The organism is Pseudarthrobacter sp. HLT1-7, from assembly GCF_059383435.1.
Window position 1 is genome coordinate 57,672 of sequence record NZ_JBWZCH010000008.1, and the last position, 115,343, is coordinate 173,014.

Here is a 115,343-nt window from a genome sequence, read left to right on the forward strand (position 1 = left end):
GTGGAACGCGCCGCCGAATTCAGCTGGGAAGCGTCCGCCCGCAACCTGCTGCGGCTCGCCGAAGAGGCCGTGGCGCTGCGCGGGCGCCGCCCCGGCACCCCGAGAGGACCCGGCCGGAAATAGGCGGCGCGCGGACCCCGTCTGCGCCGCACCCGCCGGTACTATCCTGGCCGCGAAAGCCCTAGTACTGGAGCCAGTGGGCATTGTCATTGGCCCGTCGGGGGTCCGGACAGGACGCCGGCCCAAGGGGACATGCCCCGCGCCGGGGGCAGCCAGTGGACAGAGTGTCATTATGCCCGGTCCCGGGTGCGAAAAATGAGCATGTCCCCCGTTGCCTTCGTCGCCCCGGCGCGAAAAGGACCAGGCTCCGTCTGAACCCTGACGACCTAACGACAATGCCCGCTGGAGCCAGTATTAGAGCACGTCGACGCCGTCGAGGCGCAACTGCACGGGGTCGTCGCTGCGTTTGGCGGCCGCGGCGGCCTTCACCGCCCGCATCGCCTTCGTGGCCGCTGCCGCCTGGCCGTACGGGATGAACAGCAGGGTGCGGACGTCTTCGCCGGCGTCCCGCCCCTGGCTGCCGGCTCCGGGACCGGCCATCACCAGCGGGGCCGGGCCAGCTTCACGCAGCACAATTCCGTCCGCGGCCAGCTGCCGTGCGATTGCCTGGGTGAAGTGCCCGACGGCGGTGCGGCCGCCGGTGACGGAGGCGACCCGCACGGCCGGCGGAAGATGCAGTTCCTGCCGCAGGGCCAGCTCGCGCCGGGCGTAGCCGGCGGGATCCCAGCGCAGCAAGGCCCCGACTCCGGCGGCGTCGTCCGCGGTGATGACCACGAGGCCGCCATCCGGTGCTTGGCGCACCAAGGCCGCGGCGTTGAACCAGCGCCGAACGGCGTCCTCCCCTGCCCGCAGGTTTTCCCGGCGCAGCAGCGAGTCGCCGTCGAGCAGCAGGGCGGCGGCATAGCCGCCGGTCGCGACGGGTTCGGCCCCCACCGTCGCCACCACGAGTGCCTTCGTGTCCCCAACGGTGGCCAGCACCCGGTCCCCGGAGGAGGTGATGACCGGTTTGCCGGGAAAGGCCCGGCCTAGCTCCTCGGCGGTGCGGAGCGCCCCGGTGGCGCTGCGCCGCAGCCGCACAGCGTTGCAGGTAACGCAGCGCCAGGCGGGGGCCGGCGTCGAGCACCACCGGCACTGCGGGACGGCGGAGCTGCCAGTGGACCCGGCAATGGCCAGCGGGCCGCCGCAGGCCGTACAGCGGGCCGGTTCGCGGCAGTTCTCGCAGGCGAGCGACGGCGCGTACCCGGCCCTGGCCACCTGGACCAGGACGGGACCGCGCTCCAGGCCTTCCTTGGCGGCGCGCCAGGCGGCGCCGGGAAGCCGCGCGATCCGGGCCAGCGGATCATGCTCCAGTTCGAAGCTGTCGGCGGTGTTGAGCACGCGCGGGACGGTCCGGCGCACCACCGTGCGGTCCGCCTCCACGGGCCAGGCCCAGCCCGATTCGACCAGCCGCTGGGTCTCGGTGCTGCGTGAGTGCCCGGCGAGCAGGCAGGCGGCACCCGACTGGCCGGCGCTGAGCAGCAGGACCTCACGGGAGTGGGCGTACGGGGAGCGCTGCTCGATGTGCAGATCGTCGCCGTCGTCCCAGCAGACCACGAGGCCCAGGTCACGGACGGGCGCATAGGCAGCGGAGCGGGTGCCTACGGCGACCCCGGCTGCGCCGCTGAGGATCCGCAGGAAGCTCCGGTAGCGCGGCGTCTGGCCATCGTCCGCGGCGAGCCGGGCGACGTCCCCGGCGGGAAGGACTTCGAGCAGGGCGGACTCCACCCGGTCCAGGTCCCGGTAGTCGGGCACCACGACGACGGCGCCCCGGCCGGACAGGCGGACGGCGGCCACCGCCTCGGCGATCATCCGGGGCCAGCCGGCGGCGCCGTAGCCCTGGAGCGCCCCCAGCACCGCCCGCGGCGACTCCCCCGCACTCAGATGCTGGAGGAAGGCCGGGCCGTTGCGATAGGAAGCCCAACTCGACGCCGCCAGGCGGACCGGCGGAATGGCCGCTCCCGCCCCGCCGTCCGCGGCGCCGTCGGCAAACAGGGCCGGGTCCGGCCGGCCGTCCGGGGCAAATTCCTTTTCAAGCCTGGCCATCCGGGGCGGCACCGCGACACGCAGGACGTCGCTGAGTGTTCCGGCGTACCGGGCGGCGACGCGGCCCGCCAGTTCGGCAACGGCGGGCGTCAGCACGGGCACAGGCGAGACGAGCTTGTGCAGCGGCACGAGGTCATGGCCGGCGTCGGATCCGGCCACCCGCTCCATGAGGTAGCCGGCCAGTTCCTGGCCGTTGAACTTCACCTTCACGCGGACGCCCGGCTGCGCCGCGGCATCGAGGCTCGCGGGGACGCTGTAGTCGAACGCCCGGTCCAGGTGCGGGAGGGACGATTCGAGCCGGACGCGTGCCACGGGCAGCTCCGCCGCGAGGACAGGGCCGGCAACCGCGGCTTTCGTTGGAAACCCCTGCAGCAGGGACAGCTGGAGCGGCTCATCCGGCCTTGTGGCGCCGCCAGGCATCGGCGTCATGGCACCCTCTTCCCTTCGGCAGCGGTACAACAGGTCAACGGCAGCCCCAGAAAGAGTAGCCAGGCCTCCGAAGCGGCGGCCTGGCTACAGCACATCACACAGCAGTGACATTTACGCCGGTGACTTCAGGAAAATGACATCGGCCTTGGCGACGTTACCGTCCCAGGCGTCCTAGGCGTTGAAGAACGTCTTCAGCTCATCCACCCGGTCCAGCCGCTCCCAGGTGAAGTCCGGGTCTTCGCGGCCAAAGTGGCCGTGGGCCGCGGTCTTGGTGTAGATCGGGCGTTTGAGGTCCAGTGCGTCGATGATTGCGCGCGGGCGCAGGTCGAAGATCTCGGCGATTGCGGCGCTGATCCTTGCCGGGTCGACGGTCTCGGTGCCGAAGGTCTCAACATAGGTGCCGATCGGGCGCGCCTGGCCGATCGCGTAGGCGATCTGGATTTCGGCGCGCTTCGCGAGCCCCGCAGCCACCACGTTCTTGGCAACCCAACGCATCGCGTAGGCCGCCGAGCGGTCCACCTTGGACGGGTCCTTGCCGGAGAAAGCGCCGCCGCCGTGGCGGGCCATGCCGCCGTAGGTGTCCACAATGATCTTGCGTCCGGTGAGGCCGGCGTCGCCAACCGGACCGCCGATGACGAACGCGCCGGCGGGGTTCAGGATGTTGTGTGTCCGAGAGATATCCAGGTTGGACAGTGCCAGGACCGGATCGACCACGTAGGCGGCGAGGTCTGCGCGGAGCGTCTCAAGGCTGGCGCCTTCGGCGTGCTGGCTGGAGATGACCACCGTCTCCACCGAGACGGGGCGGTCGCCGTCGTAACCCACGGTCACCTGGGTCTTGCCGTCGGGGCGGAGATAGGACAGTTCGCCGCTTTTGCGGACCTCGGTGAGGCGCTCGGAGAGGCGGTGCGCAAGCCAGATCGGGACCGGCATGTAGGAGGGGGTCTCGTCGCTGGCGTAGCCGAACATGAGGCCCTGGTCGCCGGCGCCCTGGAGGTCGTAGTCGTCCTCCTGGCGCCCTTCGCGTGCTTCGAGCGAATTGAACACGCCCCCGGCGATGTCGTTGGACTGCTGGCCGATCGAGACGGACACACCGCAGCGGGCGCCGTCGAAGCCGTTGGCCGAGGAGTCGTAGCCGATGCCGAGAATGGTCTCGCGGACGATCTGCGGGATTTCGACGTAGGCGTCAGTGGTGACCTCACCGGCCACGTGGACCAGCCCGGTGGTGGCCAGCGTCTCCACGGCAACCCGGGACTCGGGGTCCTTGGCCAGCAGGGCGTCGAGGATCGCGTCGCTGATCTGGTCACAGATCTTGTCGGGGTGTCCTTCGGTCACCGACTCTGAGGTGAACAGCCGGAGCGAGGCGGGCGTGGCCCCGTGAAAGTCAGGGATGTGCAGCGGTAAAGTCACTCAACTACCTTACTGGTTGGAAAACGGACGTCCGGCGGCGTGTGTCTCCGTGCGAAGGAGACGTTGATTACGCCAGGCTCAGGCCGGCGGAACAACCCGGCCCAGCTCGGCGCTGATCCGGTCAATCACGGCAGCCGCAACGTCGGATTTGGAACCCGACGCCTCTTGGGCTTCGGAGCCGGAGCGGGAAAGGATGACTACGGAGTTGGTGTCCTCGCCGAAGACCTTGCCGTCTCCGACGTGGTTGACCACGAGCAGGTCGCAGGCCTTGCGGCCCAGCTTGGCCTGGGCATACTCCAGGACGTCGCCGTCGGTATCCCCGGTCTCGGCCGCAAAGCCGACGATCAGCTGATGGCGGGAGGCCGCGTCGCGGACCTCCACGAGTTCCCGCAGGATGTCGGGGTTGCGGACCAGCGAGATCACCGGGTCTGCGACGTCGTCGCGCTTCTTAATCTTGGTGCCGGAGACGTTTGCGGGGCGGAAGTCTGCGACTGCAGCGGCCATGATCACGACGTCGGAGTCTGCGGCGGCGTGCAGGGCGGCCTTTCGCAGTTCCAGGGCCGTTCCGACCTTGACCACTTCGACGCCGTCGGGTGCCGGTACCTCCATGTGCGCCGCCAGCAACCGGACCCTGGCACCGGCATCGCGGGCCGCGGCGGCCAGCGCCACCCCCTGTTTACCGGAGGACCGGTTGCCGAGGAAACGCACCGGGTCCAGCGGTTCGCGGGTGCCGCCGGCGCTGATGGTAACGGTGAGTCCGGCCAGCGGCCGCGTCGCCGTCGGCGTCTGCGTGGCAGACGGTCCGGCGGAGAGCGGCAAAGACGGTGCCGCGTCTGCCGCCGCGTCTGCAGCCGGGTCCGACGGCGGCGGGGCGGTGCCGGGTGCGGTGCCGGCGAGAGCCATGGCCGCCCCGAAGATTGCCTCGGGTTCGGGCAGCCGGCCGGGCCCTGAGTCCGCGCCGGTAAGGCGTCCGGAAGCGGGATCGAGCACGGTGATCCCACGGCTGCGCAGGGTCTCGACGTTGGCCCGGGTCGCCGGGTGCTGCCACATCTCGGTGTGCATGGCCGGGGCCATCAGCACCGGGCAGCCGCCGGCCATCAGCAGCGTGTTGGTGAGGAGGTCGTTGGCCTGGCCGGTGGCGGCGCGTGCCAGCAGGTCGGCGGTCGCGGGGGCCACCACGATCAGCTCGGCCTCGTGGCCGAGGCGGACGTGGTTGACGGTGTGCACCTCGTCGAAGACGCTGTTACTGACCGGGTGCCCGGACAGCGCTTCCCACGTGGCGACGCCGACGAAGCGGGTCGCGGCCTCCGTGGGGATGACGGTGACGTCATGGCCGGCCTCAGTGAAAAGCCGGAGGAGCGACGCCACCTTATAGGCGGCTATCCCTCCCCCGACTCCGAGGACTATGCGCACGTGAGCTCCGCCGACGGCTGCGTAATTACTCTGCGGGTTCGATCGGCGTGGAAACGAGCTTGCCTTCGTTGATCTCGCGCAGGGCGATGGAGAGCGACTTCTCGTTCAGCTTGGTGTCGACCAGCGGGCCAACGTACTCGAAGAGGCCCTCGTGCAGCTGGGCGTAGTAGGCGTTGATCTGGCGTGCGCGCTTGGCGCCGAAAATCACCAGTCCGTACTTCGAGTCGGCAGCCTTCAGCAGCTCGTCGATCGGCGGGTTGATGATGCCTTCAAGGTTCGTGGACACGAATTCTCCAAATTCTAACGGGCCGATACGTCCCGGCGCCTAGCGTGGGTTCGGGGTCAGCCCCATGAGTGAAACAAGCTCGTCCGCTGCACGTCGAACGTCATCATTGATGACGGTGTGGTCAAACTCCGGCTCAGCGGCCAGTTCTAGTTTAGCGGTTTCCAGCCGTTGCTGCTGTTCCTCGGGTGTTTCCGTGCCGCGGCCCACCAGGCGGCGGACCATTTCGTCCCAGCTGGGCGGGGCCAGGAACACGAACTTGGCATCAGGGACGGCCAGCTTGACCTGCCGCGCGCCCTGCAGATCGATCTCCAGCAGCACCGACCGGCCCTCGGCTATGGCGGCGTCCACGGTGCTGCGCAGCGTGCCGTAGCGGTTGCGGCCGTGGACCACGGCCCACTCCAGGAGGTCACCGTGGTCCACCAGGGACCCGAATTCCTCGGCCGATTTGAAGAAGTAGTGAACGCCGTCAATCTCGCCCGGACGCGGCGGACGCGTCGTTGCCGAAACCGAAAGCCAGACGCCGGGATAGTTGTCCCGGATGTAGGTGGATACGGTGCCTTTGCCAACAGCCGTCGGGCCGGCGAGGACGGTCAGTCCCGGTTTGTTGCTCACATATTCCTTCGGCGGTGTTCGGATCAGCTCAGGGGTCCGAGCTATTTGTCGTCTATAAAATCTACCAGCGCCCGGCGCTGGTGAATTCCCAGGCCGCGGACCCGGCGCGACGCCGCAATGCCGAGCTGTCCCATGATGGCCGCGGCCCGCACCCGCCCGATCCCGGGCAGCGCCTCCAGCAGCTCCACGATCCGCATCCGGGCGATGGCGTCATCGGAGTCGCCGGAACCAAGCAGTTCCGCGATGGTCAGCTCCCCCGACTTCAACCGCTCCTTGGCCGTGGCCCTGATGGTTCTGGCGGCGGCGGCCTTGCCCAAGGCATCGGCACGCTCCTGCGGGGTGAGGGGTCGCAAGCTCACTGAAGTCCTCCCTGCATTGTCGGCCGGACCGTAGAAACGGCCCGGCCGGACGGGCCGAAAAGCGCCCGGACCGGTACGCGGACGTGTCCTGAACCTACCGTCTTGTTACCGCAGAAATCAATGGATGATTGCCATGGCCCCGGCGTGTTCGAACGTCAAGCCGGGCGCAGCACTCCCGACGTCGGATCACGGCGGCGCTGCCTCGTCCATTTGCCACGAATGGCCGGTAAGACGGTGCCGATAGCGGCCATTTGCGTCAACCGGGTGCGCCCCGCCCGGGATGACGGCGGCCTTCCTGCGCCCGTTCGCCACGAATGGCCGGTAAGACGGTGCCGATAGCGGCCATTTGCGTCAACTGGGTGCGCCCCGCCCGGGATGACGGCGTCCGGGGAACAAGCAGAGGAAGCGGGTGGCACCTAGGCCGTGCGCAGTTCCTCGAGCGTCCGCAGGGCCGCGTCGCGCAGCGCCTGGATCCCCGGTCCTGCGCCGAGAATGTCCCGGCTTGAGGTGCCGAGCACCTGGCCGTACGCGCTGCCGAAGGTGCGGCGAAGGTCCGCGGCCGTGGCACCCTGCGCGCCCAGCCCGGGAGCCAGGATCGGGCCGCGGACCGCGGCCAGGTCCAGTCCCAGGTCCGCCAGGGCGGAGCCGACGGTGGCGCCGATCACGAGGCCGACGGAACCCAGCCCTCCGGCGTCGTGATCAACCGCATACCGGCGGTTCTCCTCCGCGGCTGCCTGCACGATGCGGCGGGCCACGGAATCGGCGCCGCCGGCGTGCTGCACGGAGGCACCCTCGGGGTTGGAAGTCAGGGCAAGCACGAACACGCCGCGCCCGGTCTGCGCCGCGAGGTCCAGGGCCGGACGGAGCGATTCGAAACCCAGATACGGGCTCAGCGTCACCGAATCGGCGGCGAGGGCGGAGCCGTCCCGGAGCCAGGCGTCGGCGTACGCAGCCATGGTGGAGCCGATGTCGCCACGCTTGGCGTCGGCGATTGTCAGCACGGACGCGTCCGCGGCCGCGGCCAGGGCGCGTTCCAGCACAGCCATCCCGGCGGAGCCATGCCGCTCGTACAGCGCCACCTGCGGCTTCACCGCGGCCGCGAGCGGACCCACGGCCTCCAGCACGGTGAGCGAAAAGCGCTCCAGCCCTTCGACGTCGTCGTTCAGCCCCCAGGCCGCCAACAGCGCCGGGTGCGGATCGATCCCTACACACAGCGGCCCCCGGTCCGCCATGGCCCGGCCAAGCCGGGAGCCGAAGGACTCCCGGCCCACTGTGCGCGACGCCTCGGACTCAGGCATTCTGGCCGGCTGTGTCCTGCGAGACACGTTCCTGCGAGACACGTTCCCGCGAGACGCGTTCCTGCGAGGCAAACAGGGCGGCGGCGTGCTCCTGCAGGCTCGTGACGGTCCATTCGTAGGTGCGCAGCGCCTCGATCGCCTGGACGGCGGCGTTGAATTCGGCCACCGTCGTGATGCACGGAATCCCGATTGACGTCGCGGCGGCGCGCAGTTCGTAGCCGTCGCTGCGGGCTTCGCCGCCGGAGGGGGTGTTGAAGACCATGTCGATCTCGCCGGCGATGATGAGGTCGGCAATGGTGCCTTCCCCTTCGGCGCTGGAACCCTCGGCGACCTTGCGGACGGGGGTGGCCTGGATGCCGTTGCGGCGCAGCACGTCCGCGGTCCCGCCGGTGGAGACGATCTCGAAGCCGAGGTCGGAGAGCCGCTTGACGCCCATGATGACCGATCGTTTGTCCCGGTTGGCCACCGAGACAAAGATTTTGCCTTCGGTGGGCAGCGCGTTGTTGGCCGCGGCCTGGCTCTTGGCGAAGGCGGTGTCGAAGTGCTTGTCGATCCCCATGACCTCGCCGGTGGAGCGCATTTCCGGCCCGAGCAGCGAGTCCACCACCTTGCCCTCCGGGGTCCGGAAGCGGCTGAACGGCAGCACGGCCTCCTTGACCGAGACCGGTGCGTCCAGCGGCAGCGTGGAGCCGTCGCCGTTTTCCGGCAGCATCTTGTAAGCGGTGCGGAGTTGGTTGATGGTCACGCCGGTGCCGATCAGCGCTGCCGCCTTGGCCATTTGGACGCCGGTCGCCTTGGAGACGAACGGGACGGTGCGGGAGGCCCGCGGGTTGGCTTCGAGCACGTAGAGCACGTCCGAGGCGAGTGCGAACTGGATGTTGATCAGGCCGCGGACACCCACGCCCTCGGCGATCGCCAACGTGGCGGTCCGGACCCGGTCCAGCACATTATTTCCGAGGGTGATGGGCGGCAGCACGCAGGCCGAGTCGCCGGAGTGGATGCCGGCCTCTTCGATGTGCTCCATGATGCCGCCGAGGTACATTTCCGTGCCGTCGTAGAGGGCATCGACGTCGATCTCGACCGCGTCCTCGAGGAAGCGGTCAATCAGCACCGGGTGCTCGGTGGTGATCTCGGTGGCGTTGGCGATGTAGCGGGAGAGGTTCGGTTCGTCGTAGACGATCTCCATGCCGCGGCCGCCGAGGACGTAGGACGGGCGGACCAGCACGGGGTAGCCGATTTCGTCGGCGATCTTCTTGGCGTCCTCGAAGGACACGGCGGTGCCGTTTTTCGGCGAGATGAGGCCGGCCGCATCGAGCACCCGGGAGAACGCCCCGCGGTGCTCGGCAAGGTCGATCGCTTCCGGGGAGGTGCCCAGGATCGGCACGCCGGCGTCGGCGAGCTGCTGGGCGAGCTTGAGCGGAGTCTGGCCGCCGAGCTGGACGAAGACGCCCATCACCCCGCCGGTGCGCTCCTCGGCCGCGATGACCTCGAGGACGTCCTCGAGCGTCAGCGGCTCGAAGTACAGCCGGGTGGAGACGTCGTAGTCGGTAGAGACGGTTTCCGGGTTGCAGTTGACCATCACGGTCTCGTAGCCGGCCTTGCGCAGCGCCATCGAGGCGTGCACGCAGGAGTAGTCGAACTCGATGCCCTGGCCGATCCGGTTGGGACCGGAGCCGAGGATAATGATCGACGGTTTGGCGTGCAGCGCAACCTCGTCCTCCTCGTCGTAGGACGAGTAGTGGTACGGGGTGTAGGCGGCGAATTCGGCGGCGCAGGTGTCCACGGTCTTGTACACCGGGCGGATGCCGAGGGCCTGCCGGACGCCGCGGACGACGTCTTCTGAGTTGTGCGTCAGGGCGCCGATCTGCTCGTCGGAGAAGCCGTGGCGCTTGGCGCGCTTGAGCATCTCCGGCGTCAGGGCGGCGGCCTGTCGGATTTCGCGGGAGATCTCGTTCAGCAGCTGGAGCTGGTCCAGGTACCAGGGGTCGATCTTGCTGGCTTCGAAGAGCTGTTCGACGGTGGCGCCGCCGAGCATGGCGCGCTGGACCTGGTGCAGGCGGTCCGTGGTGGGCCGCTTTGACTTCTCGATCAGCTCCGGGACCTCCCATTCCGGGACGTGGCTGAAGTCCAGCTGGGAGCCCTTCTGCTCGAGGGACCGCAGCGCCTTCTGCAGGGCCTCGGTGAAGTTGCGGCCCATCGCCATGGCCTCGCCCACCGACTTCATGGTGGTGGTCAGGGTGGGGTCCGCGGCCGGGAATTTCTCGAAGGCGAACCGAGGGACCTTCACCACCACGTAGTCCAGCGTCGGCTCGAAGGAGGCCGGGGTCTTCTGGGTAATGTCGTTCGGGATCTCGTCCAGGGTGTAGCCCAGGGAAAGCTTGGTGGCGATCTTGGCGATCGCGAAGCCGGTGGCCTTGGAGGCGAGGGCGGAGGAGCGGGAGACGCGCGGGTTCATCTCGATGACCACGACGCGGCCCGTGTCGGGCTCGACGGCGAACTGGATGTTGCAGCCGCCGGTGTCGACGCCGACTTCGCGGATGACGGCGATGGAAATGTCGCGCAGTCGCTGGTATTCGCGGTCCGTGAGGGTCAGGGCCGGGGCGACGGTGATGGAGTCGCCGGTGTGCACGCCCACGGGATCGAAGTTTTCGATGGAGCAGACGACGACGACATTGTCGTTCTTGTCGCGCATCATCTCGAGCTCGTATTCCTTCCAGCCGAGGATGCTCTCTTCGAGCAGTACTTCGGACGTGGGGCTGTACTGCAGGCCCTGGCCGACGATCCGGCGGAGGTCGTTTTCGTCGTAGGCCAGGCCGGAGCCGAGGCCGCCCATGGTGAAGGACGGCCGGACCACCATCGGGTAGCCCAGGTCCTCGGCCGCGGCCAGGGCGTCGTCAATACTGTGGATGATGTGGCTGCGGGCCGATTCGGCGCCGCAGCGCGCGACGACGCCCTTGAACTTTTCACGGTCCTCGCCGAGCTCGATCGCCGCGATGTTGGCGCCGATAAGCTCCACGTTGTACTTTTCCAGCACCCCGTTTTTGTCCAGGGCGATCGCGGTGTTGAGTGCGGTCTGGCCACCCAGGGTGGGCAGGAGCGCGTCGGGGCGTTCCTTGGCGATGATCTTCTCCACCACCTCGGGGGTGATCGGCTCGACGTAGGTGGCGTCGGCGAACTCGGGGTCCGTCATGATGGTGGCCGGGTTGGAATTGACGAGGATGACCCGCAGGCCTTCCTCCTTCAGGACGCGCAGTGCCTGGGTGCCGGAGTAGTCGAATTCGGCAGCCTGGCCGATCACGATCGGGCCGGAACCGATGACCAGGACGCTTTTGAGGTCAGTTCTCTTGGGCATTACTTCGTGTCCTCAGTCTTGGAATCGGTGGCAGTCTTCGTCTCGGTTGCAGTCTCGGCCCCGGAGCCGGCATTCTTCGTGTCCGCCATCAGTTCGATGAAGCGGTCAAAGAGGTAGGCGGCGTCGTGCGGGCCGGCGGCGGCCTCAGGGTGGTACTGCACCGAGAAGGCCGGGATGTCGAGGCAGGACAGGCCCTCGACAACGTCATCGTTGAGGCTCACGTGGCTGACCTCGACGCGGCCGAAGCGCTGTTCGGGGGCCTGCGTGGCGCCGTCGAGCGGGGCGTCGACGGCGAAGCCGTGGTTCTGCGAGGTGATTTCCACCTTGCCGGTGCGGCGGTCCATGACGGGCTGGTTGATGCCGCGGTGGCCGTAGCGGAGCTTGTAGGTGCCGAAGCCCAGGGCCCGTCCCAGGATCTGGTTGCCGAAGCAGATCCCGAAGTACGGGATCTTCAGCTCGAGGACCGAGCGGAGCAGCGTGACCTGGTTGTCGGCGGTGGCGGGGTCACCGGGGCCGTTGGACATAAAGACACCGTCCGGGCTGAGGGCGGTGATGTCCCCGATCGTGGCGGTGGCCGGCAGCACGTGCACGCGGACGCCGCGTTCGGCGAAGCGGATGGGGGTCATCCGCTTGAGACCCAAGTCAATAGCGGTGATGCTGAACCGCGGCTCGCCGTCCCAGCCGAAGTCCCCGGGCTCCACCGTGTATGCGGCGTCCACGCTGACTTCCTCGGCAAGTCTGGCGCCTTCCATCGGCGCACTGGCCAGGACGGTGTCCACGAGTTCCTTGTCCGTGGCGCGGACCGCGCTGCCGGAGAAGATCCCGGCGCGCATGGTCTTGTGTTCACGCAGGTGGCGGGTGATGGCGCGGGTGTCGACGCCCTGGATGCCGACGATGCCCTGCTCGAGGAGCTCATCGTCCAGGCTGCGTTCTGAGCGCCAGTTGGACGGGCGGCGGGCGGCGTCGCGGACGATGTAGCCTGCCACCCAGATGCGCCGGGACTCGGCGTCGTCCTTGTTCACACCGGTGTTGCCGATGTGCGGTGCCGTCTGGACCACGAGCTGGCGGGCGTAGGAGGGGTCCGTGATGGTCTCCTGGTAGCCGGTCATGCCGGTGGCGAACACCGCCTCGCCGAGGGCGGTGCCGGTGGCGCCATAGCTGGTGCCGCGGAAGATCCGGCCGTCCTCGAGGACCAGGACCGCGGGGGTTGATGCTGCAGCTGCCCCGGCGGATTCTGACACTGCGGTCTTTCTCACTTCTGGTACTTCTGTTACTTCTGTCACTTCGTTGGAGTCCGTCACGTCGTTACTTTCCACTATCGGCGTTGGCCTGAGGGGCTGCGGAGATCAATTCCTGCAGCGCGGTGAGGAGGGTTGTCTTGTCGTCGGCGTGCCGGGTGCGGAACCCGGTGTCCAGCTCGCGGGTGCCGAGCATCCAGCTGAGCACCAGCAGTCCGTTTCTTTCGACGAACTTGCCGGCCATACCGCTTTCCTGGCGCACCCCGGTGAGCCGGGCGGCCGGGATGAACACCGGGCCCGCGCCGGAGCGCTCGAAGAGCACGCCTTCGGGGTGGACGCTGAGTTCGGCGTTGGTGCGGAGCCCTAAGTTGTGGACGGCGATGCGGTCCAGCCAGTCGCCAGCGGTGGTGGAGGCGACGTACTGGCCATCGGCGGCTGCCACCGGGGCGCCGAGTCCGGCGGGAACCTCGGGCAGCGGTCCGACGTCGGACTGCCGTCGCAGGCGGTTCCGCCAGCCGATGCCCAGCAGGGCAATGACGATGACGGCGAGGGAGAGCATCAACAGCCCGGGGAGCAGCCTGTCCATCAGTTGAGGCCCGCCGGTGCTGCGTCGGGAAGATCTGCCGGATACCGGTACGGGGTGTTGAGTTTGCCGTCAAGGACGGTCGGGTGGCCCTTGAAGAACGTCGCCACCACCTTGCCGGGAAGTTCCCGGCCGGCAAACGGAGAGTTACGGCCCATAGTTGCCATCTTAGAAGGGTCCACGGTCCAGCGCGCAGCCGGGTCCACCAGTATGACGTTGGCGGGTTCGCCGGCGTCGAGCGGGCGGCCCTGGTCTTCCAGCCGGCCGATGGCGGCCGGGGCGGTGGAGGTGACGCGGGCGAAATCAGCCCAGCCCATCAGCCCGGAATCGATCATGGTGTGCTGCACCACGGAGAGCGCCGTTTCCAGTCCGGTCATGCCCATCGCGGCCTGCGCCCACTCGCATTCCTTGTGTTCGCCCGGGTGCGGGGCGTGGTCCGTGCCGACGACGTCGATGGTGCCGTCGGCCAGCGCGGCGCGCAGGGCCTGCACGTCGGCGTCGGTGCGCAGCGGCGGGTTGACCTTGTACACGGGGTCATAGCTGCGGGCCAGTTCATCCGTCAGCCAGAGATGGTGCGGGGTGACCTCGGCCGTGACGTTGACGCCGCGGGACTTGGCCCAGCGCACGATTTCCACCGAGCCTGCGGTGGAGACGTGGCAGACGTGCAACCGGGACCCGACGTGCTGGGCGAGCAGGACGTCGCGGGCGATGATGCTTTCCTCGGCGACGGCGGGCCAGCCGGCGAGGCCAAGGACGGCGGAGACAACGCCTTCGTTCATCTGGGCACCGGCCGTGAGCCGGGGTTCCTGCGCGTGCTGGGCCACCACGCCGTCGAACGCCTTGACGTATTCGAGCGCGCGGCGCATGAGCACGGGATCGTGCACGCAGACGCCGTCGTCGGAAAAGACCCGGACCCGGGCGCGGGAATCGGCCATCGCGCCGAGTTCCGCGAGCCGCTCCCCCGCGAGGCCCACCGTGACCGCACCAACCGGGCGGACGTCCACCCAGCCGGCGGCGCGGCCCAGGGTCAGGACCTGTTCGACGACGCCGGCGGTGTCCGCCACCGGGGTGCTGTTGGCCATCGCATGCACGGCCGTATAGCCGCCCAGGGCCGCGGCGCGGGTGCCGGTCTCGACCGTTTCGGCATCTTCGCGGCCGGGTTCGCGCAGGTGGGTGTGGATGTCCACCATGCCGGGCAGGGCAATGAGGCCTGCGGCCTCGATGACGGTGGCGCCGTCGGCTTTGAGGTTCGGTCCGCGTCCGGCGATGAGCCCCGCGCGGATCAGGAGGTCTTCGGGGGCTCCGCCGAGTATGGCGGCGCCGCGGATCAGGTAGGTGCCGGCGCCGGCGTCCTGTTGCTGTGATGCCATCAGTGGCTCTCCTTGGTGACGGTGGCGGAGTTGGTGGGGGAAGCATTGGAGGTCCCGGCCGGCCCGCGGGTATCCCCGGAAAGCAGCAGGTACAGGACGGCCATCCGGATGGAGACGCCGTTGCGGACCTGGGCGAGCACGGTGGAGCGCGGCGAATCCGCGGCCGCGGAGGATATCTCCAGGCCCCGGTTCATCGGTCCCGGGTGCATGATGATCGTGTCCTTCAGGCCAAGCCGGTCGAGGGTGCGGAGCCGGTTGTCGTCGAAGCCCCAGCGGCGTGAATATTCACGCGTGGTGGGGAAGAAGGAGGCGTTCATCCGTTCCCCCTGCACCCGGAGCATCATCATCGCGTCAACGCCCCCCGCGAGGGTTTCGTCGAGGTCGTAGCTGATGGTGCAGGGCCACTTTTCGACGCCGACGGGCAGCAGCGTGGGCGGCGCCACGAGGGTGACTTCGGCGCCCAGGGTGCGCAGCAGCCAGACGTTGGACCGGGCCACCCGGGAGTGCAGCACGTCCCCGGCCATTGCTACGCGCATGCCCTTTAAATCCGCCCCGGCGGACGGGGTGCCGGCCAGCTTTGACCAGTGCCTGCGCATGGTGAACGCGTCCAGCAGGGCCTGGGTGGGGTGTTCGTGGGTGCCGTCGCCGGCGTTGATGACGGCGGCGTCGATCCAGTCGGTGGCGGCGAGCCGGTGCGGGGCGCCGGAGGCCCAGTGCCGGATGACGACGGCGTCCGCCCCCATGGCTGCCAGCGTCTGGGCCGTGTCCTTGAGGGATTCGCCCTTGGACACTGAGGAGCCCTTCGCGGCGAAATTGATGACGTCCGCGGAGAGCCTTTTGGCGGCGGCCTCGAAGGAGATCCGGGTGCGGGTTGAGTCCTCGAAGAACAGGTTGACCACGGTGCGGCCGCGCAGGGTAGGGAGTTTCTTGACCTCGCGCTCCCCCACGGCGGCCATTTCCTCGGCGGTGTCGAGGATCCGGATGGCGTTGGACAGGCTCAGGTCTTCGGTGGCGAGCAGGTGCTTCATACAGTGGCCTCGATTACCACTTCGTTGACGGGCAAACCGTCGGCGGAGTCGGTTTCCTCGAGCCGGACCCGGACTTTCTCCGACGAGGAGGTGGGGAGGTTCTTGCCGACGTGGTCCGCACGGATGGGCAGTTCCCGGTGGCCGCGGTCAATCAGCACGGCGAGGCGGACGATGCGCGGCCGGCCGAGGTCGATGATCGCGTCGAGGGCGGCGCGGATGGTCCTGCCGGAGTAGAGGACGTCGTCGATCAGCACCACCACCTTGTTGTCGATGCCGGTACGCGGCAACTGGGTGGGATACGGCGGGCGCATGGCCTGATGGGAAAGGTCATCGCGGAACATCGTCACATCCAGCTGGCCGACAATAGCGGCCGGGTCCACGGTGGGATCTGCGGCTGCAATCTTGGTGGCGAGCCTGACGGCGAGCGGGTAGCCCCGCCGCGGGATGCCCAGCAGGACCAGGTCCTGGGAGCCCTTGTTGGACTCGAGAATTTCGTGGGCGATACGAGTGAGTGCACGGTCGATATCCGCCTGGCTGAGTACTACTCGTGTGAGTACAACCTTGGCCGGAACCGGTGCTTCTGGAACAGAAGTCAACGCTCGTCTCCCCTTTCCCCGCCTCACGGGACGGAATTAAAAAAGGATTGTTTGCGCTCTCAAATTACCACAGCGGTGCCCGCGCCCGGCGCCGAAGTACTCACCGGCGACCGCAACCAGTCCGAGGTCAAGGCCGGACTCCGGACCGGGAACCCCTTGCCGACCAGGACAAAGGCCACTTCACCCATCACGGTCCGGAAACTGCTGCCGTACCCGGGCCAACGCGTCCTGCCGTACCCGGGCCAACGCGAAACCGAAGGCGACGACCCCCGCCTCAGCACCACCTCCACTTGTCGGTGCTCCCTGATGTAATTGAGGTATGGAAAGCAGGACAGCGTGGAGTGCGGAGAGCGGGGCGGCGGTGGCGGCCGTCGCCGCGTCCGCTGCCGTGCTGGCTGCCTTCATCGGCGCCGGCGCGGGCCACGCTGATCCGTCCGGCGCCGGGGCCGGGGCCCTGCGGGAGGGCTATCCGCCCGACGCCGGTGCCCGGGCCCTGTTGGACGGCAATCCGGTGCGGGATCTGGCCGATGATTGCCTGGACGCTCTCGCGGACGTGGCCCGGCTGGAGGCCCGGACCGCGGCACTGAAAGTGCGGCTGGCCGCGGACTACGCCCAGGCCACCCGTGCCCTGGCACCCCCGGGGGCGTCCCCGCAGGAACGCACCATGCAGGAGATGTCCCTAGTCGCGGAGCTCGCCTGCGTTTTGACCGTGAGCGAACGAACCGCCGGTGCACTGCTGGCCGACTGCCAGACCCTCGCGACGGCGCTGCCGCTGACCCTGACCGCGTTGCAGGCCGGCACGATCTCCTGGGCCCACGCCCGGATCATCTGCGAGGAAACCACGGGCCTTGACACGGCCGGGGCGGCCGGCCTGGAAGCGCACTTCCTGGACCCCGCCGCGCCCGACCCCGCCCGCGGGGCCCCGCCCGGGGACCTCGTTCCGGGCCGGTTCCGCGCCAAAGCCCGCACCTGGCGCGAACGCCACCACCCGGTAAGCATCGAGACCCGCCACACCAAAAGCGCTGCGGACCGGCGGGTCGAGTACCTCCCGGACCGGGACGGCATGGCCTGGCTCTCGGCCTACCTCCCCGCAGCTGCCGCCGCAGGGATCTGGGACCGGGCCACCGCCGCCGCCCGCGCCCTCCAAAACCCTAACGAGGCCCGCACCCTGACCCAGCTCCGCGCCGACATCACCGCCACCTGGCTCCTCACCAACACCGGAACCACAGGCGAGGCTACCTGCGGGACGGCCTGCGGCGGGACCGGCTTGTGCGGGGGCGTCCCGTCCCCGCGGGCGCAGGTCCTGATCACCGTCCCGGTCCTGTCCCTCCTCGGCGCCACCGGGGAACCGGCCATGCTGGACGGGTACGGGCCGATCCCGCCGTCCATGGCCCGCCGCCTGATCGCCGACGGCGCCGAGTCCTTCCACCGGGTCCTGACCGACCCCCGGGACGGAGCGCCCCTGGAAATCGGACGGACCAGCTACCGCCTCACCAAAGCCCAGCGTCAATGGCTCCGGCTCCGCGACGGCAGATGCCTCTTCCCGGGCTGCAACAACCACTCCCTGGACAACGACGCGGACCACCTCCTGGCCTGGGCCGACGAAGGCACCACCGGCATCGCCAACCTCGGACAAGCATGCCCCCGCCACCACCGCCTCAAACACAACACCGCCTGGACCCCCACCGGCGCCAGCAAAAACCACCCGCCAGGATGGACCTCACCCACAAACAGGCACTACCCCAGCGAACACCAGGACTGGGAACCACCCCACTGGCCCGACCACACCCTGACCACAGACGCAGGTCCTGACCCGGGCCTGGGTGCGGATCCGGGACAGCATCCGGACCCGGCGCCCACCGGACACCCCAGCCCGGATCCAGGGCGGGATCCCGGACCGCAACTGCCCCTTGACCCCTTCCCGGACTGGCACCAATTCACCGCCGCAGAAACAGATGATTCAGGCTGGCCGACGCCACTCGGCGACCCTTTCCCGGAAGACCTCCTGCCGCACATCCTGCCGGAATCCTCGCTCCGCTAGAATTTCTTGCTCGCGTGAAAGAAAGAACTCTTCACGGGACACTTAGTTATCAGGAAGAAGTCATCCGATGTCCGGGGGGAACACCATGCTGGCCGCCGAAGAGCAAGCGTTCATTGACCTGCACACTCAGCATTCCGCGCGAGTCTACGGCTACGTTGCCTGCCGAATCAATGACCGCCACCGCGCCGAGGAACTGGCGGCGGATGTCTTCAGAATTGCCTGGCAGAAGCAACTGTCGGAACCGCCCGGCATTGGCTGGCTGCTCGCCACCGCCCGGAATGTGATCGGCAATGAATACAAGGGACGACGCCGCCGCCAGGAACTTGTCGAGCGGCTGAAAGAGGAGGCTCTCAGCCAGGTCCCCGCAGCAAACACTGAAGAACGGGCGGCCGTGGCAGGGGTGCTGGCGCAGCTGAGGGAGAGGGACCGCGAGGTTCTTATGCTCAGCTATTGGGACGAGCTGACCACCGCTGAACTGGCCCAGACGCTGGGATGCTCTCCTTCGGCCGCTGCGGTCCGCCTGCACCGGGCCCGCCGGGCGTTCGCGAAGGCTGCACCCTCCCACCTCATGACCGAACGGAAGGACTAGCCATGGACCGCATCGAACAGCTCATGAAGGATGCCAAGCCGCGGGTGGAAGTACCAGGCTCAGCACTAGACAGCCACGCCGCCCGCTCGATCGTCTACTCCACGGATCCAAATATTGTCCGCCTGACAGGGCGCACTCCGGCGCGGCGCACTGCCGTGCGGACTGCGGCGGCAACCGCGCTTGCTGCTGCGGCCGTGGTGGGCGCAGTGATTCTCGGCGGGAACCTGATGCCGCAGCCGGCGCCCGGCCCGGCCCAGACCGCCAGCCCGACGCCGGCGGATACCGCCAGCGCCACGCCGGCCTCCCCAGGCCCCTCTGTCGCCGCTCCCACGGCGCCTCCCACTCAAACGGGCAAAGCAGCTTTGAGTACCGAAGGCATCGCGTGCACCGTGGCCAACATTGACCAGCAGCGCAATGACCGGCAGCGGGCCATCACTCCAATTTCTCCCGCCGAACAGGGCTACTACACGGTTCTGGGCTGCGCCGACGGTTGGCTCGCCTATTCCATCTCAGATGACGGGGTCCGGGCGCTCCAGCTCGACGGCGGCAACGCCTGGTTCCTTATTGCCAAACTGCAGAACGGCCGTTTCCTCTGGGATGTCCGGCAGGAGTCGTCCAGCGTCTTCAACTGGGAGTTCCAGGCTGCGAACAATCAGGGCCTCACGCCACAGCAGGCCATGGACAAGGAATTTGCAACCGACGGCATACCGGTGGAACTCCGGCCGCAGCTGGTGGGCGATGGCCCGTCAGTCGGATAGCTGGGGTGCCCCGCGGCAGATATAGGGTGGAGCACATGAAGCTCACTCCGGTCACTCTCTGCTTCCTGCTCCGTGAAGTGGAGAGCGGCACTGATGTGCTGCTGGGCCTGAAGCGGACCGGCTTGGGCACGGGCAAGATCGTGGGCCTTGGCGGCCACGTCGAGTTGGGGGAGAGCGACGCCGAGGCCGTGGTCCGGGAGGTTTGGGAAGAAGCCGGGGTCGTCGTCCGCCAGGAGGACCTGTCCCATGCCGGCGTCGTCGAGTTCATCTTTCCCTCTCGGACGGAGTGGAACATGTCGTGCAGGCTGTTCACCGCCAGATATTGGGAAGGCGAACCCGCGGAAAGCCCGGAAATTACGCCCGAATGGTTCGACGTCGAAGCGCTTCCGCTGCACCGCATGTGGCAGGATGCCGAGCATTGGCTGCCTCCGGCCCTGGCAGGTGAAAGGATCGACGTCGTCGTGGTCCTCAACGAGGACAACGAAACAGTCGCGTCGGTCCGGAATTCTTCCACACCGGGGTGACCTCAGCTTCCCCACCGAATTTTTCCGCGAATCGAAATCGCGGGGCGGGGAATGCCGCTGCCCTGCCTGTAGCCTAAGCTTCGGACATTGCGCCGCGGTGATCCACGCAGTTCCTTCGCACACAGGCAAGCGGCACACGGACCATTTGGGGGCAGGACATGGACTCTAGTAATCACGACATTCTGGGCAGGGATCCTCACGACGGGGCACCGGAAAAGGGAAGCCCGGCACGCCGGCGCTGGCCTTTGGCGGCGGCCGTCGGTGCCCTCGCCGTGGCGGCAGTCGCCGGGGGCATTGCTGTGGCCGGATACATGGGGTCCGGGGACCCGGCGCCCGCGGCAGGCTCGACGGCCGGGGTGGTGGCGCCGACAGCGTCCGCGGCGCTGACGACGGCGCCGTCGCCGGCAGTTGTGCCGTCGGTGTCCGTGCCGCCATCCGCGGCGCCCTCAACGTCCGCCCCGGCCACACCCCCGCCTTCCACCGGGGCCTGGCAGACTTTCACCAGCGCCGATGCAAAGGTCAGCTTCGACTACCCCTCCACATGGAGTGTTTCCACTCCCGCCGGGGCGTACGGATCCGGGGCGGTAGATGTTGACGTCGCGAACGAAGCCGCTGTGGTGGTGGCGTCCCTGCACTTCGGGCCGTCAGGCGGAATCGGCGGCGCGTGCCAGGGTTCGGTTCCCTATACGGTGCTTGATGTGGTCGAAGTCAATCTTCCTTACCAGCCCTCGAAGGGGTCCGTCACACCGAGGTTTGCTTTCCGGGCACTCCAGGAAACGGACCACGTCACGGCGTCCTACGGCCTGACCAGCACCCCGGCCGGGCAGAACGGCAGCACCTGCATGTTCTACAACGTGGTCAACGGCCCCGCCGAGTCGCCGATGTACTCCTTCGCCGACGCTTTTCAGGTCCGCATCGGTGGCACGGAGGAAGTTCCCGGCCGCAAGGGGGCCAAGACGTTCCCCTCCCTCGATGCCGCGCGCGCCTACATGCAGACCCCCGAGTATGTGAACGCGAAGCGCATGATCACCTCGCTGAAGATCAACGCAGGCTAGCGGGCATTTTCGCTAGTTCGTCGGGGGCCCGGGTCCCAGGGTGTGGGATCGCCGGGCTCAAGGACATGCCCCGCGCCGGGGCCAGCGGGTGGACATAGTCCGGATATGCCCAGTCCCGGGTGCGAAGAATGGGCATGTCCTCCCGGCGCGAAGAGATCCTGGCCCCGCCGAGATCCCCGATGAATTCGCGAAAATGACCCCTAGCCGCAACGCCCGCCAGGGAGAAAAAAGGCTGGCCGGCCACCTCTAAAAGGTGACCGGCCCGCCGTCGTAATCTGCTTGGGTGCTGAGGGGGAACTACTTCACATGCCGTTCCTCGACGCCGTTGTATTCGCTCAGTGGGCGGATCAGTGAGTTCGCGTCCAGCTGCTCCATGATGTGCGCGGTCCAGCCGGTGATCCGGCTGGCAACGAACAGGGGAGTGAAGGTGGGGGTGTCGAAGCCCATCAGGTGGTACGTCGGGCCGGCCGGATAGTCAAGGTTCGGCTTGATCGCCTTGGCCTCGTCCATCGCCGACTCCAGACCGTTGTACAGCCCCAGCAGCTCGGGCCGGCCGTAGTGCGCGATCATCTTATCCAGTGCCGCCTTCATGGTGGGGACCCGGGAATCGCCGTGCTTGTAGACACGGTGGCCGAAGCCCATAACCTTCTTTTTCTGGGCCAGGGCGTCCTCCATCCAGGCCTTGGCCCGGGTGGCAGCCTCGTCCAGCGACTCTTCCGGACGGATGCCGATCTCGTCGAAGGTGTGCATCACGGCCTCGTTTGCGCCGCCGTGCAGCGGGCCCTTGAGCGCGCCGATGGCACCGGTCACGGCCGAGTGCAGGTCCGAGAGCGTCGAGGTGATCACGCGCGCCGTGAACGTCGAGGCGTTAAAGGAATGCTCGGCGTACAGGATCATCGAGACGTTGAACGCCTCAACAACCTCCTGGACGGGCTCCTCGCCGAAGGCCATCCAGAGGAAGTTGGCGGAGTAGCCCAGATCGTCGCGGGGCTCCACTGGTTCAATGGAGCGTCCCGCCGCATGACGGCGGCGCTGGTCGTAGGAAACCACCGCGGGCATTGCCGCGAACAGGTCCACGGCCTTGGCCATGTTGGCCTCGCGGGAGGAATCCTCCGCCAGCGGGTGCCGGGCGCCCATGACTGAAGCTGCCGTACGGCAGACATCCATCGGGTGCGAGGAGGTCGGCAGCGCGTCGATCACCTGTTTGACCACCGGGTCCAGCGCACGCCCGGCGCGTTCCCGCGCCGAGAACTCCGCCAGCTGCTCCGTGGTGGGCAGCTCGCCGTTCCAGAGCAGGTAGGCGACTTCCTCGAAGCTGCAGTTCGCGGCAAGCTCCTGCACGGGGTAACCGCGGTAGAGCAGCGAATTGGTGTCCGGGTTCACCTTGGAGACCGCGGTGTAGTCCACCACGACGCCGGCGAGGCCCTTTTTGATCTCTTGTTCAGCCATGCTGAAACTCCTTTGTTCCTGTCGCGTGTGTTGGACCGGCCGGAGCCGGGAGCCCGTTGCGGGGCCTACTGTCCCGGGATCTGGAAATTGAAAACTCCGGTATCGAAGCTGTTGTAGGCCTCGTAGTCGACGAGGTCATACAAACGCGCCCGGGTCAGCATGGTCCCGACCTGGGCTTCCTGGCTACCGTCAGCCTTAATCGATTCCAGCGTACGCTCCGCAGCGCCCATGGCACTACGGAGCAGCGTCACCGGGTAGATGATCATGTTAACCCCGACGCCGGCGAGCTGATCCGCCGTGAACAGCGCGCTCTGGCCGAACTCGGTCATATTGGCCAGGATCGGCACGTCGACAGCATCGCGGATCGCCTGGAACTCGCTGAGATCCTTCATGGCCTCCGGGAAGATGGCGTCAGCGCCGGCGTCCACGAGCGCCCTGGCTCGGTCCTGTGTGGCCTGCAATCCGTCTGTGGCGCGGATGTCGGTCCGCGCCATGATCAGGAAGTTCGGGTCCCGCCGGGCATCTGCCGCCGCCCGGATGCGCTTGGTGGCGGTGTCGAGGTCCACCACGTTCTTGCCGTCCAGGTGGCCGCAGCGCTTCGGGTTGAACTGGTCCTCGATGTGCAGTCCGGCGAGGCCTGCGTTCTCGAGTTCCTGGACCGAGCGGGCCACATTCATCGGCTCGCCGAAGCCGGTGTCGGCGTCAACGATGCACGGCAGGTCCGTCATCCGGGCGATCTGCCCCGCGCGGGTGGCCACCTCGGTGAGCGTGGTCAGCCCGATGTCGGGCAGGCCCAGGTCGTTGGCCAGGACGGCGCCGGAAATGTAGACCCCGGAAAAGCCCTTTTCCTCGATCAGCCGGGCCGAGAGCGGGTTGAACGCGCCCGGGAACTGCTGGATCGTCCCGGACGCCAGGAGTTCGCGGAAACGGACCCGTTTCTGCTCCGGGGTGACCTTCGAGTACAGCATTTAGAAGAGTCCCTTCGGTGCGGCGGCAAGGTCGATCACGCCGTCGGCGGCCTGGATGTTGAGCTGGTCCAGCTCACCGGCAGCCAGTTCGGGCAGGCGGGCGGCGGCGGCGAGGAAGCGTTCGATTTCTTCTTCGGCGACGAGGCCGGCGGCGAGGGAGCGGAACTTGTGGACGTACTGTTCCCGGGCGAACGGCCGGGCGCCCAGCGGGTGCGCGTCGGCGACGGCGATCGACTCGGTGATGACCGTGCCGTCCGTGAGCGTGATGACCACGGTGCCGCCGAAGGCCTTTTCGGCGATGTCCAGGGAGTGATAGCGCCGGGTCCATTCCGGGTCCTCGACGGTGGTGACCTTGTGCCAGAGTTCCACGGTGTCCGGGCGTGCGGCGCGTTCCGGGGCGTAGGAATCAACGTGGTGCCAGGCGCCGTCCTGCAGGGCGACCGTGAAGATGTAGGGGATGGAGTGGTCCAGCGTTTCGCGGCTGGCCGTGGGGCTGTACTTCTGCGGATCGTTGGCGCCGGAGCCGATCACATAGTGGGTGTGGTGGCTGGTCTTGATCAGCACTGACGCCACGTTGGCCGGGTCGGTGACCTCGGGGTGCCCGCCGTTCAGCTTGCGGGCCAGGTCGATCCAGGCCTGCGCCTGGTACTCGGCGGAGTGTTCCTTGGTGTACGTGTCCATGATGGCGCGCTTGGCTTCGCCGGGCGTTGGCAGCGGCACGGTGTAGGAGGCGTCGGGGCCGTCCAGCAGCCAGGCAATGACTCCGTCTTCGCCCTCGTAGATCGGCACCGGGGAGGTCTGGCCGCGGATGGCACGGTCCGCGGATTCGACGGCCATCTTGCCGGCGAACGCCGGGGCGTGGGCCTTCCATGTGGAGATCTCACCTTTGCGGGACTGCCGGGTGGCCGTGGTGGTGTGCAGTGCCTGGCCGATCGACTGGAAGATGGTCTCGACCTCAAGCCCGAGCAGGGTGCCAATGCCGGCGGCTGCGGAGGGGCCGAGGTGGGCCACATGGTCGATTTTGTGCTTGTGCAGGCAGATGGCCTTGACCAGGTTGACCTGGATCTCGTAGCCGGTGGCGATGCCGCGGATGAGGTCCTGGCCGCTGGCGCCCACGTGCTGGGCCACGGCCAGGATGGGCGGGATGTTGTCGCCCGGGTGGGAGTACTCCGCGGCGAGGAACGTGTCATGGTAGTCGAGTTCGCGGACCGCGACGCCGTTGGCCCAGGCCGCCCACTCCGGGGCAACGCGCTCGTCGATGCCGAAGACCTTCGAGCCCTTGCCGCCGGTGGTGGGGCCGTGGGTCAGGGCCTGGGCGCGGGCCGCTACGATCGGGGCGCGGTTCAGCGAGGCGATGGCCACCGAGGCATTGTCGATGACACGGTTGATCACCATGTCGGTGACCTCGGCGGTGACGGCGACGGGATCCGCGGCCACCTTGGCGATCTTGAAGGCGAGCTGGTCCTCGCGGGGCAGGTTTTCCTCGCTCTTGTACACGCGGACGTGGTGTTCCTTAACCATGGTGCTCCTTCATTTAGTGAGGTACGTGGGTTTTAGTGAGGTGCGTGGGTGGCTTTGACGTGGGAAAGACTTCGGTGCAGATGAAGGGTGGTGGCGGCTTCCGCCAGCCGGGGGTTGCCGGCGGCGATCGCCTCGGCGATGGCGGCGTGTTCGGCGGCGGCGGCGGTCAGCCGTTCGGCGTCGTCGGCCGCCAGCCGGCGGACGCGGACCAGGTGCACGCGCAGGCTGCGCATCGCCTGGGCCAGGTAGGAATTGCAGATCGCGGCGTCGATGGCCGAGTCCAGCCGCCCGACCAGCCCGTAGTAGTCGTGCCGGGCCGGGTCCCCGGCGCTGATCAGCGCGGGGGCCAGGAGAAGTTCAATCCGGAGCTGTTCGAAAGTGGCGGCGTCGCCGCGTTCGGCAGCCAGCGCCGCGGCCCTGCACTCGAGGGTCCCGCGCAGTTCGAAGAGTTCGTCGATGTCCTCCAGCGAGATATCGGTGACGACGACGCCGCGGCCGCCTGCCGTCGTCGTCAGTCCTTCCGCGGTGAGGCGGCTGAGGGCCTCCCGGAGCGGCGTGCGTGAGATGCCGAGGCGCCCGGACTGCTCCACTTCCGCAAGGACCGTTCCGGGGAGGAGGCGCCATGCGATGATGTCCTCGCGCAGGGCCGCGTAGGCCTTATCGCTGGCGCGCATCCGGCCTCCTTCATTGACTGACGGTTCCATCGGCTGACGGGTTCGAGTGGCTAACGGAGTCCAGTGTATACACGCTACTCATATTTACGCAGTAATCTCCACAAAACAGGCCTAAAAACCGCAGTTATGTATACACAGGCATTGTGTCCTGCGCCCGGACAGGGCTACCATGAGCCTCATCACATTGTCGTGGACGGGATTCAATTTCATGGTTACCAAGAACTACCAGGACAGCTACGCCCGCAGCCTGGCGAAACCCGCAGAATTCTGGCTGGAAGCCGCCGGGAAGATCTCATGGACCACTCCGCCGCAGCATGGCCTTGATGCCGGCAGGGCGCCGCTGTACCGCTGGTTCCCTGACGGCGTCCTCAACACGTCCTACAATGCCCTGGACCGGCACGTCGAGGAAGGCCGGGGCGCGCAGGACGCCCTGATTTATGACTCCGCCATGCTCGGCACGCAGCAACGCTACAGCTACGCGGAACTCACCGATCTCGTGGCCCGCTTCGCAGGGGTCCTGCGCAGCCACGGCGTCGGCAAGGGGGACCGCGTGGTGATCTACCTGCCGATGATCCCCGAGGCCGCCATAGCCATGCTGGCCACCGCACGCCTCGGCGCCGTGCACTCCGTCGTCTTTGGCGGCTTCGCCCCCAAGGAACTTGCCGCCCGCATCCGCGACGCCGCCCCGGCGGCAGTAGTCACGGCCTCCGGCGGCATTGAGCCCTCGCGCCGGATCGAGTACCTGCCCGCCGTCGAGGAAGCCCTCGGCCTGGCCGGAACACCGGACACACCGGTGCTGGTCAAGGCGCGGGACGGCTTTGCCTCCTCGGTTGCCGACCACGCCGGCTGGCTGGACTGGGACACCGAGATGGCCACCGCCGCGCCCGCCGCGCCGGTCGACGTCAAGGCCACGGATCCCCTCTACATCCTGTATACCTCGGGAACCACCGGCGCCCCCAAGGGCGTGGTGCGGGACAATGGCGGCCATGCCGTGGCGCTGCGCTGGACCATGGAGAACATCTACGACGTCGGCCCCGGCGACGTGATGTGGACCGCCTCCGACGTCGGCTGGGTCGTAGGGCACTCCTACATCGTGTACGGGCCGCTGCTGGCCGGCGCCACGACGGTGATCTACGAAGGAAAGCCCGTCGGCACCCCCGACGCCGGAGCCTTCTGGCGGGTGATCCAGGACCACAAGGTCAACGTGCTCTTTACCGCGCCCACCGCCCTGCGCGCCATCCGGAAGGCCGACCCGGAGGCGAAACTGCTGGAGAAGTACGACATTTCCAGCCTGCGGACCCTGTTCGCGGCCGGCGAGCGGCTGGACACCGACACGTACCACTGGGCGTCCCGGATCCTCGGCGTACCGGTGGTGGACCACTGGTGGCAGACCGAGACCGGCTGGGCCATCTGCGCCAACCCGCGCGGGCTCGATGAGCTGCCCATCAAGGCCGGCTCGCCCAGCGTGCCGATGCCCGGCTTCAAGCTCAACATCGTCGACGGTGCCGGCGAGGACGTCGAAGCCGGGACGGAAGGGAACATCGTCCTGGCGCTTCCGCTGCCGCCGGGCACCCTCACCACGCTCTGGGGCGACGACGAGCGCTATGTCTCCTCCTACCTCCAGGCGTTCGAGGGTTACTACGCCACCGGGGACTCCGGCTACCGGGACGACAACGGCTACCTATTCGTCATGGGCCGGACCGACGACATCATCAACGTGGCCGGCCACCGGCTCTCCACCGGGGCCATGGAACAGGTGATCGGCCAGCACCCCGCGGTGGCCGAGTGCGCCGTCATCGGCGTTGCGGACCCGCTCAAGGGACAACGCCCCAGCGGCTACGTGGTGCTCAAATCGGGAGTCGACATCCCCGCGGAGAGCCTGGTCAAGGAGCTGATCGCCCTGGTCCGCCGCGACATCGGTGCCGTGGCGGACTTCAAGCACGTCACCGTCGTGGACGCGCTGCCCAAGACCCGCTCGGGAAAGATCCTGCGCAAGACCATGCGCCAGATCGCCGACGGCGACGACTATGTGGTGCCGTCCACGATCGAGGACGCCGGCGTGATCGACCAGCTCATCGAGACCCTGCGCCCCGCCGCCCACAGAATGACGGGGGCGTAGCCGCGTCACGCACAGCGGGCTTTTGGGCGCCTCCGGCAGGCCCGACGGCGGGAATCCGGCAGTGCGGCGGAGGGGCCCTCTCGAAACTCTGCGGTGCGTGACGCCCGGCGGGGGAGTACCTTGCCGTCAGGCTCCTGCGCTACGGTCCCGGCCGGGTCCAGCGGTATTCGTTCTCCGGCCGGCCGGGGGCGCCGTAACGCGCAGCGCGGGAGGCCGTGCCGGCGTCGGCCAGGTACTCGAGGTAGCGCCGCGCGGTCACCCGTGACATACCGAGCGCGTCCATCACTTCACTGGCAGACACAGCCCCGGTCTGCTGCTTCATGAATTCCTGCACGGACTCCAGAGTGGACTCCGCCAGTCCCTTCGGCAGCGGCAGCTCGGAGGGTGCCCGGAGGCTCGCGAACGCCTGGTCAACATCACTCTGGGAGGCGCCGGCCCCGGAATGACCCGTGCCGGGGGAGGCCAGCTGTTGCCGGAAGAGCCGGTAGCTGGCCAGCTTGTCCGCGAAGGTGGCGTAGGTGAACGGCTTGATCAGGTACTGGACCACACCGGTGGCCACCGCGCTGCGGACGATGTTCAGTTCGCGGACGGCGGTGATGGCGATGATGTCCGCGAAGAGGCCCGCGGCCCGCATCCGGCGCGCGATGTCGAGCCCGTGCAGATCCGGGAGGTTCATGTCCAGCAACACCAGCTCCACCGGGTTCCCGGCGGCTGCGAACTCCGTCATCAGCCGCAGGGCGGTCTGCCCGTCGGGGGCCGAGCCGGCGAGGGTGAATCCCGCCAGCCGGCCGATATAGGCCGCATGGGCGGCTGCGGCGATCGGCTCGTCCTCGACGACGAGTACGCGGATGGCGCTCACTGCTGTCCCTTCGTCGTAGTGGTCAGGGACGTCGCCGGCGATGCCGCCGGAGCCGTCGGCAGCGTGATGTGGAACAGTGCCCCGGCCGGGCTGCTGATGGTCATGCTACCGCCCAGGCGGTGCACCGCCTGCCGGACCAGGGCCAGCCCGAGGCCGCGGCCGTAGGGTCCCGCCGCCTTGGTGCTGAAGCCATGCCGGAAAATGTCCTCCACGGCCTCCGGATCGATCCCCGGCCCGCTGTCCTCCACCGTGATCTCCAGAGCCCCGGCGACGGTCTCGACCGTCAGGTCCACGAGCCGGGGCGCCGGAGCCTCGGCCGCGGCATCGATGGCGTTATCCAGCAGGTTGCCCAGGATTGCCACGAGGTCCTGGACGGCCAGGCCGGTCACGGCGGTGGGGCCAGTCCTGTTCCCTGCGGTGGTGAGGGTCAGTTCGACGCCGCGCTCGTGGGCCTCGGCGGCCTTGCCCATGATCAGGGCACCAAGCACGGGTTCTTCGATGGAGCTCACCACGTCATCGGTCAGCCGCTGGCTGAGTTCGAGGTCCCTGGTGGCGAAATCCAGTGCTTCGGCGCCGCGGCCCAGCTCCATCAGCGAGACGATCGTGTGCAGCCGGTTGGCGTGTTCGTGGGTCTGGGCACGGAGGGCATCGGAGAGCGTGCGCATGGTTTCGAGTTCGCTGCCCAGCGATTCGATCTCGGTGCGGTCCCGGATCGTGGCTACGGTGCCGAAAACGGCCGCGCGCTGCCGTCCCGTGGCGTCGCCCGGTCCCACCGCAGGGCCCTGGTTCACCACGAGGATCCGCGGGCCGGTCAAATGGATCTCATCGAGCGCGGTCCTGCCCGATTCGAACAGCTCCTTGAGGCTCGGGGCAAGCGGCAGTTCGGCGAGCGACGGCGCCGCCAGGCTGCGGCCGCCCCGCTGGTCCGGCGGTGAGCCGCCGTCGGACGGGCCGGGCGGGAGCCCCATCAGCACGGCGGCCTGATCGTTGTACATCACCACCCTGCCCTTGGGGTCGATCAGGATGACGCCCTCGCGCACCGAATGGAGCACCGATTCGTAGTAGGCGAAGAGCTGGGCCAGCTGCTCCGGACCCCATCCCCGCGTCACTTGGCGCAGGTATCGCCCCAGCAGCCAGGACGCCATCGAACCGCCCGCGAGCAGGGCCAGGCCCAAAGCCACGAGGGCCGGCAGCCGGCCGGAGACGGCGACATCCACGGTCCGGACCGTGACGCCGGCGGAGACGAGCGCCAGGACGGTACCGTCCGCGTCCTTCACCGGCGCGATGGTGCGGACCGAGGGGCCCAGCGTGCCGGCGGTGATTTCGGTGAAGATCTGGCCGTCGAGAGCCGTGTCTATCGAACCTATATAGGGCTTCCCCAGCTCCTCTTCGCGGGGGTGGGTCCACCGGGTGCGGTCCGGGGCCATGATCGTGATGAAGTCCGCATCCGCATCCTGCATAACCTTCAGGGCATAAGGCTGGAGCAGCGCTGACGGATCGGCGGTGCCCGCCGCCTCCCGCACGAAGGGTGTGTCGGCCATCGCGACCGCAATGCCGGCCATCCGCCGGCCGGCCTCCTCGTAGGCGGAGTCGCGCGCATCAACGAAAGTGGCCGTACCGACGATGGCCGTCAGTGCCACCATAAACAGCAGGTGGGCCACAAAAAGCCTGCGGGCGATGCTCCAGCGGTGGATCATCAACACCTTCCATGACCAATATGAACGCAAGGGTGATGCGCGTCACCCCGTCATCAATGATGGGGTTACACACAAAACGGACGTGATGGGGCCCGCAGCCTGCGCCGCACCAGTGTCCAGCCTATCCAAGGAGAACACCATGGCCTCTCAACGAGGAGAGTCAGCGGCGCCCGCCGCGACCGCGGTCAAGAAGCGCAAGGGACTCGACAAGTCCCATTACCTGTACATCGCGGTCATCGTGGCGGTCGTCCTCGGCGCCCTGGTCGGACTGCTGTTCCCCGAGGTAGGCAAGTCCCTCAAGCCGCTGGGCGACGGATTCATCAAACTCATCAAGATGATGATTGCCCCGATCATCTTCTGCACCATTGTGCTGGGCATCGGCTCGATCGCCAAGGCTGCCACGGTCGGCAAGGTCGGCGGGCTGGCCCTGGGCTACTTCATCGTCATGTCAACGTTTGCGCTCGCCATCGGCCTCGTGGTGGGCAACCTGGTCCACCCGGGTGAGGGCCTCAAGCTCGCCCCCTATGATCCGAACAAGAAGGCTGCCACGGACAGTACGGTCGATTTCCTGCTGGGCATCATCCCCAGTGACATCCCGGTGCTGCCGACCCTCTTCGCAGCGATCCTGGTGGGCTTCGCGCTCCAGAGGATGGGCACCCAGGGCGCCCCGATCCTCAAGGCCATCGGACACGGGCAGGTCCTCGTGTTCCGGATCCTCATCATGATCATGTGGGTCGCCCCGGTGGGTGCCTTCGGTGCGATCGCCGCCGTCGTCGGCGCCACCGGCGTCCAGGCCATCGTCAGCATGGCAACCCTGATGGTCGCCTTCTACGCTACCTGTGCGCTGTTCATCGCTGTGATCCTCGGCGGGCTACTCAAGGTCGTGGCCGGCATGAACATCTTCCGGCTCATGAAGTACCTCGGCCGTGAATACCTGCTGATCTTTTCGACCTCGTCTTCCGAAGCCGCCCTGCCCCGCCTGATCGCGAAGATGGAGCACCTCGGAGTGTCCAAGCCGGTCGTCGGCGTCACGGTGCCCACCGGCTACTCCTTCAACCTCGACGGCACTGCCATCTACCTGACCATGGCTTCCCTGTTCGTCGCCAATGCCATGGGCACCCCGCTGGACCTGGGTGCACAGGTTTCCCTGCTGGTCTTTATGATCATCGCTTCCAAGGGTGCCGCCGGCGTCACCGGCGCCGGACTGGCCACCTTGGCCGCCGGACTCCAGGCGCATGCGCCCCAGCTTCTGGGCGGCGTGGGCATAATCGTCGGCATCGACCGCTTTATGTCCGAGGCCCGCGCCCTGACCAACTTCACCGGCAACGCCGTCGCCACCGTGCTGATCGGCACCTGGGTCAAGGAGATCGACGGCGAACAGGTTGAACGGGTTCTCTCCGGAAACGAGCCCTTCGATGAACAGACCATGCTGGCCGGACACGGTGAGCACCACACAGCCGCGGATGCCGCCGCTGAGCCGGCCCGACCGGTGATGGCGAACGCCTGACCCGCAGCGACCCAGGGGCCGGCGCCGCAGCAGATCAGCGGCAGCCGGACCCCGGTGAACCGCCCGGACGCCAGCCGGCATCCGGGCGGTTTTTCCTGGCACGGCCGTAACCTTCGACTTCAACCAGAAGGTTGAGGCTCAAATATCGGCCGCTGTCAAGGTCCGCCGAATACCGTGTCGGGCGCTGTAACCTTGGGAGGAATAAGATCGGCGCTGGAAGCCCAGGGTTTGAGTACCAAGGGTTTAAGTACCAAGGGCAGCAGTATCAAGCAGGCAGCAATACCAAGCACCACAATCACCGTCATCGAAAGTGTGGATAGATACGTGAGCAGCGAACAGGGTTCAGCAACTCTGGAAGGCACCGAACTGGATCTGGAAGACGCCATTATGGGCCCCACCGGGCGCCCTTATCGCGACTTTCCGGAGCCGGCACCGCTGTCATCCCACGGCCCCGCGCGGGTCATCGCCATGGTCAACCAGAAGGGCGGAGTGGGGAAAACCACCTCCACCATCAACCTGGCGGCTGCGCTGGCCGAATTCGGCCGCCGTGTGCTCGTGGTGGACTTCGACCCGCAGGGTGCCCTCTCCGCAGGCCTGGGTATCAACCCGCACGAACTGGATCTCACGGTCTACAACGTCCTGATGGACCGCAAGGTGGACATCCGCGATGCCATCCACAAGACCGGTGTGGAAAATTTGGACTTACTCCCGGCCAACATAGACCTCTCCGCCGCTGAAGTGCAGCTCGTCAACGAAGTGGCGCGCGAACAGGTGCTGGACCGGGCGCTGAAGAAAGTTGAGGATGACTACGACGTCGTCCTCATCGACTGCCAGCCCTCACTGGGCCTGCTGACCGTCAATGCGCTGACCGCATCCCACGGCGTCATCATCCCGCTGATCTGCGAGTTCTTCGCCCTCCGCGCTGTGGCGCTGCTCGTCGAGACCATCGACAAGGTCCAGGACCGCCTGAACCCGCGGCTCCAGGTCGACGGCGTCCTCGCCACGATGTACGACGCCCGCACCCTGCACAGCCGCGAGGTCATCTCCCGCCTCGTGGAGGCCTTCGGCGACAAGGTCTTCGAGACCGTCATCAAACGCTCCATCAAGTTCGCCGACGCCACCGTCGCCGCCGAGCCCATCACCAGCTATGCCGGCAACCACATCGGCGCCGACGCCTACCGCAACCTCGCCAAAGAACTTATTTCGCGCGGCGGCGCGCCCTAGCCAGGTCCATGGCAAAGTCAGGCGCTCCCACGGCGGAGCTCGAGGTGTCGGCGGAGCTCGATGTGCCGGCGGAGCTTGACTCCGGGCTGGATGGACCTGCGGGCCCGGAAATTCCGCCGCCGCCGGGCGCCGGCAAGAAGCCCGGTTTCGAGGTCCGGCTGGCCAACTTCACCGGGCCCTTCGATCTCCTGCTTGGCCTGATTTCCAAGCATCAGCTGGACATCACCGAGGTGGCACTGTCCACGGTCACCGATGAATTCATCAAGTACATTAAGGCCCTGCAGAAGCAGGGGGCGGATTGGGCCCTGGACGAGGCCAGCGAATTCCTCGTCATCGCCGCCACGCTGCTGGACCTCAAGGCCGCCCGGCTGCTTCCCGCCGGCGAGGTCGAAGACGATGAGGACATCGCGCTGCTGGAAGCCCGGGACCTGCTCTTCGCCAGGCTCCTGCAGTACAAGGCCTTCAAACACGTGGCCGGCATGATCGGCTCCACGCTGGAACTCGAGGCCCGGCGCTACCCGCGGCAGGTCGCGCTGGAGGCGCACGTCGCCGCGTTGCTCCCGGAGCTCATCTGGCGGCACACCCCGCAGCAGTTCGCCGCCCTGGCGGAAGCCGCCCTGAAGCCCAGGGAAGCCGCCCCGGCCAAGGTTGGCCTGGCGCACCTCCACGGCTCGCCGGTCAGCGTCAGGGAACAGGCCGAGCTGCTGGGCCACCGGTTACGGCTCGGCGCCCCGCTCACGTTCCGGGCCCTGATCGCCGACGCCGAATCCACCCTCGTGGCGGTGGCACGGTTCCTGGCGCTGCTGGAAATGTTCCGGGACCAGGTGGTCGCCTTCGACCAGCTGGTGCCGCTGGGCGACCTGACCGTGCACTGGACCGCCGACCGCGGGAGCTGGAGCAGCGACACCCGCGAAGAATATGAAGAATATGAGGAGCAGCCGTGAGCTGGACCCAGCCTGAGCCGGCAGCCGCCGGGACAGAGTCCGCGGCGGCAACGCCGGAAGCAGCAGCAGACGCGGGGCTCGGAAGCCTTCCCGGCGGCGCCCGCGCGGCCCTCGAGGCCGTGCTGATGGTGATCGACCAGCCGGCCACGGCCACCGAGCTGGCCGCGGGGCTGAACCTCACCGTCGACGTCGTCGAGCAGCTGCTCGCGGAACTGCAGCGGGAGTATGGCGGTTATACTGTTAGTGCCCCGGATGTGGATGACGCCAGTTTCAACGGCTTCGGTTCCACCCCCCGGGGTTTTGAATTGCGGAGTATCGCCGGAGGCTGGCGGATCTATTCCCGCGCTGAATTCGCCGATATTGTCGGTGCTTTCGTGCTGGAGGGACAGACAGCCAGGCTGACGCAGGCGGCGCTCGAAACGCTCGCCGTGATCGCTTACCGCCAGCCCGTATCCAGGGCGCGGGTTTCTGCAATTCGGGGAGTCAATGTTGACTCTGTCGTGCGGACGCTGACGCAGCGCGGGCTGATCGAGGATTCGGGACTGGAACCTGTTTCCGGGGCCATCCTGTACCGGACGACGTCGTATTTCCTGGAGCGCATGGGAATCGGCTCGGTGGCGGAACTGCCGCAGCTTTCACCCCATCTTCCGGGGCTGGAAGGCATCGAAGAGTTCTACGACGCAGGAAGAATGTAGGCAGGGACCACTGCCTGCGCACGAGTATCCACCAGGGCAGAACCATTTTGCCCCAGCCGGCGGGTGTTGTCGGGAGACAGCGGCCGTTGGCAAACAAACGAAGGACGGGTCATGACACAGGCGGGACGCCAGGGTTCACCACGTAACAGTTCGGGACGAAACAGCGCCGGACAAAACAGTGCCGGACAAAACCCGGCGCAGGGCTCAGGCCGCGGCGCACAAGGCGGTTCCGGCCGCCCCCAGCAAGACGGCACCGGACGCCCGGCACAGGGCAGGAACGGCCGCAGTTTCCAGGGCGGCGGTAGCCGCACCGGCGGAGCCGGCTTCAAGGGCGGCGGAGACCGCCCCTTTAAACACCCCAAGCCCCGCGAAGAGGCCTTCATCGATCCGGACCTGCAGGGCCCCGACGGCGCAGCCGCAGACCGCCCGGCCTCCGGCGACTGGAAGTCCAGCGGGCCTTCCGGAAAGGGAGCCGGGCGCAAGCCCGCCGCCCGCAAACCAGGTTTTGGCAAGCCAGGTTTCGGCAAAGAGCCGGGGACCCCCGGTGCCCTGAAGCCCAAGCCCCGCACCGGCGCCGCGAAGTTCGCCGGCCCCCGCGCCTTCGGCAGCGAACGCTTCGGCCAGAATCTGGGCCCCGTGCGCAAGCCGGCCCGCAAGCGCGGACCCCGCGCCGAGGTGCCGCAGTCTGAGATGCACGACCAGGACGGCACCCGCCTCCAGAAGGTCATGGCTTCAGCCGGCGTCGCCTCACGGCGGGTCTGCGAGGAAATGATCGCCGAAGGCCGCGTCGAGGTCGACGGCCAGGTGGTCACCGAGCTCGGCGTCCGCGTCGATCCCACCACCGCGGTGATCCACGTCGACGGTCTCCGCATCCAGCTGGACGAGAACATGGTCTACATGGTGTTCAACAAGCCCAAGGGTGTTGTCTCCACGATGGAAGACCCGGACGGCCGGCCCTGCGTCAGCGACTTCGTCCGCAACAGCCACGGCGAACGACTCTTCCATATCGGCCGGCTCGACGTCTCCACCGAGGGACTGCTGCTGCTGACGAACGACGGCGAACTCGCCAACCGCCTCACGCACCCGTCCTACGAAGTCCCCAAGACCTACCTCGTGCAGGTCCGCGGGCCGTTCCCGCAGGGCATCGGCGCCGAACTCAAGGGCGGCGTCGAGCTCGAAGACGGCATCGCCTCGGTGGACTCCTTCAAACTCGTGGATTCCACCCCGGGCCACGTGCTGATCGAGGTGGTGCTGCACTCGGGCAAGAACCGGATCGTCCGGCGGCTCTTCGACGCCGTCGGTTTCCCGGTGCTGCGCCTGGTCCGGGTCAAGGTCGGCCCCATCGGCCTGGGCGACCAGCGCCAGGGCAGCATCCGCAACCTCGGCAAGCAGGAAGTCGGCCACCTGCTGGCATCCGTAGGGCTGTAGGGCATGTCCGCCTTTCGCACCCACGGCCGCGGCCACTTGATCGGTCCGGTGGTGGTCGTGGGCACCGGGCTCCTGGGCACCAGCATCGGGCTGGGGCTCCGGGGCCGCGGAGTGGCAGTGTTCCTCTCCGACCCCTCGCCCACCCATCAGGCCGTCGCCGTCGACATCGGCGCCGGCCTGCCTTTGGCGCGCCTTGACGGGGAACAGCCCGAGCTCGTGGTGGTCGCCGCGCCGCCGGACGTCACGGCTGAGGTGGTGGACCGGGCACTCGCGGACTACCCCCAGGCCGTCGTCGTTGACATCGCCAGTGTCAAGGCCGGAATCCTGGCCGATCTGCGTGCCCGCGGCGCGGACCTTGGCCGCTATGTGGGAACCCACCCCATGGCGGGCCGGGAGAAGTCCGGGCCCGTCGCTGCCCGCGGCGAGCTCTTCACCTCGATGCCGTGGGTGTTGTGCCCCTCGGAGGAGACCCTGCCCGAATCGCTCCAGGCGGCACGCGCGCTGGCCGGCGACCTCGGCGCCGTCGTCTCCGAATTCGGAGCCGGGGAACACGACGAGGCCGTGGCGCTTGTCTCACACGTGCCCCAGGTGGTGGCCTCGCTCGTGGCCAGCCGGCTGCAGGGCACGCCCCTGCATGCGCTGTCCCTCGCCGGCAACGGGCTGCGGGACGTCACCCGCATCGCCGCCAGCGATCCCACCCTCTGGGTGCAGATCCTGGGCGCGAACGCGGACAAAGTGGTGGATGTCCTGCACGGGGTCCGCGAGGACCTCAACCGGGTGATCGGCACGCTCGAGAACCCGACGGCGCCCGGCGCGAGGCTGGACCTCGCGCAGCTGATCAGCGAGGGCAACGCAGGCCAGTCCCGCATTCCGGGCAAGCACGGCGGGCCGCCGCAGGCGTACTCCTGGCTGACGGTCCTGGTGGATGACTCCCCGGGACAGATCGCCAGGCTCCTCACGGAGATCGGCGAGATCGGCGTCAACCTCGAGGATCTCCGCCTGGACCATTCCTCGGGCCAGAACGTTGGCATGGTGGAGATCTCCGTACTGCCGAACAAACACGACCTGTTAATCGAAGCCCTCAATGACCGCGGATGGCAGGTACTCCAGTAATGACCCAGGAACTCATCGAGATTGTGGACGTTCTCCGCCCGGGCAAAAGCCTCGTGGTGGCCATCGACGGTCCGTCCGGCTCCGGCAAGTCCAGCGTCAGCAAAGAGGTGGCCCGCCGGCTGAAACTGGCGTACCTCGACACCGGCGCAATGTACCGTGCCCTGACGTGGTTCTGCCTTGACCGCGGCACGGACCTGGCGGACCGGGCCGCCGTCGAGGCCGCGTCCAAGAGCCTGCCGCTGGAGATCAGCACGAGCCCGCTGGAGGAGTACGTGCGCGTCGGGGGAACCGACGTCACGCTCGCGGTCCGTGAACCGTCGATTTCCGCCGCCGTGAGTGCCGTCGCCACCACTCTCGGCGCCCGCACCGAACTGATCCGACGCCAGCGTGAGCTGATCGAACAGCACCACCGCCGGATGGTGGTCGAGGGCCGCGACATTACCACCGTCGTCGCGCCCCACGCCGAAGTGCGGCTGCTGCTCACCGCCAGCGAAGAGGCGCGCCTGCGCCGCCGGGGCATGCAGCTCGGCGGCAGCCAAAGCGCTGAACAGCTTGCCGCGCAGGTCACCGGGCGTGATGCCAGGGACTCCACTGTGGTGAACTTCAGCCAGGCGGCCGACGGCGTCGTCACGCTGGATTCCTCGGAACTGGACTTTGCCCAAACCGTCGACGCGGCGCTCAGTATCGTGACCGGCATCATCGACCACAAGGCGATCAACCGTGACTGAGGCGCGGACGCGGAGTGACGCAGATCCGGCGCTCCCGGCCCGCTGGACGACGGCGTGGAGCCGGCCGGTCGGCTGGATCCTGGACCATGTCCTCTACCGGACCTCGGTGTCGGGACGTTCGAACGTGCCGGCGGCGGGTCCGGTGATCTTCGCCGCGAACCACATCAGTTTCCTCGACGGGCCTGTCATGTTCGGGGCCTCGCCCCGTGCCATGCATATCCTGGTCAAGAAGGAAATGTTCGCCGGCCGCCTGGGCCGGGTGCTGCAGGCCTCCGGCCAGCTTCCCGTTGACCGCGCGGGGGACCGTGCTGCCCTCCACCTGGCCAAGCGGGTGCTCGACGCCGGACGGTGCGTCGGGATTTTGCCGGAGGGAACGCGGGGGAGCGGCGAAGCCGCCGCGATCAACAACGGCGTGGCCTGGCTCGCGCTGAACTCCCGGGCCACCGTGGTCCCCGTGGCCATCCTTGGCACCCGGATCGGCGGCGAACACCTCGACGCCGTTCCCCGGTTCCGCCGGAGGCTGCACGTCAGCTTCGGCGGGGCCCTCAATGTCAGCCGCAGGCCCGGCGAGACCGGGCGTGTTTCAATGGACAGGGCCGGAACCGAGATCCGCGCCGCGCTGGCCCGCCATGTCCAGGACTCCATCCTCAGAACCGGGCAGCCCCTGCCCGACGCGGATTCCCCGCAAGAACGCCATGAAGCAGTAGCCGGGACGCCGGCAGATCACCCCATAAGGAAAGTGCAATGAGCGATACGACTCAAACCTCCGGCCACATTGGCGCCGGCGAAGACGAATACACGCCCACCGGCACGGACCAGGTGGCCGAGCATCTTGCCGCCCTGGACGACGAGGAAGCAGAGGTCCGCGCGGCCTCCCTCCGGGCCGGCCTGGACGACTATGAGCTGGATGAGGAAGACGCCGCCCTCCTGAGCGGCGATTACGACGACGAGGACTTCGACGGTCCGGTCAAGCTTGACCCGGTCCTGGCCATCATCGGCCGGCCCAACGTGGGCAAGTCCACTCTGGTCAACCGGATCCTGGGCCGCCGCGAGGCCGTCGTGGAAGACACCCCCGGAGTCACCCGGGACCGTGTGATGTACTCCGCGACCTGGAACGGCCAGAACTTCACGGTGGTTGATACCGGCGGCTGGGAGCACGATGCCCGCGGCATCCACGCCCGCGTCGCCGAGCAGGCCGAAATGGCCGTGGAACTCGCCGACGCCGTGCTGTTCGTCGTCGACTCCGCCGTCGGTGCCACCGCCACGGACGAAGGCGTCGTGAAGATGCTCCGCAAGTCCAAGAAGCCGGTCATCATGGTGGCCAACAAGGTGGATGACTTTGCGCAGGAAGCCGACTCGGCTTCGCTCTGGGGCCTCGGTTTTGGCGAGCCGTACCCGGTCTCCGCCCTTCACGGCCGCGGCGTGGCCGACCTGCTGGACCACGTTATCGACACGCTCCCCGAGTTCTCCACGATCGAAGGACTCGAGCGCTCCGGTGGCCCCCGCCGCATCGCCCTGATCGGGCGCCCGAACGTCGGCAAGTCCTCGCTGCTGAACAAGCTGGCCGGTTCCGAGCGGGTCGTGGTGGACAACACTGCCGGGACCACGCGGGACCCGGTCGATGAGTTCATCGAACTCGGCGACCGCACCTGGCGCTTCGTCGACACCGCCGGCATCCGCCGCCGCCAGCACATGGCCCAGGGCGCGGACTACTACGCCTCGCTGCGGACCCAGAGTGCGCTGGAAAAGGCCGAGGTGGCGGTTGTGCTCCTCGCCGTGGACGAAGTGCTCAGCGAGCAGGACGTCCGCATCCTGCAGCTGGCCATCGAATCCGGCCGCGCGCTGGTTCTGGCTTTCAACAAGTGGGATCTGCTGGACGACGAACGCCGCAGCTACCTGGAGCGAGAAATCGAGCAGGACCTCGCCCACGTGGCCTGGGCGCCGCGCGTCAACATCTCGGCTCTGACCGGCTGGCACAAGGACAAGCTGGTACCGGCGCTGGACACCGCCCTGGAAAGCTGGGACAAGCGCATCCCCACCGGCCGGCTCAACGCCTTCCTCGGCGAGCTTGTGGCCGCGCACCCGCACCCGGTCCGCGGCGGCAAGCAGCCCCGCATTCTCTTCGGCACCCAGGCCTCCAGCCGCCCGCCGAAGTTCGTGCTCTTCACCACCGGGTTCCTCGACCCGGGATACCGCCGCTTCATCACCCGCCGGCTCCGCGAAACCTTCGGCTTCGAGGGCACGCCGATCGAGGTCAACATGCGGGTCCGCGAAAAGCGCGGCAAGAAGCGCTGATTCCGGCCCACCCGTCCGGGAGGTGCTGAACGTGTCACTGGCCCACCCCGGAATCGTGTAAGCTTTTGGAGGTGGTTCGGCCGGACTGCTCGGATGAAATCCCTTGGATACACAAGAGGACTACATCGTGAGCGGAGAACGGCGGAATCAACGGGCTGTAGCGCAGCTTGGTAGCGCACTTGACTGGGGGTCAAGGGGTCGCAGGTTCAAATCCTGTCAGCCCGACCAACAGAAAGTACCCCGCCATTCCTGCCAAGGGAGTGGCGGGGTTTTCTGTTTCCCGGCACGGATACGGGGTCCTGTTACCGGGTCCTGTTTTTCCGGCCCGTCAGGATTCGCGGACCGCCGGTGGAACGCCAGGCAGATCGGTGCATCGAGGCTATGCTGGGTCCGTGCATACCGTGGGTTCCCGTGTACGGATCGTGGTGGCCGATGACCATCCGCTGTTCCGGCGTGCGCTGGTGCAGACGATCAGGGATCAGCCTGAATTTGAACTTGTCGGCCAGGCCTCGGATGGTGGGCACGCGATGGAGTTGATCCGCGAACTATCCCCGAATGTCGCGGTGCTCGATATCCGGATGCCCGTACTCGATGGCCTCCAGGTAGTCAATGCCCTGTGTCGCGACGAGCTCTCCACCCGGGTTATTCTCCTTTCGGCCTACGTAGACGGTTCAGTGGCCTTCGACGCCGTGGCCGCAGGTGCCAGCGCCTATCTCTCGAAGAGCGTTGACCCGAAACTCCTCACGGACACTATTCGGGCTGTGAGCCGGGGTGAGACAGTGCTCGGGTCCGATGTGCAGGCCTCGTTGGCAGCCGAAATCCGCCTCCGGGGCGCACAGGCCCGCCCCGCTCTATCCAAGCGTGAACTCGAGATACTCGTGCACGTCGCTGGGGGTCGATCTGCCCCGCAAATAGCGGAACTCCTCTTTCTGTCCACCGCAACCATCAAGAGTCATCTGCAGGGCCTGTATGAGAAGCTCGGGGTATCGGATCGCGCCGCGGCAGTGGCGGAGGGGATGCGACGCGGGCTGCTGGAATGAGTCCGCGTACCCGTGTGATGTCTCGCCCAGGCGGAGCTTTGGCCGTCATCCGGTTAGTTGCGGTGCCCGTGTTCTTCCTGGCCGAACGTCTCGTTGAACATCCCGAGGCAAATCAAGCTCCGTTCCCCCCGATGTTGTTGCTCGCCGCTCTCTACGCCGCTGCCGCCATGGCCTCGGAACTGCGCGGCCGCCCGCTCATTACCCCGGCCGTGCTCACCACCGTCGACATCATCTTGATTGCTGCCCTCGTGGCGACCTCGGGAGGTCCGTTCTCGCAGCTTCGATACGCGTTCTTCCTGTTGCCCATTGGTGCGGCGCTGCTGATGAACCCCCGCTTGACTGCAACGTTCTCGGCAGCCGGACTGGTTTTGTACGCCCTCATTGCCGTCACCTACCCGGAATCCACCCAGGTCCGGAGGGACGCTGTGGGGTTCGAAGTTACGCAGATTCTGTTCCTGGCCTGGACCGGCGCCGCTGCAACCGTCCTGTCGGCGATTCTGGCCCGCCGGACGCGCGAAGTCTCGGAGCTTTCCGCGGTCCGCGGCCGTCTCGTGGCGCAAGCCCTCGATGCTGAAGACCAGGCGCGAAAAATGTTGGCGACGTCGCTGCACGATCACGCACTTCAAAATCTCCTTGCGGCCCGCCACCTTCTGGGGTCCGAAGGGCGCGAGAACGCCACGTTGATCAGCGAGGGGCTGGACCGCGGCATCTCGCAGATACGGGAGGCCGTCTTTGACCTCCACCCGTATGTCCTCGATCCAGTGGGACTTCGTGGTGCTATCCACGCCATCGCCGCTCGCGCGGGCGATCGCGGAGGGTTTGCAGCCTTCGTCGAGGTCCAGCCGGCCGCGAGTGGAGTGCACGATCAGCTGCTGTTCGCGATCGCCCGTGAGTTGATCGCCAACTGTGTCCAACACGCCCACGCCGACACCCTGTCGGTCTCTGTCCGGAGGCTTCCCGACACGGTCGAGATGATCGTGGTTGACGACGGCGTGGGGATCGATGTGAGCGAAGTTGAGCAAGCTCCGCTGAATGGGCATATTGGTCTTGCCTCCTGCGCCGAGCGTGCCTCGGCGATCGGAGGAAGCTTCGAATATGCCGCCGGTACAGACGGTCGGGGAACACAGGTCCGGGTGAGCCTGCCGGTGCCGGCGCGCTCCAAAACGGCCTGATCGACGGCCGGTGGAGCCGATCGGAGGACCTCCGATCGGCTCCGGCGCCTAGCTGAAGTTTCATTCGGTTGTCTCTCCGGGTGCGGACGGTCAAACTGCAAGACTGGGCTCATGGATCAGGTGAGTGCTACGCGCAGCGAGCTTCTGGCACGACGCGGCCAGATCAGGCTCGCCGGTCAGGGCCGGGATCTGCTGAGTGAAAAGCGGGCGGCCCTGATGAAAGAGTTTCAACGACTCGGTACCTCCGTGCTCGAGGCAATGCGCGAACTCGAGCGCGGCGCGGCAGCCGCCCGGCGGGCGCTCGGGGAGGCCCTCGCATTGGATGGTCCGGAATTCGTCGGATCCGCGGCGGTCGCCGCCTCGTCCAGTATCGGTGTTGAGCTCACCACCCGCTCGGTGGCCGGGGTGCGGATCGCTGAACTGTCCCACGAACCAGTGGCGCGATCGAGTATGGCTCGCGGCTACGGGCTGCCCTTCTCGTCGGCACGAGTCGATGTCGCCGGCGACGCCTTCGAGCGTCAAATGGAGCGGCTCCTGGATCTCGCGGCGGTCGAACTGACGCTGCGGCGCCTCGCCGAAGAGATTGCCAGCACGACGCGGCGCGTGAGCGCACTCGAGCACGTTGTGATACCCCGGCTCGAAGGTGAGCGCGACTTTATCGCCCTGGTGCTCGACGAACGCGAACTGGAGGACAGGGTGCGGCTGATGCGCGCGAAGAGCATGCGGGTGGATGCCCGCGACGAAGTGGTGGTTCTCGCGTGACGGCCCGGGGCGAGCAGAACACGCCGGGCGCGCTGGACGCCATCCGGGATCTGGAACGCGCGCTGTCGGACCGGGTAAAGCACCGTGCGTTCGCCGCCGAAAGCTCTCAGGCTGCCCGGCGGGAGGCTGACGGTCTCTTCGCCGAAGCACGTGAGCGTGGTGCGCGTGCGGCGGAGCGCACCCGCCAGGAAGTCCGTTTAGCCACCGAGATCGAAACCGCGTCGATCCTGGCGGGAGCGGACCACGAGATCGCCGCGCTCCACCTGCGGGTGACCACGATGCGGGCCGAACTGCTTGCCGGTATGCGGGCCGTCGCTCTTCCGGAAGCGCACGATCCTAAGGAGGCGTGACTGATGCTGATTCCCATGGCCAAACTGCAGATCGCAGGCCAGCGAGAGCAGCTGAGTGCAGTTCTCGAAGGCATCTACCGGCTCCAGGGCATGCAACTGGTCGACGTATCGAAGGACTCCGCGCTCGACGTCGACGCGGCCGGGCTCGATGCCGCGAACGCCGGCTCGCAGGCGCGTCTTGAACTCCTCGTCGCCCGCCTCGACGCGCTTCTCACCCTGATTCGAAGCGATGACAACATCGAACCGCTTACCAAGGGCGACCCGGATCCTGTACGCGGCGCTGTTGACCTGTCCGCCGTCGAGGCCGAACTCGATCGCGTCAGCATCCTGGTGGAGGCGGCTGCCCGACGGCTCGATATGCTCGCGGACGAGCTGGCGGTGCTGCCCCGGTACCTGAATCCGCTGGAAAAGTTGGCGAATCTGGTACCCGAGCTCGCGGGCCTCAGCGAGAACGACTTGCAGAAGCTCGGGCTGGACACCGCGGCTCTTGTGCTGAGCACCTCCGATGACACGTTGGTCGACATGCTACGGAGTGAGCTCACCCAGGAATTCGGAGCCCGCTTCGACCTCACCTCGGCCCGGGTCGGTGCTGACGCGATCGGGTGTCTGCTCGTGTTCTCACACCGCGATACCGCACGCCTTCACACCCTTCTGGGCCAGGAGCACGTCCGGCACCTGCCGCTTCCGAGCGCGTACTCCGGCCAGTCCCTCTTTGGGGCTCTGGCTGCGATGCGCACCCGGCTGGATGCGCTGCCGGACGAAATCACGGACGCTCATCAGGCACTGGAAGAGCTCATCCGGCCGCATGCGGTGGCGTGGCACACCACGCTGGCGGGCGCGCGCGCCGAACTCGAGCAGCTCGCTGCCGCGGCCGCGGTCGGAGTGACCGAGCGTGCGTTCGCCATCGTCGGGTGGGTCCCGCGTCCGGGCGTGGCTCGTTTCATCGGCCAACTCCACGGTCTTTCGCTGGGCCCGCTCGTGATCGAGGAACTGGCCCACAATGTGCGTGCACACAGCACACCGGTGCTGATGAAAGAGCGCCGCGCGGCGAGGCCGTTCGGTTTTCTGACCCGGTTTCTCGACAACCCGCGCGCCGCGAGTCTGGATCCGACCGGGCTGATGGCAATATTCTTGCCGCTGATGTTCGGTGTGATGGTCGGCGACGTCGTGTACGGGGCCCTGCTTCTTCTCGCCGGGGTGTGGGCGCGACGAAAGTTCGGCAAGGATTCGCCCGCCGTCGCGGACCTGTGCAGCGTCCTGGTCTTCGGTGCGATCTGGGCAATCATCTTCGGATTCCTCTTCGGGGAAGCTCTGGGTAATCTCGGGAAGAACGTGTTCGGCGACTTTTCGCTGTGGTTCTACCGCGGCGGAGCAGACGCATTGCAACCGCTCCTGCTCTTTGCCCTCGCCATCGGGACCGCGCACGTACTGCTTGGCGTTGTCCTCGGCATGTGGCAATCGTGGCGGGACCGCGCACACCGTCAGCTCCTCGACCGCCTGGGTACGTTCGCCTTCCTGTGCGGAATGCTCGCCTTGGCGGGTTTCGCGGCAGGAGCCCTGCCGCCGGGGTTCATGACGCCGGCCATAGCATTGACGGTGGTGGGGCTGGTTCTCGTGATGTCACTCCACGGCACTCTTGGGCTCATGATGGGGCCGCTGGAGCTGCTCGGTGCGATCGGGAACATCCTCTCCTATCTGCGCCTGGCAGCCGTAGGCCTCGCATCGGTGTACCTCGCCATCGTCGCTAACGAGCTCGCCACCGTCGGACCGCTCTGGCTCGGCATCATCGTCGCGACGTTCTTTCACGTACTCAATCTCGCGCTCGCCGGATTCAGCCCCTTGATCCAGGCACTGCGACTTCACTACGTCGAGTTTTTCTCGAAATTCTTCATCGGCGGCGGCCACGCCTTCACCCCGTTCGGAACAACCCGCTAACAACCCGCCAACAACCAACCCGCCAACAACCAAGGAGAATAAAATGGACATCGGAATCGGACTCATCGCTATTGGCGCCGCCCTCGCGGTAGGCATCTCGGCACTGGCAACCGGACTGGCTCAAGCCCGAATCGGGGCCGCAGCCATGGGCGCCATCGCCGAGAAGCCAGAACTTGCCGGTAGGGCTATTCTGCTCGTCGCCATACCGGAGACCCTCGTTATCCTAGGCTTTGCGGTGGCTGCAATGGCCATCCTTCTGTTGCCGGTCTAATGCCGCTTAGTGACCTGCTGAAGGCCATTCAGGCTGAAGCCGACGACGAGATCGCGGCGGACCGCCGGGCAGTTCAGGCTGAGGCGGACGCGGTGGTCGCCGAGGCATCGGTGAAAGCCGCGGCCCTGGAGCGGGAGCTTGAGGTCCATGCCGGGGCCGAGGCGCGGGTCGAGGCCGGACGGCGGCTTGCCGCCGCCCGGCTTGCCGCCGCCGCCCGCGTTCGTTCAGCGCGCGAGGATGCCTTCCTCGCGCTGCGCACGGAACTCGTCAGCGGACTACGCGCCACGCGTGACACGCGCAGCTATCCGGAGTTGCTGGCGCAGCTCATCCGCGGGGCGATGGAAGCACTCCCCGACACGACGCGGCTTCGAATCGATCCCCGCGATGCGGAGCTTGTCCGGGAGCAGGTGGCGGACATCGTTCCCGCCGTGACACTCGACCCTAGCCTGCAGTCGTGGGGTGGAGTCGAAGCGGTCAACGCCGACGGCCGCAGCGTCGTCAATACTCTTGAACAGCGCCTCTCGGATGCCGAATCCCGCCTTCGGATTCTTTTCGCAAGGGCCATCGTCAACACGGGCGAGGAGCACCGCCGATGACTATTCTGCGAGCCCGTCCCCGGTTCGAATACGGAAACACCCGCCTACGGGTCCGCCGACTCGACCGGATGGGCGAGAAGCAACTGACCGAGTTGATGGGACGTGACGTTGATGGACTCCTCGGTGCTCTCGCCTCGACCGCGCTGCGCACAGAGGCTGAAGCCGCGCTCGCCCGCGGCGGCGGTGTGCGGCGGTTGAATGCCGCCCTAAGGGCACACGAAGCCCGCGAACTCGAAGTGATGCGCGGGTTCTACAGTGACGCCGCACGATCGCTGGTGGACCTTCTGCTGGCGCGATTTGACCTGCACAATCTGCTCGTTCTGCTGCGCGGTGTGCTGCGACGCGCAGACGAGGAGCAGGTGCTCGAGGACATCATTCCCGTTGGAGCCTTCACCGATGTGCTCGCCCGTGAAATCGTTCGTCAGCATGAGCCGGCTGCTGCTCTCGCGCTGCTGGCGGGCTGGGAACTGCCGGATCCCGTCACTGCGCGTGCCACGGTGAATGCCTTCGCCGCCTATGAGCGTGATGCCAACCTCGGTCACTTCGAGAGTGCAGTCATCGCCGCCCACACGGGACGGATCGTTCGCGAACTCGACCACCTCGGCTCCGAAGCGGCGGACCTCCGCGCATCACTCGCCCGCAGCGTCGACGAAACCAACGTGATGGCGCTGCTTCGACTTCGATCCGCACTATCCGGGCGCGAATTGGACACGCTGCCCGGCGTTGCACCGTGGTCACCGGGCGGCAGCATCGCCACGTCCACACTGGAGTCCGCATTGAGGCAAGTCGCAGACGCCGAGACCTCGTCAATTCTCTCCGCTTCGGCCCGCTACCTCCGCACACCGCTGGAAGCCTGGTCGCGTGACCATGATCTGGCCGCGGCGCAGCGTGTGCTGGAACAACGCCGGGTGCTGGACCAAATCTCGCTGTTTCGACGGGGGGACCCCATGGGAATCGCCATGCCGATCGCCTATGTTGCCGAGTTGGAGCTCGAGACGCGGAACCTGCGCGTGCTGGCCCAGGGTGCTGCGCTCAGAACCTCGCCCGATGATCTCGGCAAGCAGCTTCTGCTGCCGGAAGCCCGACCATGACCACCGCGAAGCCGGACGTGCGTTCCCGGGTGCTTGTCGTCACGATCGATGAATTGGCTGTCGGGTACCGTCTCGCCGGTGCCGATGTCCTGGTGGTGGCCGATGCCGGGGCCGCCGGTGCGAAGCTCATTGAACTCCTCAACGCCGGCGACGAGGTGGGTGTCATCGCTGTCCACGAGCCGTACTTCACGGCCCTGGACCCGCCGCTGCTCCGGCGTCTGGAAAGAACCCTGCCCCCACTGGTAGTGGCGCTCCCTGCCGGTGAGCTGCTGCAGGGCGACTCCGGCCGGCGGGAACGGCTCCTCCAGAGGCTGTGGCAGGCAGTCGGCTATGAAATCACATTCGATTCGGAAGGCCCGAAATGAGCACACAGATTCTGACCAGTGCCGGAACCCTGTGGCGGGTTGCCGGCCCCGTGGCCGAGGCGACGGGCCTCCACGCCCGGCTCTACGACGTCGTGCTCGTCGGCACGGCACGACTGCCCGGCGAGGTGATTCGGATCGACGGTGATCGATGCGTGATCCAGGTGTATGAGGACACTGCGGGCCTCGCCGTGGGGGAACCTGTTGTGGGCACCGGCAGACCGCTCCAGGTCGAGTTGGGACCGGGGCTGCTCGGGCAGATCCTCGACGGAACGCAACGGCCGCTGCCGGTGCTCGCCCGCGTCGGGGATGACCCCTATGCCGTCGCGACCATCGCGCGCGGGGCGCGGGCAGCGGCGTTGGACCGCGAGCGCAGGTGGGACTTCTCGCCCGCGGTCCGCAATGGTGATCAGGTGGGGCCAGGAGACCTTCTCGGCACTGTCCCGGATGCGGCCATCCCGCACCGTGTCCTCGTCCCGCCGGGGCTGAGCGGTGTTGTCCGCAACCTGCGCACCGGAGAACTGCTTGTCACCGACCCGGTCGCAAGCGTCGGCGACGCGGAAGTGGCGATGTTGCAGTACTGGCCGGTGCGGACGGCGCGGCCGGCGTCGGAGCGACTCGCTCTCGATGTGCCTCTCGTCACCGGCCAGCGCATCATCGACACCCTGTTCCCCATCGCGCGCGGGGGAGCCGCGGCGATCCCGGGAGGGTTCGGCACCGGCAAAACCGTCCTCGAACAATCGCTGGCGAAATGGTCCACAGCGGATGTGGTGATCTACATCGGCTGCGGGGAACGCGGTAACGAGTTGGCCGAGGTGCTCGAGGAGTTTCCGGCCCTGGTGGATCCCCGCACGGGCACATCGCTGATGCAACGGACGGTGCTGATCGCGAACACGTCGAACATGCCCGTCGCTGCCCGCGAGGCGAGCATCTACACCGGCATCACCATCGCGGAGTTCTTCCGGGACCAAGGCCTGCACGTCGCGCTGATGGCAGACAGCACCAGCCGCTGGGGCGAGGCCCTCAGGGAGGTTTCCAGCCGTTTGGAGGAGATGCCGGCGGAGGAGGGATACCCGGCGTACCTCGCCACGCGTCTCGCCGAATTCTACGAAAGGGCGGGGGCAGTGCGCTGCCTCGGCCAGGAGAACCGGACAGGTTCCGTCACTGTCGTCGGTGCGGTATCGCCGGCTGGCGGAGACTTCTCGGAACCCATCACCCAGCACAGTCTGCGGTTGGCGGGAACTTTTTGGGCGCTCGACACCACGCTGGCGAGGCGCCGCCATTTTCCGTCGATCAACTGGACTCGCAGCTACACCCTCTACGACCTCGACGGATGGTTTGCCGAGGCGGTCTCCGCGGACTGGCCCGAGCTGCGTGCTTGGGCCCTGGACCTGCTGCAACGCGAGACGTCGCTGCTTGAGATCGTGCAACTGCTCGGAGCGGACGCTCTAGCCGCACCACAGCGCGTGGTGCTCACCACCGGGCGGCTGCTGCGGGAAGACTTTCTGCAGCAGTCCGCGTTCGATGAGGACGACGCATCCTGTCCGCTCGCCAAGCAGCACACGATGCTCACCGTGATTCACGCGGCGGACGCAGCGCTGGCGGTGGCGGTGGAGCGGGGGGTGACGCCGGACACCGCGTCGGCTGTAGCGTCGCTGCTCGAGATCGGGCGCATGCGCACCTGGCCCGAGGCCGACATGGCACACCGCTCGCATGACCTGATCGCCCGCATCCGCACAGAACTCGAGGAACTTCGATGACATCCCTATCGCCGGACGCCGGCCCCACCACCAAGCTCTCCGTCGACCATCGAACGGTGGCGTACGTCTCCGGACCCCTGCTCATAGCCGACCAGGTGCACGGCGTCGGGTACGACGAACTGGTTGACGTCATCGACCCCGACGGCGGCACACGACGGGGTCGGGTCCTTGAGGTGCACGGCGAGAAGATGGTCGTTCAGGTGCTCGAGGGCACCCGGGGTCTCGACCGTCGGGATACCGTCATTCGGACCCGGGGTGCATTCGCCCGGCTGCCCGTCGGGCCCGGCCTCATCGGGCGGATCCTCGACGGCGCCGGCGTGCCCATCGACGGCGGCCCGCCGCTGCTCGCGGTGGCCGAGCACGACGTGAACGGTGCCCCGATGAACCCGGCCGTGCGTGATCACCCCTCTGAGTTCATCGAGACCGGCATTTCCGCGATCGATGGTCTCAATACCCTGGTCCGCGGCCAGAAACTTCCGATCTTCTCCGGCTTCGGCCTGCCCGCCAATGAGTTGGCAGCGCAGATCGCCGCAAATGCGAGGGTAGTCGGCAGTGACGAGGATTTCGTCGTCGTCTTCGCTGCGATGGGGGTCACGCAACGCGAGGCAGCCTACTTCCGTGGCCAGTTCGCCGATAGTGCCGCCCTCGAACGCACGGTGCTTTTTCTGAACCTCGCCGACGATCCAACGGTCGAGCGGCTGCTGACCCCCCGCGCTGCCCTGACGGCCGCCGAGTACCTCGCGTGGGAGGAGGACCGCCATGTGTTGGTGATCCTCACCGATATCACCAACTACTGCGAGGCTCTTCGTGAGGTCGCCGCGGCCCGCGAGGAAATTCCCGGCAGGCGCGGCTATCCGGGCTACATGTACACCGACCTGGCGTCGTTGTTCGAGCGGGCCGGCCGGATGCGTGGCCGCAAGGGCTCTGTAACCCAGCTGATGATCCTTTCGATGCCCGACGACGATATCAGCCACCCCATTCCCGATCTGACCGGCTACATCACCGAAGGGCAGATCGTACTGTCGCGGGACCTCAACCGGCGCGGCATCAGCCCGCCCATCGACGTCCTGCCGTCGCTGAGCCGGCTCATGAACGCAGGCATCGGCGCGGGACGTACGCGCGAAGATCATGGCGGAGTGGCTGACCAGCTCTAGGCCTGCTTCGCGAGGGGGCGCGAACTGCGCCAGCTCTCCTCGATCGTCGGCGAGGCGGCCCTGTCGGTTGAGGACCGGCGTTTTCTGGCGTTCGCCGAAGACTTCGAGCAGCGCTTTGTCGGCCAGTCCGGAGTCTCACGCACACTCGTCGAGACTCTTGACCTGGCATGGGAGCTGCTGGCACGTTTCCCCGCCGCCGAGCTCAAGCGGGTCAAACCAGATCTGCTCGAGCGATACCACCACTATCAGGAGGAGCAGGCGAAAACGTCATGAGCACCGTTACGGAACACTCATCGGCAGACTGGCACGGCCGCGAAGTCACGGCTGTCACAGCGGAGCTGGGGACCAATGCGACGGTCGGCCTCGACGAACAGGTGGCAATCGGGCGCCTGGGCGAGTTCGGCTACAACGAACTGGAGGAGCGTGCTGGCCGGTCGGTCTGGAAAATTCTGTGGGAGCAGGTGTCGTCGATTCTGATCGTGATCCTGGTTGTGGCCGCCGGCCTGGCAGCGGCGCTGGGAAAGGCTATCGACGCCACAGCGATTCTTGCCATCGTCGTTCTGTTCGTCGTACTCGGCGTCGTCCAGGAGTACCGGGCGCAGAAAGCGATTGCCGCACTGAAACAGATGGCAGCGCCGCTCGTGCGCGTGGTGCGCAATGGGCAGGTCCGCGAGCTGTCGGCCCGCGAACTCGTGCCCGGCGATCTCGTGCGCCTCGAGACTGGATCCGTGATTCCGGCAGACGTGCGTATCGTTGAAAGCGTGAATCTGCGCACCCAGGAGGCCGCGCTGACGGGTGAATCCGAACCGGTCGACAAGACCGTCGACGCTATTCACGGCGTCGACATTCCGCTCGGAGACCGCACCAATCTGGCCTTTCTCGGCACCTCGGTAACCTACGGGCGCGGCTCTGCTGTGGTCGTCGCGACCGGAATGACGACCGAGCTGGGACGCATCGCCGATTTGATCCAGGACGTTGCGCAGGAACCGACCTTGCTGCAGAAGCGTCTCGACAAGCTCGCGAAGCTCCTTGCTGCTGTTGCCGTCGTCATCGCCGTCATCGTCTTCCTGAGCGGCCTCATCCGCGGGGAGGAGACATCACTGATCCTTCTCACAGCAGTCTCGCTCGCCGTCGCAATCGTCCCGGAAGGGCTTCCTGCCGTGCTGACCTTCACGCTGGCCCTCGGCGCCCAACGGATGCTCGTGCGCCGGGCGTTGGTGCGGCGGCTCGCCGCGGTAGAGACACTCGGCTCGGTCACCGTCATCTGCTCGGACAAGACCGGCACGTTGACCGAGAACCGGATGACGGTGACGGTGCTTGAGACACCGCACGGGAGCTTCGACCTGGCCGCGGGCAAAACCCCCGAACTGAACGATGACGCTCACGTTCTGCTCGCCGTGGCAGCCCTTTGCAACGACGCGGTCCTTGACCGGCGGTCCGGACACCCTGAAGCCGTCGGCGATCCGACGGAGGGCGCCCTCGTTATCGCGGCGGATCGTTTCGCGCTGCGCAAGGAAGATCTCGACTCGGGGCTGCCACGCGTCGGCGAAGTTCCTTTCGACTCGACCCGAAAACGCATGACGACGATGCACTGCACACCTCAGGGTGGTTCGCGCGTTCTGGACATGCTGGTGACGGTTGCCGACGGCGCATCATTGCTCGCCGTCGTCAAAGGCGCCGGCGACGGAATACCGGACCTCTGCAACCGGATCGTGCACGACGGCGGTATCCGCCTGTTGGACGACGCCGCTCGAAGGCGTCTCCACTCCTCGATCGAGCGGATGGCCGAAAACGGCCTGCGGGTTCTTGCCGTCGCCGCCCGCGGCCTCACGGAAGTTCCATCCGACGGGCAGGCCGAGGAGGTGGAGCGGGACCTCGTGCTGCTCGGGTTGATCGGGATGGTCGATCCACCCCGCTCGGAAGCCCGTGACGCGATCGCGCGCTGCGCGACTGCAGGAATACGCCCGATCATGATCACCGGCGACCACCCGCGAACGGCGCGTGCCATCGCCGTCGATCTCGGCATGGCCGCACCGGACAGCCCCACCCTGACGGGTCGCGAGCTTGAGCAGATGGACAGCGACGCGTTGCGCGCCGCAGTGCGCATCACCTCCGTCTTCGCGCGCGTGTCACCTGAGCACAAGCTGCGCATTGTCGAGGCTCTGCAGGCCAACGGCGAAGTCGTGGCCATGACCGGAGACGGGGTCAATGACGCGCCAGCGCTCAAAAAAGCGGACATCGGTGTGGCCATGGGATCGGGAACCGACGTCGCCAAAGAGGCCGCCGAGGTAGTCCTGCTCGATGACAACTTCGCCACTATCGTGGCCGCCGTTGAGGAGGGGCGCGTGGTCTACGACAACGTGCGCCGTTTTGTAGGATTTTCGATTTCCGGAAACTTTGCCAAAGTGCTGATCGTGGCGATTCCGCCGCTCTTCGGCTTGCCGCTCTATCTGCTCCCGATCATGATCCTGTGGTCCAACCTGCTGACGGATGGTCTGCTGGGGCTCGGGATGGGCGTCGAGAAGGCCGAGCGCGACACGATGCGCCGCCCGCCCTACTCGCCGACGGAGAGTATCCTCAGTCGCGGCATCGGGATCCAGATCGCCTGGCTGGGTCCGGTGATCGGGGTGGCCCTCATTGCAGTCGGTTGGGCTGTCTGGAACAACTCAGGCGGCGGTGCTGGCTCGATCACCCCCGAAGCCGAGGCGCTGCTCGCCACCATCGTGTTCACGAGCCTCGCCTTCATCCAACTCGCCCGGGCCCTTGCCAGCCGCTCGTTCGTCGAGCCGGTCTGGCGGACAGGGCTGCGCGGCAACAGGGTTCTGGTAAGCATGATCCTTGTTGCGCTCGTCCTGCAGCTCGGCGTGGTCTACCTGCCGTTCGCCCAGGACATCTTCGGTACCGTGCCGCTCAGCCCTGCCGAGCTGGCGGCCGGCGTCCTTCTCGCGTTGGGTCTCCTCGGACTTATGGAGGCCGACAAGGCGCTCAGGCGGCGCGCTGTGCGCATGAGTCAGCGCACACCGGGTAGGCCGTGACGTGTCGCTATTAAACCGGCGTGCCACCACCGACCCGGAAACTCCCGCCAGCAAGGGGAAGCCGCGGCCCGAAGGCCCGCCTATTTCAGGAAACGCGACGTCCGGCGGTCTGCCAGAATCTTTCCCTTGGTCTGGCAGCCCGGGCAGTACTGCAGGGCGGTGTCAGCAAATGACACCTCGCGGATGGTGTCGCCGCACACCGGGCACGCTTCGCCGGTCCGGCCGTGGACCCGCAGGTGACCCCGTTTGGTGTCCTTGAGCTCATGCGGCGCCTTGCCCCGGGCATCTTGCAGGGCTGTCCCAAGAATTTCATGGATGGCGTCGAAGAGGAGCCCCACCGTGTCCCGGTCCAGGGATTTGGCGATGGCGAAAGGTGACGTCCTTGCCGCGTGCAGGATTTCGTCGCTGTAGGCGTTCCCAATGCCGGCAATCACGCTCTGGCTCCGCAGGAGACCCTTGACCTGCTGGGAACTGGACCCAAGGATCCGCGCCAGGATATCGACGTCGAACCCGGGGCTGAACGGATCCGGTCCGAGGACCGCGACCCCGGGAACGTCGTGCGGGTCCCGGACCACATAGACCGCCAGGCTCTTTTTCGTTCCGGCCTCCGTCAGATCGAAGTCGAGCGGGCCGGTACCACTGGAAAACGACAGCCGCGCCGCGATGTGACCCTTGCCCAGTTTCAGCGGGGTCCCGGTGGGCGCGTCGGTGAAGCGTACCCAGCCGGCCCGCGCCAGGTGGAAGACAAAATACAGCCCGTCGGTTTCCAAACAGACGAATTTCCCGAAGCGGCGCACCCCGGTCACGGTCCTGCCCTCAAAGTCTGAGAAAGGCGGATCCGCCGTCTTGAGTACCGCGAACGAGACAATCTGGATCTTCGTCACAACGGTTCCAAGCAGCTGTCCGCGCAGAAAATCCGTCAGGGCCGCCACTTCCGGAAGCTCGGGCATTACCTGGCCGCTACCGGCTCTGCCAACCGGATCCGGGCGTCCCGCCAAGGGAAGTTACCGGTGCTGGTTCCGTCATTGCACCATCATGGCAGAGTCCTCCCGGGCCCGGGAGGATATGCCTATACTTTCAGCGGCGGACAGAACAGTAAACCGCCGTCGACATTTGGTGTTTGACCCGAGGAAAGGCCCGTCATGAGCAACATTCCCGAAGAACTGTCCTACACCGCAGAACACGAGTGGGTTTCGGCGCCGAACGCCGACGGAGTGGTGCGCGTGGGCATCACAGACTTCGCCCAGGACGCCCTCGGGGACGTCGTCTACGCCCAGATGCCCGAAGCGGGCACCACGATCACGGCCAACGCCGTCGTCGGCGAGGTCGAATCCACCAAGAGTGTGAGCGATATTTATGCCCCTGTTTCGGGGGAGGTGGTGGCCCGCAACGAGGCGCTGGACACGGACTCGGCCCTGATCAATTCCGATCCGTACGGCGAAGGCTGGCTGCTCGAAATCAGGCTTGCAGAGGCCGGCGCGGTCGACTCGCTGCTCAGCGCGGCGGAGTACGGACAGCAGGTAGGCTAAAGGGACATGTCCTTCGGAGCGGGTTGTTGGGAACATCACCCACACAACGCCGCCGGGGGGCTGTAGACCGGATCTGCCAGGCTTTTCCGGACGGCATGCGTTGTTTGCGGGGGGATACCTGCAACGAATGAGGAGGACTCAATGTTTGGGCACGAACGGAACGACACCGGTGATGGTTACGGCACGGGTGGAGTGAAAGCGTCGGAGACCACGTCGATCAACCTCACACCGGTTCGCGACGAACCCACCATCACGCCGAAGCTCTCCATCGAGGAGCGGGCGGCCGTTGAGGCACTTCCCTATGGCTCCGCCCTGCTGGTGGCGCACAGCGGGCCCAACACCGGCGCACGCTTCCTGCTGGACTCGGACGTCACGTCGGCGGGCCGGCACCCGGACGCCGACATCTTCCTTGACGACGTCACGGTCTCGCGCCGGCACGTCGAATTCCGTCGTACGGCGCGAAGCTTCGAAGTCGTGGACACCGGAAGCCTGAACGGAACCTACGTGAACCATGACCGCGTCGACTCCGTGGAGCTGAAGTCCGGCAACGAGGTGCAGATCGGGAAGTTCCGCCTCACCTTCTACCTGAGCCCTGCCCGCGCAGCAGGCAACGTCTGATTCCGGGGTAGCTGCCTGTGGCCATGGCACATGCGGAACGGCGCGGACCCCAGATTCTGAACATCGGGGAAGTCCTGGCTCAGTTGAGCGACGATTTCCCCACGATGACGGCGTCGAAAATCCGGTTCCTTGAAGAAAAGGGGCTCATCAATCCGCAGCGGACACCGGCCGGTTACCGGCAGTACGCGGAGAACGACGTCGAGCGGCTCCGGTTTGTGCTGTCCCTTCAGCGCGACCAGTATCTGCCGCTGAAGGTCATCAAGGATTACCTCGACGCGATCGACCGCGGCGATCGCCCCGACAACCTGCCTGCCGGCGTCACGGTGTCCCCGCGGATCGTCTCCGCCGAACTCGCGGCCGAACTGCAGAACAGGGTGCGCCAGCTCAGCGAGGAGCAGCTCCGGGCCGAGTCCGGCGCGAGCGTTCCGCTGCTCCAGTCGCTGCTGAGCTTCGGCCTGATCGGGCACGTCAACGGCACCTTCGACGAGCATGCCCTCCAGGTGGCCCGCGCCTGCGTGCAACTCGAGAGCCACGGCCTGGAGCCGCGGCACCTGCGGCCGTTCCAGGCCGCTGCCGAGCGGGAATTCGGCCTCGTGGAGCGCGCGGTGGCCACTCTGACCTCACGCAAGGATGCGGCCTCGCACGCCCGCGCCGCCGAAGCTGCGCGGGAAATCAGTGACCTCTGCCTCACATTGCACCGCGCCCTGGTCCAGGACCGCATCGCGAGGATGGACATCTGATGATTGAGGTGGAGATCGTGGGCGTGCGGATTGAGCTGCCGTCCAACCAGCCGCTCGTCCTGCTCAAGGAGATGCGCGGTGAGCGGCATGTGCCGATCTGGATCGGCACCCCGGAGGCCAGCGCCATCGCCCTGGCACAGCAGGGCGTCGTCCCGCCCCGCCCGATGACCCACGATCTGCTCGTTGATGTCGTCGAATCCCTGGGCCACACCATCGTCAGCGTCAACATCGTGGCGGTGGAGGACAACATCTTCTACGGCCAGCTCCAGTTCGAGAACGGCACCACCGTCAGCTCCCGGGCCTCCGACGCCCTGGCGCTTGCCCTGCGGGCAAAGTGCCGGATCTGGTGCGCCGACGCCGTCATGGACGAGGCGGGCGTCAGGATCACCGAACACGACGAGGGGGAGGATACCCACCCCGGTCCGGCCGTCGATGAAGAAGGCGAGCTGCGGCGCTTCCGGGAGTTCCTCGACGACGTCGAACCGGACGATTTCGCCGGCTGAGGTCACGTTAAGGTTAAAGTCGAGGATGAAAGTTTCGACACGCCTGCCGAATAGCCCGAACGTCTTTGACCTTGAGCCCCCGCAGGCCTAACGTCGGAGTTAAAGGTTTCCGTTGCATACGACAGCCGCTGCGGCCACACTGGAAAGTGCGGCCCGGCCGAATCACACGGTTGAAATTTTATCCGCCGAAGGTTCGTTCCGCTAGAGATAGCCTGCTGTTGCTGCAACTTCCGCAGGGGAGCCACGACAAGGAGGATCCACGTGAGTCCGGAAGGCGAAGCAGGAGAGCTCAGGCCCTTGACGGCCGGTGTGGCCATGCCCGCCAGCGGCGCCCAGGGCCTGCTGTTCACCGAGGATCTCCCCGTCCTGGATGAGGACGCTGGCTATCGCGGACCCACCGCCTGCAAGGCAGCCGGGATCACCTACCGCCAGTTGGACTACTGGGCACGCACCGGACTTGTGGAGCCCGCCGTGCGCGGCGCCGCCGGCTCAGGTTCCCAGCGGCTCTACGGCTTCCGCGACATCCTGGTCCTCAAGGTCGTCAAGCGGCTGCTGGACACGGGCGTATCGCTCCAGCAGATCCGCACCGCCGTCGAGCATCTTCGGGAGCGCGGCGTCGAGGATCTCGCCCAGATCACCCTCATGAGTGACGGCGCCAGCGTCTACGAGTGCACCTCTGCCGACGAGGTCATCGACCTCGTCCAGGGCGGACAGGGTGTCTTCGGCATCGCGGTGGGCCGGGTCTGGCGCGAAGTGGAGGGCAGCCTCGCGGCACTTCCCAGCGAGCATGTACGGGACCAGTCGTTCCCTGGCGACGAACTCAGTAAACGCCGGGAGGCCCGCAAGATCGGCTAGGCTCCCACCTCACCGTCCCTCAAAATACAACGCGGGGTCACTTAGCGCCCATCATGATGTGCTGGATGGGCACTAAGTGACCCCGCGTTGTCTTCGTTCGGCGGAGTCCCCGGCGTGAGGCTGGGAGGTTTGCTAGCGCCTGCCGCGGTCCCGGACTGCGCCGGCGGGCTGCGTGCCCTCGGCAGCCAGCAGGTTCGCGAGCAGCGAGTCGAACAAGGCCGCAGCGTTCCTGGCGGAGTCGCCCGGCCATTGGTGGATTGAATGGGCGGCGCCCTGGATCTGCTGCCAGTTGGCCTGCTCGGGAATGTGCGGTGCGAGCAGCAGTTCGCCGAACATGGACTGCATTTCGGCGAGCCGGAAGGTGTGTTCGGCGGAGCCGCTGCGCACCCGGTTGGCGATAATGCCCGCGGGGGAGAGGTTCGGGGCGAATTCGCCACGGAAGAGCTGGATCGCACGCAGCGTGCGTTCCGTGCCTGCGACGGAGAAGAGCCCGGGCTCGGCGACGAGGATCACTTTGTCGCTCGCTGACCAGGCCATCCGGGTGAGCCCGTTGAGCGAGGGCGGGCAGTCTATAAGGACCAGCTCATATTTCTCCGCGCCGGCAAGCACCGCGGAGAGGCGGCGCAGATCGCGGCGGCTGAGGTCCGGGCGGTCGTAGATGCCGGTGTAGGCGGAGCCGACTGCCACATCCAGGATGGCTGCTGCCTGGCCGCCGGGTGCCTTGCCGTTGGCGCCGGCGCGTTCCACCCAGCCGCTGGGAACGACGTTGTCTGCGAGGCGGGCACGACGGGGAGCCTTGAGCATCCGGCCGATATCGAGATGCTCGCCCGGCCGGACCCCGAGGGCCGTGCTCGCATCCGCGTGCGGGTCAAGGTCGACGACGAGGGTGGGAATGCCGGCGGTCAATGCCGCAGACGCCAGTCCTGTGGTCACCGATGTCTTGCCGACGCCGCCTTTGAGGCTGCTGATGCTGACTACTTGCACTTGAAAAACCAATACCTAACGCCGGTTGCCGGGACGGGGTCCTGCCGGCTCCTGCGTTCTCCGGAGCCGGGGCGTGCATGCGCCACCCACCCCCTCATCATATGTTGACGCTCCGCCGAAACCTGCCTCATCGGGCCCGGGGCGGCAGATCATGCCCACTCTTCGCCGGCCACCGGCCACCCGCGCCCACCGCCCGCACCACGCCCCGCACCGCTACGCTGGCCCGTGTTGTGCCGCGACCCGGCCAGCGGTCGCATACGTGACGCGCAGTGCTGTGACCGTGGCCACAATGATTTGTATTTGCCCACGCCGGTCTTAGACACTGTGAGCACTTACCGATACGCCCGCAAAGATGCAGGAGAAGCATGTTTTCGAAGATTCTGGTGGCCAACCGCGGTGAAATCGCGATCCGTGCCTTCCGCGCCGGGTACGAGCTTGGCGCCAAGACTGTAGCCGTGTTCCCGAACGAGGACCGCAATTCGATCCACCGCCAGAAGGCCGATGAGGCGTATCTGATCGGTGACGAGGGGCACCCCGTCCGGGCCTATCTCGACGTCGACGAGGTGGTGCGGGTCGCCAAGGAATCCGGGGCCGACGCCATCTACCCCGGCTACGGCTTCCTCTCCGAGAACCCCCGTCTGGCCCGGGCCGCCGCCGAAGCCGGCATCACCTTCGTGGGTCCTCCCGCCGAGGTTCTGGAACTGGCCGGTAACAAGGTCGCCGCCCTCGCGGCAGCCCGCAAGGCCGGCGTCCCCGTACTCAATTCCAGCCAGCCGTCGAAAGACGTGGATGAGCTCATCGCCGCCGCGGACCGGATCGGCTTTCCCATCTTCGCCAAGGCCGTCGCCGGCGGCGGCGGGCGCGGCATGCGCCGGGTTGACACCCGCGAGGCGCTGCCCGAGGCCCTGCAGGCAGCCATGCGCGAAGCCGACGCCGCCTTCGGTGACCCCACCATGTTCCTGGAGCAGGCAGTGCTGCGCCCCCGCCACATCGAGGTCCAGATCCTGGCCGATGCCGAGGGCAACGTGATGCACCTCTTCGAGCGCGACTGTTCCATCCAGCGCCGCCACCAGAAGGTCATCGAGATTGCCCCGGCCCCGAACCTTGACGAAGGTATCCGCCAGGCGTTATACCGCGACGCCGTGAAGTTCGCCAAGGCACTGAATTATGTCAATGCCGGCACCGTGGAGTTCCTCGTCGACACCGTGGGGGAGCGCGCCGGCCAGCACGTCTTCATCGAAATGAACCCCCGCATCCAGGTCGAACACACCGTGACCGAAGAAGTCACCGACGTCGACCTCGTCCAGGCTCAGCTGCGCATCGCCGCCGGCGAGACCCTCGCGGACCTGGGCCTCTCGCAGGAGACCGTCCAGCTTAAGGGTGCTGCCCTGCAGTGCCGCATCACCTCCGAGGACCCGGCCAACGGTTTCCGGCCCGACGTCGGCAAGATCACCGGCTACCGTTCCGCCGGCGGCGCCGGCGTCCGGCTCGACGGCGGCACCGTCTATTCGGGTGCCGAGATCAGCCCGCACTTCGACTCGATGCTGGTCAAGCTGACCTGCCGCGGCCGCGACTACCCGGCCGCCGTGGCCCGCGCCCGCCGCGCCCTCGCCGAGTTCCGCATCCGCGGCGTGTCGACCAACATCTCCTTCCTCCAGGCTGTACTGGACGATGCCGACTTCGTCGCCGGCAACGTGGCCACCTCCTTCATCGACGAACGCCCCGAACTCCTCAAGGCGCGTGTCTCGGCCGACCGCGGCACCAAGCTGCTGACCTGGCTCGCCGAGGTCACCGTCAACAAGCCCAACGGCGAGCTCACAGTACACAGCGACCCTGCCGCCAAGCTTCCGGCCGTGGGCGACGCCGCGCCCGGGCCGGGTTCCCGCCAGCGGCTGCTGGAGCTGGGCCCGGAAGGCTTCGCGACGGCGCTGCGCGAGCAGAACGCCGTCGCGGTCACGGACACCACCTTCCGCGACGCCCACCAGTCGCTGCTGGCCACCCGCGTCCGCACCCGCGACCTCGTCGCGGCCGGCCCGGCCGTGTCCGGGCTGCTCCCGCAGTTGCTCTCCGTCGAGGCCTGGGGCGGCGCCACCTACGACGTTGCCCTGCGCTTCCTCGGTGAAGATCCCTGGGACCGGCTTGCGGCGCTGCGCAAGGCGCTGCCGAATGTCTGCCTGCAGATGCTCCTGCGCGGCCGCAACACCGTGGGCTACACGCCGTACCCCGAAGAGGTCACGGTGGCATTTGTCAACGAGGCCGCCGCCACCGGCATCGACATCTTCCGCATCTTCGATGCCCTCAACGACGTCAACCAGATGGCCCCGGCCATCCGCGCCGTCCGCGAGACCGGCACCGCCGTCGCCGAGGTGGCCCTGTGCTATACGGCGGATATGACGGATCCGGACGAAAAGCTGTACACCCTGGACTATTATCTGGAGCTGGCGCAGAAGATCGTCGATGCCGGGGCGCACATCCTGGCGATCAAGGACATGGCCGGGCTGCTGCGCCCCGCCGCCGCTGCCCGCCTCGTGACGGCCCTGCGTGAGCGGTTCGACCTTCCGGTCCACCTGCACACCCATGACACAGCAGGGGGCCAGCTGGCGACGCTGCTGGCAGCCGTGGACGCCGGCGTGGACGCCGTGGACGTGGCGTCCGCGTCGCTGGCGGGCACCACCAGCCAGCCCTCGGCCTCGGCGCTCGTGGCCGCGCTGGCCCACACCCCGCGCGACACCGGGCTGAGCCTCGCGAACGTCTGCGCGCTGGAACCGTACTGGGAGGCCGTGCGGCGGGTCTATGCACCCTTCGAGTCCGGCCTGCCGGGCCCCACCGGCCGGGTCTACCAGCACGAGATCCCTGGCGGCCAGCTCTCCAACCTGCGCCAGCAGGCGATCGCACTGGGCCTCGGCGAGCGGTTCGAGGCCATCGAGGACATGTACGCCGCGGCGGACCGCATCCTGGGCCGGCTGGTGAAGGTCACGCCGTCCTCCAAGGTGGTGGGAGACCTGGCCCTGCACCTTGTTGGACTCAATGCCGACCCGGCCGACTTCAACGACAACCCGGAGAAGTACGACATCCCGGATTCCGTGATCGGCTTCCTGTCCGGCGAACTCGGCGATCCTCCCGGCGGCTGGCCGGAACCGTTCCGGACCAAGGCCCTGCAGGGCCGGACTGTCAAGGTCCGCGACGTCGACCTCAGCGCCGAGGACAGCGCAGCGCTCCGGTCCGACTCCAAGACCCGGCAGCAGACCCTCAACCGGCTGCTCTTCCCCGGTCCCACCAAGGACTACCTGAAGACTGTGGAGTCCTACGGCAACCTCTCGGTGCTGGACACCCGCGACTACCTCTACGGCCTGCAGCGCGGCGCGGAGCACGAGATCGAGCTGGAGAAGGGCGTCCGCCTGATCGCTTCGCTCGAAGCCGTCTCCGAGCCGGACGAGAAGGGCATGCGCACCGTGATGTGCACGCTCAACGGCCAGTCGCGCCCGGTGGTGGTCCGCGACCGCGCCGTGGTCAGCAACGTCAAGGCGGCCGAACGCGCCGATGCCTCCCAGCCCGGCCAGGTGGCCGCACCGTTTGCCGGCGCCGTCACCCTGACAGTCAAGGCCGGGGACACCGTCAAAGCCGGTGACACAGTTGCGACCATCGAGGCTATGAAGATGGAAGCCTCCATCACGACGCCGGTCGCGGGCACCGTCTCGCGGCTCGCCGTGGGCGCCATCGAACAGGTCCAGGGCGGGGATTTGCTGCTGGTCGTCGAGTAGCGGCAGCGCAGCAAAAGCAACGCGGGGATCCTCACAGTCACATACGGCCCATCAGGGGGTCCCCGATGGGCCGTATGTGACTGCCCGCGTTGCTGTGGGGGCGACGGCTAATGCTGGACGGCGCGCGGGGTGCCGTACATCTCCTCGATCACGTTCTCGAAGTCCTTCATGACCTGGGAGCGTTTGACCTTCATCGACGGCGTGAGGTGGCCGGAGGCTTCGGTGAAGTCCGCCGGCACGATCCGGAACGACTTGATCGCCTCCGCCTGGGAGACCGACTGGTTGGCGTGGTTGATGAGGTCCTGGACCGCGGCCCTGACCACCGGATTCCCGGTCGCTTCGGCGAGGGTTGTGGAGGCCGGAAGGCTGTGGCGGTGGAGCCAGCCCGGGAGGGCCTCCTCGTCGAGGGTGACCAGAGCGCCGATGAACGGGCGGTTGTCACCGACCACCAGCACCTGCGAGACGAGCGCGTCGGCGCGAATCTGGTCCTCGAGCAGCGCCGGTACAACGTTCTTGCCGCCGGCCGTGACAATAATTTCCTTCTTGCGGCCGGTGATGGTCAGGAAGCCCTGTTCATCGAGCTGCCCGATGTCGCCGGTGCGCAGCCAGCCATCCTGGAAGGCCTCGGCGGAGAGGTCGTCGCGCTTGTAGTAGCCGCGCATGACGCAGACGCCCTTGGCGAGGATTTCGCCGTCGTCGGCAATCTTCACGGCATTGCCGGGAAGCGGCTTGCCGACCGTTCCGATCCTGATCCGTTCCGGTGTATTCACCGTGATCGGAGCCGTGGTTTCGGTCAGCCCGTAGCCCTCCAGGATCTGCATGCCGATGCCCTGGAAGAAATGGCCCAACCGTTCGCCCAGCGGGCCGCCGCCGGATACCGCGTGCGCGACATGGCCGCCCATGGCGTCCCGGAGCTTGCCATAGACCAACTTGTCGAACAGGGTGTGCTTGAGCCTCAGGCCCACGCCGACCTTGCCGGCCTGCCGGGCGCGGGAGAACTCGATGGCGGTGTCCGCGGCGCGGTGGAAGATTGCGCCCTTGCCGCCGTCCTCGGCCTTGGTGAGCGCCGAGTTGTAGACCTTTTCGAAAACGCGCGGCACGGCAAGGATAAACGTGGGCTTGTAGCTCTGCAGGTCCGGCAGCAGGTTCTTGATGTCCGGCGTGTGCGCGACCGTGACGCCGGCGGCCACGGCCAGAACCGAGATGTAGCGCGCAAAGACGTGGGCGAGGGGCAGGAACATGATGGTCCTGGCATTCTCGTGCACGATTCCGTTCAGCGAGGTGGCCAGCGCGTTCTCCGAGAGCTCCACGAAGTTGCCGTGGGTCAGTTCGCAGCCCTTGGGCCGTCCGGTGGTGCCGGAGGTGTAGATGATCGTGGCGATGTCCTTGAGGGACGCCTGGCTGCGGCGCGCCTCGAGTTCTTCGTTGCTGACCGTGGCACCGGCGGCCCTGACCTCATCCAGGCCGGTTCCTGAGAGCTGCCAGACGTTCGCGAGGGCGGTCAGGCCCTCGGACGCCGCGGCCTGCCGGATGATGTCCTCATGGTGGGCGGACTCACCGAAGGCGGCCACCGCGCCGGAATCGCCGAGGTTCCAGGCGACCTGGGAGGGTGAGGACGTCTCATAGATGGGAACAGAGACGGCGCCGGCGAACCAGATCGCGAAGTCAATCAGCGCCCACTCGTACCGGGTGCGGGACATAATGCCCACCCTGTCGCCGGCGGCCACACCGCTGGCCATCAGCCCCTTGGCGAGCAGCGAAACATCGGCCAGGAAGTCGGTGGCCCGGACATCCTGCCACTCGCCGGCAGCGTCGAGGCGCGAGAACAGGGCAGGGTTGGTAGCCTTCGCGGCCTGGCGCAATACCAGGGCCGTGACATTTGATTCCGGTGGGACGTTGACCAGGGGCGGGACACTGATTTCTCGCACGATAGCTCCTTTGATATCCATTGACCCGCAAGGGGTTCAGCTAACACTAGTGCGTGGCCCTGAGTTGAATGTGTTCCACAACACTTACTGGCGAGTAACTTTACGGCTCCGGGTACCGGCGCGCCACTCGGGGCGGCTGACGCCGGCGCGGAATCGCCTGGCCAATAGACTTGGGGAACCATGCACACACCCACACCCGGACAGCAGCCCGGCCCGGACCGCAGGACGGCCACCTGGCGCCGCAGGGACTTCGCGGGTGCGGGCGGCGGAGTTCCGGGGCAGGGTTTCCGTGAGCATCTGAGGCTGGGCCGCAAGGGCCTGGCAATCGGCGTCGATATCGGCGGTACCAAGGTGGCAGCCGGTGTGGTGGACGCGGAGGGCCGGATCCTCAGCCAGGCCAGGCGCTCCACCCCGGGCAACGACCCGCGGGCGGTCGAACAGGTCATCGTGGAACTCGTCGAGGAATTGGGCGAAGGCCACCGGATCTGGTCCGTCGGGATCGGTGCTGCCGGCTGGATGGATCTCGACGGCGGTACCGTGCTGTTCAGCCCGCACCTGGCCTGGCGCAATGAACCGCTGCGGGACAACCTGCAGCGGCTGCTGCACCGCCCTGTACTCCTGACCAACGACGCCGACGCCGCCGGCTGGGCGGAATGGCGCTTCGGTGCCGGCCGGGGCGAGAGCCGGCTGGTCTGCATCACCCTGGGTACCGGCATTGGCGGCGCCATGGTGATGGACGGGCGGCTCGAGCGCGGCCGCTACGGGGTGGCGGGGGAATTTGGCCACCAGATCATCATGCCCGGCGGCCACCGCTGTGAATGCGGCAACCGGGGCTGCTGGGAACAGTACGCCTCCGGCAATGCCCTCGGCCGGGAGGCGCGCGAACTGGCCGCCGCCAACTCCCCGGTGGCGCAGGAACTGCTCAGGGCAGTGGACGGCCAAATGGACCGCATCACCGGCGCGGTCGTCACCGGGCTGGCCGGGGCCGGGGATGCCACCTCACGTGAGTTGATCGAGGAGGTCGGCGAATGGCTGGGCCTGGGTCTCGCCAATCTTGCGGCCGCGCTGGATCCGGGCACCTTCGTGATCGGCGGCGGTTTGTGCGACGCCGGTGAACTGCTGGTCGCACCGGCGCGGAAAGCTTTCGGCAGGAACCTGACCGGGCGCGGATTCCGGCCTGCGGCGCAGATCGAACTGGCAGCCCTCGGCCCCGACGCCGGCCTGATCGGCGCCGCTGACCTGTCCCGGGTCAGCAGGCGCATGCGCAGCTAATGGGCTTTTTTTCGTTGGTTCGTCGAGGGTCCGGGCGCGTGGCCGGGCGCAGGGACATGCCCCGCGCCGGGGCCAGCGGGTGCAGCAAGCCTGCCGGTGGAGGAAGCCTGCCGGTGCAGCGCCTAGACGCGGGCGCCGTCGTCCTGGTCGTCTTTCTCGCCCGGAAGTTTCATGATCAAAAAGACCACCGAGGCCGCAAAGGCGGCCACTAGGCCCAGGATCGCCAGCAGGGGTGCGGAGCGCCAGAACATCGTGGAGAGGATGAGCGCGATCGGGCCGCCCACCGCGCCGAGCCAGGCCAGCACGGTCATCGGGTCGGCGCCGGCGAGGCTGGGCGGTTCCTCCGGCACGAAGCTGTCCGGGGCCAAGGGGTCGTCGCCGTCTGCCTCATAATCCCGGGGGCCCGCCGGATACCCCGGGCGGGCGCTGTCCCCGGCCCCGTCCGTGGCCCCGCCGTCTGCCCCGTTGGCCGTGTCCGGTGTCCCGCCGAGCCGTTCCCGGGCGGAGAGCTCTATGGGAGCGGCGACGGAGAGCCCCAGAGGATCGAAATCGCTAAAAGGCCTGGCCGCTGCAGCACCGTCGGTGCCCCCGGTGCCCCCGGCACCCTCAGGGAACCCGGAGACGCCGGCCGGATCTTTGCCTTCCAGCCGCGCAACAAGATCCAGCCAGACAGCATTGGCCTGGTTGGACGGGGTGTCCGATGGATCGGAGTCCGACGAATCGGGGTCAGGGGAGCTGGGATCCGGTCTAGTCATCTGCCGTGTCCTTTTGGCTAGCGTGGGCGGCGTCTGGCGTGCGTCCGGCAACTGCTGACCGGATGAACTCGGCGGTGCCGCGGAAGATCCCGGGCGCGTCGTTGTCCATGGTAGCCACGTGGTAGCTGTTTTCCAGCCGAATCACCTCAAGCGGGGCGTTCGTCAGCCCGCGCCGCAGCGCCGTCATGCTCGAGTCGGAGACCACATGGTCCACCGCGGAGCGGTAAACCCGGACGGGGGCCGTGACCCGGGGCAACAGCCGCAGGGTGTCCTTGAACATTTTGTTCAGCTCATGGGCGGCGCCGACCGGGGTCCGGGGATAGGCACCTTCGTCCGCTCCGGCCTTGAGAATGTCGTTGGCGATGGCAGGAGTGCTCTTGAGGACGAATTTGAGGATGCCGGCGAGCGGGGCGCGAGGGTCGTCGACGACGAGTCCCGGGTTCACCAGCACGGCTCCGGCGACGGGCCGGGTGGCGGCAAGCCGCAGGGCCAGCGCCCCGCCCATCGACAGCCCGGCTACGAAGACGTGTTCGCAGTCTTCGGCGAGTTCCAGATAGGCGGCGTCGAGGGCGGCATGCCAGTCCGGCCAGCGGGTTCGGGACAGTTCCTGCCAGCTGGTCCCGTGGCCCGGCAGCAACGGCATCTGCACCGCGTAGCCCGCTCCGGCCAGGGACATTGCCCAGTCCCGGACACCATGCGGGCTGCCGGTGAAGCCATGGGACACCACAACACCGGTCCTGGGGCCGGTTCCGTTGAACGGGCTGCTGAACGGGGAATGGTCCAAGGGGATGCTCATGGGGTCTCCGTGGCTCGGGAAAGCGGCAGTGTGGCGGACGAGGGAGCGGCAGACGAAAGGGACGGCGGCTCGGTCGCCGCGTGCTGCAGGAAGAAGCGTGTGGATTCCCCGAAAATCAGGGGCGCATCGACGTCGAGCGTGGCCACATGACCGCTGTCCGGCAGCCGGACGACGTCGAACTCCCGTGACCCGAGCCGCTTCCGAAGCAGTTCAAGGGAAGTCGGCGGGACCACCGTATCGGAGTCGGATTTGAAGACGAGGGCCGGGGCCTTGACCGCGGGCAGTTCCCGGATGGTTACCTTGAACAGCCGGCTGAGCTGGTGGACGGACTCCAGCGGCGTCCGGGCGTAGTCGCCGTCCTGGGTGGCCAACGCCGTCGGGTTCGGTTCCTGGGCCGGAGCAGTGGTCCGCTGGAGGTACTTAAGCAGTCCGATGACCCGGACCCGGCGGTCGTAGAAGCTCAGCCCCGGATTGACCACGGCGACACCGGCGACCCGCTGGCGGGCGGCCGTGCGCAGGGCTATGGCTCCGCCCATCGACAGGCCGGCGACGAAGCAGTCCCGGGTTCCGGCGGCCAGCTCGAGGTACGCGGCCTCGAAGGCGTTATACCAGTCCTGCCAGCCGTGGCGGGCCAGGTCATGCCAGTCGGTGCCGTGGCCCGGCAGCAGCGGGACGGACACGGCGAAGCCCTGGGCGGCAAGATGCTCTGCCCAGGGAAGGACGCTGAGGGGGCTGCCGGTGAAACCGTGACAGATTGCTACGCCGACGCCCGCGTTGCCGCCGTGGCCGGGGTAACTGAACGCCGCGGGCGCCAGGGGAGTGCTGCTTCCGGTCATGTGCCCATCGTGTCACTGTTCGGGACAAAACTCACTAGAGTAGGGTGTCAATGAAGTCCTGGCGGGACCCGACGGAGGGCCGGCCAGACGCTTTCCGGAGGGGTACACCACGTGTTTTATTGGTTCATGAAGACGTTCGTTCTGGGCCCGGTGCTCAAGACGTTGTTCCGGCCCTGGGTCAAGGGTCTGGACAATGTGCCCGCCGAGGGCGCCGCCATCATCGCCTCGAACCATCTTTCTTTCTCGGATTCCATTTTTATGCCCCTTATGGTGCCCCGTCCCGTGGTGTTCCTGGCGAAATCGGAATACTTCACCGGCACGGGCATTAAGGGCAAGCTGACCGCCGCCTTCTTCCGGCTGACGAACCAGCTGCCGATGGACAGGTCCGGGGGAGCCGCCTCTGCGCTGTCCCTCGACGCCGGCATGGACGTGCTCAGGAACGGCTCGCTGCTGGGCATCTACCCCGAGGGTACCCGCAGCCCGGACGCCCGGCTGTACCGCGGTAAGGTGGGCGTGGCCAGGCTTGTCCTGCAGGCCCGTGTGCCGGTCATTCCGGTGGCTATGATCGGCACCGACAAGGTCCAGCCGATCGGCAAGCGGATGCCCAATATCCGGCGCATCGGGATGATCTTCGGCGAACCACTCGACTTTAGCCGGTACTACGGCATGGAGGATGACCGGCTGATCCAGCGTTCCGTGACCGACGAGATCATGTACGAGCTGATGCGGCTATCCGGCCAGGAATACGTCGACGAGTACGCCGCGGTGGTCAAGCTCCGGCTTGCGGGCAAGGCGCTCGCGGAGAAACCGCTTGCCGGGAGGGCAACGGAGCAGCCCGACGACGGCGCCGCCGCAGGCGGTCCGGCGGCGCCCGGAAGTGTGTGAAAAATCCGTGTGACGGTGTGGGCACTGTCAATGACGGACCGGCTCCGCTGATCGGTGCCGTGCAACTATCCTTATAGGGTGACTGAGCTATCTGCGCCTTCGGCCTTCCCCCTGAAAAGTTCCACCCTGAACAGTTCCACCCTGAACGGTTCCACCCTGAACGGTGCACCGCTGTCGGGCTCCGCCCTGACCAGCACCGCCCAGAGTGGTGCCGCCGACTATCCCGGCCTCGACCACTGGCGGGATCTGACGGCCTCCCAGCAGCCGACGTGGTCGGATAAGGGCGTCTTCGACGCCTCGGTCAAGGAGCTTTCCGTCCTGCCGCCGCTCGTCTTCGCCGGCGAAGTGGACATCCTTCGCGAACGGCTCGCGGCCGCGGCGCAGGGCAAGGCGTTCCTGCTCCAGGGCGGCGACTGCGCGGAAACGTTCGAGGCCGCCACCGCCGACAAGATCAGCGCCCGGGTCCGCACAATACTCCAGATGGCAGTGGTCCTTACCTACGGCGCGGCCATGCCGGTCATCAAAATGGGCCGGATGGCAGGCCAGTTCGCCAAGCCCCGTTCCTCCAACGACGAGACCCGCGAGGGCGTTACGCTTCCGGCTTACCGCGGCGACATCGTCAACGGCTACGACTTCACTCCCGCATCCCGCGCGCACGACGCCGGCCGGATGCTCAAGGCCTACCACACCTCGGCTTCCACGCTGAACCTGATCCGGGCCTTCACCCAGGGCGGCTTCGCGGACCTGCGCCTCGTGCACCAGTGGAACAAGGGCTTCACGGAAAACCCCGCCCACGCGCGCTACGAGTCGCTGGCGCGGGACATCGACCGCGCCATCAAGTTCATGGCCTCCTGCGGAGCCGACTTTGAGGCGCTCAAGCGGGTGGAGTTCTATGCCAGCCATGAGGCGCTGCTTCTCGACTACGAACGCGCCCTGACCCGCATTGATTCGCGCACGGGCTTCCCCTATGACACCTCCGCGCACTTCCTTTGGATCGGTGAGCGTACCCGCGAACTGGACCACGCCCACGTCGACTTCCTTTCCCGCGTGCGCAACCCCATCGGTGTGAAGCTCGGCCCGTCCACCAGCGGCGACGATGCCCTGCGCCTGATCGACAAACTCGATCCGGACCGCGAGCCCGGCCGCCTGACCTTCATCACCCGGATGGGCGCCACCAATATCCGTGAGAAACTGCCCCCGATCGTGGAACGCGTCACCGCCTCCGGCGCCCAGGTCCTCTGGGTCACAGACCCCATGCACGGCAACACGGTCACCTCGCCCAACGGCTACAAGACCCGCAATTTCGACGACGTCATCGACGAGGTGCGCGGTTTCTTCGAGGTCCATCATGCCCTCGGCACAGTCCCGGGCGGCCTGCACGTGGAGATGACCGGTGACGACGTAGCTGAATGCCTCGGCGGCGCCGATCCGGTGGACCAGGAAGCCTTCCTGGACCGCTACGAATCCGTCTGCGACCCGCGTCTGAACCACATGCAGTCCCTGGAGATGGCTTTCCTGGTGGCAGGGGCCCTCTCCACGCGCTGAGCCCCGGCTCACGGGATCAACGGCTCCCGCAGCACAGGGCTCCGCAACACAAGGCTCCGCCCCGGCATTCCAGGCCGGGGCGGAGCTCTCGTAGGCGGCAGCTGCCGACCGGACGGCGCTAGCGGGCAATTTCGTTGGTTCGTCGGGGGTCCGGGCGCGGTCGCCGGACTCAGGGACATGCCCCGCGCCGGGGCCAGCGGGTGGACATAGTGTCATTGTGCCCGGTCGCGGGTGCGAAGAATGGGCATGTCCCGCGGGGCTGGACACTTGGTCTGTACACCCGCCCGAGGGACATGCCCCGCGTCGGGGACAGCGGGTGGACATAGTGTCATTGTGCCCGGTCGCGGGTGCGAGGAATGGGCATGTTCCCCGGCGCCGTGGAGCAGCACGGCTTTAATGCGCCGGACCCACCTCACGCCCGAGGGGACATGCCCCGCGCCGGGGTCGACGGATGGACATAGTGTCATTGTGTCCGGTCCCGGGTGCGAGGAATGGGCATGTCCCCGTTACACCCGCCCCGGCGCGACAAGGTCCAGTCTCCGTCTAAACCCCCGACGAACTAACGAAAATGCCCACTAGACGACGGTCAGGGTAACGATTGATCCTTCGGTGGCCTTGGTGCTCACCGGATTCTGATCCCGGACGGTGCCGAAGAAGCCGCCCAGAACGTTGTTCACACGCACCTCGAAGCCCAATTGCTCGAGGGCCTTGCGCGCTTCAGATGCCTGCTTGCCGATGAAACTGGGCACATCGACGAGCTTCGGACCCTTGGAAATCGTCAGGGCCACGGACCCGCCCTTGGTGAGGTTGCCGGTCGCGGGGTCCTGGGCCACCACGGCCCCCTTCGGGACCTTCCGGTCGTTGACAGTCTCCGGGGAAATCACGGCCCTCAGCCCGGCGGCCTCGAGCGCCTTGACGGCGGCGCCCTGCTCCTGGCCGCGGACGTCAGGCACCGGGATGGGTTGCGGGCCCTTGGAGACGGTGAGGTCCACCGGAGTGCCGTGCCTGACAGGATTGCCACTGCGCGGCGCCTGTGCCAGGACAGTGCCGGCGGCTGCCGATTCGTCATAGGTCTCGGAGATCTGCCCCAGCGCCATCCCGGCACTGTTGAGGCTGGTCTTGGCCTGGTCCAGGGACTTTCCGGTCAGCTGCGGCAGCGGGAACAACTCGGGGCCCTTGGAGACGGACAGGGACACCGGCTGGAACTTCCGGATGATCTGGCCGGACGGGGGCTCCGAGCCGACCACCAGGCCGGGCAGGACATCGTCGTCGAAGACGTCCTTGGTGGTGGACTGGAAGCCGGCGGTCCGCAGCTGCTGCTGGGCATCGGCGACGGTCTTGTTTGCCAATTCCGGAATCGTTCCGGGTGAGCCGGGGCCCATGCCGAAGAACCAGCCGGCGCCGCCTGCCAGCAGGGCAGCAATAACCAGCACGAGGATCCACAGCAGCCCCCGGCGCCGGGGATCTCCCTCGCGCAGGCTGCGTACCGGCGTTGCCGCCGCACGCTGGCGCGCCTTGTCCTCGTCGCGGTCCTGCCTGCGCTGCGCGCGTTTGCTGGCGGGAGCCGCGCGGCCGGCCGGTTCGCCGTCGCCGGCGTGCCCGTCCGGAGCACCGAACGAGGCCTCTTCCGGGGCGGAGAGATGCCCGTAGCCAGGGCGCCGCGCCGCGGCCGATATCACGGTGGTGGGGTTACTCCCGCGGGAAATGATCTCCGTGGGCCGCTGGATGCCGCCGAGCCGCTCGGTCCGGGCGCCACCGCTATCGGCGAGGCCGGGAGCGCCGACGGCGGTGGCGCCTGGAGCGGAGCCGGCCGAGGCAGTGCTCGGGACAACGCTCGGGACGGTGCTGCGGCGGGCGGCCGGCGGCTGGAGGTCGAGTTCGGCGTCGCTGAGGTTGGTCCGGATGTGCCGCAGTTCAGTCAGCAGCGCACTGCCGTCGACCGGACGCTTGTCCGGGTCGCTGGCGGTGCACCACTGCACCAGCTCATCGAGTTCCCCGGCGAGACCCGGTATGTGCTCCGAGGGGGCTCCCACGTCCGAGTTCACGTGCTGGTAGGCCACCTGGATGGGGAATTCGCCGTCGAACGGCTGCCGGCCGGTCATCATCTCGTAGAGCATGATTCCGAGCGAATAGATGTCGCTGCGGGCATCGGCCTGCTTGCCGAGCACGAGCTCGGGGGAGAGATAGGCCACCGTGCCGATGAGGGCGCCGGTGCTGGTCGACGTCGAGACGGCCCGGGCCAGGCCGAAGTCGCCGACCTTGATCCGGCCGTCGTCGGCAATCAGCACGTTCTCGGGTTTGATGTCGCGGTGGATGAGGCCGGCGGCGTGGGCAGCGCCAAGGCCTTCGACAACGGGGTCGATCAGTGCGAGGGCGAGCCGCGGGGAGAGGGCCCCCTTGTCCTTGATGACGTCCCGCAGCGTGTGGCCTTTGATGTATTCCATCACGAGGTACGCGATCCGGCCGTCCTCGCCCTGGTCCAGGACCCCCACTACATGCGGGTGGGAGAGCCTGGCCGCGGCCTTGGCCTCGCGGCCCAGCCGGTCGAGGAACTGCGGGTCGCCGGCCATGTGGGGGTGCAGCACCTTCAGCGCCACATCACGCTCCAGCCGCTGGTCCGTGGCCACATAGACCGTGGACATCCCGCCGCTGGCCAGCCGGGACTGAATCAGGTACCGGCCATCCACGATGGTGCCTACGAGCGGGTCCGACGTGTAATCCTGCACCATACGATCCTAATCGCTGCACGGAATCGGGCCCGGATCAACATGCGATCCGGGCCCGTATCGTTATGCTCCGGGGCCGGCGGAGGCGCACTGTGCGCCTGGCCCGCGGGGCCCTGAGCCTTAGCCGAAGTTCTTCTGGTGGGCCTTGATGGACGCCACGTAGCGCTTGGTGTCGTCGTACATGCCGTACTTGCTGACCGAGTACTGGCCCTGGTAGTAGCCCGCGATGGCGGTGTCCAGATCCTTGCTCGTGCGGGTCAGCTGGCGGATGATGGCGACGCCGGCTGTGGCGTTGTCGTAGGGGTCCAGCAGGTTCAGTTTGCGGCCCACGAGGTCCGAGGCCCACTGGCCGGACGAGGGGATGACCTGCATGGTGCCGATGGCGTTGGCCGGGGAGACCGAGCGGTGGTCGAAGCTGGATTCCTGGAAGGCGAAGGCCAGTGCCAGGGACGGATCGACGCCCATCTTGCGGGCGGTGTCCGCGACGATCCCCTTCATCTGTTCGCGGCTGGGGACGGGGGAGGCGTTCAACAGTGCCTTGTTCTCGTTTGCCGAGCTGACCACGGCGGCCGGGTAGCTGAAGCCGAGGAAAGTGCTGGGCACCAGCGGCGCAGGCGTAGCCGGGGGCTGGCTGGATGCCGGCGCGATCGGGGCCGGCCCGGTCGATGCGCCCGGAATCACCAGCTTCTGGCCGGGGTGGATGATGCTGCTCATCGTCAGCCGGTTGGCGGAGAGGACGTCGGACAACCTGACGCCGTTCCTGGCCGCGATCCCGGAGAGCGTATCCCCGGACTTGATGGTGTACGAACCTGACGCCGGGGCCGGGGCCGGGGCCGGGGCCGGGGCCGGGGCAGCAGGTGTGGACGCCGGCACTACCGGGGCGGGGGTCACCGGGGCGGGGGCGGCCGGCGCGGGAGCGGTGGCGCCGTTGCCGATCTTGATCTGCTGGCCCGGGCGGATGATGGAGCCCATGTTGAGCCCGTTCCAGCCGAAGACCTCGGAGAGCCTGACACCGTGGCGGGCCGCGATGGCGCTGAGCGTGTCACCCGACTTTACGGTGTAGCTGCTGCCGCCGCTCGGACCTGCCGGCGCTGGAGCCGAGGGTGCGGGTGCCGCCGGGGCCGGAGTGGTGGCGGTGCCGCCGAGCTTGATCTTCTGTCCGGGGTAGATGATCGTGTTCGACTGCAGGTTGTTCAGCTTCAGGACGGCGTAGGTATCCAGGCCGAACTTGCCGGCGATCCCGCTGATGGTGTCGCCACGGGCGATCGTGTACTCAGCCGGTGCCGGCGCCTGGGTGGGCCGGAAAGATACGGGGACCGTTGCGGACACGGCAAGGGCCGGGATCATGGCCGACGTCAATGACTTTGCTGTCTGCGCCTGTGACTGCGCCTTCATTGCTGCGGCCAGTGTTGCCGGGATGGCACGCGGCCGGGACTCGGCCGCCGCGGGCTGGGCGAGCGCCAAAGAAGAAAGAATGACGGCGGGCAGCGCCGCCGTCGTGGCCGCGATCATCGGCAGGCTGGGCCGCGGGTGGGGCTTTGGCGAACGAGACGTCGTCATGGGAAAAATCCTCTTCTCAGCGGTGAACGCTGCAGGTCAGGCTGATGTCACTGGTGTTACCAGTGTGACTGATGTTATTGCTGTTACAAATGTGATCCATGTGAATCTCTCATGAATTGGCAATTAGCACAAGATCGCTCGGACATTCTGCAAACCGGATTTTGCGGAGTGTCGACGCACCTGGGTTGCCGCCGCTCCCCCTCGGCCCGTGAGGATGCCCGGAGCCAACTAGGCGCAGGGGGACCTGCCGTGGCAATCTTGATTCGTGAGTAATGTAGAAAGCCTCGTGGGCGAATGGCTGCCCCTGCCCGATGTCGCCCAGCTTCTGGACGTTTCCATTACCAAGGTCCATGGCTTGCTGGATGAACGCGCGCTGGCTGCATTGAGGGTCGGCGAACGGCGGATTCGTTGCGTCCCGGCGGAATTCGTTCTGGACGGGCACGCCGTGGAGAGCCTCAAGGGGACCATTGTGGTCCTCGCTGACGCCGGCTATTCGGATGAGGAGCTCATCACTTGGCTCTTTACGCCGGATGAATCCCTGCGCGGCCGGCCGATCGATGCACTGCGCGAAGGCCGCAAGACGGAAATCCGACGCCGGGCACAATCCCTGGCCTGGTAGCACCGGCAGGGTTCAGGCGGTGCGGCTGACGGTGACCTCGGCAAGCTTCCGCAGCGCCGTCTTGGGCAGCTCTTCCAGCGGCAGGAGCTCCAGGGCTGAGAAGGCCGCTCGGCCAAACTCCTCGATCAGTACTTCCGTGGCCTGCAGCGCGCCGCAATCCACGAGGATGCGGCGGATCTCATCCACGTCCGCCCCGTCAAGATCGGGGCTACCGAGCTTGGCATCGATGAAGGCCGATTCGGCCGGCGTTGCCTGGTCCAGGGCGAGAGCCACCAGAACCGTCCGTTTGCCTTCGCGCAAATCGTCCCCGGCCGGTTTTCCGGTGGTGACCGGATCGCCAAACACGCCCAGTACGTCGTCCCGCAACTGGAAGGCCTCGCCGAGCGGAAGGGCGAAGGCCGAGTAGCCGCGCAGCAGCTCATCCGGTGCGCCGGCAAGTGCACCGCCGAGGGCAAGCGGGTGCTCGGTGGAATACTTGGCCGACTTGAATCGGATGATGGATTGGGCGCGGTTGACCGCACCGGCACGGTCCCGCCGCGGGCCGGCGACCTCCTCCAGGATGTCGAGGTACTGGCCGGCCATGACCTCGGCGCGCATCAGGTTGAAGATGAGGCGGGCCCGGCTCCCGGATGCGGCGCGGTCGCCGATTTCGGTGAAGGATTCCTCGCTGAAGGACAGGCAGAGATCCCCCGTCAGGATTGCGGCCGCGTGGCCGAACCGTTCTCTGTCCAGCGCCCAGCCCTGGGCCGTGTGCAGCTCGCTGAAGCGCCGGTGCACGCTGGGACCGCCCCTGCGGGTGTCCGAGCGGTCAATGATGTCGTCGTGGATAAGCGCCGCGGCCTGGAACAGCTCCAGGGCAGAGCCGGCCGTGACCACTTCGTCGGCCCCTTCCTCCCCGCCCGCGCCGCGCCAGCCCCAGTAGCACATGAGCGCCCGCAGCCGTTTGCCGCCGGTGACCAGGTTCGAGATCGATCCCATCAGCGGATCGATGTCCCGGGAGATCGAGGACATCACGGCCTGGCGGGTGGTCAGGAACTCGGTGAGCTTGCCGGCGACGGCGGCCACGTATGCAGTCTGCTCGAGGCGCAGCTGTTCCGCGAGGGTCACTTGACAGACTCGGCAGCGACGTTCGCGCCGATGGTGAAGGTAGAGGTTCCGGCGGTTTCCATCACGGAGATGTTGACCGTCTCGCTGTCGCCGCGGAGGAAGTCCTTGGACGGCAGGGTGCCCACTGTCTCGCCGGGAACGGCCTTAAAGCCCTGTGCCTCCAGTGCGGTCGTGTAGAAGGCCACGACGGCGGCTGCCGGCGAAGCAATGCTCCCCACCAGTGCCGCGGTCGCCGGAACGGTGGTCTTGTCAAAGCTGCTGGAGACCACCTTCGCGCCGGGCATCAGGGGCAGGAGGGTCTGCGGGAAACCGGGAACCATTGCGCCCACCGTTGCCGAGGTGCCGGGCTCTGCCGAGGGACCGGCCGGCGCGGTGGTGGAGGGCTGGGCCGAGGACGGCACGGCCGCCGTCGACGAGGAACCCGGGGAAACGGTCCCGGGGGTAGCGGGCGTACAAGCGGCCAGGGCGGCCAGCAGCGTCCCGGCCACAATAGCCGCAGCTGCAGCACGTTTACGCTCTCCAAAAACCTTCACAGGGACTTTCCTCCTGGTGTTGACGCCGGATTCAGCCTCCAGTTTAGCCAGTCCCGGGGCATAGGATTGAAGTTGTGGGGCCGGACAGGGATAAACAGCAGCAGGAACAACCCGTTAAGCAGTCCCGGAACGCTGCAGCCGGCCGGCTCAGCGACGCAACTCTCCGGGAACTCCGGCGCAGCAGCATCATGCACGTGGACATGGACGCCTTCTTTGTCTCCGTCGAGCTGCGCAACCGTCCCGCCCTGGTGGGCAAGCCCGTGATCGTGGGCTACCCCGCGGACCGCTCGGTAGTCCTTTCCGCCTCCTACGAGGCCCGCGCCTTCGGCGTGAAGTCTGCGATGCCCATGGTGATTGCGGCCCGCATGTGCCCCTCGGCAATCGTGATCGAACCCCGGCACAAGCTGTATTACGAGGTGTCCGGCCAGATCATGGAGATCTTCGGGTCTATCACCGAACTCGTTGAGCCATTGAGCGTAGACGAGGCCTTCCTCGACGTCGGGGGAGCCATCCGGCGGCTGGGCCCGCCCCGGCAGATCGGCGAACTCATCAGGACCAGAGTCCGCAATGAACTCGGCATTACGGCGTCCGTAGGCATCGCGGCGAGCAAATTTGTTGCAAAAATCGCGTCCACGCGGTGCAAGCCGGATGGCCTGTTGCTGATCGGTCCGGACGAGACCGTGCCGTACCTGCACAGCCTGCCCGTCAGCGCGCTCTGGGGGGTCGGCGCCAAGACAGTCGAGGTGCTCGCCAGAATGGGCATCCGCACGGTGGCCGACGTCGCGGCGTCGCCGCTGCCATCGCTGCGCAAAGTTCTCGGCGCCCCGGGGGAGCATGTATACCGGCTGTCGTGGGGGATCGACCCGCGCCCGGTGACCCCTGTCCGGCCGGAAAAGAGCATCGGCGCCGAGGAGACCTTCGCCGTGGACACCGCGGACGAGGCACTGTTGCACCGGGAACTGCTGCGGCTTTCGCACCGGACGGCGGAACGGCTTCGGGGTGCGGGCATGCACGCCCGGACCGTGGCCTTGAAACTGCGTTACGCGGATTTCTCCACCATCACGCGCAGCCGCACGGTCGGCACGCCCATCGACAGTGCGCAGCTGCTCTATGCCGTGGCGGTCCAGCTGCTGGAGTCCGTCGGCGACCGCCCCATGACGGTGCGGCTCGTGGGCATCCGGGCCGAGCAGCTGGAAGAAGCCGCCAGTGCCCCCCTGCAGTTGAGCCTGGACCGCCGCGATGACAACTGGCGCGCGGCGGAGCAGGCGCTGGATGCCGTGACCCGGAAATTCGGCACAAAATCAGTCCTGCCGGCCCGGCTGCTGGATCCGGGCGGCGGTTCCGGCTGATCCGGCCCCTTGTAGAGCCGACAGTCTCTTTCAGAAGCGGGCGCAACAAACTATCCTTATTAGTACGTAGGTTTAGAACGACTCGAGCGAGCGTTCGGACGCATACGTGACCAGCTGAACCACTGCGAACGGGACCGCGGACGCTTCTCTTCGACCGCCGACGGCGAATGGGAACCACCCGGGAATCCCGGACGTTGTGGGTTTAGGACACTGGTCGCGTCAAGTCTGGACGTTAGCCGACTTAAGGAGGTCGTGATGCCGCTCTCGGAGCACGAACAGAAGTTGCTGGAGCAACTTGAGAAGCAGCTGCATGAGGACGATCCCAAGTTCGCCAGCTCGATGGGTTCTGACGCGGGGCGCTCATGGTCCACCCGCCACCTGGTCATCGGCGTGCTGGCCACTCTGGCCGGCATCGTCCTGTTGCTATTCGGGGTCACGGTTCAAATCATCATCGTCGGAGTCCTTGGCTTTGTTGTGATGGGTGCCGGCGTTTACTACGCCACGATGCGGGGTACATCCGCCGGCAAGGACAACGCCGCTCCTCCGGGCCGGAAGCCCGGCAAGCCCCGGAGCTCTTTTATGAGCAACCTGGAGGAACGCTGGGACGAAAGGCACCGCGGGGACCCCTGACCGCACCTTTTCCCCTCCTCCATTCCCCGCCACTTTGGTGTCCGGGAGAAACGCAAAGACCCGCTTCGGCGGGTCTTTTGCTCTTTAACGCCCGATGGCCCGGTAATTTGCCGGAATTTCGCCGGCACCGGAGGTGCCGGCGGGCGGCAGGGGCGCTCAGGGCGGCCCGGCGGCGAGTTCCTGGCCCGGAAAGGCCCCGGTGTGCCCAAAATCCCTCCACAACCCGCCACCAGGCCCAGTTCCCTGCCATTGCGGCGAACTTTGGGTACGCATTCCCACGAATTGGTATACATATCTTCGGCGTGTCGTTGACTGTGGAGGGATGTGGAGTAATGTGGAGGACGTAAGAGGGTAGTGGCAGCACGGGGGACGTTGAGCTTCCTACGAACAGACAGGCGGTGGGCCGTGTTTCTCGGCACACATTCGCCGCGTCTGGACGAAAAGGGGCGAATCATCCTTCCCGCTAAGTTCCGTGAGGAGCTTGCCGGCGGACTGGTTCTCACAAGGGGCCAGGAACGCTGCATCTACGTCTTCAGCGAGGCGGAGTTCGGCAGGGTTCACGAGCAGATGCGGGAGACTCCGATCTCCAACAAGCAGGCGCGTGACTATATCCGGGTGTTCCTTTCTGGAGCCTCCGACGAGGTACCTGACAAGCAGGGGCGCGTGACCATTCCGCAGGCGCTCCGGGAATACGCAGGACTCGGCAGGGAACTGGCCGTCATCGGTGCCGGAACCCGCGCGGAGATCTGGGACGCCCAAGCGTGGAACGAGTACCTCGCCGAAAAGGAAACGGCCTTCTCGGAGACCGATAACGCCATACCGGGGATTCTCTGAATCCCCACCGGATCCACCAGCACGCAACGATTCTTGACCGAGATCTCCAGCCGCCCACCCGGTTGTTTTCCTGGCTCACTTCCCCGGAGCCAGGCGGACGCAGGGTAGGCGCGGATGGGGATCTGGATCAAGAAGCGGCCACAGCACCAGCGAAGCCACCACCAGCCCGGACAACGAAAGGACGCAGGCATGACTGACCCTGACCAGGCCAAGCCCACGTCCGAACGGCATGTACCGGTCCTCAGGGACCGGTGCATCAATTTGTTGGCTCCGGGTTTCGAGGCTGCACGCGGCCGCGGCGAATCTCCGGTGGTCATAGACGCCACCCTGGGGATGGGCGGACACTCCGAGGCCTTGCTCCAGCGCTTCCCGGACCTGCACCTGATCGGCATCGACCGCGACGAGGAGGCCCTGGCCCTGGCAGGGGAGCGGCTCAGGCCCTTCGCCGACCGGATCGACCTCATCCACGCGGTCTACGACGAAATCCCGGAGATCCTCGGGGACCTCGGGTTCACAGAGATCCACGGCGTCCTGATGGACCTCGGTGTCTCTTCCCTGCAGCTCGACGAGCGGGAACGCGGCTTCGCCTACTCCTTCGACGCTCCGCTGGACATGCGGATGGACACGAGCACGGGTCAGACCGCCGCCGACGTCGTCAACAGCTACAGCGAAGAGGACCTCGTCCGGATCATCCGGAAATGGGGCGAGGAAAAGTTCGCCGGCCGCATCGCCAACCGAATCGTCACCTCACGCGCCGTCAAGCCGTTCGCCACGACCGGGGAGCTTGTCGAGCAGATCCGCGGCGTTGTCCCGGCCGGCGCCGCGAAGTCCGGGGGACACCCCGCCAAGCGCACCTTCCAGGCCCTCCGGATCGAGGTCAACGAAGAACTCGACGTTCTGGAGCGCGCCATCCCCGCCGCCATCGGCGCGATTGCCCGCGGCGGCCGCGTTGTGGTGATGTCCTACCACTCGCTGGAAGACAAAATCGTCAAGGGCTTCTTTCAGGCCGGCTCAAAATCCTCCGCCCCGCTCGGGTTCCCGGTGGAGCTGGAGGAGCATAAGGCCGAACTTAAGTCGCTGACGAAGGGCACCGAGGTGCCTACACCCGCCGAAATAGCCGAAAATCCACGGGCCGCATCCGCCCGGCTCCGCGCCGTGGAACGAATCAAAGCCAGGAGATCCGCGTGAGCAGCGCTGCCGTCAACAGATTCCCCGTTGCTACCGGCGCGACCGCCCGCGCCCTGCCGGAGATCAATCCGGGCACCAGCCCGGCCCGGAAATCCCGCACACCGCTTTCGGTGGTCCGCTCGGCACCCCGGCGGCGCCGGGCCCCGTTCGTGGTGCTCTGCTTCGGACTTCTCGCGGTGGCCCTCATGGCGGTGCTGGTCCTCAACATCTCGGTGTCCAGCGCGCAATACCAGCTGGTCCAGCTCAGGAGTGAACAGTCCACGCTGACGAAGCAGAACCAGGATCTGACCCAGCAGGTACAGAACTTTGATGCTCCGCAGAACCTTGCCGCGAAGGCTACGGAGCTTGGCATGGTGGCGTCCACCGCAAAGGGCCAGATCGATCTCTCCACCCTGGCTGTCACTGGCAAGGCCAAGCCTGCGGTGAAAGGCGATGCCCCCGGCGCCGTCATCGCCGCCCCGGCCGTTGCCGGCCAGCTCAGCGTTGTACCCCCGGCTTCCGTGAATGAGCCGCTCGCGAACCGCAAGCCGGTGGAAAACGCGCCTGCGGCGGCGTCAGCTCCGCCGGCGGCAGAGGCGGTCCCGGCTCCGCCGGCTGCGGCACTTCACGGCGGATCTGTTCCGGCTCCGGCGCAAAAAGTTCCGGGACAGTAGCCCGGCACGGACCACCCGACGGACCACAAGCCAGGCAAGCAGCAAGGGAACATCGTGGCGCAGAACACCGGCAAGGTACGCAAGGATAAAGCGCCAAGCGCGACGAAGCGGCTGCGGCTGGGCCTCGGCCTGATGCTGACGCTCCTGCTTGTCGTCGGCGGAAAGCTGTTCCTGGTGCAGGGACTCGACGTCGGCGGGATGGCCGAAGCGGCACTCAACAACCGCCTGACCCCGGTGGAGCTGCCCGCCGAACGTGGCAGTATCCTTGACGCCAACGGCGCCGTCCTGGCCAGCAGCGTGATCCGCTACAACATCGCTGTGGACCAGACCGTCAACACCAAGACCGAGACATTCCGCCGGCTCGAAACCGTGGACGGCAAGGAGGCCCTCGTCAAGGTCTCCCGGGACCAGGCAATCGCCGAGCTTGCCTCCCTGCTCGGCATGGACAAGGACACCGTCAAGGACGCCCTCACCGGGGACCAGCGCTACTACATCGTCGCCAAAGATGTGAAGCCGGATGTCGAAGACCGCATCTCCAAACTGCAGATCCCCGGCATCGAAACCGAAGGCACCAGCAAGCGGGTTTACCCCAACGGCTCCGTCGCCGGCGGGATCGTCGGTTTCCTGAAGGACGGCGAGGCCGGCCAGGCCGGCCTCGAACAGACCCAGGATGAGGTCCTCAAGGGCTCCCGCGGAAAGCGGCTTTTCGAAATCGGTGCCGACGGGCTGCGCATCCCGGTCGGCGTGGACCAGTTGACCCCGGCGGTGAACGGCAAGGACATCAGACTCACCATCAATGCGGATCTGCAGTACTTTGCCCAGCAGGCCATCCAGAGCCAGCGGGACAAGCTCAGCGCCGAGTGGGGCGTCATTATTGTCTCCGACATCAAGACCGGTAACCTTATCGCCATGGCGGACACCAACTCCCCGGACCCCAATGACCCGGGCAAGGTCGACGCCCGGGACCGCGGCGTCCGGGCCGTCACCGCCGCCTACGAGCCCGGCTCGGTGCAGAAGATGATCACGGCCGCCGCGCTGATCGAGGAAGGCAAGTCCAGCCCGCTGGAGAAGTTCACCATCCCGCCGTCGTACACCGTGGACGGGCAGACCTTCAACGACGCCTTCGCACACGGCACCGAGGACCGGACCCTGGCCGGCATCCTTGGCTGGTCGATGAACACCGGCACTGTCATGGCGGGTCAGCGGCTCAGCAAAGATCAGCGCCATGACTGGCTGCGGAAGTTCGGCATCGGCGAGGCCCCGGACATCGGTCTCCCGGCGGAGGCCACGGGCATCCTGACCCCGGCCGACCAGTGGGACGGACGCCAGGAGTACACCGTGCTGTTCGGCCAGGGCGTCTCGCAGTCCACGCTCCAGACGGTCCGGGCCTTTCAAAGCATCGCCAATAACGGGGTGATGCTCCAGCCGCGGCTGATCGACGGCTACATCAGCCCCGACGGCACCGAGGAGAAGGTCCCGGCCCAGCCGTCGCGGCAGATCGTCTCCGGCGACACCGCCAGGCAGGTCCGCGACATCCTCGAGAGCGCCGTGACCGAAGGCCAGATCAAGGACGCCGGGATCGACGGCTACCGGGTGGGCGCCAAGACGGGAACCTCGGAATCGCCCTGCGACGACGGCAAATCCGGGTTCTGCGGTTTCACAGCCTCCATGATCGGGATGGCGCCGATGGAGGATCCGCGGTTTATTGTTGAGGTGGTCCTGCAACGGCCCAAGGGCAGCATCTACGGAATCACCAACGGACCGGTGTTCCGGTCCGTGATGAGCCAGGCACTGCGGACGTACAACGTCCAGCCGTCCACAGGCGAGCCCGTCAGGTTGCCGCAGTTCGCCAAATAGTACCCGGCGGGTCCCACCGCCAAAGCATCATTATCGAACCTGTACCAAGCACCAGCAACAGTGCCTGCGGGCCGGAGCATTCTTCCGTGCGCAGCGCAGGATCCGCTGGCACCACCTTACGGAGATTTACTTGTCAGAGTTCAAAGCCCCAGGCGCGTCCGCCGTGTCCGCGGCGTCCGGCCCGGACTCCACGTCGGAATTCCGGCCTGCTGCGGTCACCGCAGTGCCGCTGGCCACGATCGGTGCGTTGATCGGCGTCGTCGTTCCCGCGGATTCAGGTTCCGTCCCGGTCACCGGGATCTCGCTGAACTCCCGTGCCGTGCAGCCGGGGGACCTCTACGTCGCCCTGCCGGGCGCCACCCGGCACGGGGCCGACTTTGTGACCCAGGCGGTGCAGGCGGGGGCGGCCGCGGTGCTGACGGACGACGCCGGCGCAGGCCTGCTCGCGCGCTCGAACAGGATTTCCGTTCCGGTGCTGCTGGCCGGGGAACCCCGCAGCCTGGTGGGGGCGCTGGCCGCCCTGATCTACCGGAGCAGGCCCGCGGACGCGTCCGCACCGGCCCTGTACGGCGTCACCGGCACCAACGGCAAAACCACCACGACCTATTTCATCAACGCCCTCCTGCAGGCCCTGGGCCAGAAGACCGGGCTGATCGGGACGATCGAAATCCTGGCCGGTGGCGAACCGATCCCCAGCCTGCTCACCACGCCGGAATCCACCGACGTCCATGCCCTGCTCGCGCTGATGCGCGAACGCGGCCTCGATGCGGCGTCCATGGAGGTTTCCTCCCATGCGCTGTCGTTCCATCGCGTGGACGGGGTGGTGTTCGATGTTGCCGGCTTCACCAACCTGACTCAGGACCATCTGGACCTGCACGGGAGCATGGACCAGTACTTTCAGACCAAGTCGCAGCTGTTCACCGCCGGGCGCGCCCGCGCCGCCGTCGTGACGGTGGACGATGAGTGGGGCATGAAACTCGCGGCCGCCGCCGGCATTCCGGTCACCACCCTGGCAACGTCCCCGGCCGCGGCCGCGGCTGCGTCCGCAGTGGCAGACTGGACCGTGAACAACCCGGCCCCGCGCGGGCTCGGCACCGAGTTCACGCTCCGGCACCTCGACGGCACAGAACTGCAGGTCCACAGCGGGCTCCCCGGAAGTTTCAACGCAGCCAATGCCGCGCTGGCCACTGTCATGGTGCTGTCCGGCGGGCACGACGCCGCCGCCGTGCAGGCGGCCCTGGACCGCCATGACCCTTTTACCGTCGCCGTCCCGGGACGCATGCAGCTCGTCTCGACGGCCCCCGCCGCGGTGGTCGACTTCGCCCACAACCCGGATGCCCTGGCCCGTGCGCTCGAGGCCGTCCGGTCCGCGGAGTCCGGCTCCAAGGTCATCGTGGTTTTCGGCGCCACCGGCCAGCGCGACCAGGGCAAACGGCCGGCTATGGGCGCCATCGCCGCCAGGCTGGCGGACACGGTCATCATCAGCGACGACGACCCGCACGATGAGGACGCCGCGGCCATCCGCGCGGGCGTCCTGGCCGGCGCCGTCGCGGCCCGGCAGCGCGGGGGACTGCACTGCACCATCCTTGAGGTCTTCCCGCGCGCAGCCGCGATCCGGAAGGCCGTGGACCTCGCGGGGCCGGACGACACCATCCTCATCGCGGGCCGGGGCCACGAGGTGTGGCAGGAAGTCAAGGGCGTCAACCTCGCCCTGGACGACAGGGTGGAACTCCGTTCCGCCTTGACAGCACGGGGATTCACCGTTCTCGAAGACCAGCGGATAGAGTCCTAAACCGAGATGATTGCATTTACAGCGGCGGAAATCGCCCACATAACCAACGGACGGCTGGCCGCGGAGCCGGGGATCACCCCCGGCTCCGTGGTGACCGACTCCCGCGAAGCCACAGCGGGTTCCCTCTACGTGGCCAAGCCCGGGGAGACGGCCGACGGTCACGACTTCGTGGGCGCCGCCTTTGGGCGTGGCGCCGTGCTGGCGCTTGTGGAGCGAGACGTAGCTGACACTGCGGACGACGCCGGGCGGAACTATCCCGCCGTTGTGGTCCAGGACTCCGTCCTCGCCATGGGCGCCCTCGCCGCCGAAGCCGTCCGCCGGATCCGCGCCCGCCGCGCCGCCGAGGGCGTGCCGCTGACCGTGATCGGGATCACCGGGTCCGCCGGGAAGACCACCACCAAGGACCTGCTGGCCGGGATCCTCGCCGCTGAAGGCGAGACAGTGGCCCCGCAGGGGTCATACAACGGCGAAGTCGGAGTACCGCTGACCGTCTTCACGGCCGGCTACGGCACCCGCTACCTCGTGATCGAGATGGGCGCCACCGGCATCGGCCACATCCGCTTCCTCGCCGACATGGTCCGGCCCGATATCGGCGTCGTGCTCTGTGTCGGCACGGCCCATGCCGGCGAATTCGGCGGGGTCGAGAACATCGCCGTCGCCAAGGGCGAGCTCGTCGAAGCCCTCCCCTTCGGCGGGACCGCCGTGCTCAACTTAGACGATGCCCGCGTCGCAGCCATGGCGGTCCGCACCCGGGCCACCGTGCTGGGCTATTCAGCCCGGCCGGACCGCACCGGTCTGCCTGGCGCAGCCGGTGGAGAGTGTGTCCGGGCCGAAGGCGTCGAACTGAACGCCGCGGGCAGCCCCGAATTTGAACTCTTCCTGCCCGGTGCACCCGGGGCCGGTGGCAGCGCCGCACCCGGGGCGGCGCCGTTGCACGTCGCAGCCAGGCTGATCGGCGCCCACCATATCTCCAACCTGCTGGCAGCGGCGGCAGCGGCCCACGCCGCCGGGGTCCCTGCGGACCGGATCGCCGCCTCGCTCAGCGCCCAGACGGCAGCCAGCCGCTGGCGGATGGAACGCACCGAGCGAGCCGACGGCGTGACCGTCATCAACGACGCGTACAACGCGAATCCGGAGTCCATGCGCGCCGCGCTGCGGACTCTGGCCGATCTCGGCCGCGGCCGCCGGACCTGGGCCGTGCTCGGTGCCATGCTCGAGCTGGGTCCGGACTCGATCCGAGAACACATGGCCGTGGGCACCCAGGTGGTCAGGCTGAACATCACCCGCCTGGTGGTCGTCGGACGCGAGGCACGGTCCCTCTACGTCTCGGCCGTCAACGAAGGATCCTGGGGTGACGAATGCGTCTTCGCCGAGACGGCTGAGGAAGCCTACGAACTGTTGCAGGCCGAGCTCGAGCCGGGCGATCTGGTCCTGTTCAAGTCCTCCAACAGCATCGGGCTGCGTCATCTGGGCGATCGGATAGCATTACCTCCACAAGCCGCCGGGGCCCCAGCCGGAAAACCCGCCGAACAAGCCGAACAATCTGCCGAACAACCTGCCGAGACCGCCACTGAAGGGAGTGCGCTGCTGTGATTGCACTGCTGATGGGCGCTGGACTGGCCTTGTTGGTTTCCTTCCTGGGCACCCCGCTCTTTATCCGCCTCCTGGTCCGGAAGAGCTACGGGCAATTCATCCGGGACGACGGCCCCACCTCGCACCACACCAAGCGCGGCACCCCCACCATGGGCGGCACCGTCGTGGTGGTGTCCGTGCTCGCCAGCTACGGCATCACCCACCTCGTTATGTGGATGATCAACCCGTTCTCGCCGGGCCCGTCTGCGTCGGCCCTGCTGCTGCTCTTTTTGATGGTCGGCATGGGGCTCGTCGGGTTCCTGGACGACTTCATCAAAATTTCCAAACAGCGCAGCCTCGGCCTGAACGCCAAGGCGAAACTCATCCTGCAGGCCGCCGTGGGCATCATCTTCGCGGTCCTGGCCCTGCAGTTCCCAGATGAGAACGGCCTGACGCCTGCGTCACTGCAGATTTCGCTGGTCCGCGACATCCCGTGGCTCAACCTGGCCTTCGGCGGCACCGTGCTCGGCGCCATCCTCTTCGTGCTCTGGTCGAACCTGATTGTCACCGCGGCCACCAACGGTGTGAACCTCACGGACGGCCTGGACGGCCTTGCCGCCGGCGCCTCCATCATGGTGTTCGGCGCCTACACCCTGATGGGCATCTGGCAGAGCAACCAGGCCTGCGGCTCCCCGCGGCAGGCCGGCAGCGGCTGCTACTCCGTCCGCGATCCGCTGGACCTGGCCCTGCTGGCCGCGATCCTCAGCGCCGCACTTGTCGGCTTCCTCTGGTGGAACACCTCGCCGGCGAAGATCTTCATGGGCGACACGGGATCGCTGGCGATTGGCGGCGCCGTCGCCGGCTTCGCCATCCTGTCCCGCACCGAACTGCTGCTTGCCTTCATCGGCGGCCTCTTCGTGCTGATCACCCTCTCGGTGATCATCCAGGTGGGCTATTTCAAGATCACCAAAGGTAAACGCTTCTTCAAGATGGCCCCGCTCCAGCACCACTTTGAACTCAAGGGCTGGGCCGAAGTCACCGTCGTGGTCCGGTTCTGGATCCTGTGCGGACTGTTCGTCGCCGCGGGCCTGGGCATCTTCTACGCCGAATGGGTGGTCCTGCTGTGACCGGACCGATTCCCGCGCCGCTGACGGTCTCCCCGCGGCTCAAGGATCTGGTCAGCTGGGATTCCGACTGGGCCGGGCTGCGCGTCGTCGTCGCCGGCATCGGCGTCTCCGGCTTCGCCGCCGCGGACACCCTGATCGAACTCGGCGCCCGGGTGGTTGTGGTGGATGCCGCGACCGGCCCCAGGGCGCAGGCCCAGGCGGACACCCTCCGGATCGTCGGTGCAGCGGAGGTGCTGCTGGGCGGTGACGCCGTGGAGACCATCCCGACGATCGACGGCGGGAAAGCGGAACTGATTGTCACCTCACCGGGCTGGCGTCCGGACCAGTCGCTCCTCGCCGCCGCGGCGAGGGCCCACATCCCGGTCTGGGGCGACGTCGAACTCGCCTGGCGGGTCCGCGAACGCAAGGGCCGCAAGACCGCCGACTGGCTCACCATCACCGGCACTAACGGCAAGACCACGACGGTGGGACTGACCGAATCCATGCTGCAGGCCGCAGGGCTCAAGGCGATCGCCGTCGGGAACGTCGGCACGCCCATCCTGGACGCCCTCCGCGACCCGGTGGACTACGACGTCTTCGCCGTGGAGCTCTCAAGCTTCCAGCTGCACTGGAGCCATTCCGTCTCGCCGCTGGCCAGCGTATGCCTCAACGTCGCCGAAGACCACGTGGACTGGCACGGCTCCTACGCCTCCTACCTGGCCGACAAGGCCAAGGTCTACGAAAACACCCAGAAGGCGTGCATCTACAACGCCGAGCAGATCGAAACCGAACGTATGGTGGAGGACGCCGACGTCGTCGAAGGCTGCCGGGCCGTGGGCTTTACCACGGTCACCCCGGCTGTGAGCATGCTCGGCGTCGTCGAGGGTTTGCTGGTGGACCGCGCCTTCGTTGCCGAACGCAAGGACAGTGCCGCCGAACTCGCCGCGGTCGCGGATCTGGGTGCCGTGGCCCCGCGCCATATGGTGGCCAACGCCCTGGCCGCGGCAGCCCTGGTCCGGGCCTACGGCGTGGAGCCGTCCGCCGTCCGCCGGGGACTGCTGAACTACCTGCCGGGGGACCACCGCATCCAGCTGGTGGCGCGCCAGAACGGTGTGGTCTGGATCAACGACTCCAAGGCCACCAACCCGCACGCCGCCGCCGCTTCGCTGTCCGCGTTCGAGAAGGTTGTGTGGATCGCCGGCGGGCTCTCCAAGGGCGTCAACTACGAGGCCCTGGTCCGGGAGCACGCCCACCGGCTCAAGGCTGTTGTACTGATCGGAGCGGACTCCACCGCACTCCTGTCCGCACTGCAACGACACGCACCGGATGTCCCCGTGATCGGTGCGGCGAAGGGCGAAACTGAAGACGTGCAGACTGCCGGAACGGCTCTAGCCGAAGCAGGCCCTTCGCCGATTTTCAGCGAGACTGTGATGGCCCAGGCCGTTGCGTCGGCGGCGCAACTGGCCGCCTCCGGGGACACTGTGCTCCTGGCCCCGGCGGCCGCATCCATGGACCAGTTCTCTTCCTACGCTCACCGCGGCGACGCCTTCATTGAAGCGGTCCGCGAGCTCGTGAAGGGGCAGGCTCAGACCAGCGAGGAGTAACAATGGTCAGCACGCCCACACGCACCCCGGCGGCCAAACCGGCCGCCGCACGAACGCCGGCTGGCCCAGCCGGAAAGACAGCGCCCGGCGCCGCAGCGTCCGGATCTTCCGTTCCGGGGACGACGGCGGCGCCCGGAACCCTGCGGTCCGCCGGCCTTCGGGCCCGCGCCTGGTACGGGGGCTTCTGGTCTGCCCTGGAAGGTACAGGGAAGTCCCGCAACGGTTCCACCTACTATCTGATCCTCGGCTCAACCCTCGCCCTGACCGCCATCGGGATCCTGATGGTGCTCTCAGCATCCAGCGTCGAAGCCATCGCTGCGGGGGAATCGCCTTACACGGCTGCGCTCAAGCAGGGCTTTTTCGCCGCCATCGGTGTCTTCGGCATGTTCCTGCTGTCCCGCGTCAACGTCGTGTGGCTCAAGCGCTTCGCCTGGCTGGCCATCGCCCTCGCCCTCGTCCTGCTCGTGCTGGTGCTCCTGATTGGGCGCAGCGCGCTGGGTAACCAGAACTGGATCGATGTCGGGCCTTTCACGTTCCAGCCCTCCGAGGCCGCAAAGCTGGCCCTCGCCCTGTGGATGGCCACGGTGCTCGGCACCAAAGCCAGGCTCCTGCGGCAGTCGAAGCACGCGTTGATCCCCGTCGCGCCGGTCGCCGTGCTGGTGATCGGCCTCATCCTTGCCGGCAACGACCTCGGGACGGCCATGATCGTCATGATGATCACCGCCGCGGCGCTGTTCTTCGCGGGGGTCCGGCTCTACGTGTTCGGAATAGCCGGGATCGCGCTCGGTGCGGCCACCGCGGTCCTTGCCATCACCAGCCCCAACCGCGTGTGCCGCATCCTGTCCTGGACCGGCCAGACCTGCGCGGATGGCTCCGACGTAAACTACCAGTCCACCAACGGCCTCTATGGCCTGGCCTCGGGCGGCTGGTTCGGCGTTGGCCTCGGCCAGAGCCGGCAGAAATACAGCTGGATTCCGGAGGCGCACAACGACTTCATCTTCGCTATCATCGGCGAGGAACTTGGCCTGGTGGGCACGCTCGTGGTGCTGGTCCTGTTCGGCATCCTCGGCACGGCCATCTACCGGGTCGTCGTAGCCCAGAAGGACCTGTTCCACCGTGTCCTCGCCGGAACCATCATGGTCTGGCTGCTGGGCCAGGCGACCGTGAACATGGCCGTTGTCACCGGCCTTGCGCCCGTGGTGGGGGTCCCGCTGCCCTTCATCTCCTACGGCGGCTCGGCGCTGCTCATGTCGCTGTGCGCAATCGGCGTAGTCTTGTCATTGGCCCGGGCACAGATGGCACCCGGCCTCCAGCCCAGGCGGATACTCAGGTTTGGTCCGGCAGGGCTGGCCAAGACGCTCCGGGAGACTTTCGGGAAGCAGGGCGCAGCGCCCCGGCGTTCCCCGCCGAAGCCCACCGCCACGAGGCCCACCGCCACGAAACCCACCGCCACGAAGCCCACCGTCCCGAAGCCCACCGTCCCGAAGCCCACCGGCTCCGGGGCCACTGCCACGAAGCCCACCGTCCCGAAGCCCACCGGCTCCGGGGCCACTGCCACGAAGCCCACCGTCCCGAGAAACCCTGCACGAAAGCGTAATAGGCCTTCATGAACTCCGAGCCGTCCTTGTCCGTCGTCCTTGCCGGCGGGGGAACAGCCGGGCACATCAGCCCGCTCCTGGCCATCGCCGGCGCACTCCGGGAGGCCCGCCCCGGAGCCAGGCTCCTCGCCGTGGGAACACCGGCCGGCATGGAAACCCGGCTGGTGCCGGCCGCCGGGCTGGATCTCGCGACGATCAGCCGCGTTCCCTTTCCGCGCAAACCCTCGCTGGACCTGCTCCGGCTTCCCGGCCGGCTGGCCGGTGCCGTGAAGCAGGCAGGGGCCATCCTGGACGAGGCCAGGGCCGACGTCCTGGTCGGCGTGGGCGGCTATGTGTGCACCCCGATGTACCTCGCCGCCCGGCGCCGGAAGATCCCGATCATCATCCACGAGGCCAACACCAGGCCCGGTCTGGCGAACCGGGTGGGCGCGCGGCTGGGCGGAAAGGTTGCCGTGGCCTTCACCGGCACCGGGCTGGCCGGGGCCGTGCACATCGGTATGCCGATGCGCCCGGAGATCTCCGGTCTGGACCGTGCCAGGGCCCGGGCAGGGGCCCGCACCTCGCTCGGCCTGGATCCGGGGCAACCTGCCCTGATTGTCACCGGCGGCTCGTCGGGGGCCCAGAGCATCAACCGCACCATCGCAGCCTCCCTCGGCGCCCTAGCCGAGGCCGGCATCCAGACTCTGCACATCACCGGACGCGGAAAAGCCGTGCACGACGCCGACGGGAACCCGCTCGCCGCCCCGGGCTACCGCCAAGTGGAATACGTGGACGCCATGGAAACGGTCTACGCAGCCGCGGACCTGCTGCTGGCCCGGTCCGGCGCCGCTACTGTCTGCGAGGTCTCCGCCGTCGGTCTGCCCGCCGTCTTCGTTCCGCTGCCCGTCGGCAACGGCGAACAAGCGCTCAATGCCGCCGGCCTGGTCGGGGCCGGCGGAGCCCTGATCGTCGAGGACGGTGAGTTCACCCCCGGCTGGCTCCGCGACCACATCATCCCGCTGCTGCAGGACCCCAACAGGCTCACCCGGATGGCGGCCAGTTCCGCACACCTCGGCATCGGGGACGCGGACCGGCGGATGGCAGGACTCGTGCTTGAAGCGGCAGCCAGTGCGGCGCCTTCGAAACAGCACGGCAGGAAGCGGTAGAGCCATGACCCAGCCCCAACATCAGCAGTCCGCCCGGCAATCCGCCGCGAAGACCGCCCGCACCCAGGAATCCCTGGGCCGGGTGCACTTCATCGGCATCGGTGGCGTCGGCATGTCCGCGGTCGCCCGCATCATGGTGGCGCGCGGCGTACCGGTCAGCGGCTCCGACGCCAAGGACCTGCCCGTGATGGCGGACCTCGACGCGGCCGGCGCCCGGATCGCCGTCGGCTACCACCCCGCCCACCTCGGGGACGCCCAGACCGTGGTCGCCGGCTCGGCTATCCGCCCGGACAACCCCGAGCTCGCCGCCGCGCGCGTCGCCGGGCTTCCCGTGCTGCACCGCTCCGAGGCGCTGGCGGCGGTCATGGCCGGCGACACGGCCGTCACCGTGGCCGGCACCCACGGCAAGTCCACGACGACGGCGATGATCACCGTGCTGCTGCAGGGCGCCGGGCTGGACCCGTCCTTCGCGATCGGGGCGAACGTTCCGGCCCTGGGGGTCAATGCCGCCAACGGCAGCACGCCGGTCTTCATCGCGGAAGCCGACGAGTCCGACGGCTCCTTCCTGAACTACCGGCCGCAGATCGCGGTCGTGACCAACGTCGAACCGGACCACCTCGACTACTACGGCACCGCGGACGCCGTCTACGAGTCCTTCGACCGCTTCACCGCCCTGCTTCCGGCCGACGGCGTGCTCGTCGCCTGCGCAGACGACGACGGCGCCCGTGCCTTGGCGATGCGCACCCTCGAGCGGGGCAACACCCGGGTGCTCCTCTACGGCACCGCCGGGGACGCGCACCTCACGCTGCACGACGGCGGCCCGGGAGAGGTCGCGATCACCACCCCCGCCGGCCGCTTCGCCCTTGACCTCCATGTTCCCGGGCGGCACAACGCGCTCAACGCCGCGGCCGCGTTCGCCGTCGCCCTCGAGCTCGGCGTCGACCCCGACACTGCGGCGGGAGCCCTGGCGCACTTTGCCGGTGCCTCGCGCCGCTTCGAGTTCAAGGGCGAGGGCCGCGGCGTCCGCGTCTACGACGACTACGCCCATCACCCCACCGAGGTGCGGGCAGCACTGTCCGCCGCGCGTTCCGTTGCCGGCGGCCATAAGGTGCATGTGCTCTTCCAGCCGCACCTGTTCTCCCGGACCCGCGAATTCGCCCGCCAGTTCGCCGAGGCACTCAACGTTGCCGACACCGCGCTGGTCCTTGACATCTATGCCGCCCGCGAAGACCCGATTCCGGGTGTCAGCAGCCGGCTCATCGCCGATCACCTGGGCGCCGGCGGACGGCTCGTCGGACCGGGCCGGGAAGCCGTCCTGGCCGTCCTGGCCGCCGCGGCCCCCGGTGACATCGTCCTGACGGTCGGCGCGGGCGATGTCACGGCCTACGGCCCGCTGGTGGTCGAGGCTCTCAGAAGTGGCATGCCGGTTGACGACTCACCGGCAGGCGGGGTCCACGGTGCCTAGTACCCGCCGCCCCGGCTACAAACCCGGCTACAAGCCCGGCGCCCGGGGGACCGATTCCGGCTCCCGGCAGACCGGCGCGCGCCCCGACGTCATTTCGGCGTCCAAGGCCGGGCCGGAGACGGGCAGCAGCCCGGCCGCTGCCCGCTCGGCGGGACCGGATAAGGCCCCGCACAATGTGCTGTCCTTTCCCGAGCCCAGGGCCAGGCGCCGCAAGCGGATCCTCCTGAGTACCATCGGAGTGCTCGCGGTGCTGATAGCGGGAATCGTGGCGGCGGCCGTCTACTCGCCGGTGCTGGCGCTGCGGAGCGTCACCGTGGAAGGCACGAAGATGCTGAGCGCCGACCAGGTCCAGGCAGCCCTCGCGCCGCTCCAGGGCAAGCCACTGCCGCAGATCGGGGACGAGGACGTTGCCGCCCTCCTGCGGCAGCTTGTCCAGGTCAAGGACGTCAGCACCCAGGCCCGCCCGCCCGCCACCCTGCACGTCCGCATCACGGAACGTGTTCCCGTGGCCCTCGTGAAGCAGGGTGCCGGCTTCCAGCTGGTGGACGTCGACGGGGTCCAGCTGGGGACCACCACGGACGCCGATCCGGTCAAGCTGCCGGTCATCGACGGGGGCGGGGGCACCCTGCCCCAGGACTTGTTTCAGGCGATCACCGGGGTCCTCGGCGCGCTCCCGGCCGATGTCCTCGCCAGGCTTTCCGATGCCTCGGCGAAGTCGGTGGACGCCGTCGAACTCAAACTCGTTGACGGCCAGACCATCGTCTGGGGCAACGCGGGGGAGAAGGAGCTTAAGGCGACGGTTCTGGCGGCTCTCCTCAAGGCCCCGACGGACCCGAAAAGCCCGGTCCGCGTCTACGACGTCAGCGTGCCCCGCCACCCGGTCACCCGATAGCCGCCGATCACTTATCCGCAGAACCAGCCGGAGGGATCGGCCGGGCGCCAACGGCGCACCGGACGGGAGGCCACCGGCAACACCCCCGGAGCACAAAACGGCGCTATTTGACCGGTAATACCGCGACACGCGGAGCCGGTAATTGAATGTCTTCCGGATAGCAAATAGCGTCACAGGCATGAGTTACTTGACATAACTATAACCTTCAACTCGAAGGTTAAGGTTAATAGCTTCAAGCCCGACTCCATCAGTTTTCGCAATAGAACACGAACAAGGGACACGTAACGTGGCAGCTCCGCAGAATTACTTGGCCGTCATCAAGGTCGTCGGCATCGGCGGCGGTGGCGTGAACGCAGTCAACCGCATGATCGAGGTGGGTCTTCGCGGCGTCGAATTCATCGCAGTCAACACCGATGCCCAGGCATTGTTGATGAGCGATGCAGACGTCAAACTCGACATCGGGCGCGAACTGACGCGCGGGCTGGGAGCCGGCGCAAACCCGGAAGTCGGCAAGCAGGCTGCGGAGGACCACGCCGAGGAAATCGAGGAGGTTATCCGCGGCGCTGACATGGTCTTCGTCACCGCCGGCGAAGGCGGCGGCACCGGCACCGGCGGCGCTCCCGTCGTGGCCCGCATCGCCCGCTCGCTGGGCGCTCTGACCATCGGCGTCGTCACCCGCCCCTTCACCTTTGAAGGCCGCCGCCGCGCCGGCTCCGCCGAGGCGGGAATTGACGCCCTCCGCGACGAAGTCGACACGCTGATCGTCATCCCGAATGACCGTCTGCTCTCCATCAGCGACCGCAACGTGTCCGTCCTTGACGCGTTCCGTTCCGCCGACCAGGTCCTGCTGTCCGGTGTCCAGGGCATCACCGACCTGATCACCACACCGGGCCTGATCAACCTCGACTTTGCCGACGTCAAGTCGGTCATGCAGGGCGCAGGCTCGGCGCTGATGGGCATCGGCTCGGCCCGCGGCGAAGACCGTGCCGTCAAGGCTGCGGAACTGGCCATCGCCTCGCCGCTGCTCGAGGCATCGATCGACGGTGCCCACGGCGTCCTGCTGTCCATCCAGGGCGGCTCCGACCTCGGGCTCTTCGAAATCAACGAGGCAGCCCGCCTGGTCCAGGAAGTCGCCCACCCGGAGGCCAACATCATTTTCGGTGCGGTCATCGACGACGCCCTCGGGGACGAAGCCCGCGTCACGGTCATCGCCGCCGGCTTCGACGACGTCAAGGCCACCTCGCCGTCCATGGACCAGTCCCTGCCGCAGACGGCGCCGCAGCGTCCGGCCGCACCGGCCGCGGCTCCGGCCCAGGCCCCCGCCCAGGCCCCCGCCCCGCGGGTCCAGCCGCTGCACGCCACAGTTGGCGCCTCCGGCTACGGCGGCTGGGGCCAGCAGCGACCGTCTTCCGTCCCCGCCGACTCCGGCTTCGACGCCGACCTGCCGTCTGTCGTGGAACCGGACCTGTCCGGCCGCCACTCCGATGACCTGGATGTCCCCGACTTCCTGAAGTAGATCCTGAAGCTGGTCCTGAAGCACCATGGCACTGCCGGATGGCAGTGCCATGGTGCTTCCTTGTAGGCTCGAAGGTCCGTAACCAAGTTTGGCAACGATTTGGGGTTTTGCGTGTTCTCATGGCGGGCTGAAGTCCGGCCTGGCGTCTGGGTGGCTTTCACCGACGCCGCTGCCGGCAACCTTGCGCTTCATGTCGGCGACGATCCGTCGGAGGTCCATCGGCGGCGGGCGGCGCTCGAACAGGCCGCAGGCCTCGGTATCCGGGGCTTCCAGTACATGAACCAGATCCACGGCAACGCTGTCGCCGTAATCGGCGGCGGCGCCGTCGCCACGGGAACAGCCGCCCCCACTGCGGATGCACTGGTGTCGCGCGGCGAACCCCTCGCCGTTATGGTGGCCGATTGTGTCCCGATCGTCCTCGTGGGGACCGTGGCGGGCGGAGCAGACTCGGCTGCCAGGGGAGGCACCGTACTCGGTGTTGTGCATGCCGGACGCCCCGGCGTCGCCTCCGGCGTGGTGCCGGCTGCCGTAGCGCGTCTGCGCGAGCTCGGCGCCGCGGCAGTCAGCGCCTGGATCGGGCCCTCCATCTGCGGCAGCTGCTACGAGGTCCCGGCCGGGATGCGCGCGGAGGTGGCCGGGCTTGTCCCCGCTTCCTGGGCCACCACGTCCCGGGGCACACCGGGACTGGATCTGCCAGCCGCGGTCCGCAGCCAGCTGGCGGCGGATGATGTCACGGTCGAATACACCGGCGGCTGCACGCTGGAAGATGACAGCCTGTTCTCCTACCGCCGGAACAGCCACACGGGACGGTTCGCCGGCCTCGTCTGGGCTGAGGGCGGGACGGACAACGATGAATGAGCACGGGCCCATCAACGGGCCGGCGGAGAGCGGCCGGAGAGATCCCCGGCTCGCCGAGCTCCGGGAGCGCCTCGCCGCCGTCCGGCTCCGCGTCGACGGCGCCGTGGCGGCCGCCGGGCGGCAGCAGAACCCCCCGCAGCTGATCGTCGTCACCAAGTTCCACCCCGCCGACGACGTCCGGCGGCTGGCATCGCTGGGCATCGCCGATATCGGGGAGAACAGGGACCAGGAAGCCGCCGGCAAAGCAGCAGGGCTCCACGACTTGGGCCTGCGCTGGCACTTCATCGGCCAGCTGCAAAGCAACAAGGCCAAGTCCGTCGTGAAGTACGCCCACGCCGTGCACTCGGTGGACCGGCTCCAGCTGGCCGCCGCGCTGGCCAAGGCGATGGCGGCCGAACGGGAACGGACCGGACGGACCCCGCTGGAGTGCTTCATCCAGGTCAGCCTCGACAACGACGCCGACGGCCACCGCGGCGGCGCGCTCCCCGCCGATGTCCCTGCACTGGCCGAGGAGCTCGCCGGCTCAGAGGATCTCCGGCTGGCGGGCATTATGGCGGTGGCACCGCTGGGCGCGGATCCCGACGCGGCCTTCGGTAAGCTCGCGGGGATCTCGGCCCGGCTGACAGCCGGCCATCCGGAGGCCAGCGGTATCTCCGCGGGCATGAGCCAGGACCTGGAAGCGGCCATCCGTTTCGGGGCGACACACCTTCGCATTGGCTCCGATATTCTCGGTCCGCGCCCGGCGTTGGGGTAAGTTCATCGTATTGGAAGGTAACGGCGGGGATTCCAAGGCTGTCAAGTCACGAGTGGCCCGCCTACGGACACGATTAGGAGTCGACCATGGCCGGCGCTCTGCGCAAGACAATGATCTATCTTGGGCTCGCTGATGGCGACGAACACTACGAGTCCGAGCATCACACATCGCACAAGGATGAGGACGGTTCCATGGAGCACGACCGCGAGGAACGCCGTGCACCGGCGCCTGTCCGGGAGGCGCCAAGGGAAGAGCCCCACGCCGCTGAAGAGGAATACCGCGCACCAGTGACACCCATCAAGCGAGCGGCATCGAGCCGCGACGAGCACACCGGACTCCGGCAGATCACCACGATCCACCCGCGGTCCTACAACGACGCCAAGCTCATCGGTGAAAGCTTCCGGGACGGTATTCCCGTCATCATGAATGTCACCGATATGGGTGAGGCCGACGCAAAGCGGCTCGTCGACTTCTCCGCGGGTCTGGTCTTTGGCCTGCGCGGCAGCATCGAACGCGTCACCAATAAAGTCTTTTTGTTGTCGCCGTCGTACGTAGAAGTCATCGGCGATGACAAGAAGATCAGCGAGACACAGGCGGCATTCTTCAACCAGAGCTAGACCGGGATTTTTCTGAAGGATGCCAGGCAGGGTCACCTGTCTGGCATCCTTGCTGACTAATCCGTGCTGAAATAGAGACGTAACCATTGTCAGGACACTGCGGTATCCGGAATGAACACGGAGATATGAGTTAGCTCATGGGAATTGTTTTCGGATTTGTCTATATCGCGCTGCTGCTGTTTCTTGTTGCCCTCGTCATCCGGCTGGTCTTCGACTGGGTCCAGATGTTTGCGCGGAGCTGGCGGCCGCGGGGGGCGGCGCTAGTCGCCGCGCATGCTGTGTATTCCGTCACAGACAAGCCGCTTAAACTGCTCCGGCGGCTCATTCCGCCGCTGAGGCTGGGCGGTATTTCGCTGGACCTGGGATTCCTGCTGCTTTTCGTGGCCGTCGCTGTGGCCATGGGAGTCGCTAAATCCCTGACGTTTGCGAACTCGATCGCGGCCTAGCCGGGCAGCGGACCTGGTCCGCGGCCCCACCAGATTGAAACTCCGGTTTGACACTGCGGTGTTGAATTAGAGGAACCAGACCATATTTAGGTACCGTAGTTTTGACGGCCGAAAGGCCTACTGACTAACTAGACCAACGAGGTGACCAGATGGCTTTGACGCCAGAAGACGTTGTCAACAAGCGCTTTCAGCCGACCAAGTTCCGCGAAGGCTACGACCAGGATGAAGTTGATGACTTCCTGGACGAGATCGTCGTTGAACTGCGACGCCTGAACCAGGAGAACGACGAGCTGCGCAAGAAGCTCGCCGAATCCGGCGCCGGCACGCCTGCCAGCTCCACCGCCACGGCTCCTGTCGTGGAGAAGGTTCAGGCACCCGTCAAGGCCGAGAAGGATGACCGCGCCAAGGCAGAAGCCGAGGCCAAGGCTGCTGAAGTTGCCAAGAAGAAGGAAGCCGAGCAGGCTCCCGTCGCGGCAGCCGCTCCGGCCCGCACCTCCGGTGCCTCCCCGGCGGCCGAGTCCGCTGCGGGCCTGCTGTCCATGGCACAGCAGATGCACGACAGGCACGTCGCCGACGGCGAGCAGCAGCGGGACAAGATCGTCGCCGAAGCGCAGATCGAAGCCAGCAGCCTCGTCAACGATGCCCAGGAAAAATCCCGCAAGATCCTCGGTGCCCTTGAGCAGCAGCGGTCCGTGCTGGAGCGCAAAGTCGAGCAGCTCCGAGGCTTCGAACGGGACTACCGTTCACGCCTGAAGGCCTACATCGAAGGCCAGCTCCGCGACCTCGATGCCCGCGGTTCTGTTGCGGCACCTGAGGTTGGCGAAGCCAGCTAGGGCAAAAGCCAAGTATTCTTAAAGCCGGTGGCTGAGGATTCCTCGACCGCCGGCTTTTGGCGTTAACAGCCCCATCCCGTGGCCGGCATGGCCACGCAGCAAACTCCCGGTCCCCGCACTGGCTCCCGAACGAAAGCCCTATGACTGACGCATCATCTCCTGACGCCACGCCCTCCGCAGACGCGGCGCCCGCCGGGTCCGCGCCCGTGACACGGGCCAAGCCGGGACGGGTGCTGTTGCTCTCCGTCTTCACGGGCCTTGCCGTGTTCGCGTATGCCCTCGACCAGTTGACCAAACTGTGGGTGACGGCCACCATGACCGAGGGCGAGCGGATTCCCGTGCTGCCCCCGCTGCTGCACTGGTACTTCATCCGCAATTCGGGGGCCGCGTTCTCCATCGGGGAGAACGTCACCTGGGTGTTCACCATCATCATGGTGGCTGTGTCCGTTGCGATCCTGTTGCAGCTGCGTAAGCTCGGTTCGCTCTGGTGGGCGCTGGCGCTGGGGCTGCTGCTGGGCGGCGCCCTCGGCAATCTCACCGACCGGCTCTTCCGCGCGCCGTCGTTCGCGATGGGCCATGTGGTGGACTTCATCCAGTTGCCCAACTTTGCGATCTTCAACATCGCGGACTCGGCCGTGGTGTCGTCTGTCGTGATTATCTGCCTGCTGACGCTGCGCGGGATCTCCCTGGACGGCTCGCACGTTACGAAGGACACGGCGAAAAATGACGCCTGACGACGCACTGCCCAAGAAAACGCAGTCTGACAAGATGATGCCGGATTTACTCCTGCCGGAAGATGCCGACGCCGATGACAACCTTGCGGCGGGACCCGCGCGGTCCTTCCGGTTTGTCGTTCCGGACGAGCTCGCACGGACCCGGGTTGACGCCGGCCTGGCGCATCTGATGGACATCTCCCGCTCCCAGTCCGCCGTGCTGATTGCCGAAGGCAATGTCAGCAGTAGGGGCAAAGCGGTTGGGAAATCACTCAAACTCACCCCCGGTGCCGTGCTCGACGTCGTCGTTCCGGAACGCCGGGACCCCCTGGAAATCGTGGAGGAAGTCGTGGAGGACCTGTTGATCCTGCTGGACGATGACGAGTTTGTCGTCATCGACAAACCGGTTGGCGTGGCGGCACACCCGTCTCCGGGATGGGTGGGCCCCACGGTTGTCGGCGGGCTGGCGGGACTCGGCTATCGGATCGCCACCTCCGGCGCGCCGGAGCGCGCCGGTATCGTCCACCGGCTCGACGTCGGGACCTCAGGCGTGATGGTGGTCGCCAAAACCGAGGACGCGTACACCGCGCTCAAGCGGGCCTTCAAGGAGCGCGCCGTGGACAAGGTCTACCACGCGGTGGTCCAGGGCCTCCCGGACCCGCTGGCCGGCACCATCGACGCGCCCATCGGCCGCCACCCCGGCCACGACTGGCGATTTGCCGTGATTGAAGACGGCCGGGACTCGATCACGCACTACGAGGTCCTCGAGGCCTTCGGCAAGGCCTCGCTCGTGGAGGTGCACCTGGAAACGGGGCGCACGCACCAGATCCGTGTGCACTTCTCCGCGCTGCGCCACCCCTGCGCCGGCGACCTGACCTACGGTGCGGACCCGCGGCTCGCGGCCACGCTGGGACTGACCAGGCAGTGGCTGCACGCCCGCCAGCTGTCCTTCGACCATCCCCGGACGGGGGAGCGGGTCACCGCCACGAGCGAGTACCCGGCGGATCTTCGCTACGCGCTGGAGGTCCTCGAGTCCGGACAGGCCTGAACTTCCGGACAGGCCTGAACTTCCGGACGGGCCTGAACTTCGTGCCCGGGTTTCCGGGGCGGCCGCAGCGCCGCGCCGGAAGGTGGCCCGGCGGCACTAGAATGATTCGGTGACTTCCAGCAACGACTCTTTCGTGCATCTCCACAACCACACCGAATACTCCATGTTGGACGGTGCGGCGAGACTGGGGGACCTGTTCGACCACACCAAAGAGCTGGGCATGTCCTCGCTGGCCACCACGGACCACGGCTTCGTGTTCGGCGCGTACGACTTCTGGAACAAGGCCCGCAACGCCGGCGTCAAGCCGATCATCGGAGTGGAGGCCTACCTGACGCCCGGCACCGCCCGGGCGGACAAGACCCGTGTGCGCTGGGGCGACGGCGGGCGCAATGACGTCTCTGGTGCCGGTTCCTACACCCACATGACCATGTGGGCCGAGAACACCCAGGGCATGCACAACCTGTTCCGGATGTCCTCGCTCGCCTCGCTGGAGGGCTACCTCTACAAGCCGCGCATGGACCGGGACCTGCTGCAGACCTACGGCAAGGGACTGATCGCCACCACCGGCTGCCCCTCCGGCGAGGTGCAGACGAAACTCCGCCTCGGCCTGTACCAGGAAGCCAAGCAGGCGGCGTCGGAATTCCGCGATATTTTCGGCGCCGACAACTTCTTCTGCGAACTGATGGATCACGGACTCGACATTGAGCGGGCCGTCCAGGGCGATCTGATCAAGCTCGCCAAGGAACTCGGACTGCCGATGGTCGCCACCAACGATCTCCACTACACCCACGCCGAGGACGCCGCCAGCCACGCTGCCCTGCTCTGCGTGCAGTCCGGCTCCAGCCTGGCTGACCCCAAGCGGTTCAAGTTCGACGCCGACGAGTTCTACCTGAAGTCGCCCGCCGAGATGCGCGCCATCTTCAGCGACCACCCCGAAGCCTGCGACAACACCCTGCTCATCGCCGAGCGCTGCGACGTCCAGTTCAATGAGAACGCCAGCTACATGCCGCGCTTCCCGGTGCCCGAGGGCGAGGACGAGCAGTCCTGGTTCGTGAAGGAAGTCGAAAACGGCCTGCACTACCGCTACCCGAAGGGCATCCCGGACCACGTCCGCAAGCAGGCGGACTTCGAGGTGGGCGTCATCACCCAGATGGGCTTCCCCGGCTACTTCCTGGTCGTGGCCGACTTCATCAACTGGGCCAAGAACAACGGGATCCGGGTGGGCCCGGGCCGTGGTTCCGGTGCCGGCTCCATGGTGGCCTACGTCATGCGCATCACCGACCTGGACCCCCTGGTCCACGGCCTGATTTTCGAGCGCTTCCTGAACCCGGAACGTGTCTCCATGCCCGACTTCGACGTCGACTTTGATGATCGCCGCCGGGCGGAAGTGATCCGGTACGTCACCGAGAAGTACGGTGATGAACGCGTCGCCATGATCGTCACCTACGGCACCATCAAGGCCAAGCAGGCGCTTAAGGACTCCTCCCGTGTGCTCGGTTACCCGTTCTCCACCGGCGAGCGGCTCACCAAGGCCATGCCGCCGGACGTGATGGGCAAGGGCATCGCCCTTGCGGACGTCCACAATCCGGAGGCGCAGCGCTATTCCGAGGCCGAGGCACTGCGCGAACTGCTCAAGTCCGACGCCGATTCCCAGAAGGTCTTCGAGACGGCACTTGGCCTTGAAGGCCTGAAGCGGCAGTGGGGCGTCCACGCCGCCGGCGTCATCATGTCCTCGGACCCGCTGATCGACATCATCCCGATCATGCGCCGTGAGCAGGACGGCCAGGTCATCACCCAGTTCGACTACCCCACGTGTGAGGGCCTCGGCCTGATCAAGATGGACTTCCTCGGCCTGCGGAACCTGACGATCATCACGGACGCCGTCGAGAACATCAAACTCAACAAGGGCGTCGACCTGGTCCTGGAGGACCTCGGCCTGGAGGACCAGGGCGCCTACGAGCTGCTCGCCCGCGGCGACACCCTCGGTGTTTTCCAGCTCGACGGCGGGCCGATGCGCTCCCTGCTCAAGCAGATGCGGCCCGACAACTTCGAAGACATCTCCGCCGTCATCGCGCTGTACCGTCCGGGCCCGATGGGCGCGAACTCGCACACGAACTATGCGCTCCGCAAGACCGGGCTGCAGGAGATCGTGCCGATCCATGCCGAGCTCGAGGAACCGCTCGCGGAGATCCTCGGCGGTACCTACGGCCTGATCGTGTATCAGGAGCAGGTGATGGCCATCGCGCAGAAGGTGGCCGGCTTCACGCTCGGCCAGGCGGACATCCTGCGCCGCGCCATGGGCAAGAAGAAGAAGTCCGAGCTGGACAAGCAGTACGCCGGCTTCGAAAAGGGCATGCTGGACAACGGCTACTCCGCCGCGGCCATCAAGATGCTCTGGGACATCCTGCTGCCGTTCTCCGACTACGCCTTCAACAAGGCACACTCGGCCGCCTACGGGCTGGTGTCCTACTGGACCGCGTACCTCAAGGCCCACTACCCGGCCGAGTACATGGCCGCCCTGCTGACCAGCGTCGGCGACGACAAGGACAAGCTCGCGCTCTACCTCAACGAGTGCCGCAAGATGGGCATCACGGTGCTGCCGCCGGACGTCAACGAATCCAGCGTCAACTTCACCCCTGTGGGCACGGACATCCGCTTCGGCATGGCCGCCATCCGCAACGTGGGCGTCAACGTCGTCGAGGCGATGGTCAACTCGCGCGAATCAGAGGGCGCCTTCACCTCCTTTAAGGACTATCTGCTCAAGGTTCCGGCCGTGGTCTGCAACAAGCGCACCATCGAGTCGCTGATCAAGGCCGGGGCCTTCGATTCGCTGGGCTATCCCCGCCGGGCGCTGGCGATGATCCATGAAGAGGCCATCGACTCGGTCATCACGCTCAAGCGCAATGAGGCGATCGGCCAGTTCGATCTCTTCGCCGGCTTCGAGGACCAGGAACCCGAAGCTTCGCTCACCACCGAAATACCGGACCTGCCCGAGTGGGAGAAGAAGGACAAGCTCTCCTTCGAACGCGACATGCTGGGCCTGTACGTCTCGGACCACCCGCTGCAGGGCCTCGAAGGGCTGCTGAGCCAGCACGCGGACCAGACCATCACCTCGGTGATCGGCGAAGACGGACCGAACGACGGCGCCATCATCACCATCGCCGGCATGATCACCTCACTGAGCCGCCGTATCGCCAAGGCCAGCGGCAACGCCTATGCGCGCGCCGAAGTGGAGGACCTCGGCGGTTCCATGGAAGTCATGTTTTTCGGCCAGGTCTACGGGCCGATCGCCTCGGTGCTCGCGGAGGACCTGATTGTGGTGGTCAAGGGCCGCCTGCAGAAGCGCGACGACGGCGCCGTCACCCTGAACTGCATGGAACTGTCCGTCCCGGACCTTAGCGAGAGCATGAACGGCCCGGTGGTGATCACGATGCAGACGCACAAGGCGACCGAAGCGGTGGTGACCGAACTCGGCGACGTGCTGCGGACCCACCGCGGCAGCTCCGAAGTCCGGGTGCACCTGCAGGGCGACACCCGGGTGGAAGTCATGGGGCTCCCCGTTCACCTGCGCGTCAACCCCAGTCCGTCGCTGTTCGGGGACCTGAAGGTCCTCCTGGGCCCCACCTGCCTGGACAACTAAGGGCTGGCGCGTCGCCGTTTCGACGGTTCCCTGCGCACTCGACGTTCACAGACATCGAGGGGACGCGGAACCGTCGAAACAGCCGGGCAGGGCTCAGATTTCGTAGTCCAGCGGGGCGGAACGGCTGTACGCGCCGGAGTGGTAGAGCAGGGGAGTGCCGTCGTCGCCGACGCGGCCCGCCACGACCTCCACCACCACCACGGCGTTGTTCTCGAAGGAGAGCCGCATCTGGACCTTCCCGATCAGCCAGCCCGCGACGTCTTTCAGGATCGGCACCCCGTGCGGCCCGGGCTCCCAGTGATCGCCGTCAAATCGGTTCCGGGTGCGGGCAAACCGCTCGGCAAGCTCCTGGTTCTCGAGCCCGAGCATGTGCACACCGATATAGGTGGTGTTTGCCACGGCCGGCCACGAACTCGAGGTCCGGGCCATGTTGAAGGTGAACCGCGGCGGTTTTGCCGACAGCGAGGCCACCGACGTCGCCGTGAAGCCGAACGGCATGCCGTTGTGGTTGACGGTAATGATCGCCACCCCGGCCGCATGCCGGCGGAACATTTCCCTGAACGTTCCCTCGAAGGCCTGGTCCTCTGTGGTCACTGCGATCCAACTCCCTGCTGCCCGTCCGGGTGATACTCCTACCCTGCCAGCGTATTGCGCCGGTGGCCGGTCCCGGTACTTGCAGGTCCCGCGTGGTGCCGCCGTCCCCGCGGTGTCGCGTTCCGGGCCGGCGCAAAGCTTGTTAAGGTTTGTTCCATGACACAGCCCGCGGTACATGGCCAGCACGGCCGGCAACAGGATCAGCGCCTCTCCCGGCAGGACACCCGTCGGGAGGCGCAGCCAGCCACCGCTCCCGCGCCGCCGGGCCCGGAGCGGAACCGCCGGGCAACGCAGGGGCGCACGGCCGCCCTCATCGCCGCGGCCGGAGTGCCTGTCGGGCTGCTCTGGTGGCTCCTCGCCCCTTCGGGTCTCAACCTGCTCTCGGGGAACCCCGCCTTGCGGAACGGCAGCAACCCGGAAGCCTGGCTGCCCCGGGATCTGGTGCTGGCCGGACTGTTCCTGCTGGCCGGCTGCATCGCCGGCGCCCTGGCCGCCGGTTCGAAGCACCAGGAGTCCTCGGGCCGGGACGTTGTGCTGGCAGTCCTGGGCGGCGCCGTGGGTGCCGTCCTGGCCTGGCGTACCGGGGTGCTCTGCGGCATCTGGTTCGGCACCCCGGAAGACGCCTCGGCCAACGCGAGCATCGCCTTCTCGCTGCGGTCCTACGCACTGCTGGCCGTCTGGCCGGCCGCCGTCGCGCTGTCCATCTTCCTGGGCGCCGCTTTCTCAACGCCGCGCAGGGCCGGACCGGACCCGGACGCGGCAACGGACGCGGCAACTGATGCGGCCCGCGAACAGCCACCGGCGTAACAGCGTCGGGGCCCGGCCGCCCGGCACGTAAAATGAAGGGGTGACCCTTACTCCTGATAGCCCCGCGCCCGCCGACCTCACCTTCCGCACCGTAGACCTGCGCGGCCGGCGGCTGACCCTCGCCGGTCTCCGCGCCGCCGTTCCGCGGGCGCGGCCGGGCACCACGGCCGACGCCGAAGAGAAGGTCCTGAACATCATCGCGGTTGTCCGCGAGCGGGGCTTTGCAGCGCTCAGCGAACTGGCCCTGACCTTCGACGGCGTGGAGCAGACCCACCCCCGCGTCCCCGCCGGGGCGCTGAAGGCCGCCCTCGCCGGACTCGACCCCGCCGTGCGGGCTGCGCTCGAAGAGTCCATCCGGCGGGCCCGCCGTTTCGCCGACGCGCAGCGCCCGGCTGACACCGACGTCGAACTCGGCGACGGTGCCGTCGTCAGCCAGAATTGGGTTCCGGTGGCCCGCGTGGGCCTCTACGTCCCCGGCGGCCTCGCCGTCTACCCGTCCTCGGTGATCATGAACGTGGTCCCGGCCCTGGCCGCCGGCGTCGAATCCATTGCCCTGGCGTCCCCGCCGCAGAAGGACTTCGGCGGACTCCCGCACCCGACGATCCTTGCGGCCGCCTGCCTGCTCGGCGTCGACGAGGTCTATGCGATCGGTGGAGCACAGGCCATCGCGGCCTTCGCCTACGGCATCCCGGCCACCGGAACCGGGGCCGGGAGTCTCGCCGGGCTCGACCCCGTGGACGTGGTCACCGGCCCGGGCAACATCTTTGTCGCCACCGCCAAGCGCCTGGTCAAGGGCGTCGTCGGGATCGACTCCGAAGCCGGCACCACTGAAATCGCGATCCTGGCCGACGCCACCGCCCGGCCGGCCCTGGTCGCCGCGGACCTGATCAGTCAGGCGGAGCACGACCCCAAGGCAGCCTCAGTGCTCTTCACCGATTCAGCGGAGCTCGCGGCAGCCGTCCGGAAGGAACTCGACGGCCAGGCCGCCGCCACGAAACACAGTGCGCGGGTCCGTGAGGCACTCTCCGGACCCCAGTCCGGCGTCGTCCTGGTGGATGACCTGGAGCAGGGCATCGCTGCGTGCGATGCCTACGCCGCGGAGCACCTGGAGATCATGACGGCGGATGCCGCCGGCGTCGCCGCCCGGATCCGCAACGCCGGGGCCATCTTCGTGGGGGACTACAGCCCCGTCAGCCTGGGCGACTACTGCGCCGGCTCCAACCACGTGCTGCCGACCGGCGGAACGGCCGCCTTCTCCTCGGGCCTGAATGTGACCACTTTCCTGCGAGCCATCCAGGTGGTCAACTACAGCCGCGCCGCTCTGGAACAGGTGAGCGGGCACATCGTGAGCCTCTCCGGCGCGGAGGACCTGCCGGCCCACGGGGAGGCCGTCACAGCGCGGTTCGACGCAGGCGCCTGACCACAACATGTAGTAATTACAGGCTTGTTATTCAGCCACATCTAGTCGTAAACTGATGGCGGAGCGAATGTTCCGGGAATTTTCCGGTGTCGGGGATTTTCAGCGTGCGACGGGGAGGGGACGACGTGTACTGCCCGTTCTGCCGTAACCCCGATTCCCGTGTGGTGGACAGCCGCATCGCCGACGACGGGTCCGCCATCCGGCGCCGGCGGCAGTGTCCCGAATGTGGCCGACGCTTCACCACCGTGGAGACCACCAGCCTGACCGTGATCAAGCGCTCCGGCGTCGGCGAGCCGTTCAGCCGCGGCAAGGTCATTAACGGTGTGCGCAAGGCCTGCCAGGGCCGTCCCGTGACGGAGGACGACCTCGCCCTGCTGGCCCAGGAGGTCGAGGAGACGATCCGGGCCTCCGGCGCCGCCGAGATTGACGCGCATGAAGTTGGTCTCGCCATCCTGAACCCGCTGCAGAAACTCGACGAAGTCGCCTACCTGCGCTTCGCCAGCGTGTACCAGGCCTTCGAATCCCTTGAGGACTTCGAATCGGCCATCTCCCTGCTCCGCCATGAGGCGCAGACCAGGGGCCGGGAGGAGACGAGCCCGCAGAAAAGCCCGCTCTAGGCGGAAATCTGCACGACGGCTCAGCTTCCCCGGCACAAGAAACTCCGGTGGTGGCAGCGGAGGGGAAGCCGCGGCCACCACCGGCACCAACCCGGCCAACCGGGTGGTCGTCATCTGCCGCCGGAGACGGGCAGGACGGCGCCGGTGATGTACCCGGCCTCCTCGGACATAAGCCAGAGGACCGCGGCCGCCACCTCATCGGGTTCGGCTCCGCGCCCCATCGGGATCGTGGGTCTGAGCCGCGCCATCCTGTCCGGCATCCCGGCCGCGGCATGGAGCCCCGTATTGGTGCTCCCCGGAGCCACGCAGTTCACCCGGATGCCCTGCGCCGCGACCTCTGCCGCGAGGCCCACGGTCAGTACGTCCACGGCACCTTTGGATGCCGCGTAGTGCACCCAGGTTCCCGGCGAACCGGCCTTCGTGGCAGTCGAGGAGATGTTGACAATGGACCCGCCGTGGCCTCCGAGGTCGGTGCTGAGCCGCCGGACGGCCTCCTGGCAGCTGAAGATGAGCCCGGCCACGTTGACGTCCAGGACCCGGCGGACAATGTCGGCGGGTACATCGGTGAGAGGCCCGATCAGGTTTCCCGTGATGCCGGCGTTGTTGACCACCGCGGCGAGGGTGCCCAGGGACTCGGCGGCGTCGAACAGGCCTTCAACCGCCAGCGGGTCGCTGATGTCGGCGCGGACGGCCACCGCGGTCCCGCCCTCGGCATTAATGCCGTCCGACACGGTGGCGGCGCCTTCCGCATCCGCCGCGTAGTTCACGACGACGGCGTACCCGTCCCGGGCGGCGCGACGCGCGATTGCTGCGCCGATGCCGCGGCTGCCGCCGGTGACGATGACCACCGCGGGCCGGGGGGACGTCATGGCGCTACCTGGCGAGGCTGTGCTGGAGCGCAATCTCGATAGCGGCTCCGACGATTCCGGCATCGTTCTTCAGCTCCGCCGGGACAATCGGCGTGCGCAGCCGCAGCCTCGGGAGGTACTCGTCCGCGCGCTTGGAGATGCCGCCGCCGATAATAAAGAGTTCGGGGGAGAAGAGGAACTCGACGTGGGAGAGGTACCGCTGCAGGAGGACGCTGTACTGTTCCCAGCTCAGGCCGTCCCGTTCCCGGGCGACGGCGGAGGCCTTGCTTTCGGCGTCGAAGCCGTCGATCTCCAAGTGCCCGAGCTCGGCGTTGGGGACGAGCTTGCCGTCGAAGATGAACGCGGAACCGATCCCGGTGCCGAGGGTGATCACCAGGACGGTGCCGGCGACTCCTTTGCCGGCACCGTAGCGGGCTTCGGCGAGGCCGGCGGCGTCGGCGTCGTTGATGACCTCGACGGGGCGGCCGAGGCGGGCGGTGAGCATTGCATCGATATCCAGTTCCAGCCAGGACTTGTCCACGTTGGCGGCGGAGTGGACCACGCCGTGCTGGATGATGCCGGGGAAGGTGACCCCCACGGGGGAGTCGGGGGCCGGGGCATCCGGGCGGGCCGACAGTTCGGCAACAACCTGCGCCACCACCTCGGCGACGGATGCGGGCGTGGACGGCTGCGGAGTGGGGATCCGCAGACGGTCACCGACGAGCTTGCCCTTTTTCAGGTCGACGATCCCGCCCTTGATCCCGGTTCCGCCGACGTCGATCCCGATCAGCTGGGTGTTCTGCTTCGACTTCTCGTCCTTCTTGGCCAATGTGGTTCCGTTCGTGGCAGGGGCGGGCTAGCGGAGATCCGGCCGGGGCCGGAGGGGGAAGACCTGGATCTTCCGGGTGGTGCTGGAATCAGGGGAGGGTCAGGATTTCCGCGCCGGATTCAGTCACGAGCAGGGTGTGCTCGAACTGCGCGGTGCGCTTGCGGTCACGGGTCACCACGGTCCAGTCATCGGACCACATGTCCCAGTCGACGGATCCGAGGGTCAGCATGGGTTCGATCGTGAAGACCATGCCGGTCTCCATGCCCGTGTTGTAGGCGGGGGCGGCGTCGTAGTGCGGGATGATCAGGCCGGTGTGAAAGGCCTCACCCACGCCGTGGCCCGTGAAGTCGCGGACCACGCCGTAGCCAAAACGCCTGGCGTAGGACTCGATGGCCCGGCCAATGACGTTGATCTCGCGGCCGGGGGCCACCGCGCGGATGGCGCGGTTCAGCGATTCACGGGTGCGCTCGACGAGCAGCCGGGATTCCTCGTCGACGTCGCCCACGAGGAAGGTGTAGTTGGTGTCGCCGTGCACTCCGCCGATGAAGGCGGTGATGTCGATGTTGAGGATGTCGCCGTCCCGGACCACGGTGGTGTCCGGGATGCCGTGGCAGATCACCTCGTTCAGCGAGGAGCACAGTGACTTGGGGAAGCCGCGGTAGCCGAGGGTTGAAGGGTAGGCCTTGTGGTCCAGCAGGAACTCGTGGCCTACGCTGTCCAGCCGGTCGGTGGTGACGCCGGGCACGATGTGCCTGCCCACCTCCACAATCGCCTGGGCGGCAATCCGTGACGCAGTCCGGATCTTCTCGATGGTCTCCGCGGACTTGACCTCTGAGCCCGTGAATTTGGCCGGTCCGGGCTTCCCCACGTATTCGGGGCGCGGGATGGAAGCCGGGACGGGCAGCTGTGGGCTGACTGTTCCCGGGATCAGGGTGCCGATGGGTGCTGTCGAAGCGAGAGAAGGCATAGATTGATTCTATAAGGAGTCGCCGAAGGCCGGGAAACAAAGGAGCACCGATGCCCGAATACTGGTACAACGTCAACACCCACGAGGTTGAAGTGGACGCCATGTCCGACTGGAGCCAGCTGATCGGCCCCTACAAGACCCGGGACGAAGCCGAGCACGCCCTCGAGAAGGTCAAGGCGCGCAACGAGACGTGGGACAAGGGCGACGAGGACTTATAGGGTCCTGTCTGACGGGCCCCGCTCGACGGCGGGCCGCGTCCCGGCGGCTAGAAAGAGTGCTCGGGGCCCGGGAACTGCCCTGAGCGGACATCCTCGCCGTAGGCCCGGGCGGCGTCGCTGAGCGAGGTGCGCAGGTCCGTGTACTGCTTGACGAACTTGGCCATCTTGCCGCCGCGCAAGCCCGCCATGTCCTGCCACACCAGCACCTGGCCGGTGGTCGCGCTGCCGGCGCCGATGCCGATAGTGGGAACGGCGACGGCTGCGTCCACGGCTGCCGCCGTCGCTGCCGGAACCATTTCCATCAGCACGCAGAACGCGCCGGCGTCGGCGAGGGCGACGGCGTCGTCGATCAGCCGCTGGGCGTCGTCGCCACGGCCCTGGACCCGGTAGCCGCCGAGCGCGTGCTCGCTTTGCGGGGTGAAGCCGATGTGCGCCATCACGGGAATGCCGGCCTGGACCATGGCGCGGACAGTCTCGGCGTAGAACGCGCCGCCCTCGATCTTGACGGCGTGTGCCAGTCCCTCCTTGAGGAACCGGACGCCGGTGGCCACGGCCTGCTGGGCGGACACCTCGTAGCTGCCGAACGGCAGGTCCGCCACAACCAGCGCGCGCCGGGCCGAGCGGGTCACCGCACGGCACAACGGGATCAGTTCGTCCACGGTGACGGGCAGGCTGGTTTCGTTACCGAAGACATTGTTGGAGGCCGAGTCTCCCACCAAGAGGACCTCGATGCCGGCCTGGTCAAAAATTTCCGCCGTGTACTGGTCGTAGGCGGTCAGCATGGCGAAGCGCTCACCGTTGAGCTTGGCCTGGCGCAGGTGGTGGGTGCGGATCTTCGCCGCCGGCTTCGGCGTGGCGTCCGCGGGTGCTGCCGCCGCCGGCGGGGCCGCCGGCGCGTCCGCCGTTGGGGTCGCAGCCACGGCCGGGGAGGCCGCCGCCGGGCCGTTGCCGTAGGGGGCCGTTAGTTCTGCGGGCGTGCTGGAATCGGGACTGATGCTTGTGGCCATGGCACGAGCGTAGTGCGATACCGCGCGTCCGAGCTACCGGGGACCGGAGCGTGAACGGTGAAAAACGTCACACGGCCGCCGCCGGAATGGACGCCTCCGGGCGTCCGGCGGCATATTCCGGCGCCGCTGTGCTAACGCTGTGTTACGCCGGGCGGCCGCTCCAGCATTCGGCGCCAATGCTTAGTAAAGTGAATCGTGAGCAGCTGTGGGCGCCATGTATGACGGGCCCGGGGCACGGACGAATGAATCGGAAAGAGGCCAGTATGGACCGCCAGCAAGAGTTTGTCCTGCGGACGATCGAAGAGCGCGACGTGCGGTTCGTGCGCCTGTGGTTCACCGACGTCGTGGGGTCGCTGAAGTCTGTGGCTCTTGCCCCGGCTGAAGTTGAAGGCGCCTTCGAAGAGGGCCTCGGCTTCGATGGCTCCTCCATCGAAGGTCTGGCCCGCGTCTTCGAATCCGACATGCTGGCCCAGCCGGACCCCGCCACCTTCCAGATCCTGCCGTGGCGCGGCGAGACCGAAGCGACGTCGCGGATGTTCTGTGACATCCTGACGCCCGACGGCGAGCCCTCCTCCGCGGACCCGCGCAACGTCCTCAAGCGCAACCTGGCCAAGGCCGCGGATATGGGCTTCACCTGCTACACCCACCCGGAGATCGAGTTCTACCTGCTGAAGTCCCAGCATCCGGGCCCCGACGGTTCGCCCGTCCCGGTGGACGAGGGCGGCTACTTCGACCATGTCCCGGGCGGCGTGGCCCAGGACTTCCGCCGGACCGCCGTGACCATGCTCGAATCGGTGGGCATCTCCGTGGAGTTCAGCCACCACGAGGCCGGCCCGGGCCAGAACGAGATCGACCTGCGCTACGCGGACGCCCTGCAGACCGCGGACAACATCATGACGTTCCGCACGGTGATCAAGGAAGTCGCGCTGCAGCAGGGCACCTACGCCACCTTCATGCCGAAGCCCTTCACCGCCCACCCGGGATCCGGCATGCACACCCACTTCTCACTCTTCGAGGGCGACACCAACGCCTTTTACGAGGCCGGAGCGGAATTCCAGCTCTCCGAGACGGCCCGTCAGTTCATGGCCGGCATCCTCAAGCACGCGCCCGAATTCACGGCGGTCACCAATCAGTTCGTGAACTCCTACAAGCGGCTCTGGGGCGGGGGAGAAGCTCCGAGCTACCTCAGCTGGGGTCACAACAACCGTTCTGCCTTGGTCCGGGTGCCGCTGTACAAGCCGGGCAAGGGCCAGTCCGCCCGGATCGAATACCGCGGCATCGATTCCGCTGCCAACCCCTACCTCGCCTACGCCGTGCTGCTCGGTGCCGGCCTGAAGGGCATCGAGGAGGGCTACCAGCTTCCCGCCGCAGCCGAAGACGACATCTGGTCCTTGAGCTCGGCCGAGCGCCGCGCCATGGGCCACGATCCGCTCCCGGCGTCCCTGCACGAAGCCATCCGGACCATGGAGGATTCCGAGCTGATGCCGCAAATCCTCGGCGAGCAGGTCTTCGAGCATTTCCTGCGCAACAAGCGGGCCGAATGGCAGGACTATCGCCTCCAGGTCACGCCCTACGAGCTGCAGCGCAACCTCGGCATCCTCTAGGCGGCCCGGGTGAGCCTGGCACGACGCCTGATTGCCGCCGGTTTCAGCGATCTGGACAAGGGTGAACGGTTCCTGGCCGCCCCGGAGCTCGACGGCCTGGACCGTGAGGTCCTGTTCGCCGGGCTGCAGCTCGCAGCGAACCCGGACACCGCGCTGCAGTCCCTCGTCCGGCTGATCGAAAAGCATCCGGACCTGCGGAAACTGGCCGTGGCCGACCCGGAGCGCAGCGAACCGCTTTACCGGGTGCTCGGCGCCTCCGAAGCGCTCGGCGAATTCCTGATCCGCCACCCCGAACATCTCGACGCCTTCGAAGTGACGGCCAGCCCGGAGCCGCGCGCAGCGGATACCGCGGACCTGCGGGCACGGCTGCTGCAGTCCGTGCGGGCTGATCCGAAGTCCGCCCGGCCTGTCGCAGCCCTGTCGGGGCACGAAGGCTATGAAGCGCTCCGCACCGCGTACCGCCGCGGCCTCGTGGAGCTTGCGGTCAAGGACCTCTGCGCCGCGGATCCGCTGGACTTCATGCCCTCCGCCGGGGCCGAACTCGCGGACCTGGCCGGGGCAGCCGTCGAGGCCGCCCTCGCCGTCTCCCGGGCCGAAGCCGCCGAACACTTCAGCGCCGCCGAGGTGGCCGACGTCGGACTCGCCGTGATCGGGATGGGCAAGTGCGGTGCCCGCGAACTCAACTACATTTCCGACGTCGACGTCATCTACGTGATCGAGTCCGGCGGGCTGGAGGACGCGCGCGCGAACACCATCGGCACGGCGCTGGCCTCGGGCATCTCCCGGGCGATCATGTCCACGAGCCGGGAGCCCGGGCTGTGGGAAGTGGACGCCAACCTGCGCCCCGAGGGCAAATCCGGACCGTTGGTCAGGACACTGGCCTCGCACCAGAGCTACTACGCCCGCTGGGCCGAGAGCTGGGAATTCCAGGCCCTGCTGAA

At 67.3% G+C, this 115,343-nt stretch carries 103 protein-coding genes, 1 tRNA gene and 1 pseudogene (2 of these 105 cut by a window edge); 71 read left to right on the forward strand and 34 right to left on the reverse strand.

Annotated features, from left to right (window positions below; translation table 11 throughout):
* On the forward strand, positions 1-123 hold the 3' end of the coding sequence (locus AC50X6_RS09870) for a glycosyltransferase family 4 protein (protein ID WP_494966047.1). The gene continues 987 nt to the left of window position 1, outside the view; the window shows 123 of its 1,110 coding nt (coding positions 988-1,110); its start codon lies beyond the left edge, outside the window; the stop codon is at positions 121-123.
* Positions 124-414: 291 nt separating this feature from the next.
* On the opposite strand, the gene AC50X6_RS09875 is transcribed toward AC50X6_RS09870, so the two are convergent.
* The 13 genes from AC50X6_RS09875 to pyrR all read right to left on the reverse strand — a co-directional run bounded on the left by AC50X6_RS09875 (position 415) and on the right by pyrR (position 16,113).
* A complete protein-coding gene (locus tag AC50X6_RS09875) occupies positions 415-2,562 on the reverse strand; it encodes a primosomal protein N' (RefSeq protein ID WP_494966140.1) in 2,148 nt (715 codons plus the stop codon).
* A 180-nt stretch (positions 2,563-2,742) separates the two neighbouring features.
* Positions 2,743-3,978, reverse strand: coding sequence for a methionine adenosyltransferase (gene metK, locus AC50X6_RS09880; RefSeq protein WP_494966048.1), 1,236 nt, complete (start codon positions 3,976-3,978; stop codon positions 2,743-2,745).
* A gap of 78 nt (positions 3,979-4,056) precedes the next feature.
* A complete protein-coding gene (locus AC50X6_RS09885) occupies positions 4,057-5,391 on the reverse strand; it encodes a bifunctional phosphopantothenoylcysteine decarboxylase/phosphopantothenate synthase (protein ID WP_494966049.1) in 1,335 nt (444 codons plus the stop codon).
* 25 nt (positions 5,392-5,416) lie between these two features.
* Complete coding sequence (rpoZ, locus tag AC50X6_RS09890) at positions 5,417-5,677, reverse strand: DNA-directed RNA polymerase subunit omega (protein WP_011692102.1); 261 nt, start codon at positions 5,675-5,677, stop codon at positions 5,417-5,419.
* A 39-nt stretch (positions 5,678-5,716) separates the two neighbouring features.
* Positions 5,717-6,289 (reverse strand): guanylate kinase, encoded by a 573-nt coding sequence (gmk, locus tag AC50X6_RS09895; protein WP_326966101.1) that lies wholly within the window; start codon positions 6,287-6,289, stop codon positions 5,717-5,719.
* Positions 6,290-6,330: 41 nt separating this feature from the next.
* The gene (gene mihF / locus AC50X6_RS09900) at positions 6,331-6,648 is read right to left on the reverse strand and encodes an integration host factor, actinobacterial type (protein WP_494966050.1); all 318 of its coding nucleotides are present in this window, start codon (positions 6,646-6,648) and stop codon (positions 6,331-6,333) included.
* A 416-nt stretch (positions 6,649-7,064) separates the two neighbouring features.
* Positions 7,065-7,946 (reverse strand): orotidine-5'-phosphate decarboxylase, encoded by an 882-nt coding sequence (pyrF, locus tag AC50X6_RS09905; protein WP_494966051.1) that lies wholly within the window; start codon positions 7,944-7,946, stop codon positions 7,065-7,067.
* Entirely contained in the window at positions 7,939-11,298 is a 3,360-nt protein-coding gene (carB, locus tag AC50X6_RS09910) for a carbamoyl-phosphate synthase large subunit (protein ID WP_494966052.1), read from the reverse strand. The genes pyrF and carB overlap by 8 nt, the downstream gene beginning before the upstream one ends.
* Positions 11,298-12,554 (reverse strand): glutamine-hydrolyzing carbamoyl-phosphate synthase small subunit, encoded by a 1,257-nt coding sequence (gene carA, locus AC50X6_RS09915; RefSeq protein ID WP_494966053.1) that lies wholly within the window; start codon positions 12,552-12,554, stop codon positions 11,298-11,300. The genes carB and carA overlap by 1 nt, the downstream gene beginning before the upstream one ends.
* A gap of 49 nt (positions 12,555-12,603) precedes the next feature.
* Positions 12,604-13,122 carry a PH-like domain-containing protein gene (locus AC50X6_RS09920; protein ID WP_494966054.1) on the reverse strand — a complete coding sequence of 173 codons (519 nt, stop codon included), beginning with the start codon at positions 13,120-13,122 and terminating at the stop codon, positions 12,604-12,606.
* Positions 13,122-14,489: a dihydroorotase gene (locus tag AC50X6_RS09925; RefSeq protein ID WP_494966055.1), complete on the reverse strand. Its 1,368-nt coding sequence runs from the start codon at positions 14,487-14,489 to the stop codon at positions 13,122-13,124. Before AC50X6_RS09925 ends, AC50X6_RS09920 begins: the two co-directional genes overlap by 1 nt.
* Positions 14,489-15,517, reverse strand: a complete 1,029-nt coding sequence (locus tag AC50X6_RS09930) for an aspartate carbamoyltransferase catalytic subunit (RefSeq protein WP_494966056.1) — start codon at positions 15,515-15,517, stop codon at positions 14,489-14,491. The genes AC50X6_RS09925 and AC50X6_RS09930 overlap by 1 nt, the downstream gene beginning before the upstream one ends.
* Positions 15,514-16,113, reverse strand: coding sequence for a bifunctional pyr operon transcriptional regulator/uracil phosphoribosyltransferase PyrR (gene pyrR / locus AC50X6_RS09935; RefSeq protein WP_494966057.1), 600 nt, complete (start codon positions 16,111-16,113; stop codon positions 15,514-15,516). The genes AC50X6_RS09930 and pyrR overlap by 4 nt, the downstream gene beginning before the upstream one ends.
* Positions 16,114-16,164: 51 nt before the next feature.
* Here pyrR and AC50X6_RS09940 point away from each other — a divergent pair, with 51 nt between their 5' ends.
* The 6 genes from AC50X6_RS09940 (at position 16,165) to AC50X6_RS09965 (ending at position 21,080) form a co-directional block, all read left to right on the forward strand.
* Positions 16,165-16,425 (forward strand): hypothetical protein, encoded by a 261-nt coding sequence (locus AC50X6_RS09940; protein WP_494966058.1) that lies wholly within the window; start codon positions 16,165-16,167, stop codon positions 16,423-16,425.
* A 7-nt stretch (positions 16,426-16,432) separates the two neighbouring features.
* The gene (locus AC50X6_RS09945; protein ID WP_494966059.1) at positions 16,433-18,154 is read left to right on the forward strand and encodes an HNH endonuclease signature motif containing protein; all 1,722 of its coding nucleotides are present in this window, start codon (positions 16,433-16,435) and stop codon (positions 18,152-18,154) included.
* 67 nt (positions 18,155-18,221) lie between these two features.
* Positions 18,222-18,743, forward strand: coding sequence for an RNA polymerase sigma factor (locus AC50X6_RS09950; RefSeq protein WP_494966060.1), 522 nt, complete (start codon positions 18,222-18,224; stop codon positions 18,741-18,743).
* 2 nt (positions 18,744-18,745) lie between these two features.
* The gene (locus tag AC50X6_RS09955; RefSeq protein ID WP_494966061.1) at positions 18,746-19,501 is read left to right on the forward strand and encodes a hypothetical protein; all 756 of its coding nucleotides are present in this window, start codon (positions 18,746-18,748) and stop codon (positions 19,499-19,501) included.
* A 35-nt stretch (positions 19,502-19,536) separates the two neighbouring features.
* Entirely contained in the window at positions 19,537-20,025 is a 489-nt protein-coding gene (locus AC50X6_RS09960) for an 8-oxo-dGTP diphosphatase (protein WP_494966062.1), read from the forward strand.
* Positions 20,026-20,183: 158 nt separating this feature from the next.
* Complete coding sequence (locus tag AC50X6_RS09965; RefSeq protein WP_494966063.1) at positions 20,184-21,080, forward strand: hypothetical protein; 897 nt, start codon at positions 20,184-20,186, stop codon at positions 21,078-21,080.
* 297 nt (positions 21,081-21,377) lie between these two features.
* On the opposite strand, the gene AC50X6_RS09970 is transcribed toward AC50X6_RS09965, so the two are convergent.
* The 4 genes from AC50X6_RS09970 to AC50X6_RS09985 form a co-directional block, all read right to left on the reverse strand.
* Complete coding sequence (locus AC50X6_RS09970; RefSeq protein WP_494966064.1) at positions 21,378-22,529, reverse strand: bifunctional 2-methylcitrate synthase/citrate synthase; 1,152 nt, start codon at positions 22,527-22,529, stop codon at positions 21,378-21,380.
* Positions 22,530-22,594: 65 nt separating this feature from the next.
* Complete coding sequence (prpB, locus tag AC50X6_RS09975; protein WP_494966065.1) at positions 22,595-23,497, reverse strand: methylisocitrate lyase; 903 nt, start codon at positions 23,495-23,497, stop codon at positions 22,595-22,597.
* Positions 23,498-25,018: an MmgE/PrpD family protein gene (locus AC50X6_RS09980; RefSeq protein ID WP_494966066.1), complete on the reverse strand. Its 1,521-nt coding sequence runs from the start codon at positions 25,016-25,018 to the stop codon at positions 23,498-23,500. It lies immediately after the preceding gene.
* A gap of 32 nt (positions 25,019-25,050) precedes the next feature.
* Positions 25,051-25,692, reverse strand: coding sequence for a GntR family transcriptional regulator (locus AC50X6_RS09985; RefSeq protein ID WP_494966067.1), 642 nt, complete (start codon positions 25,690-25,692; stop codon positions 25,051-25,053).
* 208 nt (positions 25,693-25,900) lie between these two features.
* On the opposite strand from AC50X6_RS09985, the gene AC50X6_RS09990 reads away from it, so the two are divergent.
* Positions 25,901-27,811 carry a propionyl-CoA synthetase gene (locus AC50X6_RS09990; protein ID WP_494966068.1) on the forward strand — a complete coding sequence of 637 codons (1,911 nt, stop codon included), beginning with the start codon at positions 25,901-25,903 and terminating at the stop codon, positions 27,809-27,811.
* 139 nt (positions 27,812-27,950) lie between these two features.
* On the opposite strand, the gene AC50X6_RS09995 is transcribed toward AC50X6_RS09990, so the two are convergent.
* Together AC50X6_RS09995 and AC50X6_RS10000 are read right to left on the reverse strand one after the other, a co-directional pair.
* Positions 27,951-28,670, reverse strand: coding sequence for a response regulator (locus AC50X6_RS09995; protein WP_494966069.1), 720 nt, complete (start codon positions 28,668-28,670; stop codon positions 27,951-27,953).
* On the reverse strand, positions 28,667-30,367 hold the full coding sequence (locus AC50X6_RS10000; protein WP_494966070.1) for a sensor histidine kinase: 1,701 nt from the start codon (positions 30,365-30,367) through the stop codon (positions 28,667-28,669). The genes AC50X6_RS09995 and AC50X6_RS10000 overlap by 4 nt, the downstream gene beginning before the upstream one ends.
* A 139-nt stretch (positions 30,368-30,506) precedes the next feature.
* On the opposite strand from AC50X6_RS10000, the gene AC50X6_RS10005 reads away from it, so the two are divergent.
* From AC50X6_RS10005 to AC50X6_RS10115, 23 genes and pseudogenes are all read left to right on the forward strand, one after another.
* Complete coding sequence (locus tag AC50X6_RS10005) at positions 30,507-31,874, forward strand: cation:dicarboxylate symporter family transporter (RefSeq protein WP_494966071.1); 1,368 nt, start codon at positions 30,507-30,509, stop codon at positions 31,872-31,874.
* 324 nt (positions 31,875-32,198) lie between these two features.
* A complete protein-coding gene (locus AC50X6_RS10010) occupies positions 32,199-33,098 on the forward strand; it encodes a ParA family protein (RefSeq protein WP_326967613.1) in 900 nt (299 codons plus the stop codon).
* Between the two features lie 8 nt (positions 33,099-33,106).
* Entirely contained in the window at positions 33,107-34,042 is a 936-nt protein-coding gene (locus AC50X6_RS10015; protein WP_494966072.1) for a segregation and condensation protein A, read from the forward strand.
* Positions 34,039-34,737 (forward strand): SMC-Scp complex subunit ScpB, encoded by a 699-nt coding sequence (scpB, locus tag AC50X6_RS10020; RefSeq protein ID WP_494966073.1) that lies wholly within the window; start codon positions 34,039-34,041, stop codon positions 34,735-34,737. Before AC50X6_RS10015 ends, scpB begins: the two co-directional genes overlap by 4 nt.
* 111 nt (positions 34,738-34,848) lie before the next feature.
* Positions 34,849-36,165, forward strand: a complete 1,317-nt coding sequence (locus AC50X6_RS10025; RefSeq protein WP_494966074.1) for a pseudouridine synthase — start codon at positions 34,849-34,851, stop codon at positions 36,163-36,165.
* Positions 36,166-36,168: 3 nt separating this feature from the next.
* The gene (locus AC50X6_RS10030; protein WP_494966075.1) at positions 36,169-37,278 is read left to right on the forward strand and encodes a prephenate dehydrogenase; all 1,110 of its coding nucleotides are present in this window, start codon (positions 36,169-36,171) and stop codon (positions 37,276-37,278) included.
* Positions 37,278-38,006, forward strand: a complete 729-nt coding sequence (cmk, locus tag AC50X6_RS10035) for a (d)CMP kinase (RefSeq protein ID WP_326967617.1) — start codon at positions 37,278-37,280, stop codon at positions 38,004-38,006. Before AC50X6_RS10030 ends, cmk begins: the two co-directional genes overlap by 1 nt.
* Positions 37,999-38,754, forward strand: a complete 756-nt coding sequence (locus AC50X6_RS10040) for a lysophospholipid acyltransferase family protein (protein WP_494966076.1) — start codon at positions 37,999-38,001, stop codon at positions 38,752-38,754. Before cmk ends, AC50X6_RS10040 begins: the two co-directional genes overlap by 8 nt.
* On the forward strand, positions 38,751-40,301 hold the full coding sequence (gene der / locus AC50X6_RS10045; protein WP_494966077.1) for a ribosome biogenesis GTPase Der: 1,551 nt from the start codon (positions 38,751-38,753) through the stop codon (positions 40,299-40,301). The genes AC50X6_RS10040 and der overlap by 4 nt, the downstream gene beginning before the upstream one ends.
* A 151-nt stretch (positions 40,302-40,452) precedes the next feature.
* Positions 40,453-40,529: transfer RNA gene (locus AC50X6_RS10050), tRNA-Pro, on the forward strand.
* 164 nt (positions 40,530-40,693) lie between these two features.
* Positions 40,694-41,341, forward strand: a complete 648-nt coding sequence (locus AC50X6_RS10055) for a response regulator (RefSeq protein ID WP_494966078.1) — start codon at positions 40,694-40,696, stop codon at positions 41,339-41,341.
* A 38-nt stretch (positions 41,342-41,379) separates the two neighbouring features.
* The gene (locus AC50X6_RS10060) at positions 41,380-42,513 is read left to right on the forward strand and encodes a sensor histidine kinase (RefSeq protein ID WP_494966079.1); all 1,134 of its coding nucleotides are present in this window, start codon (positions 41,380-41,382) and stop codon (positions 42,511-42,513) included.
* A 111-nt stretch (positions 42,514-42,624) separates the two neighbouring features.
* Positions 42,625-43,275: a V-type ATP synthase subunit D gene (locus tag AC50X6_RS10065; RefSeq protein ID WP_494966080.1), complete on the forward strand. Its 651-nt coding sequence runs from the start codon at positions 42,625-42,627 to the stop codon at positions 43,273-43,275.
* A complete protein-coding gene (locus AC50X6_RS10070) occupies positions 43,272-43,625 on the forward strand; it encodes a hypothetical protein (RefSeq protein ID WP_494966081.1) in 354 nt (117 codons plus the stop codon). Before AC50X6_RS10065 ends, AC50X6_RS10070 begins: the two co-directional genes overlap by 4 nt.
* Before the next feature lie 3 nt (positions 43,626-43,628).
* Positions 43,629-45,560, forward strand: coding sequence for a V-type ATP synthase subunit I (locus AC50X6_RS10075; RefSeq protein ID WP_494966082.1), 1,932 nt, complete (start codon positions 43,629-43,631; stop codon positions 45,558-45,560).
* Between the two features lie 43 nt (positions 45,561-45,603).
* Complete coding sequence (locus tag AC50X6_RS10080; protein WP_494966083.1) at positions 45,604-45,831, forward strand: ATP synthase subunit C-like protein; 228 nt, start codon at positions 45,604-45,606, stop codon at positions 45,829-45,831.
* Positions 45,831-46,427, forward strand: a complete 597-nt coding sequence (locus tag AC50X6_RS10085; RefSeq protein ID WP_494966084.1) for a hypothetical protein — start codon at positions 45,831-45,833, stop codon at positions 46,425-46,427. Before AC50X6_RS10080 ends, AC50X6_RS10085 begins: the two co-directional genes overlap by 1 nt.
* Entirely contained in the window at positions 46,424-47,518 is a 1,095-nt protein-coding gene (locus AC50X6_RS10090; RefSeq protein ID WP_494966085.1) for a V-type ATPase subunit, read from the forward strand. Before AC50X6_RS10085 ends, AC50X6_RS10090 begins: the two co-directional genes overlap by 4 nt.
* Positions 47,515-47,883 (forward strand): V-type ATP synthase subunit F, encoded by a 369-nt coding sequence (locus AC50X6_RS10095; protein ID WP_494966086.1) that lies wholly within the window; start codon positions 47,515-47,517, stop codon positions 47,881-47,883. Before AC50X6_RS10090 ends, AC50X6_RS10095 begins: the two co-directional genes overlap by 4 nt.
* Entirely contained in the window at positions 47,880-49,640 is a 1,761-nt protein-coding gene (locus AC50X6_RS10100; protein ID WP_494966087.1) for a V-type ATP synthase subunit A, read from the forward strand. The genes AC50X6_RS10095 and AC50X6_RS10100 overlap by 4 nt, the downstream gene beginning before the upstream one ends.
* Positions 49,637-50,794, forward strand: a complete 1,158-nt coding sequence (locus AC50X6_RS10105; protein ID WP_494966088.1) for a V-type ATP synthase subunit B — start codon at positions 49,637-49,639, stop codon at positions 50,792-50,794. Before AC50X6_RS10100 ends, AC50X6_RS10105 begins: the two co-directional genes overlap by 4 nt.
* Before the next feature lie 12 nt (positions 50,795-50,806).
* Positions 50,807-51,067 (forward strand): annotated as a pseudogene (locus AC50X6_RS10110) (ATP synthase beta subunit C-terminal domain-containing protein); the annotation flags it as partial.
* The gene (locus tag AC50X6_RS10115; protein ID WP_494966089.1) at positions 51,064-53,829 is read left to right on the forward strand and encodes a cation-translocating P-type ATPase; all 2,766 of its coding nucleotides are present in this window, start codon (positions 51,064-51,066) and stop codon (positions 53,827-53,829) included. The pseudogene AC50X6_RS10110 and the gene AC50X6_RS10115, both read left to right, overlap by 4 nt.
* 80 nt (positions 53,830-53,909) lie before the next feature.
* On the opposite strand, the gene AC50X6_RS10120 is transcribed toward AC50X6_RS10115, so the two are convergent.
* Positions 53,910-54,779, reverse strand: a complete 870-nt coding sequence (locus AC50X6_RS10120; protein WP_494966090.1) for an Fpg/Nei family DNA glycosylase — start codon at positions 54,777-54,779, stop codon at positions 53,910-53,912.
* Between the two features lie 192 nt (positions 54,780-54,971).
* Between AC50X6_RS10120 and gcvH the strand changes: the two genes are divergently transcribed.
* The 5 genes from gcvH (at position 54,972) to AC50X6_RS10145 (ending at position 58,074) form a co-directional block, all read left to right on the forward strand.
* Entirely contained in the window at positions 54,972-55,358 is a 387-nt protein-coding gene (gene gcvH, locus AC50X6_RS10125) for a glycine cleavage system protein GcvH (RefSeq protein WP_326967632.1), read from the forward strand.
* A 141-nt stretch (positions 55,359-55,499) separates the two neighbouring features.
* Positions 55,500-55,976 (forward strand): FHA domain-containing protein, encoded by a 477-nt coding sequence (locus AC50X6_RS10130; RefSeq protein WP_494966091.1) that lies wholly within the window; start codon positions 55,500-55,502, stop codon positions 55,974-55,976.
* Positions 55,977-55,999: 23 nt separating this feature from the next.
* A complete protein-coding gene (ftsR, locus tag AC50X6_RS10135) occupies positions 56,000-56,716 on the forward strand; it encodes a transcriptional regulator FtsR (RefSeq protein ID WP_494966092.1) in 717 nt (238 codons plus the stop codon).
* The gene (locus tag AC50X6_RS10140) at positions 56,716-57,219 is read left to right on the forward strand and encodes a bifunctional nuclease family protein (protein WP_326967635.1); all 504 of its coding nucleotides are present in this window, start codon (positions 56,716-56,718) and stop codon (positions 57,217-57,219) included. Before ftsR ends, AC50X6_RS10140 begins: the two co-directional genes overlap by 1 nt.
* 261 nt (positions 57,220-57,480) lie before the next feature.
* Positions 57,481-58,074, forward strand: coding sequence for a MerR family transcriptional regulator (locus AC50X6_RS10145; protein ID WP_494966093.1), 594 nt, complete (start codon positions 57,481-57,483; stop codon positions 58,072-58,074).
* 132 nt (positions 58,075-58,206) lie between these two features.
* Here AC50X6_RS10145 and AC50X6_RS10150 read toward each other — a convergent pair whose 3' ends face one another.
* A complete protein-coding gene (locus AC50X6_RS10150) occupies positions 58,207-59,058 on the reverse strand; it encodes a ParA family protein (RefSeq protein WP_494966094.1) in 852 nt (283 codons plus the stop codon).
* A gap of 365 nt (positions 59,059-59,423) precedes the next feature.
* Here AC50X6_RS10150 and AC50X6_RS10155 point away from each other — a divergent pair, with 365 nt between their 5' ends.
* Positions 59,424-62,819, forward strand: coding sequence for a pyruvate carboxylase (locus AC50X6_RS10155; protein ID WP_494966095.1), 3,396 nt, complete (start codon positions 59,424-59,426; stop codon positions 62,817-62,819).
* 107 nt (positions 62,820-62,926) lie between these two features.
* Here the strand turns inward: AC50X6_RS10155 and AC50X6_RS10160 are convergent, their stop codons facing one another.
* Complete coding sequence (locus AC50X6_RS10160) at positions 62,927-64,747, reverse strand: AMP-dependent synthetase/ligase (protein WP_494966096.1); 1,821 nt, start codon at positions 64,745-64,747, stop codon at positions 62,927-62,929.
* Between the two features lie 180 nt (positions 64,748-64,927).
* Between AC50X6_RS10160 and AC50X6_RS10165 the strand changes: the two genes are divergently transcribed.
* Positions 64,928-66,019 (forward strand): ROK family glucokinase, encoded by a 1,092-nt coding sequence (locus tag AC50X6_RS10165; RefSeq protein ID WP_494966097.1) that lies wholly within the window; start codon positions 64,928-64,930, stop codon positions 66,017-66,019.
* 122 nt (positions 66,020-66,141) lie between these two features.
* Here the strand turns inward: AC50X6_RS10165 and AC50X6_RS10170 are convergent, their stop codons facing one another.
* The 3 genes from AC50X6_RS10170 to AC50X6_RS10180 are packed head-to-tail and all read right to left on the reverse strand — an operon-like array spanning position 66,142 to position 68,406.
* Positions 66,142-66,774 carry a hypothetical protein gene (locus AC50X6_RS10170; protein ID WP_494966098.1) on the reverse strand — a complete coding sequence of 211 codons (633 nt, stop codon included), beginning with the start codon at positions 66,772-66,774 and terminating at the stop codon, positions 66,142-66,144.
* On the reverse strand, positions 66,767-67,570 hold the full coding sequence (locus AC50X6_RS10175) for an alpha/beta hydrolase (protein WP_494966099.1): 804 nt from the start codon (positions 67,568-67,570) through the stop codon (positions 66,767-66,769). The genes AC50X6_RS10170 and AC50X6_RS10175 overlap by 8 nt, the downstream gene beginning before the upstream one ends.
* Positions 67,567-68,406 (reverse strand): alpha/beta hydrolase, encoded by an 840-nt coding sequence (locus tag AC50X6_RS10180; RefSeq protein WP_494966100.1) that lies wholly within the window; start codon positions 68,404-68,406, stop codon positions 67,567-67,569. The genes AC50X6_RS10175 and AC50X6_RS10180 overlap by 4 nt, the downstream gene beginning before the upstream one ends.
* Positions 68,407-68,517: 111 nt before the next feature.
* On the opposite strand from AC50X6_RS10180, the gene AC50X6_RS10185 reads away from it, so the two are divergent.
* Together AC50X6_RS10185 and AC50X6_RS10190 are read left to right on the forward strand one after the other, a co-directional pair.
* The gene (locus AC50X6_RS10185; protein ID WP_494966101.1) at positions 68,518-69,291 is read left to right on the forward strand and encodes a lysophospholipid acyltransferase family protein; all 774 of its coding nucleotides are present in this window, start codon (positions 68,518-68,520) and stop codon (positions 69,289-69,291) included.
* Between the two features lie 156 nt (positions 69,292-69,447).
* Entirely contained in the window at positions 69,448-70,836 is a 1,389-nt protein-coding gene (locus AC50X6_RS10190; protein ID WP_326969045.1) for a class II 3-deoxy-7-phosphoheptulonate synthase, read from the forward strand.
* Between the two features lie 575 nt (positions 70,837-71,411).
* On the opposite strand, the gene AC50X6_RS10195 is transcribed toward AC50X6_RS10190, so the two are convergent.
* Complete coding sequence (locus AC50X6_RS10195; RefSeq protein ID WP_494966102.1) at positions 71,412-73,565, reverse strand: Stk1 family PASTA domain-containing Ser/Thr kinase; 2,154 nt, start codon at positions 73,563-73,565, stop codon at positions 71,412-71,414.
* 117 nt (positions 73,566-73,682) lie between these two features.
* Positions 73,683-74,909: a lytic transglycosylase domain-containing protein gene (locus AC50X6_RS10200; protein WP_494966103.1), complete on the reverse strand. Its 1,227-nt coding sequence runs from the start codon at positions 74,907-74,909 to the stop codon at positions 73,683-73,685.
* On the opposite strand from AC50X6_RS10200, the gene AC50X6_RS10205 reads away from it, so the two are divergent.
* Together AC50X6_RS10205 and AC50X6_RS10210 are read left to right on the forward strand one after the other, a co-directional pair.
* A complete protein-coding gene (locus AC50X6_RS10205) occupies positions 74,908-75,237 on the forward strand; it encodes a hypothetical protein (RefSeq protein WP_326968352.1) in 330 nt (109 codons plus the stop codon). The genes AC50X6_RS10200 and AC50X6_RS10205 overlap by 2 nt on opposite strands.
* A 150-nt stretch (positions 75,238-75,387) precedes the next feature.
* Entirely contained in the window at positions 75,388-75,741 is a 354-nt protein-coding gene (locus AC50X6_RS10210; protein ID WP_326968353.1) for an Rv2175c family DNA-binding protein, read from the forward strand.
* Positions 75,742-75,753: 12 nt separating this feature from the next.
* On the opposite strand, the gene AC50X6_RS10215 is transcribed toward AC50X6_RS10210, so the two are convergent.
* Both AC50X6_RS10215 and AC50X6_RS10220 read right to left on the reverse strand, forming a co-directional pair.
* Positions 75,754-76,848 (reverse strand): polyprenyl synthetase family protein, encoded by a 1,095-nt coding sequence (locus AC50X6_RS10215; RefSeq protein ID WP_494966104.1) that lies wholly within the window; start codon positions 76,846-76,848, stop codon positions 75,754-75,756.
* Entirely contained in the window at positions 76,845-77,381 is a 537-nt protein-coding gene (locus tag AC50X6_RS10220; protein ID WP_494966105.1) for a hypothetical protein, read from the reverse strand. The genes AC50X6_RS10215 and AC50X6_RS10220 overlap by 4 nt, the downstream gene beginning before the upstream one ends.
* 74 nt (positions 77,382-77,455) lie before the next feature.
* On the opposite strand from AC50X6_RS10220, the gene dinB reads away from it, so the two are divergent.
* From dinB to dnaE, 23 genes are all read left to right on the forward strand, one after another.
* Positions 77,456-78,730, forward strand: coding sequence for a DNA polymerase IV (gene dinB, locus AC50X6_RS10225; protein WP_494966106.1), 1,275 nt, complete (start codon positions 77,456-77,458; stop codon positions 78,728-78,730).
* Between the two features lie 255 nt (positions 78,731-78,985).
* The gene (locus AC50X6_RS10230) at positions 78,986-79,360 is read left to right on the forward strand and encodes an SCO2097 family morphological protein (RefSeq protein WP_494966107.1); all 375 of its coding nucleotides are present in this window, start codon (positions 78,986-78,988) and stop codon (positions 79,358-79,360) included.
* 405 nt (positions 79,361-79,765) lie between these two features.
* Positions 79,766-80,194 carry a division/cell wall cluster transcriptional repressor MraZ gene (gene mraZ, locus AC50X6_RS10235; RefSeq protein WP_494966108.1) on the forward strand — a complete coding sequence of 143 codons (429 nt, stop codon included), beginning with the start codon at positions 79,766-79,768 and terminating at the stop codon, positions 80,192-80,194.
* Positions 80,195-80,383: 189 nt separating this feature from the next.
* The gene (gene rsmH / locus AC50X6_RS10240) at positions 80,384-81,382 is read left to right on the forward strand and encodes a 16S rRNA (cytosine(1402)-N(4))-methyltransferase RsmH (protein ID WP_494966109.1); all 999 of its coding nucleotides are present in this window, start codon (positions 80,384-80,386) and stop codon (positions 81,380-81,382) included.
* Positions 81,379-82,035 carry a cell division protein FtsL gene (gene ftsL / locus AC50X6_RS10245; protein ID WP_494966110.1) on the forward strand — a complete coding sequence of 219 codons (657 nt, stop codon included), beginning with the start codon at positions 81,379-81,381 and terminating at the stop codon, positions 82,033-82,035. The genes rsmH and ftsL overlap by 4 nt, the downstream gene beginning before the upstream one ends.
* A gap of 54 nt (positions 82,036-82,089) precedes the next feature.
* Positions 82,090-83,892 carry a peptidoglycan D,D-transpeptidase FtsI family protein gene (locus AC50X6_RS10250; RefSeq protein WP_494966111.1) on the forward strand — a complete coding sequence of 601 codons (1,803 nt, stop codon included), beginning with the start codon at positions 82,090-82,092 and terminating at the stop codon, positions 83,890-83,892.
* 130 nt (positions 83,893-84,022) lie between these two features.
* On the forward strand, positions 84,023-85,684 hold the full coding sequence (locus AC50X6_RS10255; protein ID WP_494966112.1) for a UDP-N-acetylmuramoyl-L-alanyl-D-glutamate--2,6-diaminopimelate ligase: 1,662 nt from the start codon (positions 84,023-84,025) through the stop codon (positions 85,682-85,684).
* A 6-nt stretch (positions 85,685-85,690) separates the two neighbouring features.
* The gene (locus AC50X6_RS10260) at positions 85,691-87,277 is read left to right on the forward strand and encodes a UDP-N-acetylmuramoyl-tripeptide--D-alanyl-D-alanine ligase (protein WP_494966113.1); all 1,587 of its coding nucleotides are present in this window, start codon (positions 85,691-85,693) and stop codon (positions 87,275-87,277) included.
* The gene (mraY, locus tag AC50X6_RS10265) at positions 87,274-88,383 is read left to right on the forward strand and encodes a phospho-N-acetylmuramoyl-pentapeptide-transferase (protein ID WP_494966114.1); all 1,110 of its coding nucleotides are present in this window, start codon (positions 87,274-87,276) and stop codon (positions 88,381-88,383) included. The genes AC50X6_RS10260 and mraY overlap by 4 nt, the downstream gene beginning before the upstream one ends.
* Entirely contained in the window at positions 88,365-89,966 is a 1,602-nt protein-coding gene (gene murD, locus AC50X6_RS10270; protein ID WP_494966115.1) for a UDP-N-acetylmuramoyl-L-alanine--D-glutamate ligase, read from the forward strand. Before mraY ends, murD begins: the two co-directional genes overlap by 19 nt.
* Positions 89,967-89,968: 2 nt before the next feature.
* Entirely contained in the window at positions 89,969-91,576 is a 1,608-nt protein-coding gene (ftsW, locus tag AC50X6_RS10275) for a putative lipid II flippase FtsW (RefSeq protein WP_494966116.1), read from the forward strand.
* Positions 91,573-92,709, forward strand: coding sequence for a UDP-N-acetylglucosamine--N-acetylmuramyl-(pentapeptide) pyrophosphoryl-undecaprenol N-acetylglucosamine transferase (locus AC50X6_RS10280; RefSeq protein ID WP_494966117.1), 1,137 nt, complete (start codon positions 91,573-91,575; stop codon positions 92,707-92,709). The genes ftsW and AC50X6_RS10280 overlap by 4 nt, the downstream gene beginning before the upstream one ends.
* 112 nt (positions 92,710-92,821) lie before the next feature.
* Positions 92,822-94,174 (forward strand): UDP-N-acetylmuramate--L-alanine ligase, encoded by a 1,353-nt coding sequence (murC, locus tag AC50X6_RS10285; RefSeq protein ID WP_494966141.1) that lies wholly within the window; start codon positions 92,822-92,824, stop codon positions 94,172-94,174.
* Positions 94,167-95,066, forward strand: a complete 900-nt coding sequence (locus tag AC50X6_RS10290; RefSeq protein WP_494966118.1) for a cell division protein FtsQ/DivIB — start codon at positions 94,167-94,169, stop codon at positions 95,064-95,066. The genes murC and AC50X6_RS10290 overlap by 8 nt, the downstream gene beginning before the upstream one ends.
* A gap of 286 nt (positions 95,067-95,352) precedes the next feature.
* Positions 95,353-96,582, forward strand: coding sequence for a cell division protein FtsZ (gene ftsZ, locus AC50X6_RS10295; protein ID WP_326968368.1), 1,230 nt, complete (start codon positions 95,353-95,355; stop codon positions 96,580-96,582).
* A 111-nt stretch (positions 96,583-96,693) separates the two neighbouring features.
* Positions 96,694-97,440: a purine nucleoside phosphorylase YfiH/LACC1 family protein gene (locus AC50X6_RS10300; protein ID WP_494966119.1), complete on the forward strand. Its 747-nt coding sequence runs from the start codon at positions 96,694-96,696 to the stop codon at positions 97,438-97,440.
* Positions 97,433-98,194: a YggS family pyridoxal phosphate-dependent enzyme gene (locus AC50X6_RS10305; protein ID WP_494966120.1), complete on the forward strand. Its 762-nt coding sequence runs from the start codon at positions 97,433-97,435 to the stop codon at positions 98,192-98,194. Before AC50X6_RS10300 ends, AC50X6_RS10305 begins: the two co-directional genes overlap by 8 nt.
* A gap of 86 nt (positions 98,195-98,280) precedes the next feature.
* The gene (locus AC50X6_RS10310) at positions 98,281-98,811 is read left to right on the forward strand and encodes a cell division protein SepF (protein WP_494966121.1); all 531 of its coding nucleotides are present in this window, start codon (positions 98,281-98,283) and stop codon (positions 98,809-98,811) included.
* 137 nt (positions 98,812-98,948) lie between these two features.
* Positions 98,949-99,257: a YggT family protein gene (locus AC50X6_RS10315; RefSeq protein ID WP_494966122.1), complete on the forward strand. Its 309-nt coding sequence runs from the start codon at positions 98,949-98,951 to the stop codon at positions 99,255-99,257.
* Positions 99,258-99,406: 149 nt separating this feature from the next.
* A complete protein-coding gene (locus tag AC50X6_RS10320; RefSeq protein ID WP_494966123.1) occupies positions 99,407-100,090 on the forward strand; it encodes a DivIVA domain-containing protein in 684 nt (227 codons plus the stop codon).
* 140 nt (positions 100,091-100,230) lie between these two features.
* On the forward strand, positions 100,231-100,824 hold the full coding sequence (lspA, locus tag AC50X6_RS10325) for a signal peptidase II (protein WP_494966124.1): 594 nt from the start codon (positions 100,231-100,233) through the stop codon (positions 100,822-100,824).
* Positions 100,814-101,851, forward strand: a complete 1,038-nt coding sequence (locus AC50X6_RS10330; RefSeq protein ID WP_494966125.1) for an RluA family pseudouridine synthase — start codon at positions 100,814-100,816, stop codon at positions 101,849-101,851. The genes lspA and AC50X6_RS10330 overlap by 11 nt, the downstream gene beginning before the upstream one ends.
* 109 nt (positions 101,852-101,960) lie before the next feature.
* Positions 101,961-105,491: a DNA polymerase III subunit alpha gene (gene dnaE / locus AC50X6_RS10335; RefSeq protein WP_494966126.1), complete on the forward strand. Its 3,531-nt coding sequence runs from the start codon at positions 101,961-101,963 to the stop codon at positions 105,489-105,491.
* A 93-nt stretch (positions 105,492-105,584) separates the two neighbouring features.
* Here dnaE and AC50X6_RS10340 read toward each other — a convergent pair whose 3' ends face one another.
* Entirely contained in the window at positions 105,585-106,043 is a 459-nt protein-coding gene (locus AC50X6_RS10340; protein ID WP_494966142.1) for a flavin reductase family protein, read from the reverse strand.
* 198 nt (positions 106,044-106,241) lie between these two features.
* On the opposite strand from AC50X6_RS10340, the gene AC50X6_RS10345 reads away from it, so the two are divergent.
* The 3 genes from AC50X6_RS10345 to nrdR all read left to right on the forward strand — a co-directional run bounded on the left by AC50X6_RS10345 (position 106,242) and on the right by nrdR (position 108,929).
* Positions 106,242-106,892, forward strand: coding sequence for a hypothetical protein (locus AC50X6_RS10345; protein WP_494966127.1), 651 nt, complete (start codon positions 106,242-106,244; stop codon positions 106,890-106,892).
* 40 nt (positions 106,893-106,932) lie between these two features.
* Entirely contained in the window at positions 106,933-108,312 is a 1,380-nt protein-coding gene (hisD, locus tag AC50X6_RS10350) for a histidinol dehydrogenase (protein WP_494966128.1), read from the forward strand.
* Between the two features lie 125 nt (positions 108,313-108,437).
* The gene (gene nrdR, locus AC50X6_RS10355; RefSeq protein WP_494966143.1) at positions 108,438-108,929 is read left to right on the forward strand and encodes a transcriptional regulator NrdR; all 492 of its coding nucleotides are present in this window, start codon (positions 108,438-108,440) and stop codon (positions 108,927-108,929) included.
* Positions 108,930-109,039: 110 nt separating this feature from the next.
* On the opposite strand, the gene AC50X6_RS10360 is transcribed toward nrdR, so the two are convergent.
* The 3 genes from AC50X6_RS10360 to map form a co-directional block, all read right to left on the reverse strand.
* The gene (locus AC50X6_RS10360) at positions 109,040-109,798 is read right to left on the reverse strand and encodes an SDR family oxidoreductase (protein ID WP_494966129.1); all 759 of its coding nucleotides are present in this window, start codon (positions 109,796-109,798) and stop codon (positions 109,040-109,042) included.
* A gap of 4 nt (positions 109,799-109,802) precedes the next feature.
* On the reverse strand, positions 109,803-110,606 hold the full coding sequence (ppgK, locus tag AC50X6_RS10365; protein WP_326966672.1) for a polyphosphate--glucose phosphotransferase: 804 nt from the start codon (positions 110,604-110,606) through the stop codon (positions 109,803-109,805).
* 88 nt (positions 110,607-110,694) lie between these two features.
* A complete protein-coding gene (gene map, locus AC50X6_RS10370) occupies positions 110,695-111,573 on the reverse strand; it encodes a type I methionyl aminopeptidase (RefSeq protein WP_494966130.1) in 879 nt (292 codons plus the stop codon).
* Positions 111,574-111,623: 50 nt separating this feature from the next.
* Here map and AC50X6_RS10375 point away from each other — a divergent pair, with 50 nt between their 5' ends.
* Positions 111,624-111,791, forward strand: a complete 168-nt coding sequence (locus AC50X6_RS10375; RefSeq protein ID WP_494966131.1) for an SPOR domain-containing protein — start codon at positions 111,624-111,626, stop codon at positions 111,789-111,791.
* A gap of 47 nt (positions 111,792-111,838) precedes the next feature.
* Here the strand turns inward: AC50X6_RS10375 and panB are convergent, their stop codons facing one another.
* A complete protein-coding gene (gene panB, locus AC50X6_RS10380) occupies positions 111,839-112,798 on the reverse strand; it encodes a 3-methyl-2-oxobutanoate hydroxymethyltransferase (RefSeq protein ID WP_494966132.1) in 960 nt (319 codons plus the stop codon).
* Between the two features lie 263 nt (positions 112,799-113,061).
* Here panB and glnA point away from each other — a divergent pair, with 263 nt between their 5' ends.
* On the forward strand, positions 113,062-114,402 hold the full coding sequence (glnA, locus tag AC50X6_RS10385) for a type I glutamate--ammonia ligase (protein ID WP_463882643.1): 1,341 nt from the start codon (positions 113,062-113,064) through the stop codon (positions 114,400-114,402).
* Between the two features lie 9 nt (positions 114,403-114,411).
* Positions 114,412-115,343, forward strand: the start of a protein-coding gene (locus tag AC50X6_RS10390) for a bifunctional [glutamine synthetase] adenylyltransferase/[glutamine synthetase]-adenylyl-L-tyrosine phosphorylase (protein WP_494966133.1). It continues 2,080 nt past the right edge of the window; the window shows 932 of its 3,012 coding nt (coding positions 1-932); the start codon lies at positions 114,412-114,414; its stop codon lies off the right edge, out of view.

Bases quoted from the DNA above. Each gene is read 5' to 3' on its own strand.
- AC50X6_RS09875 (WP_494966140.1), bottom strand. From the start codon at position 2,562: ATGCCTGGCGGCGCCACAAGGCCGGATGAGCCGCTCCAGCTGTCCCTG.
- pyrF (WP_494966051.1), bottom strand. From the start codon at position 7,946: ATGCCTGAGTCCGAGGCGTCGCGCACAGTGGGCCGGGAGTCCTTCGGC.
- carB (WP_494966052.1), bottom strand. From the start codon at position 11,298: ATGCCCAAGAGAACTGACCTCAAAAGCGTCCTGGTCATCGGTTCCGGC.
- AC50X6_RS09920 (WP_494966054.1), bottom strand. From the start codon at position 13,122: ATGGACAGGCTGCTCCCCGGGCTGTTGATGCTCTCCCTCGCCGTCATC.
- AC50X6_RS09925 (WP_494966055.1), bottom strand. From the start codon at position 14,489: ATGGCATCACAGCAACAGGACGCCGGCGCCGGCACCTACCTGATCCGC.
- AC50X6_RS09930 (WP_494966056.1), bottom strand. From the start codon at position 15,517: ATGAAGCACCTGCTCGCCACCGAAGACCTGAGCCTGTCCAACGCCATC.
- AC50X6_RS09945 (WP_494966059.1), top strand. From the start codon at position 16,433: ATGGAAAGCAGGACAGCGTGGAGTGCGGAGAGCGGGGCGGCGGTGGCG.
- AC50X6_RS09950 (WP_494966060.1), top strand. From the start codon at position 18,222: ATGTCCGGGGGGAACACCATGCTGGCCGCCGAAGAGCAAGCGTTCATT.
- AC50X6_RS09955 (WP_494966061.1), top strand. From the start codon at position 18,746: ATGGACCGCATCGAACAGCTCATGAAGGATGCCAAGCCGCGGGTGGAA.
- AC50X6_RS09960 (WP_494966062.1), top strand. From the start codon at position 19,537: ATGAAGCTCACTCCGGTCACTCTCTGCTTCCTGCTCCGTGAAGTGGAG.
- AC50X6_RS09965 (WP_494966063.1), top strand. From the start codon at position 20,184: ATGGACTCTAGTAATCACGACATTCTGGGCAGGGATCCTCACGACGGG.
- AC50X6_RS09970 (WP_494966064.1), bottom strand. From the start codon at position 22,529: ATGGCTGAACAAGAGATCAAAAAGGGCCTCGCCGGCGTCGTGGTGGAC.
- prpB (WP_494966065.1), bottom strand. From the start codon at position 23,497: ATGCTGTACTCGAAGGTCACCCCGGAGCAGAAACGGGTCCGTTTCCGC.
- AC50X6_RS09980 (WP_494966066.1), bottom strand. From the start codon at position 25,018: ATGGTTAAGGAACACCACGTCCGCGTGTACAAGAGCGAGGAAAACCTG.
- AC50X6_RS09985 (WP_494966067.1), bottom strand. From the start codon at position 25,692: ATGCGCGCCAGCGATAAGGCCTACGCGGCCCTGCGCGAGGACATCATC.
- AC50X6_RS09990 (WP_494966068.1), top strand. From the start codon at position 25,901: ATGGTTACCAAGAACTACCAGGACAGCTACGCCCGCAGCCTGGCGAAA.
- AC50X6_RS10000 (WP_494966070.1), bottom strand. From the start codon at position 30,367: ATGATCCACCGCTGGAGCATCGCCCGCAGGCTTTTTGTGGCCCACCTG.
- AC50X6_RS10005 (WP_494966071.1), top strand. From the start codon at position 30,507: ATGGCCTCTCAACGAGGAGAGTCAGCGGCGCCCGCCGCGACCGCGGTC.
- AC50X6_RS10015 (WP_494966072.1), top strand. From the start codon at position 33,107: ATGGCAAAGTCAGGCGCTCCCACGGCGGAGCTCGAGGTGTCGGCGGAG.
- AC50X6_RS10025 (WP_494966074.1), top strand. From the start codon at position 34,849: ATGACACAGGCGGGACGCCAGGGTTCACCACGTAACAGTTCGGGACGA.
- AC50X6_RS10030 (WP_494966075.1), top strand. From the start codon at position 36,169: ATGTCCGCCTTTCGCACCCACGGCCGCGGCCACTTGATCGGTCCGGTG.
- cmk (WP_326967617.1), top strand. From the start codon at position 37,278: ATGACCCAGGAACTCATCGAGATTGTGGACGTTCTCCGCCCGGGCAAA.
- der (WP_494966077.1), top strand. From the start codon at position 38,751: ATGAGCGATACGACTCAAACCTCCGGCCACATTGGCGCCGGCGAAGAC.
- AC50X6_RS10065 (WP_494966080.1), top strand. From the start codon at position 42,625: ATGGATCAGGTGAGTGCTACGCGCAGCGAGCTTCTGGCACGACGCGGC.
- AC50X6_RS10075 (WP_494966082.1), top strand. From the start codon at position 43,629: ATGCTGATTCCCATGGCCAAACTGCAGATCGCAGGCCAGCGAGAGCAG.
- AC50X6_RS10080 (WP_494966083.1), top strand. From the start codon at position 45,604: ATGGACATCGGAATCGGACTCATCGCTATTGGCGCCGCCCTCGCGGTA.
- AC50X6_RS10085 (WP_494966084.1), top strand. From the start codon at position 45,831: ATGCCGCTTAGTGACCTGCTGAAGGCCATTCAGGCTGAAGCCGACGAC.
- AC50X6_RS10090 (WP_494966085.1), top strand. From the start codon at position 46,424: ATGACTATTCTGCGAGCCCGTCCCCGGTTCGAATACGGAAACACCCGC.
- AC50X6_RS10095 (WP_494966086.1), top strand. From the start codon at position 47,515: ATGACCACCGCGAAGCCGGACGTGCGTTCCCGGGTGCTTGTCGTCACG.
- AC50X6_RS10100 (WP_494966087.1), top strand. From the start codon at position 47,880: ATGAGCACACAGATTCTGACCAGTGCCGGAACCCTGTGGCGGGTTGCC.
- AC50X6_RS10105 (WP_494966088.1), top strand. From the start codon at position 49,637: ATGACATCCCTATCGCCGGACGCCGGCCCCACCACCAAGCTCTCCGTC.
- AC50X6_RS10115 (WP_494966089.1), top strand. From the start codon at position 51,064: ATGAGCACCGTTACGGAACACTCATCGGCAGACTGGCACGGCCGCGAA.
- AC50X6_RS10120 (WP_494966090.1), bottom strand. From the start codon at position 54,779: ATGCCCGAGCTTCCGGAAGTGGCGGCCCTGACGGATTTTCTGCGCGGA.
- gcvH (WP_326967632.1), top strand. From the start codon at position 54,972: ATGAGCAACATTCCCGAAGAACTGTCCTACACCGCAGAACACGAGTGG.
- AC50X6_RS10130 (WP_494966091.1), top strand. From the start codon at position 55,500: ATGTTTGGGCACGAACGGAACGACACCGGTGATGGTTACGGCACGGGT.
- ftsR (WP_494966092.1), top strand. From the start codon at position 56,000: ATGGCACATGCGGAACGGCGCGGACCCCAGATTCTGAACATCGGGGAA.
- AC50X6_RS10140 (WP_326967635.1), top strand. From the start codon at position 56,716: ATGATTGAGGTGGAGATCGTGGGCGTGCGGATTGAGCTGCCGTCCAAC.
- AC50X6_RS10155 (WP_494966095.1), top strand. From the start codon at position 59,424: ATGTTTTCGAAGATTCTGGTGGCCAACCGCGGTGAAATCGCGATCCGT.
- AC50X6_RS10165 (WP_494966097.1), top strand. From the start codon at position 64,928: ATGCACACACCCACACCCGGACAGCAGCCCGGCCCGGACCGCAGGACG.
- AC50X6_RS10170 (WP_494966098.1), bottom strand. From the start codon at position 66,774: ATGACTAGACCGGATCCCAGCTCCCCTGACCCCGATTCGTCGGACTCC.
- AC50X6_RS10175 (WP_494966099.1), bottom strand. From the start codon at position 67,570: ATGAGCATCCCCTTGGACCATTCCCCGTTCAGCAGCCCGTTCAACGGA.
- AC50X6_RS10180 (WP_494966100.1), bottom strand. From the start codon at position 68,406: ATGACCGGAAGCAGCACTCCCCTGGCGCCCGCGGCGTTCAGTTACCCC.
- AC50X6_RS10195 (WP_494966102.1), bottom strand. From the start codon at position 73,565: ATGGTGCAGGATTACACGTCGGACCCGCTCGTAGGCACCATCGTGGAT.
- AC50X6_RS10205 (WP_326968352.1), top strand. From the start codon at position 74,908: ATGGCCGACGTCAATGACTTTGCTGTCTGCGCCTGTGACTGCGCCTTC.
- AC50X6_RS10200 (WP_494966103.1), bottom strand. From the start codon at position 74,909: ATGATCCCGGCCCTTGCCGTGTCCGCAACGGTCCCCGTATCTTTCCGG.
- AC50X6_RS10230 (WP_494966107.1), top strand. From the start codon at position 78,986: ATGCCGCTCTCGGAGCACGAACAGAAGTTGCTGGAGCAACTTGAGAAG.
- rsmH (WP_494966109.1), top strand. From the start codon at position 80,384: ATGACTGACCCTGACCAGGCCAAGCCCACGTCCGAACGGCATGTACCG.
- AC50X6_RS10260 (WP_494966113.1), top strand. From the start codon at position 85,691: ATGATTGCATTTACAGCGGCGGAAATCGCCCACATAACCAACGGACGG.
- murD (WP_494966115.1), top strand. From the start codon at position 88,365: ATGGGTGGTCCTGCTGTGACCGGACCGATTCCCGCGCCGCTGACGGTC.
- ftsW (WP_494966116.1), top strand. From the start codon at position 89,969: ATGGTCAGCACGCCCACACGCACCCCGGCGGCCAAACCGGCCGCCGCA.
- AC50X6_RS10280 (WP_494966117.1), top strand. From the start codon at position 91,573: ATGAACTCCGAGCCGTCCTTGTCCGTCGTCCTTGCCGGCGGGGGAACA.
- murC (WP_494966141.1), top strand. From the start codon at position 92,822: ATGTCCGCGGTCGCCCGCATCATGGTGGCGCGCGGCGTACCGGTCAGC.
- AC50X6_RS10305 (WP_494966120.1), top strand. From the start codon at position 97,433: ATGAATGAGCACGGGCCCATCAACGGGCCGGCGGAGAGCGGCCGGAGA.
- AC50X6_RS10310 (WP_494966121.1), top strand. From the start codon at position 98,281: ATGGCCGGCGCTCTGCGCAAGACAATGATCTATCTTGGGCTCGCTGAT.
- AC50X6_RS10315 (WP_494966122.1), top strand. From the start codon at position 98,949: ATGGGAATTGTTTTCGGATTTGTCTATATCGCGCTGCTGCTGTTTCTT.
- AC50X6_RS10320 (WP_494966123.1), top strand. From the start codon at position 99,407: ATGGCTTTGACGCCAGAAGACGTTGTCAACAAGCGCTTTCAGCCGACC.
- lspA (WP_494966124.1), top strand. From the start codon at position 100,231: ATGACTGACGCATCATCTCCTGACGCCACGCCCTCCGCAGACGCGGCG.
- AC50X6_RS10330 (WP_494966125.1), top strand. From the start codon at position 100,814: ATGACGCCTGACGACGCACTGCCCAAGAAAACGCAGTCTGACAAGATG.
- AC50X6_RS10340 (WP_494966142.1), bottom strand. From the start codon at position 106,043: ATGTTCCGCCGGCATGCGGCCGGGGTGGCGATCATTACCGTCAACCAC.
- AC50X6_RS10345 (WP_494966127.1), top strand. From the start codon at position 106,242: ATGACACAGCCCGCGGTACATGGCCAGCACGGCCGGCAACAGGATCAG.
- AC50X6_RS10360 (WP_494966129.1), bottom strand. From the start codon at position 109,798: ATGACGTCCCCCCGGCCCGCGGTGGTCATCGTCACCGGCGGCAGCCGC.
- map (WP_494966130.1), bottom strand. From the start codon at position 111,573: ATGCCTTCTCTCGCTTCGACAGCACCCATCGGCACCCTGATCCCGGGA.
- AC50X6_RS10375 (WP_494966131.1), top strand. From the start codon at position 111,624: ATGCCCGAATACTGGTACAACGTCAACACCCACGAGGTTGAAGTGGAC.
- panB (WP_494966132.1), bottom strand. From the start codon at position 112,798: ATGGCCACAAGCATCAGTCCCGATTCCAGCACGCCCGCAGAACTAACG.
- glnA (WP_463882643.1), top strand. From the start codon at position 113,062: ATGGACCGCCAGCAAGAGTTTGTCCTGCGGACGATCGAAGAGCGCGAC.